Below are 115,343 nucleotides of genomic sequence, written 5' to 3'. Positions count from 1 at the left end.
AAGGAAGTTAAAGATCCTCTCTTTGGCTACACGGGCTTTGTTCACTCTCGACAGTACAGATCTGAAATAATGTTCGAGTTCCATGAGATAGGGCAGGTTACCTGCTGCATAGTTCTCCAGGTAGTTCGTAGCGAACAACTGCATAGCTACCCCGGGATGCTGACTGAGTTTCATCAGGTAAACGGCGCCATCCTCTTCCCGGAAGAAACGGGTAAGCAATTCGCGCCCGAAGGCTTGTACAGTAGGGTTCACGCTATCGGCAATTGCCACCAGCGATTCTGCCGACCAATCTGCCGCCTCAAACTGCGTGCGGAAGTATGCTTCGGCAAAAACACGCGTATCTTCCCAGGTAGCGTCCAGCAAGGCCACGGCCGAATCTCTTTCCTGCCGGATGCGTGCAACATGTTGCTGGAAGAACCGGTGGCACCATTGTCTTACGGCCTCCAATTCATGGTTACCGGCAGCGATAACCTGCTTGATAGTAAGACTTTCTGCCGGGATATATTTCTCCAGCACCAATACACCGAAAGCCTGGGCAGGGCGATAATTGGAATATAATAAACGTAAAGCGGTTGCCTGATCGATATCCTGTAAGTGTCCTACCAGCTCAGTGCTCAGCAATGTGGCAAGATCTGCATGTAGTCCCTCAGATGTTTCTTTTCGCATCAGTAAGGGCACCAGCTCATTCACCAGCCATACCGCCAGTTCAGAGTACTGTTCTGCAAGGCGTTTCAGCAATGGTCTCACTGCGCTCCTCACATCGGCATAAGAAGCACTGCAACAGAAGAATAAAAGCCCATGGCGTTTCACCAGTTCCGCATCACCGATAGCAGATATGACGTCGATACCAGCAGTTCGTACCGGCTGATAAGGATGTTCCAGTAAACGGTGCAACAGGCTGTCTGTGATCAGATCAAGTTTGAATTGTTGTTTCTTGAGGAACAACAAACGGGCAGCCAGTGCCTGTGCTGCAGGCAATTCACTCTGTAACAGGTCTTCTATCACTTTGAAATCCAGCTGTATCAGTGCATCTTTGAAATGTTTCTCAAGAATGAGGCAACCATCTGTGAGTGTATCATTAAGCTGCTCGTCTGCTTCTTTCAATGAAAGCAGATAAGCAATTACTTTACCTGTAAGCAGCCTGATTTTATCGTCAGCAGGCTTGTATTGCGCCAGTTGCGCTCCTGCAAATGCACGGACCTCTTCATACGGACAGAAGATCAGCTCACGGAGGAAGTCGACATCTGCCAGGCAAAGGTCTGGTCTTGCCGCCGTCCATTCCAGTGCCTGTTCACGCGCTTCGGCGGAAATGCTATACAATAAAGCCAGTATAATGGGCAGGGAAGGATGATTGATATCGAATTTCTCTCTGGCCAGCTGCAGACCGAACTCCTGTGGCAGGCGGAAAGGATTGGCCAGTAAAGCACGAATGACGTGACTATCCATCTTTTCCTTCAGCGCCTCGTATTCCGGATGTTGTAACAGCTGATGCAGCGCAAAGTCGTGGATTTCATCCAGCTTTCCTTTTACCAGCAACTGAATAAATGCCTGTGGCAGTTGTTGCCAGAGGTGCAGGAAAGGCACTTCACTGTCGACGGGCTTAACCACCTGTTCAGTTGAAATGCCGGGCTGTATATCTGTAGACTTACGGCTGCCGCGGAATAAAGCAGCCACTTTTTTCAGCAGACTTTCTCCTTTATTCGGCTGATGGCCGGACTGCTGACTGGATGTACCCGAACGGTCCTGTTTAATATACCACAAAGTACCGTCAGCTATCAGTTCCAGCTTTTTATTATTGCCCTGCAAAATGTAGTTGAGCAATACCGCCTTTGCATTAGCCGGGAAATGGTGTGTAGCAGGACTGTAGATACTATCATAAGGGGCATTCCGCCATGGCTGCGTAAGGGGACCGGTATGCTTGGCCGCATCGTATTGCAGTAATATGGCTGTCGAAAACCTGACATAATTAAGATCATGCTGATTACCCATCTGCTTCAATCGCCTCAGTATACGCCGGCGCAGATAAGAACGGGTATGTTTAGGATATGGCCTTTTTTTGCTGGCGTAAGTGCCATCGCCTGCATTGTGCTGTTCCCTTTCAAAGCGTTCAGCCAGCATGGCTATCAACTCATGGTCATCCCTGATTTCAGCTTGTTTGAACAGGTGACGGATATGCTGGAAGAAATTGACTTTGAAGGGTAATGTACCCAGGAACTTCAACAATACTTCCCGTACAAGAGGATTTGCAATACTTACTATATACAGTTCTTCGAGTAGTGGATAGGACGGCTGCGACAGTATTTTTACCCGTTCTTCCAGCAGCTTGCCCAGCGCTTGTTTGCCAGCCGATCTTATCGCCTCCTGAAATTCCGGCGGCAGTCCCTTTTCGAATTGCGCTATATAACTCTTACGAGCATCTTCAGCCAATAAGAGTAACATGGCATGAGTGGCCATCTGGCGCAGGTAGTAAGGATAGCTACTATTTTCCGCATAGGCTTTCAGCGTCGGGATATCGTTCTCGCTTCCACAACGGCCCAGGGCCCACAGTGAGGAGTAGCGTTGCATAGCATCCTCCCGTTCTATCAGTTTCGCGATAATGGGGGCCGCTTCCCTGATACGGTATTCACCTGCCTTCCAGATAACGCGGGAAGTCTTCCATTCAGTTTTGAACTTTGAATGCCTTTTCAGCGCATACTCCAGGCGTTTCAAAATAGCCACATGAGCAGGATTCTGCACCTGTGATGTATCAGGAGAAACAAATTCTGCTACCGGACCAGCATCCTGTTCGGCAGAATATCCCTTGGAGCGTTTTTCTTTTTCAAGCGCATCATAGATAGCGGTGGCTGTTGGCAGGTCTACCGGGGACACTGTTTTGCTACCTTCTTTTAATGCACTACCCCGCTTACCATAGCGGAAGTTTACGACATATTGTCCGGGGCCAACTTCACATAAATCAATCTCATAGGTCTTGTCCGAATTCCCCTCTCTAAAGAAAAGCTTTGTTTGCTTTATAAATCGCATGAGCTAACAACATTAAACACAGCAGCCAAAATAATATTATTTTTTATATGAATGGGATAAATTTTCTCTAGCTTTCCGGAAAAAGTACAGAATTATCCTCCAATCGTACAGGCAGGATGATAATTGCCTGACCGAAATTTGCCTCGTCAAACAGTTAAATACACGCAAATGATCAACAACACAGTCAGCTTTTTAATCCTGCGCCTGGCCATAGGTGTTAGTATGTTCGGACACGGGCTGGTGAGATTACCCAAACTCGATAAGTTCAGTGGCTGGATGGTTAAGAGCTTTGAAAACTCCATGCTGCCAGCTTCTCTTGTAAAGCCTTTCAGTTATGCACTTCCTGTAGCAGAATTCCTGATAGGATTATTGCTGATTATCGGATTGTTTACCAGGCAGTCACTGATTGCCGGAAGTATTGTAATGATATTTTTGATATTGGGTACCACGCTGATCGAGAGCTGGGAGGCGCTTGTTTCTCAATTGATCCATGTGGTATTTTTTGCTTTGCTTTTGGGGTATGTTACATACAATAGTTATGCGCTGGATAAACTCTTGAAGAAATAACATGTGACTACCGGAAAAAGGAATTTGATGGTGAATGCGTGTTTTGCCGGGGGGCACCCGCGTTACAAACATGACGCCTGCCACGGCGATTGAATGCGGTTAACGTATAACCATTCACCGGGTTATTACCGCTCGGGGAGAATTGCGTGTTATAAACATGGCAGTTCCTCCCCAGCGGTGGATACCAGCAACGAAATAATTTATTGTACGCTGATCTTCATCACGACTTTCTTTACCGGAACGGGCTCTTTCACCTTGATATTTGGCATGTGCAGATCCGTAGGAAAGAAGATGGCAAACATGCCTTGCTCTAATTTTGAAAAGAAGGCCGGCGTTTCTCCGAATAGCATAAAGTCCGCCGCATCGTCATACGCTTTTGAAGGCGTCCGCTCCAGCAGGAAATCATGCCCTATCAGTTCCTCGCCACTTACGATATATTGTACGTCGATATATTTCCTGTGAGACTCCATTTGCTCGCCTGCGGTAGGAATTGTATCATATTCATTTACAATGGCAATGATGGCCGTACCGTCAATTTCATATTTACCTTTCTCTACTTTTGAAAAGTCTGTGTTCCGCAGATATTCAAAAGCTTTTACGAATTTAGGGCCCAGGCCATAGTAAAGGTCCGCGTTTTTTAAAGTGTCGATGATCATATGCGTCTGTTATGCGCCGGCAAGATACAATCAAATGTGAACAAACGTTAATGATTGTTAAAGAATCGGCGGCCGGAAATTTTAGAAAGTTAAATTTGCCGGAATATGGGTAAGGTTAGAAAAAGAATATGGTGGATCGCTATACCGGCATTGCTGGCAGTACTGCTCTTTCAGCTGTACTGGTTACGGCAAACCTACCAGTCGCAGCAGGAGGCCTTTGTGGCTACGGCTACTGAGGCGTTCCATAACGTATATGACAACGCCATTATCATTACCGCTAAAATAAAGTCCGGCGGCCAACCGGCGCAAAAGAAATATACTATTCAGGCAATGATCGACGTAGACAAGTCTTCAAAAGAAGAACCGGCACAGGGGCCGAAGGCTTTCATACGTTACGACTCAACTGAGGAAGAGGAGGAAAAGTTAATCCCGGACAATATTCACCTGGACACATCCATCGCCAACACTAATATGTCTTTCGATACCATCTCTCCGCTGGCGCATTTTGTTTCCACTGTCTTTTCCTCTTTTACAGATGTAATACCGGATATTGATACGCTAAACAGGTATTACCGGAGAGAATTGGATAAGAAGCATATTCCCCTGTCATTCAAGGTACTGATCGGGAAAGAAATCGATACCACCGTTAACCGGCCTACTTTAATGATCTACCCAGGTATGAATAATCCGAAAAAGATGATGGGGGTACAGTTCAGCGGACTTAACACCTATCTGCTGAAGAAGATGAGTAGCGCTATTATTCTTTCCATCTTCATCGCTTTTCTCATCATAGGATGCATCTGGACGCTGTGGCGTATCATCCTGCGACAGGAAAAACTGGAGAGCATGAAGCGGGAGTTTATCAGTCATGTGACGCATGAACTGAAAACGCCGGTGTCTATTTTAAAGGCTACTAATGAGGCATTGCTCACCTTCCGGGGCATCAACGATCCGGATAAAACGGAGCGCTACCTCCGGCATTCCAAAACAGAGCTGGACAGATTGCAGGACCTGATCGATAAGATCATGCAGGTAACCAGGGAAGAACAGGAGCAGCAACCGCTGTCTGTGACGGTGGCAGACCTTAAGGCCATGGTGAAGGATGCCGTTGTCCGCTTCGCCCATCTGCCGGGAGTAAGTATCAGCCAGCAGTATGATCTGCAGGAAGGGCGTTTTCAGACCGATATCACCGCTTTTAATACCATTCTGAGTAACCTGCTTGATAATGCTGTTAAATACAATGATAAGCCGCAGAAAGAGATACACGTGAGTGTAAAAGAACTTACAGGGCATTACAGCTTTACAGTAAAAGACAACGGGAATGGCATTGAGAAACAACACTTCCCGTTCCTCTTTGATAAGTTTTACAGGGTGGTACAGGGAGACCGCCACGATACAAAAGGATATGGACTGGGGCTCAGCCACGTGAAAGCGTTGCTGCATCAACTGCATGGCAGTATCAGCGTTAGCAGCGTTCCCGGCAATGGTACTACCTTTACTTTCCAATTACCGAAATATGAAAAAGATCAAGCTCCTACTGGTTGAAGATGAAATAGTACTGGCGGGTGTCGTTAAAGAAACCCTGGAGGCCAATGGCTTTCATATCAGTCATGCGGAAAATGGCGCACAGGGCTGGGAGCAGTATTTGTCTTTCCGGCCGGAGATCTGTGTAGTGGACATCATGATGCCTAAAAAGGACGGTATTGCGCTTGTAAAAGACATCCGTACGGTGGATGAACAAACGCCTGTCATCTACCTGACAGCCAAAAGCGAAACACAGGATGTTATCAAAGGACTGCAGACCGGTGCGGACGACTATATCAAAAAACCTTTCAGCCTGGAAGAACTCATCCTGCGTATCAGGACATTGTTGAAACGCAGCCAGATAGCCAATACGCCTGCCGCTCCCAACACCAATAATAGCGGCGTCTATATATTGGGAACTTATACATTTGACCACAACAGGCAGGAACTACGGCATGAAAAGGGCGATATCCGCCTCTCCCTGCGGGAAGCCGATATGCTGAAAATGCTGGCAGAACGGCCCAATGCGACCACCCATCGAAGGAACATCCTGCTGGAACTATGGGGAGACGATAATTTCTTTAACGCCCGTAATATGGACGTTTATATCAGCAAGATCCGTAAGTATCTGCAGCATGATCCATCTGTACAACTGGTCAATGTACGCGGACTTGGTTACAAACTGGTATATTAACAAACGCGGCCTGTTAACATTCATTAAGGATATAACAAGACTCTTTAACACAGTCCGGTAGCGCTTCCTGCTACTTTTGCATGGTCTGAAAATATGGAGGCCATGCGAAACTTTACCGTTATTATTTCTGCTCTTTTATTGTTTACGGCCAGGCTGTCTGCGCAAACGAAAAACACTGTGCGGACAGATACCAGTAAACCGAAAATACGTGACCTGAAGGAAGTGGTCGTGGAAAGCCGTCCTCCTATCCGTATGAAGGGCGATACTGTAGAATACAATGCTGCACAATATAAAACCAAAGAGAATGCCGTAGTAGAAGACCTGTTAAGGAAGCTGCCAGGCGTAAAAGTAGACCAGGGCGGCAACATCACGGCACAGGGGGAGAAAGTAGCTAAGGTGCTGGTAGATGGAAAGGAATTCTTCGGTAATGATCCTGCCATTGCCACTAAAAATCTGCCTGCTGACATGGTAGCCAAGGTACAGGTGCTGGATAAGATGAGTGACCAGGAAGAATTCACCGGTATTGATGACGGTGATAAGGTCAAGACCATCAACATTGTTACGAAGAAGAACAGCAAAAAGGGGTACTTTGGCAACATCTCCGCCGGTATTGGCCCTGATGGCAAATATGACGGCGGGCTGAATATCAACAGCTTCGCCGGTGAACAGCAACTATCCCTGTTATTCAAAGCCAATAACGTTAACAAATCCGGGTTCTCTGCCTCAGAGCTGATCAGGATGTTAAGCGCCAACCCGGAGTTGTTCAATAACCTGCCTGCTGCTGCTATTGCGGAACTGAGTAAGATGAAAGGCGTGCGTATCAATAGCGATGATCCGGCGGAAAAAGCGCAACTGGCCCGCCCTACAGGTATCAACAATACACAGTATGGTGGCGTGAACTACAACAACGACTGGGGGGAGGCGCTTAAATTGCGCAGCAGCTACTTCTTCAACCGCTTTACCTCCCGCAACAGTTTCAATTACGACCGTCATTACCTGCTGGCAGATACTGCCTATAACTATCTGCAGAACGGCATCTCGTTACAGGAGAATAATAATCACCGGGGCAATGCAGCTTTCGATATCAGGCTGGACAAGTATAATTCGTTAAAGATATCGCCTGCTGTTAATCATAACACATCGGTGCTCAAAAGCAACAGGACCTACCGCTCTTACACAGCTGATAACACATTGTTGCTGAACCAGGGAGAGCAGGTATTGAACGGCAACAACACGAACACAAATGCAACTGCTGATATCCTGTACCGCCACCGCTTTGCTAAGCCGGGCCGTACCTTGTCGCTCGTAGTTACGCCGGAATACCTCCGGGTCGAGAATCAGAGCCTGAACATTGCCCGGAATGAATACTATAACCTGGGCACCACGGACAGTATCAACCAGCAGACGCAGGGACATTCGGATAACTATTCCCTGAATAATAATTTGATCTATACTGAACAGCTGACAAAGCATACTGCCCTACGGTTGACGGAGCAGTTTAACATTAACCAGGGCGACTACGAACAGCTGGCTTATAACATGAACCATGCAGATGGCGCATATAACGTGCTGGACGACCGGTACAGTGATATCTATAACAGCACGATCACGAGAAATATTGCAGATGTGGCCATTGCGGGACGATATAAGAAGTTCAATTACACGGCAGGATTGAGTATAGAGAACAGTCGCCTGAAAGGTAATTCTGATTACAAAACCTATCGTCTCAGCGGTAATTACAATACAGTGTTACCGCATGTATACGCGCGGTACCGCTTCTCGAAATCCAAACAGCTGACGCTCAATTATAACAGTAACGCTGTGCTGCCCGGGCTTAACCAACTACGTCCCCTGGAAGACATCAGCGATCCGCTTTATATAAGGAAAGGTAATCCGGATCTGCAGCAGGCCGTTAATCATGATATGACACTGGCATATCTGAGCAATAATATCTACAGTAATGTTTTCACCAATATCCAGCTACGTATATCTGCGGTCAGGAACCAGTTTACTGATTATTATACGATTGACAGTGCGGGCCGGCAGCTCATTTCTCCCATAAATGCCAATGGTTATTTCTCCGGCAGTCTGCATGGAGAAAGGTCAGTGCCTTTTGGCGGTAACGGTTCCAGTCTGACGTTCGGGGCGGAACTGTCGTACAATAGGTATCCAGGCTACTTCAATGCTATTGCCGACAAGATCAGGCAATGGGGGATTACACCTGACTTTAACTTCAATTATTATCCCATCAGTGATCTCAGCATGACGTTCAGGGGAAATGCCAGCTGGAATGACCGTCACAGTGAAGCGAATCCCGGTACCAATCAGCAATACTGGTTCCTGAATTACGGCCTGGACCTGATGGCCAATTTGCCCTGGAAACTGAATGCAGATGCTGGCATTGAATGTTATACCACCACTGGTCTGAGTGGGGCATATAACAATACGGTGGCGCTGCTGAGCGGAGGTCTTTCCAGGGACATCAATAAGCAGTTCTCACTCCGCCTGGAAGGATATGACCTGCTGAACCAGAATAAAAGCTTCAACCGGCTGGCCCGCAACGGGTACACGGAAGACAGGCAGAATAATGTGCTGGGCCGCTATTACATGCTCAGCCTGATCTGTAAGCTGCGTCATTTTGCAAAGAATAATCAGTAAACACTTAAATAAAACAATATGCAACACATCATCCGCACACTTATCCTGGCAGCGGTTATCGGCTGCTTTCAGCAATACAGCTTCGCACAGGACAAAACGCAGGGAGTGATCCGTTATGACATTACCTATCACATTCATGCCTCTTTGAAGCCTGACCAGATGCAGTATAAAGACCTGGTACCGGAAACTGTTGTCGAGAAGGCGGAGCTGAAGTATAATGGACAACGTCTGAAATCCTATTTCAACGACGACATAAAAAATGAGCAGGACGGCGTTAACACCAGCATCAAGGTCTCTTCAGACGATGGTAATGAGAAATATGCGGACATTGACAGGAAAACACTCTGGTGGGTAGACAAAGCAAAGAATCCTCCGGTGTTGGTAGAGAAATCATTGTTTGAAAAGGATGAAGACCAGGGTAAGGAAACAGAGAGTGCTGATACGCAGAAGATCCTGGATTTTAACTGCAGGAAGTTGATCATTAAATCCAAAAATGGGCCGCTCACTATCTGGTACACAACAGAACTGCCATTAAAAGCCGGCAGTCCGGCAAGCACGTTCACCGATAAAGGCGTCGTGCTTGCCATGGATAGCAAAAGAGTGAGCTTCAAGGCCACCAGTATTGAATTCATTGCGGTGACAGAGAAAGAGGTAACTCCCCCTTCTGATCTCAAAACAGTGAAAAGCAGCGACCAGAAAGGAAAGTAGCCGTTCTAAAAGGGCAGGAGGGGAGAGGTTAATCCTTTCTGATCCTGTCCCTTTCATCTTTTGCTCCCCCCTCCTTGCGGGATGACCTCAAAGTGCCTGTACCAAAGGGTCTTGAGTAAGAGAGCCTGAAGATAGGGGAGTAACCGGACTCCAGTTTGATCCCCACATCATTTTTGATATGAAACGCTTCTTCTGCAATAGTTCCATAATAGACATGGAATTTCATGGTAGTGAAAATATCTGATACTGACAGTTGAATACTGCCCGCGTTGTTCTTCAGTTCTTTTTTGATACCGGCGCTGAGGGTGCCCATGCTGCTCGTTTTCGTTGTGCCATTGTATAATGGCGCATTGTACCAGCCCGTCAATTCAGCAGAGAAATTGTTCGGTAGTGTGAATGATTCGGTAAAGTTGAAGGAATAACCCCAATAGGTTTTAGTAACAGGCCGTAAGGTATAGTCGGCTTTGAATTGCCTTAATCCCCCGGTAAAGCTGTAGCTCATGTTCCACCAGTCAGTAGCTTTCCAGGGAATGGTAGCCTGAAAGGTGATATTGTTCTGGTATACCAGGTTCTGCGGGGATACATACAGCACATTGGCTGCCGCACCCTGGCTTAACTGGTAACGGGCAATAGGATTGTCATCCCTGCTAAAGAGCAGGGAGAAACTATAAGCATCGTAGTTATATCCCACCTTGATATTATTCGTAATGGTAGGTTTCAGCTGTGGATTGCCTGCATAGATCGCAGTAGGGTCGCTATAAGCTACGAAAGAGGCCAGGTCATTGTAGGAGGGCCTTGTGATCCTTTTCGTATAGGAAAACTGCAGCCCGGAACGCTCATTCAGCTTTTTGCTGAGGAATATGTTAGGGAATAATGTGGTTAATTTTCTGTCCACCGTATTTTTGCCGGTCCTTGTGTCATCCATTTTCGTGCGGGCATACTCAAATCTTGTTCCTGCCGTAAGCGTCACAGATGGTGTTATCTCTATATTGGTGGAAGCATAGGCAGCAGCAATGCCCTCTTTCATTTTCATTTCATTCACTGTTTCGGTTCTGCTTACCCAGTGCCCATCGATCAGGCTTTCAATCCTGGATAAAGTATTGCTGCCGGTGTATGTTCCCTTGATGCCGGTTTCCAGTTTTATCTTACTGCTTAGCTGTGTGCTGTAATCCGCCTTAAGCACACCCACCTGAATAACGGTATTCGCAAATCCTCTCTGCTGAGAAGCAAACAGGCTATCATTACTGCTTACCGGTTTATTGTTTTCGTTGGTAAGAGAGCTGTTCACCTGTGATGGATTGGTATTTTTAAAGTAGAGGTAATCCGCGTTAACACTGACCCTGGATTTAGGATTCAGCTCTTTTTCAAGATATACGGACGACACCACGTTGCGCCAGCGGTTTACCCTATCTATCCGGCCGTCAAATGTCAGCAGGGAATCGGGCAACAGAAGGTAATTGGCTGCAGGAAGATTGACGGTTGTTGCCCGGCTGGCGTTGTAAGTGATGTTGGCGCCGATGGTGGTGCTGCGATTAGCTTTTACGTCCATGCCCAGTATAACATCGTGGTTGTGTTGCCGTAACCGGGTAATGTCCCAGCCCCTGGCTTCCATCCGTCCGCCAAAGGCTGGCATATCCTGGTAACTCAGGAAGTCGATTTTGCTGTAGCTCCGGTTAAGGTTGTAGCTGTAGGACCCATAGCTGTTGACTTTAGCAGCATTGTGTGATATATTAATACTGGCGGCGGCCTTCTCTCCATAACCATAACCTCCGGTTACTGACAGTGTTCCGTTGGTACCTTGCTGTTTATCTTTTTTCAGCACAATATTGATCATGCCAGCGCTTCCTTCCGCGTCATATTTGGAGGAAGGAGTGCTTAACAGCTCTATCTTTTCGATATCATCTGCACTCATGCCACTTAGCAGATTCACCAGCTGTTCCATGGGCATGCGTATAAGCTTGCCATTCAGCAGAACGGTTACGCCACTCTTACCATTCAGGGCAATGCTGTTGTTCCTGTAGTCGATCACAACACCAGGAGATCTTTCGAGTATGGCCAGTGCAGTGCTGCCTTTCGTTAACAGGCTGCTCTGTACATTGACCACCATACCCTCTGCCTGTTGTTGTAATAATGGTTTTTCCGCCTGTATCACCACTTCTCCCAGTTGCTGTGCCCCTTCACTGACCACCTGTAGCCCGAAGTCCCTGGTTTTCTGTTGGGCAGTCAGTTCAAACATGGGAGAGTTCCATGTCTGAAAACCCATACTGCTGAAACGCAGGATATATTTTCCGGAAGGAGTGTTGTCTATCTGGTAAGCACCTTTTTCATCTGTCAGCACCGCCTTGACCAGCGCGGTATCCGTTCCGTTCAGCAATATAACATTCGCGAAAGGTACCGGTTGTCCGGTAGCCGTGGCAAACCTTCCGGAGATCTGTCCGGCAGCCGTTTGAAGCAGAAGAATGTAGCACAGGAGGAAAGGTAGTTTTTTCATATTTCATTGATTTAAAGGGAGGCATTCACTCCGGCAGCCACCTGGCTGTTGCAACTAACACATCGATGCAAAGAAAGGAGCAAGGGATGGGCTGGAGAAACGGAAATGACCACCAGCAGGAACGGATTGATCAACGGGCAGTACAGGGCGCTGATGACGGGAAAATGCCCAAAAATGGGAGGGGAGGACCTCTCCTGTAGTCAGAGGAACATTTGGTCAATTATTTCCTGCAATTCAAATAGTATTGCTTCAAAATGGATTAAAACTGATGTAACTTTCGAAAAGGCCTTTTTTCATTCTACGTTGAAAATCCAGGTGAGATGAACGCTTTATTATATTCTCCGTCAAAACAGAACTGGTTGTTGAAGTATAAACTTCACCATATTCCCTTCTGGGCCCTGTATCACTTTACCTGGTGGACGGTGGCTATGGGGAATCCGGTAAAGGCCTTCACGGCAATCTTTCTCTCTGCTTTCATATCGAAGTTTTTGTTCTATGTGATATTCCAGGCACTGGCGGTTTATTTTAATCTCTATTACCTCATCCCGAAGTATCTTGAAAAAGGGAAGTTTACACAATACCTGGTGCTCTTGTTGCTGACTATCGTTGGCGCCTCTCTGCTCATCATTCCGGGATATTACCTGAGCGCTTTTCTTTCCGGGCAAACAATGCAACAGGCTTACGGCCCCAATGGCGATTGTTTTTATGGGTACCTGGGCACTTCGTTACCCTCCACACTGGCAGCCATGACACTGGCCATGAGTATCAAACTGGGAAAGAACTGGTTGCAAACACAGCGTAAGCAGCAGCTGCTGGAAAAGGAGAAACTGGAAACAGAACTGAACTTCCTGAAACATCAGTTCAATCCGCATTTTCTTTTTAATACGATCAATTCAATTTTCTTCCTCATCCATAAGAATCCGGACATGGCCTCTGCGTCGCTGGCGAAATTCTCAGAACTGTTAAGATATCAGCTGTATGAATGTAACGACAAGCAGATCATCCTGTCCAAAGAGATCTCTTACATGGAGAATTCCATTGAGCTGGAAAGATTGAGGCAGAACGATAATGTGGAGGTAATACTGGAAATAGACCAGGAGAACAGCAGCCCATGGGGAATAGCGCCATTCATCCTGATGACGTTCGTAGAAAACGCCTTTAAACATGTTTCAAAGCATGCCGATAAACCTAACTGGATCACGATCCACCTGGAACAGGAAGGAGAACAGCTGAACTTTGCGGTCTCTAACAGTACGTCAGACGTCGGCGGTAATGATATTGTACACTATGGTGGTATCGGCCTGAAGAATGTGCAAAGGAGACTGGACCTGATCTATCCGGGTCAGTACAGTCTCGATATACAGCATCACAATGACAGCTTTGACGTGAGGTTGCAACTGCGTCTGACAGCATTGGAACTGCCATTGCCTATGAAAAAAATAGCCTGAACATAATACGATCTTGTATGAAGATGAATTGTGTAATTATTGATGATGAGCCACTTGCCAGGGAAGGCCTATCAAACTATGTGAGAGAGGTTGATTTTCTCCATCTTGTTGACACCTGTACCAACCCGGTTGAATTGATCCAGCTATTGGACAAACACCCGGTAGACCTGATCTTTCTGGATATCCAGATGCCGAAAATGAACGGGCTGGATTTTCTGAAGATAGTCCAGAAACCGCCTATGGTCATCATTACAACAGCATTCCCCAGTTATGCGCTGGAGGGGTTTCAGCTGAATGTGATGGACTATTTATTGAAGCCGATCACTTTTGACCGCTTCTTCAAAGCAGCCAACAAAGCGAAAGAATACTACCAGCTGTTGAATAAACCTGCGCAGTCTGACGCGCACAAAACTGAGAAAGAAGAAGACTATTTTTTCATCAAGTGTGGCAGCAAGTACGAGAAGATCTATTTCAATGATATACTTTATGTGCAAGGGATGCAGAATTATGTAACCATCTATACGCGCAAAGGCAAATACATGACATTACTGTACCTGAAGAACCTGGAAGAGAACCTGGACAAAAAATCATTCATACGGGTACATAAATCCTATATTGTGTCTATCGATAAAATAGAGGGTATTGAGGGAAATGAGATCTTCATCCAGTCAAACAAAATACCTATCAGCAGGAATTATCACGATATGGTAATTGAACAGGTGGTGAAAAATAAGCTATGGGATAAGATCAAATTCTCCTGACAGACTAAGCATCCTGTTTGAAGGCCCGGTTTCATTGAAACCGGGCCTTTATTGTCAGACGCCTGCCTTCTGTATTCTGATCTCCTGCTGTTGCTGATCACCATGCAACTCTTGCTTCGCCAGCGGTAAAGACCTGATACGCTTACCGGTAGCGGCAAATATTGCATTTGTAATGGCGGGCATGATCTGACCCACGGCGGCTTCACCAATACCGCCGGGCTTTTCATTGCTGGGTACAATGAATGTTTCGATCTCCGGCGTTTCATTGATACGCAGTACTTTATAGTCGAGAAAGCCGCTTTGCTGTACCTTGCCCGCTTTGAAAGTTATCTCGCTATACAGCGCTGTAGAAAGACCATACAGAATGTTGCTGTCCATCTGCGCGATCACACCGTCTGGATTTACTACAGTGCCGCAGTCAATCACGCACGTCACCTTATGTACCCAGAGCGGCATGTCTTTCATTACAGAAACTTCTGCCACCACGCCCGCATAACTGCCGACGGCTTCGAAGACGGCGATGCCTCTGCCATGACCAGCAGGCAGTGGCTGTCCCCAGCCGCTTTTCTCTGCAAGCATTTCCAGCACCTTCAGGTGTCGCGGCGCATCCTTGTATAACATGCGCCTGTATTCCACCGGATCTTTCTTGGCGGCATATGCCAGTTCATCGACCAGGCTTTCCATGGCGAAGATGGTATGACTTAATCCTACCGCTCTCCAGTTATCTACAGTAATGGGCCATACGGGTGTATTCAGTTCTATCCGCTGGTCGGGAATGCTCTTCACATATTCCGCGGTATGCATACCCTCAATGGAAAACTGATCTACGCCATTGATCACAGCGACCTTTTCAAAAGGTCCGCCAGTCATAACGGACTGTCCGACGCTGACCTGCTTCCAGGCAATAGGAGCGCCATTGCTGTCCAGGCCAATCTTGAACCGATGAAGGAATGCAGGTCGGTACATGCCGCCCTGGATATCGTCTTCCCGTGTCCAGACGGTCTTTACGAGCTTCCCTGACGCTTTGGCCACTTCAACGGCTTCACGTACAAAGTCTGATCGTGTAATATTTCTTCTTCCAAAGGATCCTCCCAGGAATTGCATATGGATGAAAACTTTATCAAGCGGCAATCCTGTGATGTCCGAGGCTGCCTTCTGATCGTCTGTTACTGTCTGGGTGCCTGTCCAGATCTCACATTTATCAGGCGTCAGCTTTACAGTACAGTTCAAAGGCTCCATGGGAGCATGTGCCAGGAAAGGCTGAAAATATTCCGCTTCCAAAACGTGTGCGGCTTTGGGGAATACATTTTCAGGATCTCCGGCTTTGGCAGCTACGAGACCACCTTCATTAGCGCGTTGTTTGAATTCTGACAGGAGAGTGGCGCTGTTGATGCGAACCGCCTGTCCAAGTTCCCAGTCAATCTTCAATGCCTCACGACCTTTTTTCGCGGCCCAGAAATTATCAGCCAGCACGGCGACACCAGTGGGAATCATTACCACCTGGCGGACGCCGGGAATAGCCAAAGTGGCCTTGGCATTGTATGTTTTTACCTTTGCGCCTGGAACTGGCCCTCTGGCAACGAGCGCCGTCAGCATACCAGGGAAATGTATGTCCATTCCAAAAGTGGCTTCTCCGTTCACCTTAGCGGGCGTATCGATGCGTTTGACCGGCTTGCCGATAAACTTCCAGTCGGCGCGGTCTTTCAGCGCAACTTCCGTGGGTACGGGCAGGGTAGCGGCTTCTTCCGCCAGTTCACCATAACTGAGTCTTTTGTCGCCTGCCATTACATAGCCATTTTCTGTCCTGCAATCTTTCGCATCGACCTGTAAACGTTTAGCGGCGGCCTGTACCAACATCTGCCGTGCAGCGGCGCCAACCTGACGATAGCGGTCAAATTCGGAGTACAGACTGGATGATCCGCCGGTGCGCTGCGTTGCATAGATGGTATGATGATAGACCTGCGCAGCAGGGGCGTCTTCCACTTTTATTTTCTGCCAGTCCGCATCCAGTTCTTCTGCAACCAGCATAGCCAGCGCCGTTGAAATACCTTGTCCCATTTCACAGTGAGAAAGCGTGATCGTCACCGTTCCGTCTGTGCCGATCCGCAGAAAGGCATTAGGCGCTGGCATCGCACCTGCGTCTGAAATGGGGGCGTCATTGCCGGATAATCGTCTTTTCCTGGCCACGGCAGGCACTGTAAATGCAAGTACGAGGCCACCGGTTGCAAGGGCGGCATCTTTAAGAAATTGTCTCCGGTTGAACATATTGGATGTCGTCATGGTGTTTCTTTTTTAAGACGGTTAGAGTAGGATTGTTCACTTTAAAAACTGGCAGTTGTAAAAAGCCCGGGATCAGGATTTACCACTAAAATAACGGTTGTGGAATTGCAAATGTTCGGCGGGCACTGAATTGACATCTATTAGCCTGAAATCTACAACTACTGCGTGTAGGGCCGGTGCGAAGTATTACCAGGCAACCGGATGTTGCCAGAAGAGCTGAATAGTAATAGAATCTGAGCTATAAAGTAAGCCGCATTGGCTTCGGTATTACAATGGTGTTCTACAAAAATATCAAGCTGGAAAAAGGCGAGGTGCAGTAGTGTAATATTCATAGGAACACACTGGATGACAATACATCGGGGAACAAAACATCAATCGGCTCCGTAGGTGCTGTGTGTTTGTAGCGCGGGGTTTCAACCCCGGGAAACGAACGGTTTTAACGCCTGTGGGCAGGCGTGAGGGTAACGGTGTGAACGTATGGGTAATTAAATTATCCCATGTAATTTAGAAAACTACCTATTTAACATAATATAAATTATACGTATTATATAGAAGTAGAGAAATAGGGCGGTGAATCGTATAAAGTAGCCACAGATCTGCATTACAGGGATATTCAGACGCAATTATAAGGTTAAATTCCTGAACAGCTTTCAGCCATTTTTATTCAAATTATTCCGGCTTTTCGAATGACAGATCTTGCATAATTTTTACCTCAGGCAGATTTATTTTGAGCGCCGGATTTTAAAATATGGTCAATCACTGCAAATCACGACAACGCTCAAGGCGTCCCCGGATGTTCTCCAAACCTCATTATTTAGCCCGGAATTATCGCTTTAACCGGTGTCAGGATTCGGTACGACTTCGCTATGACTATACTACCACTGTATACCCATAGGCGCTATAGTCCTGCATTACGCCTGCTATCCTATAGCCAGGGCTATACAATAGTGGCTATAACGCTATAGTAGAGAGCCTATAAGCTATAGACTCCACCGAATAGGTACCGAATTGTAAGCGAATACATACACTCCGGTTTATGCAAAGAAACCTGTATCTGCCTTGATCTCAATTGATTCCCGGAGGCTGAAATATTATGTTAATCTGAATATAACGGCTAGATTTGCGCTTTGTCAGAGATCACTGACCTATTCCGGAGCTTAGAGAAAGACAATTCGTATTAAAAAAATAATCAATGGCGATCAGTATACTTGGAATATCTGGCAGCTTAAGAAGTTCTTCTTCAAATACAGCATTGCTCAGGGCCTGTGCAGCAATTGCGCCTGCTGATGTTAAAATAACGGTCTATGAAGGCCTGGACAAACTCCCTTATTTCAGTCCGGAATTAGATGGGGAAGGCTCCTCGCCTGCTGATACCGTGCTTTCCCTGAGAAACAAGCTACGCGCTGCTGACGCGGTTTTATTCAGCACACCCGAATACGCTTTCGGCATACCGGGCGTGCTGAAAAATGCCCTGGACTGGCTCGTTTCCTCCGGCGAATTTACCCATAAACCCACCGGCGTTATCAGTGCTTCACCACTTGCCACCGGCGGCGATAAAGCACATGCGTCTCTGGTGCAGACACTGAGTGTGATGACGGCTGATATTCAGGAAGAATCTAAGCTTATTATTCCCATAGTACGCACCAAAATGGATGCTAACGGGAACATTACCGATCCGGAGCTGGAAAGATCATTGCGGACGCTTATTACATACCTGGCGACTAAATCCGCCAACGGAGGCCGGCATTAGCGCCCAGACCGCCGATGTTGATGTAAGACTTCAGGTCGTTTGCCGGCTGGTCGTTATGCTTGTAATTCACCGTTGCACCTTGCTGACTTACCGGTGTGTTTGAATGCTGATCCAGCGTTGTTACATACTTCGTGTACCGCTCAGCGGTCGATATGTCGTCCAGTCCGCGGTGCTGTGAGGAGATCACCGCGCCATTTGCAGGATTCACCAACGCGATCGTCTCATCGTAAGCAGTGACTTCCTTTTCTTTGCTTCTCACAGGAATATTCCTGTATTCCGCTTCAACAAAAATGTCAAGTCGTTTTGCCACCGGGAAAACAACGCCCATCGCTCCCTGGAAACCTATGGTCACATTAGGTTTCACGGTTTCATTGCGGTGAATCGTTGTTTGTGTCAATACCGTCTGACCGCCAACTGCCGCCGTGCCACTGCGGCTGGCGTCTGTTTCGATCTTCAGATTGCCCCATAACGGTACAACCATACCAAAACGGACATACGGGTTGACCTTCTCGAAGCCCGGACTGATCACAAGTCCAGGTGCAAAATCGATGGCGTCCACATAGCCGTGCGATTCAATTTTGCCCAGCACCTGGTTGCTGCCAGCCATTGTTGTGATTTCACGGGTCATCAGGTTTTTCTTGCTGCGGTAGTAGTTAAACGTTCCTTCAACAGCAATATAACGGTTGATGTTCCAGCCGAAGGAGAGGCCTCCCCTCCCACCGGCGCCATACGATCCCGTTAATACCTTTTCTGAGACAGATGTAGACGATTCAGTGGTCGGATTGTACTCCAGGTGTTGGTCATGTGGCTGATAGGTGCCGACTTTAGGAAACTGTCCGGGAAAAACACTGAAATAGTAACCTCCTGCGATCTTTACATAAAACTTGGAAGTGGGTTTAATGTTCTGCGCCTGGGTTGCTGGCATAGAAACGACAGCGCATAGCGCCGCCAATAGGGCTGCTTTTGTCTTCATAACGGATTTTTTGGATAACTAAACTATGATTGATAGGTATGGTAACAATTAGTATGCCCGACCACGGGAACGGAAGCACTAAAATGCTTCCGCAAGAGACAGGTATAATCCCGATTGCCGTTGTTCGCCCGTGCGTTTTTCGCCCCAGGCATAATCGATGCGCACCGTCAGTCTGGCGCCTTCGTCGTAGAACCAGCGTACACCCAGACCATAACTGGGTTTAAAGTGGGACATCGCAATATCACGGTTGTTGAATACCGCACCTGAGCCACCAAATGCGGCGAGGGCGAATTTAGGTTGCATGTGTACGAACCAGATATTGATAGGGATCTTTGGGTCGAGGAAATAACGGTATTCTACCTGTCCGGCCAGGTAATTCTGATCTCTGTACCTGCCTTGATAGTACCCGCGCATGATCATATCATTACCCATTTCCGGCAAGAGGTAAAATGGCAACCTGCTTCCCTGCAAGGAGTTAAATACGCCGTTGAAACCAACAGTGCTCTTAGGGGAAATAGGAATAAAATGACGTAGTTGCCCATCTATTCTCCATAATTCATGTTTGCTGACAAACCCGGGTGCATAGGAGATATTTAACCGTACCCAGGTGCCAGTGCGTGTATAGTTCTGGTTATCCCTGTTGTCGAATATACCCGTGGCGCCAATGAAGGAAACATGCCCTCCATCCTTGTCAACCAGTGCCATGTCAGGATATACACCTTTATTCTCACGCGCTTTGTAAGTATCTTTCTGGTACAGGAAGAAAAGTCCTGCATAGAAATGACCGCTTATACGACGTTCGGCCTCCAGCTGCACTTTATATCGCTTATTATCAAGCAGGGTAGCACCGGCTTTACGGGTCGTATCTCCCAATCCGTAGAAATTGATCGGGAAGTCATGATAACGGAGATTGCTTTTGAAGTGCCAGTTATTGGCATCTGTCCATATATCTGTTTTAAGATCTATTTTCAGCTGACTCTCGGTCGTAACGGTGGGAATGAGATTAATTGTGGAATTGCGTAATACAGGATCTTTGGAAGTGTAGAAAGAATACAACATAGCGGCCCCTATCTCCAGTCCCTTTTCAGGCGAGTAACCCAATACGGGCAGCGGGAAAAAGCTGCGTTTATGCGGCACGATAGTATCCGCCTGGGCGCCTTGTGTTGTGTCTTTCTGTTGCTGCGCTGTCAGTCCCTGGCTCAATGCCAGTAGTGTTGCTGTAAAAAATATGATCCTTTGCATACTCATCCGGGATGCAAAGAAACAACTTTTATACTACTTTCTGTCACTGTGCCCCAGGCTCTTTTCCGGAGCTACTTTATCCCTGATCGTTTGCTTAACTTCCTTTATGTCAGGAAAATGCCCCAGTTCCTTACGGTTGATCAATGCTATGCCATCGACATAAATGATATAATTGCCATTCACCTGACTTGGCTGTAAAGTCACACTATATATGTCATCAGCGAAGGTCGTCAGCAGTTCCTGTGCCATCCATGCTGCCCGCATCATCCATCCGCATTTAGGACAATATTCTATTGTTACTGTCGGTTTCATCTGTATCAATAATTAGGAATTGTTTGTAATGTGCGACTAATTTGAGTTATCTGGTCCGGGTTTTGTAATTAACCCCCAAAAAAAACACAATGCTCCTTACATTAGTATCATTTATTCCTCCGAAAGATACAACGAATCACAATATTTTAGATTTTGAAAAATTGCATCCGTTTTTTCTATAATTTTAGCACAGCATTCAGGTAACCCTTAAAGATCGTTTGTGCCGACAACTAGACTTTCAACGCGGATTGTCCGAACTAATGTATATACTTATATATATCTGGCATTGCTATGTACATTGGTTACCAACGTTTCTGCGCAGATAACTGAAGTGGAAAAACATCCCCAGAAAGATACCGTGCGTGTTCGTTTACTCAATCAGTTAAGTCGCAGTTTCTTTCCCAAAGATGCTGCTAAAACTGCACAGTATGCGCATGAAGCCTTAAAACTGAGCGACAGCCTGCACTTCAAAACAGGTATCATGTGGGCTACCCGCAACCTGGCCCTGGCTGAAAATATTAAAGGAAACCTGGAGAAACAGATGGACCTCACCGTCAGCGCGCTCAAACTGGCCGACGAGCTGGATGATAATTATGCCGTTGGTGTGCTCAACACGGACATGGGGAATATCCTCGTAGAACAAGACCAACCCAGACAAGCCTTACGCTATCAGAAGAAAGCGCTGCGTATCAAACAGGCCCTCAAGCAACCCGCCGAGATCGCCCGCACATTAAACAGCATCGGCTCAAGTTATATACGGCTTAATAAGCCGGATTCCGCGCTGCACTTTTTGCTGGAATCCGAGAGAATTAAATTGTCCCTGAACGATCATGCTGGTCTGGCTATCACTTATGAAAATATAGGACTGGTCTACACACTGAAGCAGCAATATAGCTTGGCCCTGCCCTACTTCGAGATCTCCGAACAATACTATAAAGAGTCTGACAATATCAATGGCCTGGTGAAAGCGCATTTGAATATGGGGTTCACCAAAACCATGTTACGCAAGTACGAAGAAGCAGAACAGCACCTTGCCGAAGCAGCACAGCTGAACAGCCATCTTAAGAACATGAAGAATACGCTGATCTATCATAAGAACATGGCTACACTGGATTCAGCCCGGGGCAACTATTCGGCAGCCCTGGCCAATTATAAGCAGTTCAGCAGGATGAATGAGCAGATGTTCAGCGTTGAAAAGACAAAGTTTATCGCCAATACAAAAGAGAAATACGAGTCTGAAAAGAAACAGCACGAAAATAAGCTGCTAAGGAAAGAACAGCAGTTACATCTGGCTACCATCAAACAACAGCGCATACTGGTTATTTTTTGTACCATGTTGCTGCTTGGGCTTTTTATTATCACTGCAGTACTGTACCTGATGTACAGACGCCAGCAGGAACTGTATAGCCAGTTGAATCATCGTAATACACAGGTACAACAACAGAACAAGATCATCATGGAGCAGAATGCTGCCCTGGAAAGCGGCAGTCAGGTAAAGGATAAAATATTCTCCGTTATCTCACACGATCTGCGTTCTCCGCTGGCGATCCTGGAAGGATTGCTTTTCCTGTTAAGGGATGATAAGATGTCCGAAGAACAGTTCAGGATCTTTTCCCATGAACTCTGGCGCGACATGAAAAATACAGCCTATATGATGGATAACCTCCTCCAATGGGCGAGTAGTCAGATGAAAGGCATTCATGTTACTCCGGATGATTTTGATATCAGTACCATTCTAAAGAGTGAATTTGAATTGCTGCAATCGCTTGCCAAACAAAAAGAAATAACGCTGACGCATGAACTGCAGCGCCCGATAATGGTATATGCGGACCCTGATATGATCAGGCTCGTGCTCAGGAACCTGATCAGTAACGCCATCAAGTTCACACCCATCAATGGCTCGGTAAACATCAATTATCTCCTGCTGCCTGATAAGATTGAACTGATAGTACAGGACAACGGCCTGGGTATTGCTGCTACAGATCAGGCAAAAGTATTCTCCAATATTTATTACTCCACCAACGGTACCCGCAATGAAAAGGGCTGTGGGCTCGGATTGCCTTTGTCGAAGGATTTCATTGAACGCAACAATGGTAGAATATGGTTCCACAGCGCTGCCGGAAAGGGGACTAGTTTCCACTTCACACTTCCCCTGTCGTCAGAAGAAGAAAATCTGGGCAGAGGCTACACCATCATTGTAAAGGACAATCAGGAAAGTGTTGTAAGCAACTAGTAGCCTTGCCTTGCCACCTGTAGCGGATAGCGATGTGGTGGCTGTAATTGTATGGTAATCAGTGTGTATGATTGCCTTTAATGGTCTGTTATGGCTGCCCCAACAAAGGCAAATGGTTGTAAAGAAGCTATAATGAAAAGGCCGTATCTCACACAGGAGGTACGGCCTTTCTACATCTCTTCAACTGTCGCATTTTCGGGATTGCCTTCTCATTTCTCACCACAAGGTTGCTCCCGGCGATGAACACAACGCCCGGCCTAAGGCAGGCTGATTGTAGCGAATGATGCTATTAATGGGAATCGCGTTTATAACGCCTGAATGTTTGGCATATCCCGCCGGGCTGTAAGGCCGCTGACTGAATATAATTTATGTAAAACGGTGTCAATTAAAAAACTACAGGTCCGTTGCGTTGAACGTATCTCCCTGTCTGATATCTCCCGTCTCAAATCCCTTCTTGAACCAGCGCGTACGCTGCGCTGAGGTACCATGTGTAAACGCATCCGGTACCACACGCCCCTGTGTTGCTTTCTGCAAAGCATCATCGCCCACAGCGCTTGCAGCATTGAGGGCCTCTTCAATATCTCCCGGTTCCAGGATGTTATGTTTCTTCTGTGCATGATGTGCCCAGACGCCCGCCAGGAAATCGGCCTGCAGCTCCAGCATTACAGACAGTCTGTTATATTCCCGCTCGCTGAGCTGAGAACGCATAGCCTGTACCTTACGGCTGGTGCCAAGCAGGTTTTGTACGTGATGCCCCACTTCATGTGCAATTACATAGGCCATAGCAAAATCACCTGCTACTTTGAACCTTTGCTCCATTTCAGTAAAGAAGTTCAGATCAAGATAAACTTTTTCATCGGCAGGACAGTAAAATGGCCCCATAGCCGCTTGAGCCGCACCACAACCGGATTGATCGTAGTCTGTATACAATACCATGCCCGGATCCTGATAGTTCTTATTCATCTGAGAAAACAGCTCAGCCCACACCTCTTCGGTATCTGCCAGCACAGTAGATGCAAACCGGGAGATCTCGTCACTGCTGCTGGTTACTGTGCGGGATTCAGTTTGCGGTCTGTTCCCCTGTTGTACGGATTGTAATGCCTGTTGTGGGTCCTGGTTGAATAACAGGGCCAGCACAACGATAATAATACCACCAATACCTCCACCAATACCTATCGTTCGCATACCACCTCCGCCGCCACGGCGATCCTCTACATTGTCGCTTAATCTTCTGTTTTGCCAGCGCATATTTAGATTTTTTTATATGTCGAAAGTACAGAAATTTTAATACCCTTTTTATTATTACAATTTCCCTGCCTGATTCAGCTGTAGGCCTGCCTTCATTTTTTTTAATACCTGTTTTTTACATATCTTGGATAGTGCAGTACCCTCATTGTTACACCTCTTCATTAATGAAGCTATGCAATTCACAGACTTCTGGATCGGAAAAATACAGGCAGATAAATTACCCGAAGCACTCGATACCGCAGGCTTAGTCAAGTACCTGTCTGCCTACACCTCCGATGAGCAATGCTTCCAAATCCTCTTCCAATGGCATGAGACAACCTTGAAACGCAGTAATGAATGGTGGTTTCCCAGGCAGGAGATCTTAAACGTCATCCAGGAAAAGATCGGCCGGAAAGGGCTGACCAATACCCTGCGTCTTTGCCTGGAGCTGCTGGATACCACAGAGAAAAGAACAGTAAGTGTAGCTGCCGACAAAGTGAACATTCAGATAGACATTATCCTGCACGGAGGTCCTGAACTGATCATCAGTCGCCGGGACTCTTTAGGCATTCTTGTCGTCGAGTTCCTGTCAAACATAAGAAGCACACGGCAAAAGGAATGCTGGACTGCCTTCATCGATCATTGCCTGAACGCCGGCGAAAGCAGTGTTCCCAACCGTAAATGGTGGAAGCGGGCTAAAGAACTGGTGGGCCGTATCAACACCGAGCATTTCGTCATGAAACTGAAGGACTGGATATCTTTTTGCCAGGGGCTACTAATGAAACAACATGCAGGACGTACCTATAGTTTCGTTGACTATTACATTGATTATCTCAGTGCGATCAACCATAATCTGCTGAAGGCCATCATCTGGTGCAGCGCCATACCGAACAATAAGGAATTGCTCGATATGCTGGAACCATATGCTATCTGGGCGTATAAGAAAAAAGATAGCGGAGGTCCCCTGTCCGTCAAGACCGGTACCGCCTGTATCTATGCGCTCACCTATCTGCCTTTCCGCGAGGCCCTCAACAGGATCAGCAGGTTCCGGTCGGTGATCAGGCATTCGGGAGCAATGAAGAGCATAGACAAGATATTGCATGACCTGGCAGAACAACATAACATCCCTCCGTATGAACTGGAGGAATATATCGTTCCCGACTTTGGCCTGGACGATGAAGGTACCGTGCGTATGCATATCGGACCCGATTTTACAGGTGTTTACACCATTGGTAATACCGGTAAATCGAGCATCTCTTGGGAAAGGAATGGTAAACCAGCCAAAGGACCGCAGGCCTCCTCTGTTCCCGGGCAGGAGTTTAAACGCCTTGTGAAAGACATCGATCAGGCATTGGTTGATAGCAGTGCAAGAATAGAAAGGGCTTTTATGCGCATGACGCCATGGACATACAAGCATTGGAAGACATATTACCTGGACCATCCGCTGGTGAAGACGCTTACTACGCGGCTGATCTGGAACTTCCATACCAACGGTGTTCAGACCACGGGGTACTGCGCGGATGGACATATTATTGACTATAAGGGCAGAGAGATAACAGTCTCCGAAGAGACAGCTGTGCGTCTGTGGCATCCTATGAATGAACCGGCTAAAACGGTGAAAGCCTGGCGCGATTTCCTGTTGCAGCGGCATATAGATCAGCCCTTTAAGCAGGTGAACCGCGAGATATATACCCCCAATAATGAAGAACTGGCCGACGGCTTTTATTCTTCCCGTTTTGCCTCACAGGTACTCAACAAACAGAAGTTTAAAAACGTTATCACACAGAGAGGCTGGACACTGAGACAAAAAGCTCCGCACAACTGGGCTTATATCCCCTATATGATACTGACCGATTGGGATATCAGGGTCAACTTCTTTGCAGACAGGAAAGAAGAAGAGACTGTGCTCACGGATATGATCAATTTTTATAAGGAAGGTGAGCCGCTTGCACTCCGGGACGTACCTGCTGTTGTTTTCTCTGAGACCATCCGGGAGATCAGTTATTTTGTTACAACAGCCGGCAGCACAGAGTTGCACAACCGCTCCTGAACACGCCACGGGCGCCTTATTTTACGTAACTTTACGACATGCTAAACCCTGCCATTTCCTACACACGCATAACAAGAGTACAGGATACAATTGTTACTGCAACTGAAGATGCGCTGGCAGCTGAGGAACCGCTCGAAATTCAGCTGATCTATGGGCCGCTGGCCGACAGACAGCAGCAGAGCATCTCGGTGACTATGCGTACTCCCGGCCAGGACCCTGAACTGGCTACGGGCTTTCTCTATACCGAAGGGATTATCCGGTCAGAAAAGGATATCAAAGCTATCTGCTCCGACAGCGACATCACTAATACCATACAGGTAAGCCTGCACGAACACGTTACTCCTGTGCTGAAAACGGCACAACGGAACTTTGTTGCCAATTCCGGATGTGGGATGTGCGGTAAAACAGATCTTTCGGCTATTTATACGCCGGTTACGACAGCAGCATCGGCCCAGCCTGTTCCTAAATGGCCTGCTGAACTGATCCACCGTCTGCCAGACCTGCTCCGTCATGAGCAACAGCTTTTTGACGATACCGGTGGTATCCATGCCGCCGCTTTATTCGATCAGTCTTCAACGTTATTGCTGATGCGTGAGGACATCGGGCGCCATAATGCAGTGGACAAACTGATTGGCGCCGCACTCCAGCAACAGCTCTTCCCTATGGAGCCCTATCTCCTGCTGCTCAGTGGCAGGGCGGGGTTTGAACTGATCCAGAAGGCAGCAATGGCGGGTATCAAAGTAATTGCTGCCGTAGGCGCTCCTTCCGGAATGGCGGTGAAAATGGTGCATGAATGGGATATCACACTAATCGGTTTCCTCCGTCAGCAGCGGTTTAATATTTACTCGGGTGAACATAGAATAGCGATCGGATCGCTCACCCATCAGAAATGAAAGTCTACCAATGAAGCAGCATAATACTACAGACCCTTCCCAGAATCCCGAACATTTCACGGGACATGTCCGACTGAGTAAGCCTAAAACAGTGGCTGCCGGTATTCCGGCGGTGCTGTCCAGTGCTAAACACATCCTGCACGAAACAGACGTGATCCGTGGCATGAAAGCATTGCTGCAGCTGAACCAGAAAGATGGTTTCGACTGTCCGGGGTGTGCCTGGCCCGATCCTGATGACGATCGCTCTTCTATTGCCGAATATTGTGAGAACGGTGTAAAGGCCATTGCCGAAGAGGCTACCAGCAGAAAGCTGGACGCCGCCTTTTTTGCAAAACACAGTGTAGGCGAACTGGCTGCCCTGACAGACTATGAAATAGGCAAAAAAGGCCGTGTGGCCCAGCCGGTGTACCTGGCTCCGGGCGCTACACACTATCAGCCTGTTTCCTGGGAAGACGCTTTTGGTAAAATAGCACACCATCTGAATACACTGGCCTCACCCGATGAAGCCATCTTTTATACATCCGGCCGTACCAGCAATGAAGCGGCTTTCCTTTACCAGTTGTTCGTCAGGGAATACGGTACCAACAACCTGCCCGACTGTTCCAATATGTGCCACGAATCCAGTGGTGTGGCCCTTTCTGATACGCTTGGTATCGGCAAAGGTTCTGTTACACTGGAAGACTTACACAAGGCGGAGGTCATTATCATTCTCGGACAGAATCCTGGTACCAACCATCCCCGCATGCTCACTGCCCTGCAGAAGGCAAAGGCAAACGGGGCGAGTATCATTTCGGTGAATCCCCTTCCGGAAACAGGTTTATTAAACTTCCTTAATCCGCAGACCGTTAAAGGCATTCTCCATATCAGCACACACCTCACCGACCTGTTCCTGCAGGTAAAGATCAATGGGGATATGGCGCTGCTCCAGGCAATTGCACTGCTATTACTGGAGGAGGAAGATCGCCAGCCTGGTAGCGTATTTGACCGGGAATTCATTAAGAATAATACCAGTGGTTTTGAGGAATATATTCGCCATATCCGGCAACAACAGCTGGAAAAGCTGGCGGATGCATGTGGTATCTCTTTAGAACAGATCCGCCAGGCAGCGTCTATGCTGATGCATAAAAAGAAGATCGTTGCCTGCTGGGCCATGGGGCTCACGCAACATAAAAATGCGGTGGATACTATTAAGGAGGTCGTTAACCTTCTACTAGTGAAAGGCAGTATAGGAAAAGAAGGCGCGGGCACGTGTCCCGTACGTGGTCACAGCAATGTACAGGGCGACCGCACGATGGGTATCTATGAGCAGCCTTCAGATGCATTGCTCAATAAGATCCAGTCGGTATACGGATTCAATCCGCCACGGAAACATGGGTATGATACAGTAGATGCTATCCGTGCTATGCGTGATGGTAAGGCAAGTATTTTCTTCGCGATGGGAGGCAATTTTCTCTCCGCAACGCCTGATACTGAAGTAACTGCACAGGCATTGCGTAATTGCGCTTTAACAGTACACGTCTCAACCAAATTGAACCGCAGTCACCTGGTACATGGCAGAGAGGCGATCATCCTGCCTACCCTGGGCCGCAGTGATATGGATATGCTGCAAAACCAGAAACAGTTCGTGACCTGTGAGAATTCCATGGGCGTGATCCAGATGTCAAAAGGCAATCTGCCGCCTATTTCCAATCACCTGCTGAGCGAACCTGTCATTGTATGCAGGCTGGCAATGGCGACCCTTGGGAAACGTTCCAGCGTGGACTGGCAACATTACATGCAACACTATGACTACATCCGTGAGGATATTGAAAAAGTGATCCCAGGCTTCAATAACTACAACACCCGCGTAAGACATCCCGGTGGCTTCTACCTGCCTAATAATGCCAGGGAGGGACGTTTCAATACTACTACCGGCAAAGCCAATTTTAATGTCGCCAATGTGACCGTACAGCAACTGGCGGCAGATGAATACATGATGATGACCATCCGCAGCCATGACCAGTTCAATACTACCATTTATGGGCTGGACGACCGTTACCGTGGTATCTACCAGGAAAGAAGAGTGATACTGATGAACAGTAAGGATATACACTCTGCCGGACTCAAACCTAACGATGTGGTTGACCTGATCAATAATTTTGAAGGTGTGGAAAGGATCGTTCATAAATTCCTGGTGGTGGCGTACAGTATTCCGGAGCGGTGTACGGCTACCTATTTCCCGGAAGCAAATGCCCTGGTACCGCTCAACAGCGTGGCCGACAAGAGCAATACGCCCACATCCAAAATGGTCATTATTAAGATCAGGAAATCATCTGAACTGTAGGAAGGCTGGTGCTCTCAATGCGAAAATGTTGAAGCGGAAGTCGACCGTAGTGGTGGCTTCCCAGAACACAGACCTCATTGGTTCCGGCGCGTTCGGGTAATAATTGGCCGACAGCCTCAGGGTATTGATGGACAGGTTTTCATTACGTACCCTGAACCCTAGTCCCAGCCCGGTATAGATAGGGTTCTTGAAGATGTTATTACTCTTATAGGTGAGCTGAGAGGCCTGGATGGAAGAGAAGAAGTTGAATTTAAAACCAAATACCTTCAAAGGACTATAATAAGTAGTTTCTGACCTGACATTCAACCGCTGATAGCCACTCAGCGGCACGTCTTTATATCCCCACACACCGAGATCGCGGTTAATGTTCAGCGGACGGTAGAAATAATTGTTCGGATTGCAGAGGTAGTCTGCATACAGGAACTGACGCAGTTTTCCTCCTGCAAACGGGAAGGCCCGACTATAGTATTCCACTTTGGCATGGATGACAGCATCTTCCGACATTCCATTGCGGAAGAAAGTGCTAAGTCCCAGCGTTCCTGAGAGGATCCCTTTCCCCCTTGTTACCCAGAATTTTTCGGCTTCCAGCCCAACATAAGCCCGGGTGCGTTGTTTCCATGTCTCCCAGCCGGCAGTTGCTGATGCTGTATAACCCAGTGGAATATCCTCCGTTCGGCCAAACCCGAAGAAATGGGTTGTTTTGAAGAATTCCTGCCGGAATGTGACGGCCTGCCACAAATAGAAACGGTGATTATTATATACCGGGTCCAGTATATAGATCTCCTGGGTCGGCTTCTTTGTGAACATCAGGTTAAAATGGCGGAAGAGGAACGCAAGGTTAGGCCTGCGGCTATCCGGATTACGGTGGTCCTGTTTCAGGAAGTTGAAACCGCCCCATACATCCAGGATGTTGTACCGGTAGTCGCGGTACAGCGTATCGGGCCGGTTAGCAATATTGATAGAATAATTGCTGCTGAAGCTAAAACCGCCCAACCATTTAGCCCCGCTTTTGTACAGCGGCCGGTCGACGGCGAAGTAGTAGGTGCCCTCGTAGGAACCCGAATCCAGATTGTTGACATTATTTAGTGTAGTATATCCTCCGGAAAAATCCATAAATGTACCCAACAGATTCGTTTTGGTATACCTGACCTGCGATCCGAAAGGAGGATTGTCACTGTCGCTCCAGGAGCCCCCGATCCTGATACCCTGACCGGCCCCGAACAGGTTGTCGTTGGAAACGCTGGCCCTTACGCCCGATGTACTTAAGCGCGACAGGTCAAACCCGTACTCGAATACGTCTTTGGTTACCACCAGCAGATCGACTGAGTCTTCGGATGCGCCTGTATTAATAATATACAAACGGGCATCCTGTATGAAGGGCCGGTTACGGAGGTAACGCTCGTTGTCAGACATTTCGTAGGGATTGATCGTATCGTTCTGCCGGAAGAAGAGCAGTTGTCGTATTACCCATTCCTCCGAATTAAAGTGCAGCCTGTTGGCAAGATGCACCAGCTTCATGGAGGTGGAGAAGGTAGTATCCTTGATGTTGCTGGGACCAAACACGTTCACCCGGCGGAAGTAGATATCCCGGATCACTTTCCCCGAAAACGGTGTGAAATACTGTTCACTTTTGATAATGCTGCTGTCGGTACCCGTTGGTTCGGGTACATTCTGCCGTGTTACTTTCCTGATGAGGGAATCACGGTACTGTTTACTCCGCAGGGAATCACGGTATGCCCGCACACGTCCCAGCCAGGAATTGGAATACTTCTTTGATACCGGAATGGTATCCCCCTGCAGGATCACGTCGCCTGGTACGACGGTGTCGCCGGGAATAGTTGGCACGATCGGTACTGTGGGCATCCGCGGAATGAGTGGAAAGATGGTGTCCTCCGGAATGGGCGTCATGGGAACGGAGGGCTTCACCGGCGCTACCGTGTCACGAATAAAAAGAAAAAGGGCTCGTTCCTTCCGGAAAGAATTGCCGTACGCCCTAAAAACAAGGGCCAGGCAACAGCTGATCAGGACATAAGTTGATATTTTCAGCGATTTTCTCACTCGATCTTAGAAGTAATAAGCAAGCATCTTCTCTACTTAACGTAAAGATTATGTAACAGTTGTAACAAGTTAACTAAATATTATTGCGCTACGATAACAGTTTCCCACCCGGCATAACGTGCGTTCATTTCCTGGGCAAGTTCCCAGAGCAGCATAACGGCTGCATCAATGCTTTCCTCGTCTGTCCGGTCGTTGCGGGAAAGCCTTAGTCCGTAGGGATAAGGATCTTTTTCATCCACCGGGCGGGCTTCTATAACGAACCCCAACCGCTGCACCTGCTGGCCATATAGCTCGCGTTCAGCCTCGGTAGAAAAATATATCCAATGGTCTATGAGGCGGGCTTTTTCGGCAATGTCCCCGTGTTGCTTCAGCGTACGCAACACTTTGCGGTTCTGGATACGCTGAAACTCCTGTACATCCGGAAACAGGAAATCGAAGTACAATTCCCATGTTTTATCCTCTTTTACCCCAAAATCGTAGTGATAATCAGGAAACTGGATCATGGCATCAGCAATGTATTTGTCATGCAGTAAGGTGCCCGAGGCATAGAAATAAAAATCCCTCACGCCATTGGACATTGTACGACCTACAAAATGTGCCTGTAAAGTGGTCTCCAGCTGTTGCACCAGGCAGTCCTCAATTTCTCCCAGCACTGCGAACTCATCCCCCTGCGGAAAACCGTCCGCCCGCGGATCTTTCAGGTATACCGATATGAAGATGGCATACGGCTTTTTACTCAATGGGGCAAAACGCCGCAGGTCCAGGTCCAGGCCTATAATAGCCGGCTTATCTTCGATATGGCAGGTATAGATGTCCCAGTCTGGTTGGTAAGCGTCAGGCATAATACATTGATTCGAATGTAACAGTCAGACGTAAAGATACGGAACCCTTACCGCCATTCATCCATTAATGGATCAATCTTTTTTTAAATCAGACTAATTTTACTGCAGTTACAGGCTTAATATCAGAAAAGTACTTTGGATCATGCAGAAAATTGTCGTCTTATGTTTGGGAATGATGAGCTCATTCCTGTCAGTTATTTACGCACAGCAACCGGCGCACAAGCCCGCCGATAATGGCTCCCTATACGGAAAACTCGTCGATGCAAACACCAATTCTCCCATAGAATACGCTTCAGTTGCCCTGCTCCGCGCAGCCGATTCCAGTGTGGCAACAGGTATGCTATCAAAGCCTAATGGCGATTTCAATTTCCCTGAAGTGCCCTTCGGAAAGTATATTATGAAAGTGAATTTCATTGGTTATGAAACCGTTTATAAAACAGTTTCACTTACCGGAAAAAATAATAACATAGATATTGGTAATATCAAATTGAGTACCAATGTAAGATCACTGGCCGGTGTGGAAGTAGTGGGCGATAAACCTACTTTCCAGATGGCGATCGACAAGCGTGTCTTCAATGTTGATAAAAGTCTTGCCAGCGTGGGCGGTACTGCAACCGATGTACTCAAGCAGGTACCTTCTGTGAATGTGGATATTGATGGTAACGTTACAGTACGTAATGGCTCTCCCACCATCTTCGTGGATGGTCGTCCTACTACCCTGACGCTCGACCAGATCCCTGCCGATGCAATCGCCACTGTAGAAGTAGTCACCAACCCCTCTGCGAAATACGATGCAGAAGGCGTGAGCGGTATTCTCAATATCGTACTGAAAAAGAACCGTAAGGCCGGTATCAACGGCCAGGTAAGCGGAGGGCTTTCGACGCTGGGCGGAGGAAATGCCGGCGCCGACCTCAATATCCGCAGAGAGAAATTCAATATCTCCCTCAGCTATAACCTGAGAAGCCGCCAGGGTAAAGCCAGGTCACACCTCTTCCGTAAGAATCTCAGCGCCGATACCACCACCTACCTCGACCAGTATAATGAAGGTGAAAATGGCCGCCGTTTCCAGTTTGGCCGTGTTGGATTTGACTGGTTTATGGACAACCGCAATACCTTCAGCATCTCCCAGGGTATCATGGCGGGCGATTTTAAAGATAACAGCGGACTGACACTGTACGACCTGACCGAAGATCAGCAGCAGGTGCGTTACGGTTCCGGTATTGATAATGAGAATCATAACTTCCGTAACTACAGCACCCAGGTGGGTTATAAACACACGTTTGCCAAGCAGGGACACGAACTGACCGCCGACTTTAACTATAACTACGCTAAATCGGAAGATAACTCCGATTATTCGTTACAGTATTACAACCTGGGACATCAGCCTATTGATTCGCCGAACATTCCGCAACAGCGTTTTGGCCGCGGTAATGGTAATACTACTTATATCACTGGTCAGATCGATTATGTAAATCCGCTGACAGAGACATCCAAGATAGAAGCCGGTCTGCGTACTACCACCCGCAGGTTCAATAATCTGCTGAATACCAAAGGGAAAGATTTCTCTACAGGCGATTTTGTGTTAGACTCTTCACTGTCTAACGATTACCACTACTCTGAAACGATCAATGCTGCGTACGTGAGCTACTCAGGAACAGCCGGCAACTTCGGTTACCAGGGCGGTCTGCGTGCAGAACAATCGTTCTATGATGGTGAAATGAGGAGCATCAACAAAAGCAGTTATAAAATAGACTATCCTATCAGTCTGTTTCCCAGCGTGTTCCTCTCTCAGAAATTCAAGGGAGATCATGAACTGCAGCTGAACTATAGCCGCCGTGTACGTCGTCCTTGGTTCCGCGACCTGCTGCCGAACCTCGAATACACCGCCCAGAGTGCCAACCGTGGTAACCCTGCGCTGCGTCCTGAGTTTACGAACTCTTTCGAGCTGAGTTATTTGAAAGACTTTAACAGGAAACACAACGTACTGGTGTCTTTGTATTTCCGGAATACGGAAAGAGCGATCACTGATTATTATACCGATACCACCCTGACTATCAATGGTGTGTCGCAGAAAGTAGTTCTCTCTTACCCTGTCAATGCCGATACCCGGAATGCTTACGGTGCAGAATTCACGGTGCGTAACCAGATCCTGAAAGGCTGGGATATCACCACCAACCTGAACCTCGCGCAAACAAAGATCAATGCCAGCAACCTGCAGAATAACCTTAGCAATCAGGGTTTTATCTGGTTCGGTAAGATCAACAGTAATACAAAATTGCCATGGAATTCTACCCTGCAGATCACTGGTAACTACGAATCCAAACAGATCCTGCCACAGGGTGAAAGAGCCGCACAGTACTCTGCCGATATCGCTGTACGCAAAGAGTTCCTGAAGAAAAAGAACCTGGTAGTGTCACTCGCGTTGAATGACATCTTCAATACTGACCGTAACCTGACATACACCACGACTGCCTTCTCTGAGCAGGAAAGGTACCGCAAACGTGCTACCCGCGAACTGAGGATAAACGTATCATACCGTTTTGGTAAAATGGACACGCAGCTGTTCAAGCGTAAGAGCAATAAGAAAGAAGAACAGCAGGAAACTAAAGAAGAATATTAATTTAGCGGTCCAAAACCTATTATCTATGATCGATATAACCGGCAATACCGTAACACTTCGCTTTCTTGCAGAGCCATCAGATGTCAATTTCGGAGGAAAAGTACATGGAGGCGCTGTAATGAAATGGATCGACCAGGCAGGTTACGCCTGTGCGGCTAACTGGAGCGGCCAGTATTGTGTAACGATATATGTGGGTGGTATCCGCTTCTTCAAACCTATCTCCATCGGAGATATGGTAGAGATCAACGCTACTGTTATTTATACGGGCAACACGAGTATGCATATTGCCATCAATGTGCAGGCAGGCAATCCAAGGAAGAAGGAACGCATCAAAACCACCCACTGTGTGATGGTCTTTGCCGCAGTTGATGATCATGGTAAAACCGTTCCGGTCCCTAAATGGACGCCGGAAAGTCCTGCAGGGGTTGAATTGGAGAATTACGCGAAGAAATTGATGGCGCTGAGACAGAATATTGAAGAGGAGATGAAACCGTATATGTAATATATACCGTATAAAAACAGAAAGCAGGAGACACCATCTCCTGCTTTTTGTTTTTATGATGGTTTATCATTCGGTACAGGTTCAACCCCGGGACGGCAATAAACAGGGAAACAAAACATCGATCAACCCCGGTAGGGGTTGTGTGTTTGTAGCGCGGGGTTTTCAACCCCGGGGAAACATGTGCATATGGATATCTGGAATTTTGGTTGGCGTTTTGAATTTTCGCATTTAACGATATGGGATTTGTATCCCGCGGATCCATCCGGTCCCATTTCATCCGCATTACGACGTTCGTGTTTGTTGTCGTCGTCGTCCCGGGGTTGAAACCCCGCGCTACAAACACGCGGCACCTACGGAGCCGATTGGCGTTTTGTTGCCCGGTTTATTGCCATTCCCGCGCGCAACACACACATGCAGGCGCGGGTCGATTATCGCGAATGATGGCGTTAATGCGAGAATTGCATTTCGCTTAAATTCCTGTACAACCCGCCTTCCACGAGTATCAATTCCTGGTGCGTACCCTCTTCCACTAATCGTCCTTTATCCAGCACAATGATCTTATCTGACTGACGTACAGTACTTAACCGGTGTGCAATGACAATAGAGGTACGTCCTTCCATGAGCTTCTCCAATGCGTCCTGCACCAGTCGTTCGGATTCTGAGTCCAGTGCTGACGTGGCCTCATCGAGGATGAGGATACGCGGATCTTTCAATACCGCCCTGGCAATAGCGATCCTTTGCCGCTGACCACCGGATAGTTGTATGCCCCGCTCACCGACAACAGTGTCCAATCCCTCGGGGAACCGTGCAATGAATTCCCAGGCATTGGCTTTGCGCGCAGCGGCTTCGATCTCGGCCATGGTCGCTCCCGGTTTGCCATAGGCAATATTCTCCCGGATAGTGCCGCCAAAAAGGAATACATCCTGTGGCACGATCGCCATCTGACTGCGAAGGGCCGATAATGGAAAGCTGGCGGCGTCTTTCCCATTGAAGCGGATCATGCCCTCGGACGGACTATACAACCGCAGCAAGAGGGAGACGATGGTGCTTTTTCCCGCTCCGCTGGGTCCTACGAGTGCTATCTGCTGATCTGGTTCGATGTCGAAGGAAATGTCTTTTAATACTTCCTGGTCTTCTCTTGTGGGATAGCGGAAGGAAACGTTGTCGAATGAGATCTGTCCGCTGAGATGATGTTCCGCCGCTATCGTGCTGGTTTCTTCCACAGGTTCAGCCGGTTCGTCCAGTATTTCGAGCAGATGCTCTGTAGCGCCGATGCTCTTTTGGATACTGGCGTATACCTCGGCCAATCCAGCCACTGATCCGCCGATAAAGCTGGAATACAGAACGAACGACAGCAGCATACCGGGGTCCATCTGTCCGGCGGCGATCAGCAAAGCGCCTTTCCAGATCACGGCGATCATAGCCCCGAACACGCCCAATATCATACTGGCGGTAAACGCACCACGGAACCTGCCTGTTTTCATACCGGTAGTAGCCACTTCTCCGATCTTCGTCCGGTAGCGTTTCATCTCAAAGAATTCATTAGCGAAAGCCTTGACATTCAGGATGCCCTGCAATGTTTCCTCAACAATGGTGTTGGCCTCTGCCACCTGCTTTTGCGCCAGTTTAGAATAACGCCGTACAAAGCGTCCGAAGAAGTAGGCGATCACCATAATGACAGGCAATGAGGCGAGCATCAGGAGCGTCAGTTGTATGGAAGTGTGTAGCAGCAGTACGAGTCCACCGATGATAATGATCACCTGCCGGATGAATTCCGCTACTGTTGTCGTGAATGTTTCCTGCAGCAGTGAAATATCTGAAGAGATCCTGCTGCCCAGTTCACCTACCCTTCTGCTCAGGAAGAACCGCATGGGCAGTTTGATGAGATGGTTGTAGATATGCTGACGTAAAGATGCCAGTGAGCGCTCTGTTACATTGACAAACAGCATGATACGTAAAAATCCGAAAATGCCCTGCGCTATCAGTACTCCCACTAATAGCAATCCTATCCGGTTTATTTCGTGAGGATCAGTAATTATTTTGTGTGTGTTGGCTGCATCTACCAGTTCTCCCAACAGCTTAGGAAAAGCCAGGTTGGCCAGGCTGGATATAAAAAGAAAGAACAGGCCCAGACCAAAGGCCGGCCAGTAAGGCTTTACGTACTTATATAACCTGAACGTGCGTTTTAATGCAGCCAGGCGGAAAGGCTTCTTCTGTTGTGTGTCTTGCATCAGCGGATAGAATTACGGATAATATGGAGGCATGCTCAATCTGCTTACATTCGCTTTGAGTCGTATAGGTTATGACGGACAGGGAAGATAGATATTTTATTGCTACTTAAATAAATAAAGAAAAAGGAGGCCAGGCGCCTCCTTTTCTATCGACGAATAAACAATCACGAACAATTCAATTGCCTTTAAATGTGTTATCGACTTAAATAGCCAATCTGCGTCGATTACAAAATGAGTTTCCATATCCTTCGGTCGGCAATATTTACCAGATGATAATCAGAACATTCCGTGATTGCTACAAATATGAAAACTCCTGTTGGAGTTGATTAAATCAGTTGACATAACAAGTGCTGTTCCTCTAACGATGACATAACACCTGCCCCGCAGTTCTTCCGGCTATTGCGGATTCCTGTTTCTGCTGGAATCTCCGGTACCGGTTCCGTAACGGGAAGAATCTTCTCCCGGATTAATGGCTCCCGGTGGTATTTCAGATGAAGCAGTATCTGGTGTTGCAGCTGCCGTATCCGTGCCGCCAATAGATGTTGAATCAGTATTCGTCCTGTTACCGTCGCCGCACGACGCCAGGAACATCCCACCTGCGATGAAGAGCCCTGCAAAGAACAGTTTACTGTTTTGGGTCATTTTCATAAAAATATTTTTACCAGTTAACAAATACACATTATTAGATATGTGTCGTAGAAATTATTTCTACAAATAGTGGAGGCTGATAAACGCTCCATTACCCACAAATATCATTTTATCGGCATGGAATCAGGTCTCTGTGAAGACGTGTCCATGGCCCTGCTCGTGGTATCTATTCTATTGGTGGTATCAGATTGAATAATATTGGAGGTGTCTGTCGTATTACCACTTTCCCTTGAGCTGCCACAGGCAAACAGGAAGAGACTCAGTATAATGGCAAGACATGTCGTAATACCAATTTTGCACAGCGCCAGGCGTACAGTGATTGCATTATTTCCGAGGTCTTTCTTTTGCGTTTTCATGATTGACTATTTTCCAGGTTAGACAATAAAAATTAAAGCATAATGTCTGCTAACTGCATAAAGAATTATGCCAAGGCTTACATTTGTAATTGAACGACAGATATGGAACATTCTATCTTTCAGGTTATTGAAGAGCATCAGTTGCTGAAAGTCCTGGTCTCCCTGGTCGTCGGAGGCGTGTTAGGCATGGAAAGGGAATACCGGCATAAAGCCGCCGGTATGCGTACTTTGGCGCTTATTTGCCTGGGCAGTACGCTCTTTACGATGCTTTCTGTGGAACTGGGATATCCTGGCAGCCCAGACCGTGTAGCGTCCAACATACTTACAGGAGTAGGTTTCATTGGCGCAGGTGTGATCTTCAAAGGAGACTACACCATAGATGGGATCACCACGGCTGCTACCATCTGGATAGCTTCGGCCCTTGGCATTGCGGTCGGTGTGAGCCATTATTTACTGGCTGGTTTCTCGCTTGTTATTGTGTTACTGCTATTGATCGGCTTAAAAGTGCTGGAGGGTAAGATCGGCGACATCAAGGAAAAGCGTACCTACACCATCGGATACCACGTAGACCATTACAGGCCAGCCGAAATAGCTGGCGTCTTTCAGCGTTTTAACTTAAAACACAAGCAGCTGCTGCATACCAGAAATGAAACTTTCATTGTAGAAGATAAATACGAAGCAGTTGGAAAATCTGAAGCAATAGCCGCCATGAATGCATTCCTTTTGTCAGATAAAAGCATTCATCATTTTTCCGTACAGGTAAACCCACTATAGGAGGAGAAGATACTTATGTCAGGAGGCCACGCCGATCTGCCTTTACATTATGGTCATGTACCACCCTGGCTCGCAAAGAGAATGAGCCTGCTGGGCGGCGCTATTGTCGAAACAATTGTAGCCGACTACGGGAACGGTGAAGTGTTGCGCCGACTCAGTGATCCCTGCTGGTTTCAGGCGCTGGGCTGTGTACTGGGCATGGACTGGCATTCTTCGGGTATCACCACCAGCGTAATGGGCGCGCTGAAGAAAGCATTGAATCCCAGGGCCCAGGAACTGGGTATTTATATCTGTGGAGGAAAAGGCAGACACTCTAAAGAGACGCCTGCAGAATTGCTGGCAATCGCAGAGCGCACCGGCCTGCCCGGACAGGAGCTGGTACGTTGCAGCAAGCTGGCCGCCAAGGTAGACAATACCGCTGTTCAGGATGGCTTTCAGTTATACCTGCACTCCTTTATCGTATCAAACGAAGGAGAATGGGCTGTGGTGCAACAGGGTATGAACGATGCCAATGGGATGGCCCGCCGTTATCACTGGCATTCTGCTGCCTTTAAACAGTTTACCGAAACACCGCATACTTTCATATATGGTCATAACCAGGGACTGATCCTCAACCTGACAGACAAAGAAGCTTCGTCTACGAAATCAGGCATGCTTCAGCTAATCCAGGAAAAGCCAGCCCATCTTCTGCCGGAGATCCGTAACCTGGTGATGCCCTCTCACCATGATGTGCGGGCAAAGGATGTAGATCTCAAAAGACTGGGAAGTGTACTGGCAGTAGCACATGAGCGCCAGTTACATGATTTTGAATCCCTTTTGCTGCTGGAGGGTGTTGGTCCACGCACCCTGCAGTCCCTCACACTCGTCAGTGAGGTGATCCATGGCACTCCCTCCCGCTTTACTGATCCTGCCCGTTTTTCTTTCGCTCACGGCGGAAAAGATGGTCACCCTTTCCCCGTTCCGGTGAATGTATACGACGAAACGATCAGCGTACTAAAGGATGCGGTGAACAAGGCGAAGATCGGGCAATCTGATAAACAGGATGCCATCCGTAAATTGTCTGTATTATCACAACAGGTAGAAAAGGATTTTATTCCGAATGCCCGGCTGGAGGAACTGATCCGGGAAGAAAGGGACAATTCCTGGCGGTATGGGGGCCGGACTGTAATGGGCAAAGCCGTGCCTCCCGACAAGAAAAAAGGCGGCTCGCAGTTAAGCCTGTTCTGAAAATTGCACTCTCATTTAATAGCTTAGCATAAAAGAAGAAATCCCGGCTTAATAGCCGGGACTCCAGATAATTTCTCTGTCCTATTTTCTACGCTGGCATTACCCAGTTCAGATATTTAGGGTTTCATCTCAGACTACAATTTGTAGCCACCCCTAGGCTAGAATAGAGAAATTGTTCTGATAAATATAGCGCGAAGTTCGTGCCAGACCCGCTATAGTTCTGGATTAAATTTTGAATTTTGACACGTACTTAATTGCCCCCGTATGGCTACATTAAATTATGACACACTGACTGTTACCGCAGCAACACAGATACAAAATGAACTGAGGGACGAAATCATTCTACAGCCCAGAGATTTCCCTGTGAATACCATCGCCGGGGCAGATATTTCCTTCAATAAATTCAGTAAAACTGTTTATGCGGGTGTAATCCTTTTACAGTTTCCGGAATTGATCCCGATAGGTTATTCACTAGTAAAAAAAGAGGTGCTTTTCCCCTATGTGCCTGGTTATCTTGCATTCCGCGAAGTACCTCCCCTGCTAACGGCCTGGGAAAACCTTCCACAGAAACCGGATCTGCTTGTAGTTGACGGTCATGGTATTGCGCATCCGCGTGGCGTGGGTATCGCCGCACATTTCGGTGTGGTGGCCAACACGCCCACCATTGGCTGCGCTAAAAAGGTGCTCTGTGGATACTTCCAGGAAATCGGTCCTGAGAAAGGGACCAATACGCCGCTTATCTTCAAGGACAAGGTCGTAGGCGCCGCCCTGCGTACGAAGGATGCTGTCACACCGGTGTTTGTTTCTCCCGGTTATCGTATGGATGTGGCCAGCAGTGTGGAAATTATCGCACAGTGTGTAGGGCGTTACCGTATACCGGAACCCACAAGATTGGCGCATAATATTGTGAACAGGTTCCGCCTTGGAGAGTTGCCGGAGGGGTATACAGCCGTATGAGGAAGTGGCAGGTAGTGCTATGCCCGTTCCTGCTTTTTACATTTAATTAAAAAGAAAGGGTAATTCTCAGTTACTTCAGAAATCTCAAACAATCCGGCCTGGTCAAACTCAGCATGGATGGATGCCTGGTCATAAAAGAACATTCTGACCCCGCCAAACATTTCATAACGATCCTTACTGATAAATTTGCCGGTACCATAGGTATGGGCCGCTTTTGAGATGACAGCAAAGACCATGTAGCCATTGTCCGACAATTGATTATAGCAGTCGCGAATTAGTTTCTCCCTCTCCCCGCTGTCCAGCAGATGAATCAACGCATAGCAAAAGATGCCGTCATACTGTCGATCGTCAAATGGCATATCCGTCACAGAGCCGTGGTAAATAACCATATCAGCGCCGTAGTGTTTTTCTGCCATTTCAATAGCAGTTTTTGAGATCTCGATCCCGGTTACGGTCATTCGTTCATCTCTGAAGATCTGTGCATTCCGTCCATAACCAATTCCAGGAATGAGCATATTCTTTACTCCCTTTTCAACAAAAAGATCCCTCGTTAATATGGCCGACTTTGCAGGTTCAAAGCCCCACATCTCCTGCTTGTCAGTAAAGGCTGATTCCCAGAATTCGGATTCTCCGGATTTATTCTCCATAGCAGTGTTTTAAAATGCAACAAAGTTACATTATTCTTTCATTTCCGTCAGGTATTTCCAATACCGCTTAGGCATATGTTGCAGCTGCAAACGGGGATTTTTCCGGTTAGGGATATTCACCTCCCTGAAATAAGTCTTCCATAAGCGCTGGTATAACTCTTCCTCCGGGGCCCAGACATTACTGGTACTATGATAATAAGGATCATAGTCTCCGTTGAAGTGTAACCGTATGGTCTCAACGTGCTGCAGATTATAATAGATGCCAAAATGACGACGCTCATCATAGATCAGCCAATACTGATCGGCATAGCGATCTTTAAAATGCCGGGCTATCAGCGGCAGCACGTTATACTCCGGCGATATCAGTGAATAATAGATATTGTCTCTTGTCAGCTGAAAGCGGACGAAAGCTTCCATTTTGTGTTTTTCCCGCAGCACCTTACCCGCCAGGCGGGATACATGCATCACATATTTATTACCGAAGTCACTTGTTACATCCTGTTTGCTGGCAAAAACATGGCGGATAAATCCCACCATATTATCCTCTTCTCCAGGCAGTTCTGAAAGATAACAGCAAAACAGCTGCTGCAAGCCTGCCTCTGGTAATTTCTTAGTCAATCCAGCCCATACCCTGTCAGCATTCGCCACCACGGTGGGCGTGAATATCACATTCTCAAACAAGCCACGCACGTGGTCCTGTTCCTTCCTGATCATGACATCTGTCCTCTTCTGCCAGTAAAGGTCAAATACGGCAGACAGGAAGCCATCAAAACTTCCATCATACAACCACGTAGTCATTGTAGTAACATTTAACCCACCGTCAGCGAACTACCTACCACAGCACAGGTGGCAGTCCGGCAGACGATGGTTATTGAGGATAATCATAGAATATCGATATGGTATATTGATTCGGAATCAAAATAAACTTAGTTGAGCCGTATGGGCTTTTAGCCACTTACTCTGCGACTGCATCAGCAATTGCTGCCGGATCTGTTCCGGAGTGAGTTCCCTCCTTTCCAGGGATTTAGACTTACAGGTAATGAAGTATCGTGCCCTACTGACCTGTACTCCCATCTGCTTCAGCTGATCCCATCCCAACGCACCGTGTACACGGGCGGCACAGATCTTTTTTGCACTTTCAATCCCGATACCGGGCACCCTGGCTATCAGCATTTTATCAGCCTTATTGATATCTATCGGGAAACAGTCAGGGTGTCGCAAGGCCCAGGACAGTTTGGGGTCAATATCGGTGTCAAGGTGCGGATGCTTTTCATCCAACAACTCATGGGGTGCAAATCCATAGAGTCGTATCAGCCAGTCCGCCTGATAAAGCCTGTTCTCCCTCAGCAAGGGCACCTGGCTGTGCAGAGCGGGTAGTCTTGCATCATTACTGATGGGTACATATCCTGAGAAGTATACCCGCTTCAGTTGGAATTGCCGGTAGAATTGCGCCGCCATATGTATGATATCCATATCGGTTTCGCCGGCAGCACCCACAATCACCTGTGTGCTTTGTCCGGCGGGTATAAATGTCGGGACCTTCTTCAGCACCTTCCTTTCATCTTCCAGCCTTATGATCTCATTTTGCAGAAAGCGGATCGGTTTAATCATAGCGGGCCGGGTTTTCTCCGGGGCCAATAGTTTCAACCCTGCCTCTGTCGGTAGCTCAAGATTGACGCTTAAACGGTCAGCATAAAGGCCTGCCTCCTGCATCAGTTCATCGCTGGCGCCGGGAATGGCCTTTAAGTGGATATAACCGTTAAAGTTATTTTCCGTGCGCAGTTTCTTTGCCACGCGTACCAGGCGCTCCATGGTATAGTCCGGGTCTTTAAAGATGCCGGAGCTGAGAAACAATCCCTCGATATAGTTCCGGCGGTAAAAATTGATCGTGAGATCCACCACTTCCTGCACAGTAAAAGCAGCTCTTTTGACATCGTTGCTTTTCCGGGACACACAATACGCACAATCGTAAATGCAGACGTTCGTCAGCAATATCTTCAGCAGAGATACGCAGCGGCCATCTGGCGTATAGGAATGACAAATGCCCATTCCCGGCGCTGCGTTACCTAAACCTTTGGTATCATTCTTCCGGTCGCTCCCACTGGATGCACAGGAAACATCGTATTTCGCTGCATCTGCCAATATTGCCAGTTTCTCCTGTATCCTTTCCATAACCATCAACTATGGAACTAAATTACTAATATTTTTAGTAAATACTAATTTTATTGGAGAGGATATTTGTTCACATTAAAGCAGACAGGGCCTTTCTGGTAGAGGATGTGGGGAGATGATTTCTGGCGCCAACTGTATGTCTATAAGGTGTTTATGGGTGATAATGTAAACCTGTTTCCCGACCCTTCGAATTGCACCTGACTTCCATCAAAGTTGCATATGACCAGGATTAACTTCCGATTATCTTCCGATCAGATCGGAGGATAATCGGAGGTTAATCCTGGTCATATCCTGATCATATGCACGTTACATACAAGGCAGATGGAGATGCTGACCCTTTTATTGCTTTGCACTAAAGATTGCGAAAAGAGGTGCTGGCAACAGGTACTTTCATTACATGAAAATGCAGTTAAGGGACACTATTTTGCAGTTAAAGGACAGGAATCTGCAGTTAGGGGACAAACTCAAAAACTGCTATCAGATCTTTTCTAATATTGTACTGTGAATGGCGAAAGAGGCTGATAATGAGTGTCCTTACATCATGCTTTCCTTTTCCCCAGTGTCATCAGTACTACACCACCTATGACGATCACACAGGCAAGGAGTGCCTGGGAAGAAAGGTTTTCATGGCCGATGGCCCAACCCAGGAAAAGGGCTACGACCGGGTTCACGTAGGCATAGGTTGACAGCAATCGGGGCGGCGCATTGCGGGTCAGCCAGCTATAAGAAGTGAACCCCACCAGAGAGCCGATCAGCACCAGGTACACGTACGCTGAAAAAGTGCGGGCAGAGATATGCTGCAAGGTATCCCAGGCACCCGGTTCTGCCACAGCGCTGATGACAAAGCAGAAGACTGAACCGGTCAGCATCTGGATGGCGGCAGATTGCATCGGTGCAGGCATAGTGAGTTTGGATACCGACAATGACCCCAATGCCCAGCAGGCGCAGCCTCCGGCCAGTATTGCGATAGGCCATAAAGGATAGTTACGGCTGGTGGCAGCGGCAAAGGGATTGAATAAGAGGAACAATCCGGCCAGTCCGACAATGATACCGGTCACGGTCATTACGGTAGGCCGCTGTTTACTGAAAAACGCCCAGTCAAACCCGATAAACCATACGGGAATGGCTGCCACGATCAGGGCCACGAGGCCGGAAGGCATATAGTGCACCGCCAGGGCAGTACTGGAGTTGCCAATACCGATCAGCATCAGACCAACAAAAGCGGCAGACAATACCTGTTTCGGGGACGGCAGTTGTTTTTCGCTACTGCGGCTGATGAAAGCCATCAATGTACCGGCTGTCAGGAAACGGAATGCTGAAAGCAGAAACGGAGGTACTATTTCCGTGGCGATCTTCATCCCCAGGTATGTAGATCCCCAGATGATGTATACGGCGAAAAGGAATCCCCAGAGCTTTGTGTTATCCGGTTTAGAAGACACAGTTTCAGTTGTCACAGGCAATTAGATAAAAATTAAGTAAATAACCGCAAAGCATTGGATATTAACTCCTTCATTCCTTTACATACACCTCGATCGTCGCATTGGTAGGACGGCGGGGCGCCAGGAATTCATCTACCTTCCGGTAGTGATGCTGCAGCTGATATCTCAGGGCAAACGGGAAAAAGTTATTGTTCCCCGGTGCGTATTCATACAAAACCACATCGTAATAGTGGTTCTGTACCTTTTTAACAAAAGCGTCGAGCTGTCTGTTGAACATGCCGACCCCTAAATGATACCATAAGGGGTAGTCGCTCCCTGTTTCCAGCCTATAAGGCAAGGCGTGTGCCAGAGGGGTTAACTCGGTCATATTCAATAGCTTAATCGCCTCTTTCTTTTCTTTTACAATAGGTAGCTGCTGCAAACGGGCCATACCATGTACGGTGGAAGGCGGCATATAGATCTTATGAAAAACCCAGAGGTCTGAGAAGATCCATTGGTCAGTAGGAACGTCGGTCGTATCCGGATTGATCATAAAATTGTTGCGCGATACGACATTCTCGCCCGTAGCACTGATCTGTGGATTGTAGATCGCATAGGATGAGCTATCGCCCGCTGGCGCATTACTCTTACCCGCCACTACCCGCTCAGGCGGAACAAGGCGCGACACGACCCGGTCGAGGTATTTCCAGAAGGAACCTGACCACCAGAGGAGTACCAACAGCGTTGCTGCACCAAAAGAAGGCCAGCGCCCCAGATCCAGTTTCAGCTGCTCCTGTAAACGGCTGGCAATGAAGGCAAAAGCGAAGCTGTGAAAGAAGATATTATTGTCCGGAGGCGTGTAGCTGGTCACCTGAAAGATGGCAGCTTCCACCAATATGCCCAGGGTTAGCAAGGCGAAAAGCATGGCCGGCCTGTCATTCCAGAAGCTGCGCCACTGGCGGAAGGCGGGTACCAGGCATAAAATCACCAGTAAGAAATATAACTTGATCCATTGCGAAAATCCCATGATCTCTGACAGGATATCGTAAATGGATAACCTTGAATTGTGCGGGGCCTGTCCGTGGTTAAACCAGTAGCCGAAACCGTAAGGCAGCAAGGGTACAATGACCGCGGCCGCTACGATACCATAAAAGGCCAGGTATGCAACAAAGTCCAGCCACTTCTTTCCCTGTAAAGTATTGTATGCCAGCAGGGCAAGTGAAAGCAGTAATGCCAGTCCGCCGCCATCCTGTTTCGTAAAGAAAGACAGGAACGTGAAAAAGGCAGACAGGAAAAGAAACAGAAACCGGAGCTTCCCCTGTGGCCCCATCAGGTAACGGAACAGGAATGCCAGCCCGATCAGCTCATATACGATCACGGTCTGATTGTACCATGGCCAGAAATTGAAGAACGAATACGACAGTACGAACAGCAATACAGAAATTACCCGGATGGCAAGTTGCACATTGAGGCTTTTCAGTATGGAGCGGAAAGATAGTCCGGCCAGTATATTCATGAAAACCTGGGCCTTCACGAGAGATATCAGCTGGGGACCGAATATTTTGAAGAACAATGCAGGCATCAGCCAGAAGCCATAACCCAGGGGAAGACCAAAATCTTTATAGGGGACCTGACCCTGAGATAATCTGTAAGCGCCCTCCCAGGAAAGGAAAATGTTTACCCTGTAGGGGAACGTCACAAACAACGGGACCAGCGCAAAACCGATGATGATCAGCAATTCTGCGATAAACGCACCTTTACGGCTGAACGGAGCATGAGTTGACGGCATAAACGGGGATAATAAATTGATGAAAACGAGTATAAAGTAACATGAACGGGCTCAAAAATAGTAGAATTTACGCGAAAATAGCATTTCATGGTGTAGTTGTTCGGTAATCAGTCGTATCTTGGCGCCAACATTAAGTTCAATCCCCGTGCAATATTTAAAACTGCTAAGACCCTCCCATTGGGCAAAAAACCTTTTCTTATACATTCCCCTTTTCTTCGCGGGAGAAATATTCAACCTGCAGAAGGTAGTGGAATTACTTATCGGATTTTTTGCATTTAGTCTCATTGCCAGCAGTATTTATATCATCAATGATTACAGAGATGTAGAAGCAGACAGGATACATCCTGTAAAACGTAAACGCCCCATCGCTTCCGGCGCTGTTTCAAAACCGGCGGCATTGGTCTTTTTTGTGTTATGTCTGGCCATAGGTGGGTTACTGGCATGGTATGTCAGACCAAAATTTGCGTTTGTTGTAGGCATTTACTTCATTATCAATTTATTGTATTCCTTCGGATTAAAGAACATATCGATACTGGATATACTGATCCTGTCAGTAGGCTTTGTATTGAGGGTAAAAGCCGGTGGTGTAGCCGCTAATATAGCCGTATCTGAATGGCTGATGATCATGGTATTCCTGCTGGCCCTGTTCATGGCTATCGCCAAACGTCGTGATGATGTGCTGATCAAAACACAATCTGGTCAGGACATGCGGAAGGCTGTCAAAGGTTATAACATGGACTTCATGAACGTGATGCTGGCCCTTGTCTCTGCAGTGATCATTGTGGCATACCTGATGTATACGATGGCCCCGGAAACCATGTCACGCTTTGGTACTTACCGCCTTTATTATACATGTCTTTTTGTAATTGGTGGATTATTACGATATTTGCAAATAACTTATGTGGAGAATAATACAGGTTCTCCTACCAAAATCCTATACAAAGACCGTTTCATTCAATTAACCATACTCCTGTGGGTGCTGAGTTTTTATGTGATTATTTATTTACCCACTAACAAAAGTTTTTTTGAGTAATGGAAAAACGGTTAGCAAACTGGGGGAATTACCCCGCTATCTCCTGCGACGAAACAACATTTTCGCAGGAGGAACAAGTGCAGGATTTTATATCCACACATTCTTCTGTAATTGCCCGCGGAAACGGGCGCTGTTATGGCGATGCTTCGCTGGCCCAACACAGCGTTTCTACCCTTAAATACGACAAGGTGCTCGCTTTTGATACCACGAAGGGCATCTTCGAATGTCAATCCGGTATTACACTCGATCAGATCCTCGATATTATCGTTCCCCAGGGATGGTTTCTACCGGTAACACCCGGTACCAAGTTCATCACCGTTGGCGGCGCGGTAGCCTCAGACGTACATGGTAAGAACCATCACGTAGATGGTTCATTCTCAGGTCATATCATTGACATGGATGTGATCACGGGCAATAAAGACACCATCACCTGTTCCGCCGACAGTCACCCTGACCTTTTCTGGGCCACCTGTGGCGGTATGGGGCTCACCGGCATTATTACACGTGTAAAGTTCAGCCTGAAGAAGATCAGTACGGCATACATCCGTCAGAAGCAGATCAAGGCCCACAACCTGGAAGACCTGATCCGTCTTTTTGAAGAATATAAAGATTACACCTATTCCATGGCCTGGATCGACTGCCTGCAGAAGGGCGATACCTTCGGCCGTGGGATCCTCATTGTTGGTGAACACGCTACCCCGGAAGAGCTGAATGAGCAGCAACGTAAAGCTCCCCTGCAACTGGCTGCCAAACGTAAACTGTCTGTGCCTTTCAATCTCCCTTCTTTTGTACTCAATACCCTGACTGTCAAAGCATTCAACTGGTTGTATTATCTAAAGAATACCAAACGGGAGATTAACAATGTCATTCCCTACGAGCCATTCTTTTATCCCCTGGATGCCATCCTGCACTGGAACCGTGGTTATGGTAAAGCCGGATTTGTACAGTACCAGTTTGTACTGCCCCTGGAAAAGAAGGAAGGACTGGTAGCGATCCTGCAGCGTATCAGTGATGCCGGCCTTGGTTCTTTCCTGGCGGTACTGAAGGTGTTTGGGAAACAGGACAGCCTGATATCGTTCCCTATGGAAGGATATACCCTGGCGCTGGACTTCCCCGTTCGTAAAGGTCTCTTTGAGTTCCTTGATAAGCTGGACGAGATCGTACTGCAATACGGCGGCCGCCTCTATCTCTCGAAAGACGCCCGTATGAAGCAGGAGGTTTTCTGGCAGAGCTACCCCAATGCGCAAAAATTTGCCGATATCATCAAAACATACAACGGTGCTAAGCTGTTCCGTTCTGTACAGTCAGACCGGTTGCTGCTGACAGAATAGACGTCTTCTACCTTAAAATACCGACAATCAATATATGCCTACTGTTCTTATTCTGGGAGCCGGGTCAGACATGGCTGTAGCCATTGCCCGCGAGTTTGCCAGGAACAAATACAATATTCAACTGGCTGCCCGTAACGTAGCGGCTATTTCGGCCCTGGAGCAGGATCTTCGCATCCGTTACCAGGTGACCGCCAGCTCCCATGCCTTTGATGCAACAGATTTTACCAGTCATGCCGCCTTTTATATTGCATTACCCAATCCGCCGGATGTTACCATTTCCGTGTTCGGATACCTGGGGTCGCAGGAAAAAGGCCAGTCTGACTGGAATGAAGCCGCCCGCATTCTGCATACCAACTATACAGGCGCCGTTTCCATCCTGAACATTGTGGCAGATGAATATGCTGCGCGCGGTAATGGCACCATTGTAGGCATCAGTTCAGTAGCGGGAGAACGTGGCCGGCAAAGTAACTACCTTTATGGTAGCGCAAAGGCTGGTTTTACGGCTTACCTCAGCGGGCTCCGTAACCGTTTGTTCCATAAAGGGGTACATGTGCTGAGTGTGCAACCGGGCTTTGTTTACACCCGCATGACGGAGAACCTGAAGCTGCCGGCTCCCCTGACGGCCCAGCCGCAGGATGTTGCGAAGGATGTTTATAAAGCGGTGGTGGCGAAGAAGAACGTGATTTATACAAAGTGGTTCTGGCGTTATATTATGCTCATTATCAAGTCAATACCAGAGGGTATCTTCAAAAAACTCAAATTATGAAGCCAGCAATTGCTTTCTTCGATTTTGACGGTACGATCACCACGCGGGATACCTTATTCGAGATCATCCGTTTCCAGAAAGGCGAAGGTGCTTTGTATACCGGTCTGGCTTTGTTATCGCCTGCACTGGTCATGATGAAGCTGGGGCTGATCTCCAAACAGCGGGGTAAAGACCTGGTGCTGCAATACTTTTTCCGTAACACGCCTATAGACGAGTTCCGCGACAAATGTGCTGCTTTCTGCCGTGACAGATTGCCCGGCCTGATCAGGGAAAACGCCTTAAAGGAGATCAATCAGCACCTTTCAAAAGGGCACCGGGTGGTAGTGGTAACTGCATCCGCCCAGGAATGGGTGAAGCCCTGGTGTGACTGTGTAGGGATTGAATGTATTGGCACCCAGCTGGAGATCCGGAATGCCAGGGTCACCGGTCGAATTCATGGGGTAAACTGCAATGGTGAGGAGAAAGTACGCCGTATCCGCCAGCAGTATGACCTGCCTGTTTTTGGCGATATCTATGCCTATGGCGATACCAATGGCGACAAACCCATGCTCCAGATAGCCACATTTGGCTTCTTCAGGAAGTTCTGAAAACACTCAGGCCATCAATCACAGTCGTTCTGACGGTCATTGATGGCCTGAAATGCATCTATCTATTTCTACTTACTACTCGTGCTGATTAAGCTGCCGCTTTCATTTTAACCACTTTCACTTTGGCAGTCTTCAGTTTAATAATGCCGATAGCATTGAATAATTTCATCACCGGATAAGTCGGGTCCAGTTCAAACCATTTCTTAGCGAAGTTTGGACTGTCTTTGTACTTGTGGTGGTTGTTCTGGAACAGCTCTCCCAGTAACAGGATACCCCATGGAGAAGTATTCTTGGATTTGTCGCCATTGTCAAAGCTCTTATAACCATATTTATGACCACACCAGTTTACAACAGCACCCTGTACAGGCCCGATCAGGAAGTGAATAGGCAGTAACAGGAACCAGTACCAGGCCGGAGCGAAAGCAATATAGAACGCTATATAAACACCTGCCCATGCCAGGCGGGTGATGGTGTGATCACCAAAGCGGTCCATAGCATTCCATACTGGCAGCGGAGGATTGGTGGTAAATTTCTCGTCCAATACTTTTGCACCGGTGTAGATATCATTGTACAGTTTACGGGTCTGCCACATCATGCTCCATACATCTTTAAAGAAGTGTGGAGAATGCGGATCGTCTTCAGTATCGCTGAATTCGTGGTGCATACGGTGCATAGCGCCATAGGCACGCGGAACTAAATAAGATGTTCCCTGGAAGAACCAGGTACAGAAGTAAAATATCCGTTCCCAACCTTTACTGGTAGTATACATCTGGTGGGATGCATATCTATGCAGGAAGAAGGTGTGAAAGAATAAGGATAAGAACCAGTGGGAAAAAAAGAATATTAAAATCGCAGTCATTTTCTCTCTTTAAACGTAATTAATAAGTTGTCAAAGGTAGCTTAAAATGGGCGGTAACCCCCATAAATAATTACGTATCAATGATAGATACCGCTTATATGAGTAGTAAGCTCGCCACAGGGGCGTGTTTAGGAAATGTTAAAATTTGTCGGGAGGGGCATTTAACTACAATAATGACAATGAAAATGATATGAGAATCAGTTTTTAGTCCTTCATATACAGCATGACCAGCTCCATAACATTCAAACTCCCGGGGCTGGCGTCTTTTCTCCCGGTGGGATCAGTCTGAGGTGGTTCGTTCACTATTGGGAAGAGGACCATTTTCAGACGTTTGTTGGGGATTTTGCCTATGCAAGGTCTGCTTAATGAGGGCTGTTATAGGAAAAACAAAAGGCTGGTCCGAAAACCAGCCTGAAAGTTCCTGTTAAACTTTTTGTCTTTAAGGGCTGTCTTCCAACAATATAGAAGACGCTCCTTTTTATTGCTATTTAAGCATGAACTGTTAAACGGCCTCCACCAATGGCTTCTTTGCCAGAGACGCCGGTAGATTTTTTATACCGAGGTAGTTCGCGTAGTTGATAATCTGATGCTGGCTGCCTCCCTGGAGTAAAAAGTCCTGGACAGTGTTGTCTTCATAATCACTATCCAGTCCGTTGGTAAAGATCGTATAGTTATTTGCCGGCTGCTGATAACCTTGTTTCAGGAGTACGCCTGCGAGCACGAGAAAAGCCTCGCGTAGCGTCATCTTTTGATCATTAAAGCTCAGGTAAATTTGAGAAGACGCCGGTTGGGGGATGTACAGCAGACTTGCCAGCGCGATCCCGGCAAAAACCGGAAATTTAGGGACGATATCATTTGAATTCTCATAATGCCATGCCGCAGGCAGCTTGGCATCCAGGTCTGTAGCAAAATCGGCGTTCCCGGCAGCAGGCGCTGCGAACGTGTAAAGTGAAATGCCGTTGGTAGACAGCCCTTTCTTTTTAAGGATCTCTACAAAGTACGACGCGAAAACACTAGCTATATTGCCGCCCAGGCTGTGACCTGTAATGATCAGCTGTTTGCCTTTATTGACAACATTGGCTAACAAAAAATCGGTGACAAACTGGTTGGAGCCCAGCGTGTCTGTCATAAACAGCAAATTTGCGAACGCAATACTAGCGCCGGTACTGATAAGGGGTTTAGGGGTGCTCGCAAAAGACCATTGCGACATTGTTAATACATCCAGGTCTTCCAGAACCCAGTTTGCAAAAACATCCCAGTCGCTAAAAGTGCTGTCGGGAGGCACCGAACCCCGGATCGCCAGCGCATAATTTCCATCGGTGTTTTGCGCAACATACGCATAGTTGCAGTCGATGGTCTGTTTACCATTCCAGACTATTTTCCAGCCCGGCAGGAGTGTGCCAATTTCATTGACAGGATTAGTTGCGGAAGCAATAGCGCAAAGCTGTACAGCAACTTGTGCATTTGTGAGCTGATCGCCGTTATTGGCGTTGGGGGTAATTGTTCCCATAGTTATGGTTTTTGAGATGAAAAATGACTGGATTGAAAAAACTGGTTATCGATGGTGTAATTGTTACCGTCATGGGATGCGTTGGTCCCATGGTGATGGTTTTCAAATGAAAAATAACTGGAGCAAACTGCTTACCTATATGCTTTGATGGTTACTGACTTACGACGGGATGACTAGTCCCATAGTGTTATGGTATCTGAAAATGAAAAAAATGGGATTAATGATTATCGACCTGTTTAATGCTTAATGGTTCCTTTGGGTACTTAAGTTAGTAAATTTATTCGGATTCCGAATAAATTTATGCTAAAATTAAACATTCTGCCCCTCGCTCCTCTCCCACGGGCTTTTTTACCGTGTCAAACTTTTATCTTCACTCTCCGCAATTCTAAAAGATTGAGGGCATTACTGGTAAATCCTGTCACATTGGGCTGTACAAGGTGAATGACCTGATCATAGAACAAGGGTACCACGGGGGCATCTGCCACGATCATCCTATCCATTTCCTGGTAGAGCAGGTAACGGAGGGAGTCGTTATTTTCCCGGAGCGCCTGTTCATATAAGCGGTCGAACGCAGGATTGGCATATCGTGTATAGTTAGGCGGAGCGCCGTTCTTACTGTAGAATACCGCCAGGTAGTTCTCTGCATCTGCATAGTCGCCTATCCAGCTGCCACGGAAAAAGAGGGCCTGTGATTTGGCGGTTTGCTCCAGCAATAAAGCCTTCTGCATCACCTCCACCTGTATCGGAATGCCGACCTGTTGTAGCTGGTTCGCTACATAATTGGCGTAATCTTCATAGATGGGGATCGATAAAAGGTGCATTACCGGCAGTCCTCTCCCCTCCGGGAAACCTGCTTCCCGTAGCAATTGTCTTGCCTTTGCAGGATCGTACGTATATCCCTTGACCTTGGCCGTATCAAAGGATGGCAGGCCCACAGGAATAAAACCTGCGTTGGCCGGAGATCCTATTCCGTTCCGGAGGTAAGTGATCATCCTACCTCTGTCAATACTATAATTAACGGCCAGCCGGATCTTCTGTAGGCGGGATGGAGAGATCTTTACGGCTTCCTTTGTGCTGTCCAGCAGGAATCCCAGGTATTCAATGTTAAGGAAAGGGCTTTTATCGAGCACCAGCTTTCCCTCCCACTCTTTCTTAAGCTGTCCTTTTTTAGTGAGCACTTCATCTTTAAAGGAGGCGTCAATATCATTCATGAAGTCCAGCTGTCCCTGGCGGAACAACAGGAACTCGGTTGCCTTGTTCTCCTGGAAACTAACCTTTACGGCATCAAGATATGGTAATGAATGTCCGCTACTATCTTTTTCAAAATAGTGAGGATTACGGTGCAGTACCAACGCCTGTCCTTCTTCCCAGAGGAAGAAAGTAAAAGGGCCGGTGCCACAGGGGTATTTCCGGAAATCCTTCCCATATTTCTCAACAACTTCATGCGGCACAATAGAACAATACTGCATGCTGAGAATACCCAGTACGGGATGAAAGGGCTGCAAAAGCGTAAGCTGAAAAGTAGAGTCATTCAGCGCGCGGAAACCAGTATCCGGGTCTACCTTACCATTAAAGATCCACGCGCCCGGCGATGCCGTAGCCGGGTCCATGATGCGTTTCAGGCTATACACAACATCTGCGGCCGTCATCCGGCGTCCCTTACCGTCAGCAAATGCTGCGTTGTCATGGAAGTGAACATCTGTGCGCAGGTGAAAGGTATAAGTCTTATAATCCGCAGCTACTTCCCAGCGGGTGGCCAGTGAGGGGCGGATATTCAGCTGTTCGTCAGGTTCCACCAGGGTATTGTATACCTGCTTTACCGCCCAGATAACAGCCTGGTTTTTGGCAAACGCAGGATCGAGGGAAGCAATGCCTTCCTGTACATTATAACGAAATACCTGTCTTCCGGAAGTGGGCGGATGCCCACAGGCGGCAAGTAGTAAAATGAGTGGTATGAAAATGAATCTCATGTACATGCGGACGTCTTACAGCCATTGACCGCGACCAGCTTACCGCTCATGTATATCTGCATAAACCGCTAAGCATTAGTCATTCAGCGCGTAGGCATTATAGACGAAAATTAATACCTTTCCGGCATAAAATAAGATTTTCTATGCGAGGCATACTAATGCTTTTCCTGGTTTTGCTTACGGCGCTTACCGCCGGTGCCCAACATCAACAGACATTTACACGCGCTGACTCTCTACGAGGAACGATTGGCCGGGAACGTGCCTGGTGGGATGTAAGATCCTATGACCTGCACGTAAAACCGAATATCAGCGACAGCACCATTGAAGGCTACAATGTGATCACCTATAGGGTCCTGAAAGTAGACAGTATTATGCAGATAGATCTGCAGGAACCCCTGGAGATTGACAGTATTGCACAGGACAAACAATCACTCACCTATCAGCGGGAAGGCAACGCTATCTTCGTGAACATGGTTGCCAAAAAGCAAGTGAAAGGTAAAGACAAGAAGATCACCATCTTCTACCATGGGAAACCGAGAGTAGCTGTAAACGCGCCATGGGACGGAGGACTGATCTGGAGAAAGGATAACCAGGGCAGACCCTGGGTGGCTACTGCGTGTCAGGGCCTCGGCGCCAGTGTATGGTGGCCTAATAAAGATCATCAGAGCGATGAGCCTAACAACATGACTATCAGCATCACTACTCCTCCAGATCTGGTAGATGTTTCTAACGGACGCCTGAAAAAGAAAGCGATGGACCGGGATGGTAATATCGTATGGACCTGGTATGTCAGCAATCCGATCAATAACTATGACGTGGCAATGAACATAGGCCACTACGCGGAATTTAAAGATACCTATTCCGGTGAGGGCGGTAAACTCGACCTGGACTACTGGGTGCTTGATTATAATGTCGACACTGCCCGGACCCACTTTGCGGTAGTAAAGAACATGCTGAAATGTTTTGAAGCCTGGTTTGGTAAATATCCTTTCTACAAAGACAGCTATAAGCTGGTGGAGTCTCCTCACCTCGGTATGGAACACCAGAGTGCCGTTGCCTATGGTAATAAATTTAAGATGGGGTATAAAGGTACAGACCTTTCCGGCAGTGGCTGGGGCTTGAAATGGGACTTCATCATCGTACATGAAAGCGGGCATGAGTGGTTTGGTAACAACATCACTACTAAGGATATCGCCGATATGTGGGTCCATGAGAGTTTTACCAATTATTCAGAGACCCTCTTCACAGAATGCGAGTATGGTCCGCAGGCGGCGTTTGAATATATCACTGGTGTAAGAAAGAACATCAAAAATGATGTTCCTATCATCGGGCAATACGGTGTTAATAATGAAGGCAGTGGCGACATGTACTATAAAGGTGGCAACATGATCCACACCATCCGCCAGATCGTGAATAACGACTATGTATTCAGGGATATCCTTCGTGGGTTGAACAAGACCTTCTGGCACCAGACGGTAACTACGCGCCAGATAGAGGAATACTTCAATGAAAAGACAAAGATGAATTTCAATAAGGTGTTTGAGCAGTACCTGACACGTACTTCCATTCCTACACTGGAATATCATATAGAAGGCTCACAGCTGAAGTTCCGTTGGGTAACAGACGTTGAGAACTTTAATATGCCCGTGAAGGTAACGTTGAATGATAACGGGTATCGGTTCATTTATCCCGGAAGGAACTGGCAGTCAACGGGTATTACCCTGTCTGATCCGAAGAACTTCAAAGTTGATCCGAACTTTTACGTGAATGTAAAGGAGATCTAGACTTACATGCATGTTTATAACCCCGGGCTTTGTTGGTCCGGGGTTTTGTTTTATAATAAGATTCACGCTGAGTGGTTCTGGACGGTTGGGAGCTTTCTGGAAGGATATCTTTGAGCGTTGTTAGGTATTTATGCTAAGAAAGCTTCGGTTATTTACGCTAAGTAGCTTCGGTTTCAGCATGGGATGGCGGTCGGCGCCTCTCTAAAGGGCCATTGAGCGGGGTTATTTATTTCACGCTAAGTAGCTTCGGTTTCAGCATGGGATGGCGGTCGGCGCCTCTCTAAAGGGCCATTGAGCGGGGTTATTTATTTCACGCTAAGTAGCTTCGGTTTCAGTATGAGATGTCAGTCGGCCTCTCTAAAAGGCCATCGAGCGGGGTTATTTATTTCACGCTAAGTAGCTTCGGTTTCAGCATGGGAAGGCGGTCGGCGCCTCTCTGGAATGCTATTGAACATTGTCAAGCGAATTGGATTTGCAATATGGATTGAGCTGCATGGGTCGTGTCACCGGAGAGCCGAAGGCCCGCCATTCCCATCTGAAACCGGTGCTACTTCCGCGGGTCCCATGACTATATATGAGGCTCACTATCAGGGGGGAGAATCTTCACCGACCTGCTTATATCTTCTGCCTCGCCTCACTTCACATCACTTCACGAGCTTAAACGCATGGCTCCAGACAATGTTCACATCAGCTGTTTACTTTTTTCTGCCTCACCCCACGTCACTTGACCTCACTTCACGAGTCTAAACGCACGGCTTCAGACGATGTTTACCTCACCTGCTTACTTTCTTCTACCTCACCACTTTCACTTCACATCACTTCACGAGCTTAAACGCATGGCTCCAGGTGCCGGTCCTGAATCCGTATGCATACCAGAGTATACTTAAGGGCTCTATGTTGCGGCTCATTTCGATCGTGCCCATGTCGACGATGTCCTTCCAGCCCATTTCGTTCAGGAGGGTCGTCACGGCCATTTTTGCTGCGCGCTTATTGCCACAGATGAACATGGTGGGCGTTTCCTTATCGGGTTCCTGTTGGGAACGGAACATGGATTCATGCCCTATGCAACTTAGTGCTTTCACCACATGGGCATCGGGCGGCAGCCATGCCTGCAGCTGTTCACCTGCAGAGTTGGTATGTCCTATAGAGAAGGATAGTCGTCCCTGCTGATCGGGCCCTTTACCATCCAGCGGGTTGGTGACGTCCACTACTACTTTGTTCTTAAAGTTCCAAAGTCCGGCCGCCTCGATGGCTTTCTGCGTTCCTGCCCAGCTGGTACAGATGACCAGCAACTCTCCCTGGGCGGCTGCTTCCCTGAAAGGGGCTGCGGTTACTTTCGGGCCTCCTTTTTTCTTGATCCATTGCTGAAGCGATTCTTTCGCAGGATTGCGGGTACCGAGTATCACGTCATGACCAGCCGTGATCAATCCTTCCGTTAACGTGAGTCCGACAGGGCCACTACCCAGGATGCCAATTTTCATGTTGCAGGAGTTTGTGTGAACAGATGGGGTAACTAATATAAAGAAAAAAGCTGAATGAGACGTCTAATTGCTTCAGTCTGATGCTATTAATATGAGTAGATATAGGATTAATAAGATTAATAGGATTAATAGGATCAATAGGGGCTGTAGGTATCAATACAATACAGGCGGACAGCTGGTAGCGGCCCGCCTGTATTTATTTTTATCGCCTTTTACATCTTACATCAGGTAACTCAGGAACCGCTGCATGCCCTGCCGTTTCGCGGGGGTAAGCGGATAACTGATATTCTGGGTATAATAGGTGGTCAGGTCGTAAATGGGATAGGCATTCTCGGCCACAACAGCAGGGATGTTGTGTATGCCGATACTATTGGCGTTACTGAATTGCTGGATAAATTCAACGGGTAGCGCTTTATTACTGATCCAGGCGGCAAATACAAAGGGCAGGCTGGTAAACCGCATCCAATGTTCCGCGAGGTCATAGATAAAGGGCGATACGCGGCGTTGTGCCAGCGCGCGGTCACCGATCACCAGACCGGCATCTGTACCTTTGATCTTATCCTGATAGTCGCCGGTAGTCTCTATCAGCTCTGCATCGAGTTTCCAGTACTCACGTACCAGTACTTTCAGCAAAGCAACGGAAGTGCGGCTTTGATAGTCGAGGTAAATACGTTTGATCTCATTGAGAGGAACATCACTGAAAAGGCAGACAGAAGCAACAGGACCTTCGGCGCCGATGCAATAATCCGAAATGATATGGTATTCTTTCAGTTTAGGGATGATTGCCACAGGTACGAGGGCTACATCTACTTCTCCATCAATTAGCTGCTGGGCTATCTTGGCAGGGTAATCAACACTCAGTTCCAGCATGTTCATCACCGGGTGTTCCCTGAATCCGTATAATAATGGCCTGGTATTCAAATAACTTACTGCCGCTACTTTTACTTTCCGTTCCAATTTCAGTAATTTTGCCGGCTAAATTAGGTAAAAAGTGATAAACGCTCACTTAATCAAATAACATTATGCAATTACAAGCTTTAACCGCCATTTCTCCGTTGGATGGACGCTACCGTCGGCAACTGGAAGAACTGGCTCCTTACTTTTCAGAGTTTGCACTGATCCGTTACCGTGTGCAGGTGGAGATCGAATACTTCATCGCCCTTTCAGAGCAGAAGCTGTTCACGCTCTCAAAAGCCCAGGTACCGGCATTACGTAAGATCTACCAGGATTTTACCATAGAGAATGCACAGCTGATCAAAGAAACTGAAAAGGTGACCAACCACGATGTGAAAGCTGTAGAGTATTTTGTTAAGAATGAGCTGAAAGCGCTCGGACTGGACGATAAACTGGAGTGGGTGCATTTCGGTCTGACGTCCCAGGATGTTAACAACACCGCCACTCCGCTGTTCTGGAAAGAAGCGGTAGAGCATGTATATATGCCGGCTATCGCCAACCTGATACTGGCCCTGAAAAAGATGGGTAAGTCATGGATGAAGATCCCGATGCTGGCCCGTACCCATGGTCAGCCGGCGTCTCCGACCATCCTCGGAAAGGAGATCCTCGTATTTGTTGAAAGACTGGAAGGCCAGGTAAAACTCCTGGGAGATATTCCTTTCGCAGCTAAATTCGGTGGCGCAACCGGTAACTTCAACGCCCACCACGTGGCATTCCCGAAGATCAACTGGGAGAAGTTCGGCGATAAATTCGTGAACAATACCCTCGGACTGCAACGCATGAAATTCACTACCCAGATTGAACACTATGATAATATCGCTGCTCAATTTGATACCCTGAAACGTATCAATACCATCCTGGTAGATTTCTGTCGCGACGTGTGGACATACATCTCCATGGATTATTTCAAGCAGAAGATCAAAGCCAACGAGGTAGGTTCTTCCGCTATGCCACATAAAGTGAACCCGATCGACTTCGAAAACGCCGAAGGCAACCTCGGACTGGCCAACGCCATCTTCGAGCACCTGAGCGCAAAACTGCCTGTATCCCGCTTGCAACGCGACCTGACCGACTCCACTGTCCTGAGGAACGTTGGCGTACCATTCGGTCATACGTTGCTGGCACTGAAATCTATCCAGAAAGGTTTAGATAAACTGATCCTGAATGAAAACAAGCTGCAGGAAGACCTGGAAAACAACTGGGCAGTTGTAGCAGAAGCCATTCAGACTGTGTTACGCCGGGAAAACTTCCCTAAGCCTTATGAGGCCCTGAAAGACCTCACCCGCGGCGGCGAACAGATCACACAGAAGACCATGCATAAATTTATTGATGGTCTGAAGATCAGTGCTTCACTGAAGAAGGAACTGAAAGCGATCACGCCGCAGAATTATACAGGGGTTTGGAGCTGAGGATGGAAGGCATTACATCCAGCATAGGTGATAGCCTATGGGCATAATATGCGGATGAAATAAGTCATGGTGTCCCCTGGCGACAAACACGGGATAAATTCGGAATGCCAATGGCAAACCGAAAACACGGCGATAAAAGATACAGGGAACCCGAAACTCCGGATTTGCAACCCGGAGCTACAAATACACGGCCGCGCCAGTAGCGGGCCGATAGACGTGGAATGAATAAGCAGCATAGAGAATTGTAGAAAGTAATAGCAATAAAGACGGATTACAAATAATGCCACATAACGTGCACATTATCTGTAATCCGTCTTGTCTTTTTGCGGAGCCAATAAGTATCGTACGACTAATCCTCCCCACAAACCCCTAAAGTAGCGACGGTTTCAGATGGAGACCAGAGGGCCTTATCCCTTGGAGAGTGCCGATACGCTTGACGGGAGTTTAATAAATTTCCAAAAGCCAACCACGATTGATAAAGCTACATAGCACGACTCGCAAAGGGATACAGCCCGTGGTCCCATCTGGAAGCGCAGCTACTTCCCCATCAAAACGCATCTTCGAAATGCACCAGCTCATACTCCCCGTCCGGCTGAAAAGTAATCGCAATCACATCAAACCTTATTGCCGGCGGCAGGCGCGGTAACTTATCCATATACACATTCGCTGCTGCCTGAATATGCCTTCGCTTAGCCGCATCCACATGCTGTTCCGGCCAGCCGAAAAGATCAGTCGCCAGTGTCTTCACCTCGAAAAACACCAGGCAATCCGGCTTCGCTGCTATAATATCAATCTCCCGGCGCTTATGCCGCCAGTTCACTGCTAAGATCTTATATTGTTGCCGGAGAAGGAATTCCTTCGCTATCAGTTCCCCTTTTTTGCCCAAAGCTATATGGGATGCCATTGTTTTGACTATTTTTGTTCCTCCTTATTAGAACAGGAAGACAACAGGTTAACAATTCTAGGAAAATACAAACATATTACGCATGAGCGAGAAGAAATTATTCAGATTGGAAGGTAAGGTTCAAAATTATGCATGGGGTGGATACCATTATATTCCTGCCTTGTTAGGTATTCCTGAAAACGGGAAACCAAGCGCAGAATACTGGATGGGCGCACACCAGAGCGCACCTGCTGTTATCGCTACCGGTACACAGCCTTCCTCACTGGACCAACTGGTAAAAGCCAATCCTGAACATGTGCTGGGACCGAAAGTATGGAAACGCTTCGGCGAATTACCTTACCTGCTCAAGATCCTGGATGTAAAAGACATGTTGTCTATCCAGGTACACCCGACCAAAGCAGAAGCAGAAAAAGGATTTGCAAGGGAAAATGAAGCCGGTATTCCGCTGAATGCTCCTCACCGTAATTATAAAGACGCCAACCACAAACCTGAGATCATGGTGGCCCTCAGTGAATTCTGGTTGCTACATGGATTTCTGCCGGAAGATAAACTGCGAAAGGTATTACAGAACGTAAAAGAATTCGCATCACTGGCTCCCATCTTTGAAAAAGAAGGTTACTACGGACTGTATAAAGCCGTAATGGAAATGCCACAATCCGAAGTGAACGCGATGTTACGTCCGCTGGCGGAAGTTGTTTCAGAAGCTTACAAAGCTGGTCGTCTGGCAAAATCAGACCCTGCATTCTGGGCAGGAAGAGCCATCGTGAACGATCCGCAGGGACTGGAAAACCTGGACAGGGGCATCTTCTCTATTTACTTCTTTAACATTATGGAAGTACATCCCGGACAGGCTGTATTCCAGGATGCGGGAATCCCTCATGCCTACCTGGAAGGCCAGAACGTGGAACTGATGGCCAATTCTGACAACGTATTACGCGGCGGACTGACGCCTAAACATATTGATGTACCTGAACTGCTGAAACATACCCGTTTTGAAGCAGTACATCCAAAGATCCTGGGCGGCGAAAGTGTGAGCGGCGGACTGGAGACTATCTACCACTCTCCTGCACCTGACTTCGTGGTAAGCCGTATCGCTATGCAGAACGATCAGCGTTATGAGCATACCAGCCAGGCAACCGAGATCATGCTGGTAATGGAAGGCGCTGCTGAAATCACAGAAGCTGGCGGAGAAACGATCACGCTGCAGAAAGGTCAGGCGGTGCTTGCTTACTACAACACTTCTTACAGTATTGTGAGCAAGGCAGGCGTTGTGATCTTTAAAGCAAGTGTGCCTGTTGAATCTATTTAAAATCATATCTTTGGTCAAATAATCTACCCATTATTATGAAAAAGGATTCCATCCGGGAAATACTGATCGTTGCCATGCTGATCTTCCTGTCTGCACTGTGCCGCATTTTCACAAACCAGATCGGTCTGTGGAACTTCAATGCCATCGGAGCAGCAGCATTATTTGGCGGTATTGTACTGAAAGATAAACGACTCGCTTATGTCGTTCCCTTAGTATCTTTATTTCTGTCTGACGTTTTCCTCCAATGCTTCACCAGCATACACGCACTGGACCGTAATTACCTGGGACAGCTCCTCTTCGTATATGGTGCATTCCTGCTGATCACTTGGATAGGTACAACGATAAAGAAAGTGAACATGCTTACGTTGCTGTTATCTTCTGTTGGTACAGGCGTACTGTTCTTCCTCATCTCCAATCTGGGTACTTTCCTGACAACTGATCTATATCCAAAGACCGGCGCTGGCCTGTTAGCTTGTTATGCAGCTGGTATTCCTTTTTACCAGTCAGATAATATGTTCAGCAGCTTTGCATTGAATGGCCTGATGGGCAATGTGTTCTTCACCGCCGTGTTGTTTGGTGTATGGACAGCAATTAAGCAGGTAGCGATCACTCCGAAGAGCCAACTGGCATAGTAGCTACAGAATAATATTATAACGGCCGGCTGAGCATGTCCTCAGCCGGCCGTTTGTTTGATACAAATACTCATACACAATACTTATCCATCAAAGAAGGTAGATCAGCTTCTTTAGGAGCTGTTGTGTTTGTAGCGCGGGGTTTCATCCCCGGGAAGGTTCGAGGACGAACGTTTATATTTATGATGAGGAATGATTTAACGTAATACCAGTCCATCAAAGAAGGTAGATCAGCTCCGTTAGGAGCTGTTGTGATCCTCCCCGGGGGTTCAACCCCGGGGAGGATCACAATGATCGTTTATATTTATGACGGAGAACCGGTTTAAGATATATCACCAGCAATAAAAAAGCGGCCAGTCGCCCGGCCGCTTTAATTTCCCAAATTTGATATAAACTGCGCCTTAGTCATCCAACTTGAGTACAGCGAGGAATGCTTCCTGCGGTACTTCCACATTACCAATCTGGCGCATACGCTTTTTACCTTCTTTCTGTTTTTCCAGCAGCTTACGTTTACGGGAGATGTCACCACCATAACATTTCGCGGTTACATCCTTACGCATTGCACTGATGGTTTCACGGGCCAGGATTTTGGCGCCGATAGCTGCCTGGATAGCGATCATGAATTGCTGGCGTGGCAGCAGTTCTTTCAGCTTCTCACACAGCTTACGACCGAAGTCCTGTGCACGGCTGCGGTGGATCAGGGCGCTAAGCGCATCCACCTTATCACCATTCAGGAGGATATCCATCTTCACAATGTCACTGTCACGGCGACCGATCGGTGCATAATCGAAAGATGCATAACCACGGGTCTGGCTCTTGAGTTTATCATAGAAATCGAACACGATCTCTGTCAAAGGCATTTCGAATATTAATTCTACCCTGCTTGGCGTCAGATAGCTCTGGTTGAGCAGGATACCCCTCTTACCGAGACACAAGGTCATAATGTTACCGATATAATCGGGTTTGGTGATGATCTGTGCTTTGATGAATGGTTCCTCGATGCGTTCCAGCTTGCTGGGATCAGGCATTTCGGAGGGGTTATTCACGATGATGGTTTCCTTCCTGGTGGTATGGGCAATAAAGCTTACGTTCGGAACCGTGGTGATCACCGTCTGGTTGAACTCTCTTTCGAGACGCTCCTGGATGATCTCCATGTGCAGCATACCGAGGAATCCGCATCGGAAACCGAAACCAAGGGCCTGGGAAGTTTCCAGTTCGAAGGTCAGGGAGGCGTCGTTCAGCTGGAGTTTCTCCATACAGTCGCGCAGCTCCTCGAAGTCTTCTGTATTTACCGGGAAGATACCGGCGAATACCATTGGTTTCACCTCTTCAAAACCGTTGATCGCTTCCTTACTTGGATTATTGCTCAGGGTGATGGTATCACCAACTTTTACCTCTTTGGCATTTTTGATACCGGTGATGATATATCCCACGTCACCGGTCTTAACGGTTTGAGTAGGCTGCAGGCCAAGCTTGAGGATACCTACTTCATCAGCATAGTATTCCTGGTCGGTATTGAAGAATTTAACTTTATCACCTTTTTTGATAGAACCATTGTATATCCTGTAATAAGCAATGATACCGCGGAAAGAGTTGAATACGCTGTCGAAGATCAGTGCCTGGAGCGGCGCTTCAGGATCTCCCTTAGGACCAGGGATACGTTTTACGATCGCTTCCAGGATCTCCTCGATACCGATACCGGTCTTACCGGAAGCCAGCAGGATTTCGTCTTCTTTACAACCGATGAGCTCAATGATCTGGTCCTTTACTTCAGGGATCATCGCTCCCTCCATGTCGATCTTGTTGATCACGGGGATGATTTCCAGGTCATTTTCCAGGGCCAGGTAAAGGTTGGAAATGGTTTGAGCCTGAATACCCTGGGCAGCATCTACCAGCAGCAACGCACCTTCACAGGCAGCCAGTGCACGGGATACTTCATAGGAGAAGTCCACGTGACCGGGAGTATCGATCAGGTTAAATACATATTGCTGTCCTTCATGAATATAATTCATCTGGATAGCGTGACTTTTGATAGTGATCCCTTTCTCTCTTTCGAGGTCCATGTCGTCCAGCACCTGGGCCTGCATGTCCCTGTCGGAAATGGTTTTGGTATGTTCTAACAGCCTGTCAGCCAATGTACTTTTACCGTGGTCGATGTGTGCAATGATGCAAAAATTCCTGATATTCTTCATATATGCTTTTAAAACCAGGCGTTTAACGCCCCGCGTCAAGCCGCAAAGGTATTTAAATTTTGCTATTCCCGGATAGGGGACCCCGTCGTATTTGGTACTATTTTGTCTACATTTAATGTTAAAACAATCCCATGGAGCTACAACAACAGTTCGAAGCTGCCGCTGCAGCCAGCAAAACCCTGCCTCAAAAACCTGATAATGAAACACTTCTGCAACTTTACTCCCTCTACAAACAAGGTACAGAAGGCGATGTGAACACGGATCCTCCATCCAATCTTTTTGATTTTGTGGCCAAAGCAAAATACGAGGCCTGGCAGAAGCTCAAAGGCAAGTCAAAAGAAGACGCTCAGCAGGAATATATTGCGCTGGTTACGAAGCTGAAAGGGTAAGGCCAATAAGAACCGCGTCGCCGGAGTAAGCCGCCCGGGTACCCGCCTGAGGGAATGAAAGGTGATGGGTGCCCGTGATTGCCGCTTCACACGTAATAACACCCATAAACGGCGTTAAAAAGAGCGTTAAAAGGATGATATTGTGGTCTTTCCGGCTTGTTTTCCGCTCCCGATTCTTATACATGAGCTGTATTGTGTACCTTTGAAGGGTTATGTTACACGCATCTAAGATTACCGAAAGAACACAGCATTTCCTTGACCTGGAGGAACAATATGGCGCCCATAACTACCATCCACTGCCGGTAGTGTTGAGCCGGGGCGAAGGAGTATTCCTCTGGGATGTAGATGGAAAGCGTTATTACGATTTCCTCTCAGGTTATTCCGCTGTGAACCAGGGCCATTGTCACCCCACCATCATCCGTGCCCTTATTGAACAGGCGCAGAAACTGACGCTGACTTCCCGTGCATTCCACAGTGATCTGCTCGGTGAATATGCAGCGTTCATTACTGACTTCTTCGGCTACGACAAGGTATTACCCATGAATACCGGTGTTGAAGCTGTCGAGACAGCGCTGAAACTGTGCCGTCGCTGGGGGTATGCAGTAAAAGGCATCCCTGAGAACCAGGCAAAGATCATCGTCTGCGCCAACAACTTCCACGGACGTACCCTGAACGTTATTTCCTTTAGTACAGATCCTTCTTCCCGGACTGACTTCGGCCCCTTCATGCCGGGTTATGAGGTCATTCCCTATAATAACCTGCCAGCCCTGGAAAAGGCGCTGCAGGACAAGAACGTTGCCGGCTTCCTGGTAGAACCTATCCAGGGAGAAGCCGGTGTGATGGTACCCGACGACGGCTACCTGTCGAAAGCCCGTCAGTATTGTGAAGACGCCGACGTGCTCTTCATCGCTGACGAGATCCAGACCGGTCTCGCCAGAACAGGTAAAATGCTCTGCTGCGATCATGAGAATGTGCGTCCCGACATCCTGATACTAGGTAAGGCCCTTTCCGGAGGAACATTACCGGTAGCAGCTGTCCTGGCTGACGATGAGATCATGCTCACCATTAAACCGGGTGAACATGGCAGCACCTATGGTGGCAATCCGCTGGCCTGTAAAGTGGCTATTGCGGCGCTTACGGTCCTGAAGGAAGAGAATATGGTGGAAAATGCCGCTGCTATGGGAGAACTCCTGCGACAGGAACTCAAGGCCCTTCAATCACCTCATATCAGCACTGTCCGCGGTAAAGGACTGCTGAACGCGATCGTCATTCAGCACACGCATCCGGAAGCCGCCTGGGACCTCTGCCTGGCACTCAAAGAAAACGGGTTACTGGCAAAACCAACTCATGGCGACAAGATCCGGTTTGCACCTCCCCTGCTGATCACAGCTGCCCAGATCAGGGAAGCCGTGCAGATCATTGCCAAAAGCCTCGAAACATTATAGCAGAAACACGATTAGCCGCGCATGTCCAAACAACAGAAAGCCATCCGCAGCAGCGGTTGGAAAACAGATTTCCTGATAGGATTTCCGGAGGGATTATTACTCTTATTTTTTTCCACCTTCCTCTTGCATGGCTTGCCCGTGAGCGTACAGCAATTCTACACCCTGAATACCTGTATCTGGCTGGGAGGAAGTATACTGGTAATGATCAGCGCCTATCAGGCTAATCGCGGAGACCTGCAACACGATGAAAGCACCTTATCACCGGAAGAAAGAGAGAAACTGGAACGCCTCAACATCAGTGAGCCCATTATAGAGAACATTGCCGCAGAAATGCAAAAAGACGCCACGCAATGGGAAGAAACCCTGGCATCACAACAGGTACAGGAGAAGCATTTTAACATGGCAGCCGCCATCCGCAGCGGACTACTGACAGGATTCTTCTTCCTCCTCGGCGGTATCCTCCCCTTTCTGCCCTATCTACGCAATGAACATTTTACCCCGGCAGCTAATACAAGTGTGCTGTATGTGTTCATCGCCATCACCGTATTCAGCTTCATCAAATCAAGAATGACGAGCCAGTCAACTATTCCCATCATCCTAAGGAATCTTGCGTATGGAGGCGCGGTGTGGCTGGGAGCGTATATTATTTTGTTGGTGTTTCGATAAAAGTCCCGGATTTATATTATTACCGGGGGGTGATCGGCGTTATGTTATTGGTTATCGGATTTCCGGCAATTGTTAGGGGCGTATATCATTTTACCCGGGGTTGAAAACCCCGCGCTACAAACATTACAACCCCTAGCGGGGTTGATTGATGTTATGTTAGGGGGGCGGATTCTCAGGAATTGTACACAAGAGCGGCTATGGACACAGCATCCGACGCGGTCGACTTGAATTAAGGCCGCCTACCCCTCATAAACACTCCTAATGTAGCGGAGGGTTTCAGGTGGAGACCTAAGGGCCTTATCCCTTGTAGCGTGCTGATACGCTTGACGGGAGTTTAATAACTATCCCAAAGCCAACCACGATTGACAAAGCCAGATAGCAAGACGCGGAAAGGGATACAGCCCGTGGTCCCACCTGAAACCGCAGCAACATCCCCTCAACACCACCAAACAACAAAACGTAAACAACAAAACTCCGTGCTAAAAATTACTATAAGCTATAACCGCTGTCGGGAAGCAACCATATTAGACAAAAAAGCCCCGCGAAACTCGCGAGGCTTCATTTCCCAAAAAAATAATATCATTCTACCGGCGCCTTGTCCTTATCCTTATCCCCATTACTCAAAATCACACACACAAACGCCGCTATCGCAGCTATCACCGACAAATACAGCCCGATCTCACGCTCAGGACATTCCCCCATCTCACACCTCGAAAACAGCACAAAATTCCTGAACGCCCACGCCGCCAAAAACGCCGAAACAAAAAGATTCACGCGTGCCGACCATTTCCCCGGCACCAGGAACAATATCCCGGCGATCACCGCAACGAAGATGTTCAGCTTTCCCGGTTCACCGAAACTGGAACCGGCAGTATTCATACCGGTAAAGGCTAAATGTTTGCTTTCAATGGTCAGCCAGGGCAAAAATGCACTGACGATCACGATAGCAACTGAAATTAATCCGAAGATAGTTGGTTTGTTCATAATGATTATCTCGCTCCCGGAGGACAATGTTCTTTCAAATAGTTAGTATACAAAGTGGACAGGTGCTTGAAGGTGCCCGCACCTTCACTGATGCTGTGTGTACGGTTAGGGTAAGACATAAACTGGAATTGCTTGCCGTTACGGATCAGTTCATTCTGCAATAACTCAGCATTCTGATAATGTACGTTGTCGTCGCCGGTACCATGAATGTACAGCAGATTGCCCACTAAGCCCTTTGCATAGGTCACAGGCGAGCCTTTGATATAGTCTTCGCGGGTCTCCTGCGGCAGGCCCATATAGCGCTCCTGATAGATGTTGTCATATGTAAAGAGACTGCCTACAGCAGCAATCGCAATACCGGTTTTGTAGATCTGCGGATAGCGGAACAGCAGGTTCAGTGTCATGCCACCGCCGCCACTCCAGCCCCATACTGCTACACGGGAAGTATCGAGATAACGGTGACGTTTAAACAATTCCTGTGCAGCCCCAGCCTGATCACGTACGTTCACCTGACCTACATTACGGTAGATGCTCTTACGCCACTGACGGCCTTTTGGCAGGGGCGTACCGCGGTTGTCCATGGAGATGTAAATGTAACCGTCAGCAGCCATATCGCCGTTATAGAGCCTGTTACGGCCTGCACCATATTCATCTTTCGCAGTAGCAGCCGCAGGTTCCCCATACACATAAAATACAACGGGATATTTCTTCGTAGAGTCAAAGTTCAGGGGACGAGCCATCCAGCCATCCATGGTAACGCCTTCAGGCGTCGTTACACGGAAGAATTCCTGGCGCGGAGCAAACCTTGAAGTCTGTAGGTCCATCGCAATAGTGCTTTTCAGATCATCTTTATGCGTCGGCAAAAATGCCAGCTCACTATGAGGCTGATAATAGCGATTGGAGAAGCTATGTACCGCCCACTGTGCATCCGGAGAGATCTCATAATCATGTGAACCTTCTTCCAGTAAAGGTGTGACCCTTTCGGGAGTCCCTTTACCATCCAGTGATATTTTGTAAAGATATTGCTGGGTAGGATTGTCAGGAGAGGCCAGTATATATGCCAGGTTATTCTTCTCATCGATCCTCAGCAGGTTGATGATGTCATAATCACCAGGCGTGATCAGCTTTTCTTTACCATTCATATCCACGCTGTACAGATGTCTCCAGCCGTCTTTTTCACTCACCCAGATGAAAGACTTACCACCATTGGTCCAGTCCCATCCCGTCATTTCACTATTCCAGCGGGAACGGATATCTATCCAGGCGGAATCACTCTCTTTGTAGATCTGTTTTGTTTTACCCGTAGCCGGATCAGCAACGTACAACACACTTTCATTCTGTTTTCTGTTCAGCTGTTGTAATATCACGCCGGTATGCGCAGGATTCCATTCCATACGGGTGATGTAGTGTTGTTGCGGATCGCCGGGTACCTGTAACCAGGTGGTTTTAGCAGTGGCGATGTCCACTACACCTACACGGCAGGAAGAAGGGCTCTCCCCTGCTTTCGGGTATTCTACAGGAACAGTAAAGGAATAAAGTGAATCGGTATTATCGATCATGAGGAAGTCCCTGATCTTGCGGGCGTCAATCTGCCAGTAGGCAATCGAGCGGCTATCAGGGCTCCAGCGGAAGCCATCGCGGCAATCAAACTCCTCTTCATATGCCCAGTCAAAGGTACCGTTGATCAGCCGGCGGTTACCGTCTTTCGTGAGCGCTTTGATCTTACCGGTGAGGATATCTTCCACGTATAAGTTATGTTCACTGACATAAGCTACCTGTTTTCCATCGGGGGAAATTTTCGCAAACATGAGGGATGAGGCGGGTAATCCTTTACCCAGTTGTTGCAATTTTCCACTGGGCACATCCACTAACCAGTAGTCGCCCCTGGTTTTATAGCGCCAGACTTTCTGCGATTTTGTATAGATCAGCCATTTATTTTCATCAGGCGTATAGGAGAAATCTTCCACCTGTATAGCAGGCTGTCCCTGGGGTGTGAGCAGGCTGCCGGGGATCTTTACGCTTTGCCGGCCATCCTTTGCATTGTAGCTGGTAATACTGGCGCCATTCGCCTCATAAATAGACTGTCCGTCCTTGCCCCATTTGGTTTGCCTCCAGGGCTGGGCGCTGGCATTTGCTGCCAGCAGGCAGACTAAAAAAGTAAGTGCCCTGCTGCCGGGACAACTGAAATAACGTAAACGCATTATGTCTGGAAATTTGAAACGGCAAGATAAATCATTGGGGCCAAATGACCTTTTCCGCTTGTGGAAAACTTATTGTGGAAAAGTTTTATACAAGTGAGATACAACAAGTTATTAGTTAAATTTATATATTTATACCGTTAAATTGCGCATGAAAATTGCTGAGATCATACAGTGAATGATTGTCGAATATATATAGTCTAATTTAACCAATATATTAATTTCATAATATCCTCTGAAAAACATCTTTATCATGATCCAGGTAACATATACCTACAAAAACCGTGAGTTCCTCCAACTGGAAGACAATTTTATGAACCAATTGGCTCAGCTGGGAGTTCGTCAGATGCATGCATTATTGGAACCTTTATCAGATTCCCTGGTGAATGAAACGGGTAAGATCCGTATCAATCTTGATCAGCATCCGAAAATAGAGCTGGAAGGCTTCAGCAATCCTGTAAAAGACCAGATAGAAATGGTATTACGCGGCGAGTAGATCAACGTACTTCCACATCGGCCAGTTTATAAAAGGTGGCATGACGGAGGGGCTGCATCGGACGATGTTTAAATTCGCTCCACACTTTAGTAAATGCAGCGCCGTAATAGAAGATGATAGCACTATAGAAAATAAAGAGCATCAACAGCACTGCGGAGGCAGAAGCCCCATAAAGGATCCCAATATTGCCTCCATACAGCAGCCGGCGTAATAGCAATTTCCCTATACTGAATAAAACTCCCGTGAGCAAAGCTCCCGAGAATGCAACTTTCCACGTAGGCCGTGCATCAGGCAGATATCTGAACAACACCGCAAACCAGGAAGTTACTATCAGTAACGACACTATTTGGGTGAATACCCCGCTGAAAACAAATGCAGCGCGGGGAAATATATCATTGACATAACTGCCCAGGAAGGCCTGCACACTTTCTGCCATCAGACTGGTCAGGAAAAGGAGGCCTGCAGCCCCTATCACGATCAGGGAACGCAGACGGTCCAATAATGATTGCAGAAAGCTTGTCTTCTCCGTCATCCGGATCATCCACAGCTGATTCAGTGAGCCCTTGATCACCTTTAACAAGGTGGTTATTACGAACAGCAGGAAAATAAACAGTATAATGGCTACAGGCCCGGTCTGCGCCAGGCCGCGGAATCCTCTCAGGGTAACAAGCACCTGCTCCGCACTGTCATCTCCTACAAGTTCTCCCAGCCGCATGATCAGCTGCCTGCCGATGGACCTTCGATTGAACAGTAGTCCCAATACCTGCACAAGGATCAGTAAAATAGGAGGAAGCGCGAAACTGGCAAAAAATGCAGTCGCCCCGGCCAGGCGTAAGGGATCATTTTTCTGTAATACCTGGAAGGCTACGCGTAGCGTATCAATAAGACTTTTGATGTACTCTCTGGACATTATTGCGAAAATATGGTCCGCCCTTTAAACTATAAAAACCATGCCTCTTTTAAGGGCGTCCCGCCCGGATTAACGGCTAAGAACGAAAAAGTGTTGCGTTACCTGCACCCTGTCAGGAATGGTTGTATGGTCGAATATCAGTGTGTTGAATTGGAAAGTACTGTCAGTAACATGCGAGACCTCACACAAAGTGGAGTCCAGGCGGAAATATGCCTGCGACAAAGCCTCGTACGACATGGAGTCCAGATGGCCATCCAGGTACAGCAAAGCGTCTCCCTTGCCCCTGTCTATCTGGAAATCCAGGTAGTTGACTGTCCCCGGATAGTCGTTGACATCATAACGGGTATAGGCGGTGTCCCCATTCTCTAATGTATACTCTTTCTCAACAATCTGATGGATGTACCACTTTCCATCATAGTCGGGTTGGCGGACTGTCGTGTCTTCTTTCTTACAGGCAGCCAGTGTCAGCAAGGCTGGAACCAGTAGTCTTTTCATGGAATGATTGATTGTCAGGCGCTAATTTACTATAAAACGGCCGTACTCATAAAAAGTTACATTTCCCGGTCGCCTGACTTGTCCTTTTTACCCCCTAAACCGATCTTTACCTTGCCATCTTCCCCATCTTTCGCATGCAGATGCAACACAATTCCCCTCCGGCGCCTGTTCCTTTTCTCTTCCTTATCAACAATGTCTTCATCCTTTTTCGGGTTGCGGAGTGGCACGGAAATGTACATATCCGTACCCTTTGTCATGGCGTATACGCCCGATACATCCATATACAATGCGCTTGAATTGATCTGCATCGGAGGAACGATGATCTTATTCCCCTGCAGGGTCAGTGTATTCTTCAGGTTCTCAAAGGTGATATGACCCAGGTTGCGTCCGCGGAATATCAGATCGCCAATATCCTCCAGCGGTGCAAAATGAATCAGGGCGCCATTCCGCAGATTAAATGCAAGTGTGCCGTACATGGATTGAGGCGCCATCTTACCGTTATCTTTTATGTTACCACTCACGGCTGCCGTGGCGGAAAAGATGCCCTTCAGATTTTTTGCTCCCAGCGACTGCATACCGAAATTGTTAAATGCATGGAAGAGCTGATCCACCTGTACGTTCTTAATGTCTGCATTCACCTTAAAACGGTTATTAACGCCATCCTGTGTCATGGTGCCATTCATATTGATATTGCCGCCGGCATGGGCCAGCGACATCTTCTGCAGATGAATATCCGACTCCTTCAATGTAAGCGCTGCCCTTACCTGCTGCGCCGCAAAATTGCCATAATTCAGCTTATCGAGTAATATCTCCATGTTGATGTTACAGCTGTTCAGCATCACGTCCAGCTGACTGGCAATCCGGCTCATATTCCGGCGACTGGCAGCCGCCCGGGCACGTTTTCCCTGCTTCCGCTTTCCAAGGAAAGACCGGAATTCATCGAGGTCGATAGCCGTACTGCGTATCCTCCAATCCAGCGCCAGCTTCTCCGGCGCAGAAAAGTAGAGTCGCGTAATATTCTTTATGCTGCCTTCCATTTGCAGATTGCTTTTCCTGCTGCGGATAGTGATATCCTGCAGTAAAAGATCCTGCCCGTTAAAAACCAGTAAGGCATTGCAGCCGCTGAACTGCAGATTGCGCGGGGTGTACTCCATCACACCCTCTTTTAATGCTACCGTGCCTTTCAGATACGGCACAATCGTATCTCCTGCTGTAATTCCTCCCTTATAATACAAAGCAGCTACCGCCGTCCCGCCGGTAAACCGGAATACGGTGTCTTCCCCCTGTGCCTCGTTCAGGTTCGTCAGCGGGAAGTCTGACCGGAAATAGCCCATCAGGGTGGGATGTTTCAGATTTGTGATCCGGATGGTATCAGCAGATACGGGGATGCTGTAAAGCTTCGCTTTCAGGCCATAAATGCTGATCACGGAGTTTTCATCCACTCTCGGTTCACCCGCCATCCATTCGTTGGAAAAACTGCCTGCAAAACTGCACTGCTGCAATTCCATGCCTTTGGTGGTGACGACATTGTTGGCCGTTTTCCATGTCACATACACCGAGGGTTTGTCTCCCGCCTGCATATACCCACTCAGCCCGGCTTCTACATCCAGTGGCTGGGCGATGTGGATGCTATCCAGTTTGGAAGATATTTTGGGTGTCAGCAGGGAAGCGGCCAGGCGCAGCGGGATCTGGTCTGCCACAATATGCAGGGTAAAGGGCCGTGGCTGTTCCCCGAAAGAAAAAGAGGCGCCCACCGAAATGGTCTGGCCGGCTATGCGCATTGCCTGTTGCGGAATTTCCAGTGTTTTCCTGACCCGGTTATATTGGATCTCCAGCGCAGTCTGCAGGGGTTTGTCTTTCAGATAACTGCCTTTTTCGGTGTTAAATGCCAGGCTAAGTACCCTGAGGGAAGTGTTCATATTACAAACCCAGCCAGAGTCATTATTACGCAGATTACCTTTCAGACTGGCTACATCGAAACTGAACAATTTATGTTTCCCATGGTTCTCTATAATAAAATGAATGTCAGACAATTGCAGGCGGGTAATATCGGCAGCCGTTCCTCTCCCCTTTTCCTCACTCTTTACACTGGTATTCCGCTTCAGGATGCTGGTATTACTATATCCGGTGCTGTCCGTGAAGAGGTAGATACTGCCTTTCTCCAGGGAGATCTGCCGGATGTCCAATTGTTTTCTGAGTAATGAGAATGTATTTACTTTTACAAAAATACGTGCTACATCCAGCAGCTGATGCTGATGTGTGTTCCACAGACTATCCTTTATACTCACCCCTTCCAGGGCTACGGAAACGTTTGGGAAACTGCGTACCAGTGATGGTTCCATGTCCTTTATCACCAGTGTTCCACCATTGAGCCTGTCATTCAGCCTGTCGCTGATCTGTTGCAGGATATCAGCCTTATTATGACGGATGTATAAAGCAAGTCCCAGCCATAGCAGTACAAGTATACTGAGGAGGCTACCAGAAACAATCAGGGTTATACGAAGCGACTTCCGCATGAGGGGTATTTACATGAATATTAAGAGGTTTTAGTTTTAATTAACACAAAATGTGCCGTAGTTGATCTTGTTGGAATGGCTTTTGTGTTTTAATGAATCACATATGGAAAGACATAGCTATCAGACAGGCATCATTGGCAATTGTGCTTACCTCGCACATGTCAATCTGAATACTAATATAGACTGGCTTTGCTGGCCACGGATGGACAGTTCCTTTATCTTCGGCAGTATGCTGGATGCAGGTAAGGGAGGTGAATTCTCCATTCTTCCTCCGGGAGAATACACATCAAAGCAGTACTATCTTGAGAATACTAATATTTTATGTACCGAAATCACCAGTGAAAGCGGCAGATACCGTATTACGGATTTCGCGCCCCGTTTTTACCAGTATGAACGGTACTTCAAACCACTAATGCTGATCCGCAAAGTGGAGCCGCTGGAGGGTAATCCCCGCATCCGGGTGAAATGCCGGCCGGTCTGCGATTACGGCAGCGGTTTTCTCAAAGCCCAGCGGGGCAGCAATCACATTGAATTCCTGGGATGCGAGGAGAGCCTGCGGCTCACCACCAATATACCCATGAGCTATCTCTTCGAAGGGGAACATTTTGTGCTCAATGAAGATAAATACCTGCTGCTTAGTTACGGTAATCCCCTGGAGGCGCCGCTGAACAGTACTGCGGAACGTTTCCTCAGGGAAACCACCGTTTATTGGCGCACATGGATCAAACATTCCAATATCGCCAACTTCTATCAGCCGGCCGTTATCCGTTCTGCGCTGACCCTGAAGATCCACCAGTACGAAGATACCGGCGCCATCATCGCCGCCAGTACCACCAGCCTGCCTGAGTATCCCGGCAGTGGTCGAAACTGGGACTACCGTTATTGCTGGCTGAGAGATACCTTTTATGTGATCACCGCACTGAACCATATTGGCCATTTCGAGGAAATGGAAAAGTATTTCAGCTATGTGGCCGATATCTCTTTTTCGGGCGATTACCGCTATCAGCCTTTATATGGCATTACCGGCAAAAAGAACCTGGTTGAACAGATCATGCCGCACCTGGACGGATACCTCGGCAATCAGCCTGTGCGTATCGGTAATCAGGCGTATGAACATATTCAGAACGACATCTACGGACAGGTACTTATTTCCATGTTGCCGTTATATACCGACCACCGCTTTATATTTTCCGAACGGAAAGACTCTACCTGGTGGATAGAATACCTGCTGGGTAAAATTGAACATACCATCGATGAAAAGGATGCAGGTATATGGGAGTTCCGCAACTTTGCCAATATTCATTGTTACAGTAATCTCTTCCAGTGGGCAGGCTGCTCTGCCGCAGAAAAAATGGCCCGCACTATTGGCAATGAACAGCTGGCCGAAAAAGCTGTGGCGCTGAAGAATCGGGCGGCCGCCCACATAGAAAGCTGTTATGATCCGGTAAGGAAGGTTTACACCAATGCCGCCGGTAGCCAGCATCTGGATGCCAGTACCCTGCAGCTCATTATGATGAATTATCTCGATCCTGCGTCTCAAAAGGCCAAAGATCATCTGGCAGCGCTGGAAAGGGAATTAAAAACGCCGCAGGGACTATTCTACCGTTATCTGCATTCCGACGATTTTGGCAAACCGAAAACCACCTTCCTGGTCTGCGCCTTCTGGTATGTAGAAGCGCTTGCCTGCGTGGGGCGCCTGGACGATGCCATCCGTGAATTCCAGAACCTGTTACAATACTCCAATCACCTCATGCTGTTCAGTGAAGACGTAGACGAGGAGAATGGCAGCCAATGGGGGAATTTCCCGCAGGCATACAGTCATGTGGGATTGATGAACGCAGCGTACAGAATAGCCATGAAACTGGACGTTCCGATATTTCTATTGGGTAGAAACGGGCAACACCTGGAACAAAAGATACCGAGCGCCAAAGTAAGTGAGCATTCTTAAACGCATTGTAAAACATGTCCGTCTCCTTTCAGACGCAGCATAAAAAAGAGCCCGTATCTTAATTTTGATACGGGCTCTTTTTGTTCGGATACCTGACGGAGACCGGCGTGCTTTTAAGCTATTCTCAGGAGGCTCAGTTATATCTGGCACGTCCTCATTTTGTTGATAGAGATAACAATAACTTCCGCTACAACACAAGCGCTCTTAAAAACGCCCTCACTTCCTGGTGGCTCCGCAGATAATATCTAGCGGCAGATACCTGGCTTCCCACCTTAATTGTCACAGCTTCTGCAGGTAAGGTCTTAAAGATGTCTTCATCGGTATAGTCATCTCCTATTGCCAGCATAAAATCAAACTCACGGTCCTGCAACCATGACAATGCCGCTTTCCCTTTGTTGATCTCAACGTTCTTGATCTCAATGACCTTGTCGCCCGGCAGGATCTGCAAGCCGATATCATTGGTAAAATAACGCAGGGTATTCATTAGTTCATTAGAACGCAGTTCGCCCAAACCCGGTTCCACCTTGCGGTAATGCCACACAAGTGAATAGCTCTTTTCCTCTATAAACGAACCAGGCGTACGGTCCATAAAAGTATCGAGAATAGGCAGCAGATCCTGCTTCCACTGCGCTGTAAGTCCGGGAAGCATCAGCCAGTCCTCACCATATTTTTTAGTCCAGGCGCCATGTTCTGCGATGAGATCCAGCGGAAGATGTCCCAGCCATTCTTCCAGCGTTTCATGCTTACGGCCGCTGATCATCACTACATGATTAGCCGGATCATTTGAAAGCGTTTTAAGCAGGTGATAAAGGTCCTGGTCAGGAGATGCCAGATCAATGTTCGACTGGAACCCTACTAATGTGCCGTCGTAATCGAGGAAGATAGCGCGTTTTTTGGATTGCTTATATGCATTCCTGACGGTCGACTGCATATCGAGGCTCATACGGCGGGCCAGCATGGACTGTTGAAACTGTTTAACCTCCTGCAGGCGCGCCATAAACAACTTCACCCAGTGTGCGATATTAAACTTCGTCACCACCTGCCGCATTTGTTTCATACGGCGTTGCTGTTCTTTTTCTGGCATATTCAGTGCCTCATGCAAAGCTCTTGCAATGGCGCCGATGTTATTCGGGTTAACGATCAGTGCATCTATCAACTCTTTTGATGCACCGGCCATTTCACTCAATATCAGTACCCCGTTATTATTTTTGCGGCTCGCCACATATTCCTTGCTCACGAGGTTCATGCCATCACGCATAGGTGTGACCAGTCCTACATCAGCGAAGTTATATAAGGCCGCCAGCGTCTCCACCGGAAATGAACGGTAAAAATAATTGATCGGATGCCAGTTGATAGTACGGAAACGGGCATTAATACCGCCTGCCAGCATATCAATCGCCTCTTTCAGTTCTTTGTACTGCGGAACAGTGTCCCGTGAAGGAACGACGATCATATAGAGTATTACCTTTTCCACATATTCAGGATATAATTGCAGGAACAATTCGAAAGCCTGCAGGCGTTGGATAATACCTTTACTATAATCCAGTCTGTCAATAGACAGCACCATATGTGTATGCTGAAAACTTTCCTTCAGACTTTCCATCTGCCGCAATACCTCCGGATCATTGGAGAGCTGTTCGAATTTCTGATTATCGATCCCCATGGGAAAAGTTTCAGCAATCACCGCGCGGTCATTGACCATCACAACGTTGGCAGACGCATTCACCGGCAGCAGCCGGGTAACGGCGTTGAGGAAATGGTGGCTGTCGTCGAAAGTGTGGAAGCCCAGCAAGTCAGCACCCAGCATACCTTCCAATAGTTCGCAGCGCCATGGTATAAGACGGAAAAGCTCAAAAGAAGGGAAAGGAATATGCTGAAAATAACCGATAGCAACATCAGGCGCTTCAGATCGGATCATACCCGGCAATAATAGCAGTTGGTAATCGTGTATCCATATCACATCTCCCGGTTCCGCCACCTGCAAAACCACATCTCTGAATTTACTGTTCACCTGATAATAAAAATCCCAGTACACCTGTTCGTAACGGGCGTAAACGGACATATAGTGGAAAACAGGCCACAGTATCTCATTTGAGAATCCCTCATAGTAGTTATTAATTTCTTCCTGTGTCAGGTACACAGGCATCAGGTTCAGCGCCTGCAACTGTTCCCTGATCTGTGGTTGTGCCTCCTCACTCACATCAACGCCCGGCCATCCTATCCAGATATTATAGCCTTGCCTGTAAATGGATCCCAAGCCTGTAGCCAGACCGCCTTCACTCGGATTCAACACATATTCTCCATCTTTTTCAGTGATCTTTACCGGTAGCCTGTTAGATACAATAATGGTTTTACTCATAATACAGTTATTAAGTCAAAAAATCTATGCTAATATCAATTCCGCTCGTGTAGTACGGAGAGCCTTTAACAAAAAACGCACCTGAATAGATACGGAAATAAGCGCTGCCTGCTTTTTTTATAGGATACAATGGACGCTGGCGCTGATGGCAATAGCGCCCAAGATACGGAAATTTATGGTATCTGTTTTGGAACAAACTCGTACATTGAGAAATAAATTCAGAAATAGATGCAGCAATGCATGCAGAAATAAATTCAGAAATAAGTTAAGAAAAGAATTGAAAACAGGTTCGGTAATAAATAATAGTCGCATTATCCATGCACTAAAAAACCTTTGACAACAGTTATAATAACAGTGTTCGACCGGCCCACCAGAGGGCATATATGTTTGTAGCGTGTAACCATGACTATGGGAACGCTATGAACAAGAACAATCGAATCTTAACGAATAAAAAAATCAGCGTACATGGAAAAAAGACAATTGGGCAGATCAGCATTACAGGTTGCACCTTTGGTGTTTGGCGGAAATGTATTTGGCTGGACAGCAGATGAAGCGACCTCATTTTCATTACTGGATGCATTTGTGAGTGCTGGATTCAACATGATAGACACCGCAGATTCCTATTCTCATTGGGCCCCTGGCAACAGTGGCGGTGAATCAGAAACGGTCATCGGCAAATGGTTAAAGAAAAGCGGGAAACGCGATCAGGTGATCATCGCAACAAAAGTAGGCGGAGGTAAAGTAAGAGATCTCTCACCAGCCTACATCCAAAAGAGCGTAGAAGAATCTCTCCGCCGCCTGCAGACAGATTATATAGACCTGTATCAATCACATTACGATGATCCAAAAATAGCTGTAGACGATACACTTGCCACTTTCGACAAGCTGGTAAAAGCCGGTAAAGTAAGAGTGATCGGTGCCTCCAACTTTAGCCCGGAGCGACTGTTACAATCATTGGAATGCAGCGAAACGAATGGCTATCCCAGGTATGAATCTTTACAACCATTATACAATCTGTACGACCGCCAGAAGTTCGAAAGAGAGTACCTTCCCATCACACAACAATATCAACTGGGTGTGATCAGCTACTATTCTTTAGCCAGTGGTTTCCTCAGCGGAAAATACAGAACGAAAGAAGACGCCGCACAAAGTGCAAGAGGAGAAAAAGCAACCAGCTACCTTGACGAACGTGGTCAAAGCATTCTCGAAACACTCGACGAAGTAGCAGCAGACTTCAAAACAACGCCCGCCAGTGTCGCTATCGCATGGCTGGTGCAACGTCCCGATATCACTGCCCCCATCGTGAGTGCCACCAGTACAAAACAACTGGAAGAACTCATAAAAGCCACCCAACTAGGCCTCGACGCAGGCGCAATAGAAAAGTTGAATATAGCGAGTGACTACGTAGATGAGTGATTCATTGAACGCACATCGGAGGAAGGGCGGAGAAACGTTTACCGATAAATTACAAATACATTATAGGATGTCTGAAGTGTAATCCATTGCAGTGATTATGCGATGGATTACATGCGGCATTATACGCAGGCATCCATTTACATCAACACACGGTTGGAGAGCTGATTGATTTGAGTGATTATATATGAGGTTATAAGCGAGTATTCATATACTCAAACACACGGTCGGCAGAGCTGATTGATTCGAGTGATTGTATATGAGGTTATAAGCGAGTATACATATACTCAAACACACGGTCGGCAGAGCTAATTGATTCGAGTGATTATCCATGGGGCATGAACATGTATCCGGTATTGACATGCGGTTGACGAAAGCTGGTTCATTCGAGTATTGTGTATCGGGATTAGGAAAGCATCCAAGCATATAAGCATATAAGCATACGACAGGTCTTTAATGTCTGGTAGTTGAATTGATCGGTGTAAGGTGACGAACATATTCAGGAAAGCACACATAATTATTGTTAATGCGTGATCAGTATTCAATCACTTCTCCTGATACAAGCGAAGTGTAAAGCAAGCTTGATAAAATTACCAGAAATACGCCACCGTTAGTAGGACGGTAAATTTCTGACCTCAGACTACCTATCGGGGGCCGCAGAGACGCGGTTTCAGATAGAGACTGCGGGCCTTAGCCCTTGGAGAGTGTTGATACGCTTGACGGGAGTTAAATAGCACTACAAAAGCCCTACGCTTGACAAAGTTTAATAGCAAGACTCGAAAAGGGGTACAGCCCGCGGTCCTATCTGAAACCAAGTGACAAAGGCAATCACAATAATCGCGTCCGCCTACATTCGCACAATAACCAAACGCGATCGCATTAACCGCGTCCGCCTACATTCGCACAATAACCAAAGGCAATCGCAATAACCGCATCCGCCTAAATTCGCATACTAACCAAAGGCAATCGCAATAACCGCATCCGCCTAAATTCGCATACTAACCAAAGGCAATCGCAATAACCGCATCCGCCTAAATTCGCACAATAACCAAAGGCAATCGCAATAACCGCATCCGCCTAAATTCGCACACTAACCAAAGGCGATCGCATTAACCGCGTCCGCACAATAACCAAACGCAATCACATCCGCGCAAATCAAAAATACAAACAACAAACCGCACAAATAAAGGCCGCATCACTCAATCCTGATCACCGTTTTCCCCTTCCCCTTCAACTTGCGACTCTTCTCAATCGCCTCCGGCACCTCCTCCATTCCAATCACCACCCCGACCGGCACGCTCAACGCCCCACTATCCACCGCATCCGCCAATGTATCTAACGACGCCGGCGTACCCTGTGTCTCAAAATTCCCCCCTGTAATCCCCCTCGCCTTCAGGGCCTCTTTATCCGCCACGAACGCCGTTGTCAACGCCGCACCACCTGTTTTCACCAAGGACGTCATGGTCTTGAACACCGCCGCCGGACTAACGAGATCTATCAGGCCTTCCACACCCGACGGATATTTAGCTTTGATCTCTTTTTCTACAGATATCTTCTTGTAATTGATCGTCTCTTTCGCCCCCAGTTTCTTCATCCTTTCCGCACCTTCCTCATCGCTGACAGTAGCAATAACATAGATGCCCTGCATATTGGCCAGTTGTACGATGAAAGAGCCTACTCCGCCGGTAGCGCCGATAAGCAACAGCGTCTGTTCATGTTTAAGCCCCAGGCGTTCCAGCAGCTGAAGGGCCGTCATTCCGGCAGTCGGCATGGCCGCAGCTTCGATGAGTGATATGGAAGAAGGCGCATGAGAGATGGCTGCCTTCTCAGGAACGACAACATACTCTGCATAAGAGCCTTCACCGATAGGTGAATGTATAAATTGCCCGTAGATCTTATCTCCCTGCTTGAAATGGGTAACACCTTCTCCTACAGCCTCAACGGTACCTGCCCCGTCAACACCCAGCACCATCGGGAAATTATGTGGCATCTTCCCATCGAGGATACCGTCAATTAATTTCCAATCAAAAGGGTTTATACCTGCAGCGGCTACACGTACCAGGAGCGTTCCTGGTTTTACCTGCGGTTTAGGTAATTCCATTACCTGTGGAATGGCCTTAAACTGGGGAACGGCTACAGCCTTCATAAGTTTCAATTCAAATTTGTCTGGTTAATCAATATGATGGTTCTTCGGTACCGCTATACGTTGCGCACTGTAGATGCCGGCATGTCCACTGAAATAATAAGCCGTAAAGCACGCTACCGCGAAGTATAGTACATGCGATGTGCCAAAAAGCTCTATGCCCATTAAAGTACAGGCAATCGGCGTATTTGTGGCACCTGCAAATACGGCAATAAATCCGAGACCTGCAAACAAATCCACCGGGGCACCTAAAAGTACGGCCAGTGTATGCCCTAAGGTGGCACCGATAAAAAACAAGGGTGTCACCTCCCCACCTTTGAACCCCATACCCAGGGTAATGGCAGTTAGCAGTAATTTCCACAACCAGCCCCAGGATGAGATAGGGGTATTGCTGAACGCGGAAACAATGCTAACGCCGCCGGGATCGGGACTGGTCACTCCGAGGCCGATATAGTCGCGGGTACCCAGCAGGTGAACGGCAGCAATGATAATAATACCTCCTGCTACCGGTATGAGCCAGGCCGGGCGGATCCATCGTTTCGCGCCTGCCTTGATGTTATGGATACAAATGGAAAAGAGGTAACTGGCGAGGCCGAAAGCAACACCACCCACAATCACTTTTGCAAGTAACAGGAAGTCGAAGTGTACGAAATGGAAGACAATATTGCTTTGGTCGAAAAGGATCTGGTAATGGGTGTGATGGATGCCCCAGGCAGAACATACGATATCCGCAAATACAGCCGCGATCAGGCAGGGAATCAGGGCATCATAGCGGATAAGGCCAATAGCCAGCACCTCCAGCGCAAATACGGCCCCTGTAAGCGGAGTACCGAACACTGCACCGAAGCCGGCCGCTATTCCGGTCATCAGTATGATACGTACATCGGCCGACGATAGACGCATCCAACGCGCCAGCATATTCGCCATACTGCCACCGATCTGCACGGCAGTCCCTTCCCTTCCGGCAGAGCCGCCAAACAGATGCGTAATGATCGTTGTGGCCAGCACCAGGGGCGCCATGCTGGCAGGTACACCGCCTCCCGGCTCATGGATCTCGTCCATAATGAGGTTATTACCGGCTTCAGCATTGCTACCCAGCTTCTTATATAAAAAATAAATCAACACCCCGGCAAGCGGCAACAGGTAGAGCAGCCAGCCATGTTCCTGGCGGATGAGGGTTACCTGTTCCAGCAACCAGAGGAATAATGCAACGAGAGAACCGACAACAAGAGAAACGGGAATGATGATCAACGTCCACCGGATCAGCTGGTACGCGATCTTCAATTGTTCAACAGAATACCTTAAATATTTCATTAGCCCACAAATAAATACGAATTGCTTGCTTCTTCCCGTTATATTATATGGAGAAGGTTGTTATTTGCAGGCGCCATCAGACTTGCCCTGGTCATATGGGCGAAGACGGTTCTTGTGCAGGAAGACACCATTTCCTGGTATAACACAAATATACCATTTGTAAGTGTAAAAAAGTGAAAATATAGTTAAAGACGTGGGATTTTTAGAATCTCTACAGTTTCTTTTGGCAATTTTGTATTAATTTAAATAGTATAACCAGTTACATAAACAAGATTTACCAAGTCAAATATGAGATTGTTCTTACTGCTTAGCCTGCAACTGTTGACATACTCTGCCTATGCCGCTGCTGACACAACGATTGCGGAGATTAATGCGGATACTACAAGCGCGGCAAATGTTATGCCAACAACTGCAACACCTGTTCCTGTATTTAATACAAATCTGAACTATAAAAGTAGCATTCCAAACTACAAGGCCAGATTGGTGAGCATCATCGTTCCCACTGCGATGATGACCTACGGAGCGGTAGCCCTTAGCGGTGGTTCATTACGCTCCCTGGATATGTCAACGAGGAAAGAGGTGATGGAAGATCATCCTACCTTCCGTACCGATGTTGATGACTACCTGAAATGGGTACCTGTTGCTGCAGTGTACGCGTTGAATATGGCCGGTATTCACGGTAAACATAATTTCGCCGACCGTACCATTTTACTGGGTATGTCTGGTCTCATCACCACGGGAAGCACCTTTGCGATCAAGAGTGCTACCAACAGACTTCGTCCTGACGGTAGTACCTACAACTCCTTCCCTTCCGGGCATACAGCTATTGCATTTATGAGTGCACAATTTATGTGGGAGGAGTATCATGAAGTAAGTCCCTGGTATGGTGTAGCCGGTTATGCCGTTGCTGCCGCTACAGGAGCACTCCGTATCTATAACAACCGCCACTGGGTAAGTGATGTTGTTGCAGGCGCCGGTCTTGGTATTCTGAGTACAAAGGCAGCCTACTGGATGTACCCTAAGCTGCAACGCCTCTTTATCCGTAATCCGGAGCAGACATCCACAAGGGTGTTGCTGATGCCGAATTACAATGCGCAATGGAAGTCAGTGGGACTGTCAATGATGTTAATGAAGTAATTTGTGGTTGATTCATACTTTCAGGGCAAGGGTCTACAGGATACCTTGCCCTTTTTGTTTCCATAGCCTGGTATAATCTCCCGCCAGCTTTGCCATCCGGTTTTCATAGGCCGGTATAATATCCAGCCACTTCCCCTATTCTGTTTCCGTAGCCTGATATAATCTTCGGCTAGCTCCGCCATCTTGTTTTCATAGGCCGGTATAATATCCAGCCACTTCCTCCATTCTGCTTCCGTAGCCCGGTACGATCTCCGCCCCTCCCCAAATATTGCTTTTCACTTGTTATTTTGTCGGGAATGCTCTAATTTGAAGGTATAACACCCCAAAGCATGTCAAGTATTTATGCACTGCTGACTGGCATCAACCAATACCATCCGGACTCCAATATTAATCCCTTGAGTGGCTGTGAAAATGACGTAACACGTTTTGAAAAATACCTCAGGCAATCATTCCCGGAAGAACGAAGAAAAATAAAGACACTTTTAGGACAGCAGGCCACGAGAGATGAAGTGATCAGTCAGTTCCAGGAGCTGCTTACCAATGCCGCTATAAAGGCAGGCGATATCGTCCTGTTCTATTTCAGCGGACACGGTTCCTATGCCAAAAGCAACCCTGCGTTTAAAGACCTGGATACGCTGGAACGGGATGAAACACTGGTGTTATACGATAGTCGCTGCGAGGGTAAATATGACCTGGCCGATAAAGAACTGGCGCTCTTGCTCAATAAGGTCCCTTCCGGCGCCGATATTGTCTGCATTATAGATTCCTGCCACTCGGGGTCTATCACGAGGAATATGGGCCTGGCAGACGCTCCTGCCCCTATTGGGAAAGCCAGGTACACCCCTGCCCGTGACACAAACAGCTTCCGTGCGTTATCGGCCTATCTCAGTCTTAACGATGACTTAAACTACGAAAAGATGGCTGTCGCCGGCCGTCTTGCCGTACCCCATACCAGGCATATCGTATTGAGCGCCTGCGACCGGGGCGAAGTAGCGTATGAAAATGGCGCACTGGCCACCGGGGTATTCAGTAATGCGCTTCTGGCCGCCCTGGAAGAAGATGGCCTAAGCTATACCAACCTGTTTGAATACGCCTATGCCCTCGTACAAAGACAATTCCGGCAGCAAACACCCCAGTTGAGAGTGTATGAAGGATATAATCCTGAAAAGATCTTTCTGAAAGACGGGATACAACAAGGCACTCCCTCCTGGCGGGTACAGTACAGTAATGGCTTCTGGAAGCTCAATGCCGGGGCCATACATGGACTAAAGAACGATAAAGCGTCTATGAACGCTACTGCCATCAATATCTACCCCGAGAACGGGGAGACTGTTACCGTGTCGCTCGCCTCAGTAGGATTAGACAAAAGTGAATTACGCCCCGTGCCACTCCTCCCGGGACTATATAAAGCTGCTATCGGTAACCTGACGCCGGTGATCAATATCCGCCTGGAAGGTATGCCCAATGAAGTTTCGCAATGGATGCAGGAGGCAGGAAAAGGCGCCCGCCATGCGAGAATAGCCTTCTTCAACGGTAAGGATGTCGGATACAACTATAAAGTCATCTTTCAAAACGACAGCATCCTGCTGAAAGATCACATGGATAACCTGGTGCATGGCGTAAAGGCCATTACAGATAAAACGATCACTTACATGTATAGCTGCTGCCGGCAGGTAGCTGATTGGCAACTGCTGTTACAGCTGGAGAACAGGTGCATGAACGAAGAGACTTTCCGGGAACACTTTAAAACTGATTTCAGCGTGGATGTACAGGTCGATCCGGAAAACGACAAATGGAGATCAATTACAGATAGTGCTACATTATGCCTGGAGGAAGACCAGCAATTATTACGTAGGGTCCGGCTCGAAAACAGATCGGACAACGACTATTACGTGGCCTTATATTCTCTCTATTCCAATTATGGCATTAAACGAAGAACGGCAGATGTGGACGCCAGCGTTTTAAGAAAAGGACAACCTATTCCTGCACTGGCAAAGAAAGTCAGCTTATTTATTGCGGATCACCTCGAAGAGGATACGATCAGACTAAAGCTGATCATCAGCAAACAGCCCTTCAAAGATTTCTTTATCAGACAATATGAGGGGCTGGAGCCGGAGGTCATCACATTGGACGAGGGTAAAATTCGCGGTGCGGTCATGGACGCGGAAGATGAAAGCTTTGACCAGGAATGGTATGCTCAAACCATCAGCATCCGCCTGTTGAGGAAAGTCGCCAGCTGAAGGATATTGAGATTTCTTTATCGATAAAATATTAAAAGCGTTACAAGCTGTTGCCTCAAATGCCTGATATATCTCCATATTTTATTTTCGCTTTCGCCGATCCTGTCGGAGATCTGAAATTCATTGCCGATGAGGAACAAAATATCGATCTTCTGCTGGCATATGAACGGTCCAACAATGTATTGGGTTTTCACAGGATCCCCAAAGCTACCGGCCCTCTTATTATCAGGAACTTTGAACAATACCGTCAGCATGAGCCTTGTTTCTTTCATTTCAGCGGCCATGCCAGTCACATCGGACTTCACCTGGGAGATGGCCATACACAGAGCGCATTAGCATTGTCAGCCATACTCACCAACAACAGCGCTATCAAAGTACTTTTCCTCAATGCATGTAGTTCTGCCACACTTGTCAGAGATATACTTGAGCAGACAGGCGTTGAGGCTGTTATCGCTACACGGACTGCCGTTTATGATGAGTTGGCGGCGAAGGTATCCTTATCTTTTTATGAACACTTCGTGGTCCACAAAAGGCCCTTGCAGGAGGCTTATAATTACCTGTATGCCGACTACGAGCAAACTTGTGTCGAAAAGAAAGGCCCTTCAAAGAAGTTGATCGGGGAAATGGATGACGAGCTGAAAGCGCTGGACAAGACGGATAAATTTGCCTGGGGACTATTCACGAAGAACACCGAGATCCTCAACGCTTCCATCTGTAACATAAGAGCGCGGTCACAGGTTTCATGGACGGAAAATGAAGCCCGGATCCAACAGCTGGAGGAAGAGTTAAAAGAGGAAGAAGAAATAATGGAAGAGGCGAGAAACGCACCGAAGTCCTTTGAACGAGCAAAGAAAAATGTAGAGCGTATAATGGATGAGCTCAAAGAACTCAGGTCTTTGAGAACCACTGTCATACAAACCAACATAGCGAAAACCGCTGATGAGATCCTGAAGGAAGATCAGTCTGTGTTCGAGTCGGCGCTGAAGTCGCTCAACTATATAAAGCAACGTGGCGTGTTTAAACTGAATGGCAAACCGATTGGTGGCCTGGTCATGTCGGGAGACCGGGACAGTGTGCTCGACCTGCTGTATTACCACCTGCTGTTTGAAAATAAGGTCTACGAAAATAACCAGCTTACGTTTCCTTTTGACCCTGCATCATCCATCTATGATGAGTTCTGGATAGCGCTGATAAAGTGGCTGCATCTGACGAATATCAATGCGGACAACGTCCGCGACCAGGACAAAAAAGAAATAGTCAGATATCTCATCAGGGATAAATTCTGCGGTGGAGTTGGCATCGCACACCAGGATATCGTTTTCAAAATCATCTGCAGCAATAAAGACCTGAGTCGCCTGGAGTTAACACTAGATGAGTTCGGGCGCTACTGGGACAGCTGCATTGCTGACTTAAAGCTAACTACGCAGATGCAGCAATGGCGCCATAAGGTGCTGTTCTTCCTGATCGATGAAATGGAAATGCTGAATGAAGACCGGATGAAAACTTTTAAAGAGACAATAGCGCAGCTGCAGCAGAAAGGGAGGTTCAATGATTGCCTGCAGGTATTGACACCTGTAGACAGAATGACAGAAAACGACCTTGAAAGATGGCTTGAATCACAGCCCCAGTTGGGCAGAATAGGACTGAATGCCACGTTGGCCAAAGAAATCTTTCAGCAAAGCAATGGCACCATCAGACAGATATTGAAGATACTCAAGAGTAAGGTCAATTTTGAAGTGCCGTTTATTACGCGCTTCCAGATCAACTAAAATCAATTTTCCAATTCACTAAATACAAAATGCTAAGGATATGGCTCACCCATCATATTTAAGCGAACAATTGAACAGAACAACCGTCGTACAAAAAGGAGATGGAAAGGAAACCATCTTTCCCTACTTCGCAGATGAAGAGCTGTGTAAAGCAGTGAACCTGGCATTGTTCCTGAACCGCCCTCTTCTCCTGATGGGAGAACCAGGCTGCGGTAAATCACTGCTGGCTAAAGCGGTAGCGTATGAATGGTATAAGGGAGAGCTATACAACCAGCAGAAATACTTTGAATGGAATGTAAAATCTACCTCCAAAGCCAGGGAAGGATTGTATGAATATGATCACCTTTTACGGCTCAGAGACGCCAATTTCAGGAATAAGAACACCAACATGAGGAACAAAGACCGGTACCGGTCCTGGGGGCCCATGGCAGAAGCCATGAGGAACAGTGAAGATGGCAGAAAGGCCGTCCTGCTGATCGATGAAATAGATAAAGCCGACATTGATTTCAGCAATGACCTGTTGAACGAACTGGAAAGGAACAGCTTCTATATCCCGGAAACCAATGAGTCACCCACTTTTGAACATAAACCATTTATTGTCATCACCAGCAATGGCGAGAAGGACCTCAGCGATGCCTTCCTCCGCCGTTGTGTATTTCATTACATCGACATGTTCTCTGCGCGCAAACTCGAAACACCGGAAACAAAGGAATGGCTGGAAAGGATATTGAAGGCGCGGTTCTATGAAACACCGGAAAAAACAGATGGATTGATCGAAAAGGCTGTTATGACCTTTGTAGCCCTGCGCAAGGGTATGAATACTGAGTCCAGCTTGTACCGGAAGGCTATCAACACCAGTGAATTCATCGACTGGTTCGCTATTCTTAAAGCCTGTAGCGATCCGAAGAAGGGACCCGCTACATTGGCCGACGATCTTGCATTACAGGATTGGCTGAATGACAAGGCTGATGAAAACAACCAGGTACCTGTACCGTTTGGGAACGTGTTGTTTAAAACCACCACTGCCCTGTTCAACTTCAAAACAATGGAACAACCGCTGTCCACTGAGGCACAAATACCGCTATGAGCAATCAACCAGATATAACGTTCCCCTTGCAAAATGCTTTCCTCGAAATAATGAGGATAGAGAAAGGTATGCCACATAAAGGTGTGGACCTTTCCTCCTATCTTTTGCTGATTGATACGCTGAAGAATGGTTATGGGCTTAACTCAAGGGAAGAGTTGCTATTCCTTTGTAAAAAGCTCTGGCTGAAGCCTTTCCACCTGAAGAGCAATGTGCTGAATGAACAGGTACTCGAGGAAATACTTGACAGGCATCTGGGTATTTATGCACAACAGGATATCGCCGTTTCCCATGATACGAAGGCCGCGAGAACGGAAGAAACGAAGACCACTAATAGCGAAAAAGAAGCAAAAGCCCCTATAACAGAAACCGGGAAAGATGATACCGGCAGTAACCAGGAATCACAGAAAACAACTGAAACCGTAATAGCAGAAGAAACCGGCGAGTTAAATTTTTATATCAGTGAGGTGGAAGATGATACAGCCGCTGCTACGACTGATCGTAACTACAACCATCTCTTTCGCAAAAAGAACTACACTTTCGACAACCGTTACCTGCCTGTTAGCCGGCGCTTCATTGAGCAGACTATCCGCTCCCTGCGTTACAAAGTACCGGGCACTGGTCGTCCGACGGTAGACATTCCTGCCACAGTAGAAGAAGTGGCCCGGAAGGGTTATTTCAATGAATGGAAACTAACAGAAGAAGATGGCTTTGTGACCCGCTGGACGCTATTGATAGATCATGAAGGGTCTATGATTGCATTCAAAGACCTGGCCGATGCTGTCGTAGAAAGTGCGACCACTGGTAACATAAAGAATGAAGGAGACGTTTTCTATTTCCGTAACTATCCTTCGGAATATTTATTTACTAATCCCGAACATACAAGAAGTGTAAAACTCCGGAAGCTTATTAACAGTCCGTCCAGGAACATTTTAATTATCAGTGATGCCGGAGCGGCAAGAGGATACTACAGTGAAGACAGGGTGAGAAAGGTTTTCAGAATGTTATATCAACTACGATCGCACCGCATTGCCTGGTTGAACCCGCTCCCTGAGCAAAGATGGAAAGGCACATCCGCTGAAAAGATCAGCAGTTATGTGAAAATGTTTGAGCCGGGCAATGACAACAGCGATCATATGGGCAACATCATCCAGTTCTTTAAAACAAAAGGCATTTCAAATATTGGTCAATGAGCAACAACAACGGTCATAAGGAAGCCAGGGAAACGATTCAGTCGTTCATCAACCGCTATGCCGCACTTTACCCTAACGGCGATCATGTTGAACTGATGCAGCTGGCGGCCTTTCCTGTTGCCATGACCGTACATCTCTTATACCAGATATGGGCCAACTTTGGCACATTTATCAGGAATGGTATTGCCTGTAAGATAGATGCGCTGGCAGTAAACGATTGCATCCAGAGCAACCTGTTCCGACAGACCGGCCCGGAGCTGTTTGAGATGGATGCCGATGTCAGGCGATGTCTACTCGAAGACCTGCGGGCAAACAGGGGTAAGCAGTTCGTAAAAGAAGAACTGGCCGCATTCCTGTACCAATACTCCCGACAGAATACGCAGGGAAGTGCCTGGAGAAACTATTACGATGCCCAGCAATGGACAGCGATTATGGAGGTAGATGAAAAAGCCGCTGCTGAACAGATACTTGGTTCCCTTGCGCAGGAACTGCAAAAGAAAAATACCAGCCGCGGATTGGGTATCGTTAATCTGATAGCGGCACTCGAAAAAGATAACAAGGAATTTTCCGGCTTAATGCAAAAGGCGTTGAATAAACCTGATGTGGCACAGGCAGAACCAGGTACTGTTACATCCAAACGTATTGTGCTTACTGATGAGGTAGTGGCTGGCAGAACACCTGTTAAAATAAATTTGCCCCCGACCTTAAGTAACAGGTTGAAGAAGATAGTAAAAAAGGATCATTCAGCGGCGGAAGTAGGGATAGATCAGGAGCGTACAGTACACGGCCTCATTGCCGCATTCTCACCCAGTAGGGTCCATCTGTCAGAACAGCTGGCAACGCTCCTCATTGAAAAACAATATATACGGAAGGAAAATCTATTTTTATTAATAAACCCTGAAATAGCTAATATTCGTAGCCAGATTGAGATACTATTATCCGAATCGAAAAAAGATGATATAATTATCATTCTCATCAATTGGGTGTATTTACATGAAGTAAGTGAGATCCCGAAATCAGGCATCACACAACAGGAAATAGATAATTTGATGATCACTCCGCAGGAACTAAATGATCTCATAGTAAAAAGATTCCCCGACAACACGCCAGATATTATTGTTATTCTTGAAGGCGAAAATATCAGCAACGAATGGTATGAGCAGAAATACCAGACATTCACTTTGATTACGACTGGAAAGGGGCACCTGGAGCGTTCGCTTAGTACGTTTGAAAAAGTGCTGAACAGATCAGTAAGAGATATTACATATGCGCAGTTCTATAATAATCTGTTAGAAGAATTTGTCAGAACAACATCGCATGCCGGCATCTTCAGTATACCCCATCTCATACCAGGAAAGCTCGATTTGAACCAGCAACTATTCTCTAAACGAATATATCAGCCCGAAGAAGAAGCTAAAAAAATGGTCAGCGATATGGGCCGCGAATCAGATGTAGAAAACAGGCAGGCGGAATTAGATGAAATAATCGAGGAGGGTGTCAGGGACGAAGGCAGAGAAAAGACATTGGCGCTCTTTCGAATCGTCCTTCTACATCAACAAAACAGAGAAGCGAATTGCCTGTGGCTGTTTCAAAAGAGTTATGGACTTGATATGGAGGTACCGGCAGGTATTTCTTCGCATACCGCCTTATGGACAGATTTTTTCGACGAAGAGGAAAACAAGCAGGGGCAGAATGTTTTACAGATAGTCAAGCGACTGTTTGACACACATATCCTATTTGTCGGCCTTACAGCGGAAGTGTTGTCCGGGCTAAATCTTCTCAGGCTAAAGGCAATAATGAATATCTGCCGCACGCGAAGGATATTATTATATTTTTTCGTCGAAGAAGAGAGCCCATGGTTGGAACTCGGAGTGCCAGAAGAAAATGTACTACTGTCCGGCATGATATTGTCAGAATATCTTGAAAAGGAAGGACCAGGTGAATTTATGAAAGCTGCGTTCAGGGATCTCAGGGAGATGATTGGTGAGGAAGAGCTCCAGGGTGGCCGCAGTCAGGGCAACACCTACGGCATATTCGTAGGCATCGACAACTACATGGACAAACAGTATAATCTCCACGAGTCAGTAAGCGATGCCCAAAAAATGCTGCACACACTCGTAAGCACACAATTACTTAAATCCAAAAATGCGACACTGATCACTGACAATGAAGCTACAAGAGGTAATGTAGTCAACTCCTTCCTTGAAAGACTGTCAACTGCAACAAGTGAAGACACTGTTCTGTTTTACTTTAGTGGTCACTCAAGCAATCAGCAGACAGAATCTGCTCTTTTCTTTCACGATCTGGATCGCACATCCGAATATACCACTCCGGCGCAAAATGGTATCCTGACCGACTTCGAATTTATGGAGATCGTCAAAGCTGCGCCTGACAATCCAACGATTATACTAATACTCGACACTCATGGCGGCAGCAGGCACTGGCTGGATGAGAACAATCCAAAGCATATCTCCCTCATGGCCACACACCTGGAGGAAATGTGTTATGAACTGGCAGGCATAGGTGGCATGCTTACCGAAGCGCTAACCCAATGTCTTAGCAAACAGCCGCATATAAGCTATATCGCCCTGTATCAATCGGTACTTAACAGTTTTTTAGCTTTCGCGCATAATGGTAATGCATGGCAAACGCCGTTGTTCATAGTACCGCATTACGTCTGGAACAATATCTTTTTATCTAAAACAACTGAGGCTCCCAAAACCAGTTCCAGAGATCCAAAGAATTACGACTATCTCCAGACAAGGGATACCTTGCAATGTTTGTATTATTCCAAAACAGAACCGAACGTATTTACCTTTTATAACCAGGTAAAATTTGCATTGCACGAGAAAAGGGTTGAATTCGAGCACTTGAACACGTGGTCAGCGATTGACAAGTCATTCTCTGTTCATAACCGGTTCCCAGATGTTATTTTCATTGCCCAGCGACAGTCAATGCTTGGCCCCGAGCCGCAGTATAACATAGAAAAGCTGTTAGCTATTGCTGAAGCCATGCAGATTCCGGTTTATTTTATTCTGGAAGATGAAAGCGCTGATCCATCGGTTTATAAATCCTATCCTGTATTGCCAGCCGATAAAAAACCAGTAGTATCAGGGGAGGATATTACGAAACTAATCGGGGAACTGCAGGCGATTACCGAACCATTAGTCAGGTATTTAAACCCTGTGGAGGAAGGGTACGAAACGTATGCGCTATGCATTGGTATCACTCACTATGAAAATCTTCCCGGACTCGCGTCGGGCGTGCAGAACGCGTGGAGATTTTCCAACTGGTCATCCGGCACACTGAAATATACGGTTGCTGACAACAACCGTTATATGTTTATATCCGGATCGGACATAAGGGTGCACAAGGATGATATAGAAAAAACAATTCTTCGGATAGTGAGTGAAGGGGCTAAGGCGGAGAAAAAGCGGGTATTGTACATATATGTGTGTGGCTATGCCATAAAGGATGGTGGAGATTTCTTATTTTGCCTTTCCTCCTGGGCGGAACGTAACCCTTATGCTGTGATTAATATCACTGAGTGTATCGAAGCCTTGTCCCATGCAAACTTTGACCAGGTAAATGCTTTTGCGGAATATCTGCCCATTGACGCTGTTCTGAAGTCTCCGAAGAGGTCTACATTCGCCTACCCAACCGCAGCTACATCTCCGTCTTGTTTCTTTAAAGTTCAGCTGAATCGGCATGACAATACAGATGCCGAAAAGAACAGCATCATGTTGGATGGACTTGAAGGAGAAGCAATACTGGACAATAATACCATTACGGTTAGTTCCTTTACGAACTATCTGCACAAACGACTGGAAGTCGATGGCATAAGGCAGTATCCTGAAATCACGATGCGAAATACCAGTGGGGACGATCCTGTCATCGCTCATCTTGCTCCATCTCTTCAGCAATTCAGCAAGATCACCTTCAAACAACAATGGCTGCTCATCGTCGGCACGGGTAAAGACCGCCTCTCCCAACCCGAATGGATGGTAAGCAATGCCCTGGCCAGGGAACTTGCCAAATCCGCTTATGGCATTATCACCGGCGGATGGCCTGGCGTAGATGCTGTAGCTGCGGAGGCCTATGCTACTCAGCTTGCAGAAGATAAAATCCTGGACGAAGGATATCTCAGACAGGTCGTACTTGAGCAACAGGAACCCACTTATCCAGGGGGACTGATAAATAGGGTTGCCAACGAAACGTTATGGTATGAAGCGACCTTATCACAGGCCTATGCTGTGATCATGATCGGTGGACAAGGTGGCACCTTTACATCTTATTTGAGAGCACAGGAAGCCAATGTACCGGTCATCCCCATTGCGGCGACAGGCGGAGACGCTGCTAAGGCGCATGCTGAGATAAAAGAACGAAGACTCCTGCCAGCTTATTTGTTGGACGAATTGGCCAGGCCTGTACGCAATTACGATGATGCAACGAGAATAGCCGATAGTATATGTAGATTGCTGGATGAGGGTTTGTAGAAATACCAGTACCTTCCTGATCCCGCCTGACGCGTCTTTCAAAATGAGACTTCCCGCTTATTTTCAATATTTTATCAACAAGCAGGAGGATATATTATTTTTATATTAATAAGCTATCCGTTCCTGGCATCTCCGGACGCCAGCCTATAAGTTTGTACCACTCAAAATCACATTATATGGATCGTCGTTCCTTATTGAAAAACCTGGGTCTTGGCGCACTGATCGGTGTACTCCCAGGCACCCGGGCGCTTGCCAGCGTTACAGACAGTATCATCAAACCTAAAAAAAAGGTATTGCGTTTTGCTCATCTGACAGACGTACACCTGGAACCCGAAATGAAAGCGCCCGAAGGACTGGCCAAATGCCTGCATCACATCCAGGCGCAGAAAGACGCGCCTGCGTTCATCATGAATACGGGCGATTGTATCATGGATGCACTGAAGCAACCCAAAGACCGCGTGGAAGTACAGTGGAATCTCTGGCACAATCTGATGAAAAGCGATAACAGCCTGCCCCTGGAATATTGTATTGGTAACCACGACTGCTGGGGCGCCGGACAAACCTCCGATCCGCTTTACGGTAAGAAATATGCGCTGGAAATGATGCGCCTGGAAAAGCCTTACCGCAGCTTCGATAAAGCCGGCTGGCACTTCATCGTACTGGACAGCATCCAGCCTAAAAATGACGGCATCTGGTATACCTGCAAACTAGATGATGAACAATTCGACTGGCTGGAAAAAGACCTTGGGGCCAATACAAAACTGCCCGTTATCATATTCTCCCATGTGCCAATTGTATCGGCAGCAACGGTAGTGGTAGATAATAAATTCAAGGAAGACACTGGTTATCAGCTGGGCCTTGGTTCCATGCATACAGACGCTGCCCGTCTGGTAGCTTTGTTCGATAAGCATCCGAACGTCAAATTGTGTATGAGCGGCCACATTCACCTATACGAACAGGTAATGTACAATGGCGTTACCTACATCAGTAACGGGGCTGTAAGTGGCAACTGGTGGAAAGGCACCAGGTACCGTACCGACAACGGTTATGCTATGGTCAACCTCTACGATGATGGCAGCTTTGAGAATGAGTACGTCCCTTACGGCTGGACCGTCTAAGCTTTACGGCGCTTTTCGTCTGCTTTGTCTTTGGCGTCATACTCATTTTCATCATAACCTTCCAGCGTACTGTTCTTATCGTCATTGAACTCCTTCTTCGGAGCAGCCTTGGCAAGATCTGTAGCGCCGGCGTTCTTACGTTTCACCTGTTTGATCGCCCGCCTTTCATTGATGGATTTCTTGATCGTCATATCAATATGTTTATCCAATGAAATACAAAAATGCTGCCGGGGAAATAATTCCAAAGAGTTGGTGTGCGGAAACTGACTTTATCTTGCGCTAAATAATAAAACTCAAGGGGGGCCTTAGAACCAAAGAGGCTCCCCTTTTGCTTCAACCTGCTGCCTGCCATATTACGCGGGGCATACACTGCGTAAATAATAAGAAAGCGCCTCGTTTTGGTTCGAGACGCCTTCTTTTTTATTCCAGCTTGCCATTTATTCATCCTTCGTCTCCCAATGCCGGGACGTTCATACGCCATTTCAATTCGATTTATATTCCCGTCTTGAACCCGTTCATCCCCGGGGTTTCATTCCGGGGTTAAATCCGTTCATCCCCGGGGTTTCATTCCAGGGGTTAAACCCGTTCATCCCCGGGGTTGAAAACCCCGCGCTACAAACACACAACCCCTAACGGGGTTGATTGGTGTTTTGTTTCCCGGTTTATTGCCGTCCGAAATGAAACGCGCCATACTGGTTGTACCCTCCATTTCCGGGTTATCCCGCCATGAGAAACATGTTTCTATTCGAATTGTATCTTATCCCTGCTTTCCGCGCAATGCCTGAGATACTCGCATTGCCATCTAATCAATCCTGATCCCTTCCTTGATCTCATCATTCGCATGCACAATCACCTTATCGCCCGGCATCAGGCTGCCAAACACTTCCGATGAATCGCTGTGGTGATTCCCCTCCTGCACATCCACCCAATGAGTATGACCATCCCTCACTGCCACTACATACTTCTTTTCTGTGGAAGTGACTATGGCACTACCAGGTACCACCATCGCCTGCACCGAACCGGTAACGGGGATAGTGATCTCCGCATACATGCCTGGTTTTAACAGATGTTGTGTATTCTGTACATCCACTTCCACAGCCTCTGACCTGTAACGGTCATTCAGTGAACCTGCCTGACGGCTGATGGCACCAGCAAATACTTTCCCTGGCAAGGCGTTCACGTGAAAAGATACCTGCCTTGCCGCCGACAGCTGCGCGCTATATACTTCAGGTACCTGCACTACCAGGCGCAGGCGGTCTTCCTGTTCCAGCATAAGCATAGCGCCGCCATCGAGTTTCGTTCCTGGTCCTACCAGGGCCCCGGGATGCACGTTGCGCTCGGTGATCACACCGTCAAAAGGCGCTGTGACTGTCAGATAACTCCTGGTAGCCTCCAGCGCCCGGAAATTTGCCAGCTCGCTGTTCATAATGGCGCTGTCTGCCTCCATACGGGCGTTGGCCACTTCTATATCATGGGCGGATATAGTGCCCGGCGTCTCGCTGACCGCCAGGGTACGTTCGTAGTTGTCTTTAGATGCCGCAAACACTGCCCTCGCCTGCAGGTACTTCGACTGTGCAGCAAAATACTGCTGAATGATCTCCGGCGCATCCAGCGTGATCAGCACCTCCCCTTTGTGGACCACGCTGCCCCTGTCTACCATCACACCTTTTACAAAACCATTCACGCGTGGATAAATACTTACCCGCTGATAGGCCTCTAATACAGCAGGCAATTGTATATCAGACGAAAGTGGTTCGTGAACAACTGTTGCCAGTTCATATTTTTTGTCCTTAGCACTTTTAGCAGCGTCTCTCTTTTGATGGGCCTTTTCAGAACAGGCGCTGAATATGATTGCCAGCAGAGTTATAGAGAACAGATACTTATACGTGTACATGAGTAGTCGCTATTTTAGGTTCCTTTGATTTTTTTTTGGCATCAGTGACGGATCGTCATAAGATGCTTTCCGCTGCATCGCAGCATATACCAGTGGCAGGATGAGCAGGGCCGCCAGTGTCGACGCGATCAAGCCTCCTATCACCGCCCGGCCTAATGGCGCCGTCTGATCGCCTGATTCGCCTAAGCCGGTTGCCATTGGTATCATACCCGCGATCATCGCCAGACTGGTCATCAGGATAGGCCGCAGACGGATACCGGCGCTGGTGATGGCAGCCCTATAAGCATCGCGGTATTCCAGCCGTAGCTTCTCCGCATTCGTCACTATCAGGATCGCATTCGCCACAGATACCCCTGTGGACATGATCATGCCCATGTATGACTGCAGATTCAGTGTTGCACCCGTCAGCAGCAACATGATCAAGGCTCCTGCTATTACTGCAGGCACTGTTACCAGCACCACAAAGCTCAACCTGAACGACTGGTAGTTGGCCGCCAGCAGCAAAAAGATCACCACAACAGCCAGCATCAGACCATTCTGCAAACTGGATAGCGTATCCACCAGCAGGCTTGAACTTCCCTTCAGCTCCACTTTCAACCCTCTCGGCGGCTCTCCCATTTCATCGATGGCCGTTTGCACTGCCTTTGTTGCCGCACCCAGGTCCTTGTGTTTAATATTGGCGCTGACTGTCACAAAACGCCTTGTTCCTGCCCTGTCAAATTCTCCCGGCATCTCGCCATTGGAGAATGTGGCCACATCTCCCAATACAGGCCTTGGCTGGCCTTTCACCAGCGGTATCTCTTTCAGGTCATTAATGGTCTGCATGATATATTCCGGCACCTGTACCTGCACCTGGTAAGTATAAGCCACCTTCTCATCCAGCCATTGATTCTTCTCGGTAAACCGGCTGGAAGATGTCGATGCCGTCACCGAACGGGCCACCTGGTACATATTCAGCCCCATCTGCGCTACCTTAAATCGGTCTATATTGATGTTGATCACCGGGTAATGCAGCGGCTGCGCAATCTGCACATCCCGCAGAAAATCCACGTCCTTCAGTTTATCGACCAACTCCCCCGCATAACCGGCTATCTGCTTCATGTCCTTTCCGGCCACCCTTACCTCAATAGGAGTAGCGGCCCCCTGTGCCATGATCTTTTCTGTCATGTCTACCGGTTCAAAGCTTACACGCATTTCGGGCATTTTAGCCTTAATACGGGCGCGTAACTCATCTTTGAGCTCTTCTATGTCAACTTTGTAATCCTCGTTCAGATTGACCTGTAATACGGCTTCATGCGTGCCTGCATTAAACACGTACAGGTTACTCGTACCATAACTGCTCGGTACCAGTCCCACATATCCGGAACTGATCGCCACATTCCCATTCACCGTACTGTCGATCAGTGCCAGCACCTGGTGTACCTTCTCCTCTGTTCTTTCCAACCTTGTCCCATCGGGTTCTTTCAATCTCAGCTGAAACTGCCCGGTATTGACATGTGGCATCAGGTCCTTCCCGATCATCACAAAGGCGGTTCCCGCAATGCTGAACGCCAGTATTACGTACACGCCTATCACCAGGCGCGATCGTTTGCCCAGCCATTCTAGTAGCGATACAAAACGGTCTTTGAAGCGCTCAAATCCACTCTTCTTTCCATGATGGACCTGATCATGCCGCACCTGTCCGACTTCTTCATCATCCAATGCCAGCCCGTGATTGAACTTGCCTTCCTTCAGCCACCAGTTGGCCAGCACGGGTACCAGCGACTGCGCGGCGAAGTAGGACGCGATCATCGCAAAGCCGATAGACAGGGACAATGGCAGGAACATCGCCTTCGGCACACCTGTCATGATAAATGAAGGCGCAAACACCGCCAGTATACACAACAATATCAGCAGTAAGGGAAACGCGATCTCCTCACTCGCTTCATAAATAGCCTGCCGCTTCGATTTTCCCATTTCAAGATGCTGGTGAATATTCTCTATCGTTACCGTAGCCTGATCTACCAGTACCCCGATAGCCAGTGCCAGCCCGCTCAATGTCATCAGGTTGATGGTCTGCCCTGCCAGCTTTAATCCGAATACCGCCGCCAGAATGGCGATGGGGATGGTGATCACCACCACCAGGCAACTCCGGAGATCCCTCAGGAACAACAACACCATCAACCCTGTGAGTAAAGCACCCAGCAAGCCTTCCGTCATCAGACTTTTTACTGCATTGATCACAAACACGGACTGGTCAAACTCATAGGTCACTTTCACATCTTCCGGTAGAAGGCTCTGCATCTCGGGCAATCTTGCCTTCAGTTCTTTTACTACATCCCAGGTGGAAGCATCCGCAGTTTTTACTACAGGGATGTAAACTGATCGCCGCCCATTCACCAGCGCATAATCTACCGTGATGTCTGCCGCATCCGACACACGCGCCACATCCCTGATAAACACAGTAGCATTGCCATTTGTAGTGATGGGAATATCCCCGAAATCTTTCACTTCTTTCTCCAGCGAGTTGATGGTGGTCACATACATCGTATTATTGATACGGATGTTGCCTGAAGGCGTCATCACATTGTTTTTAGCTATCGCCTCCACCACTTCATCGGCACTCATGTTGTAACTGCGCAAACGGTCAGGGTCCACATTCACGATCACTGAACGTGAGTTCGCGCCAAAAGGCGGCGGCGCCGACAGTCCGGGTACAGAACCGAACATGGGCCTCACACGGGTATTCGCCAGGTCATAGATGTCTTTCAGGGAACGGTTCGGACAACTGAACACCAGCTGTCCCACCGGCAATGAAGAGGCATCATAACGTACCACCTGTGGTGGCAATGCGCCCGGAGGAAAGAACTTCATAGCTCTGTTCACCTGCAGGGCTACCTGCGCCGAAGCCTCCGCCATATTCGTATTTTCATAAAAAGAGAGCTTGATCATGGTAAGCCCCTGTATGTTCTTGCTGCTGATGTTTTTAATGCCGTTCACATACAGGAACTGGTCCTGTAAACGGGTAGCGAAGAATCCTTCCATTTGCTGCGGGGACATACCGCCATAGGGCTCTATGACGTAAATAGTCGGCAGGTTCAGTTTGGGAAAGATGTCTATCGGAATATTCATGACAGCCAATACTGAAAACAGGAACATGCCGAGGGTAAGTACTACCACCGACAACGGCTTTTTCAGTGCGCTTGTGACTAATGACATAATGATATTTTTTTGCTATTACTGCCTGCGGGCAGCCTCCAGCTGCTGCACCAGTTCCTGAATATTGTTAGCGGTGAATGCCTGGGTGAAAAGCGCCTGCCATGCCGCATTTTGCGTCTGTATCAGATCTGTCTCGGCCCTGTTCAGCAGGTACAAGGCATTGGTCACCTCGATGATGTTGGTCAGTCCCCCTTTGTACAATGCCATTTTCTGCAGGGCAGCAGCTCTCGCTGCATTCAGCTGCGCTGGCATTTCCTGCAGCTTATCGAGTGAAGTACTGATATTCAGCCGGGCCTGTTGCAACTGGTTATCCAACACAATTTGTGTCGTCTCCAGCTGTTCGGCAGCGGCTTTGGTATGCAGATGTTGCTCCCTCACTTTATCACGCGTGTGCCCGATATCGGCAAGATTGTAGGTAAACGCCAGTCCAGCCAGATAGTTATAACGACTGTATCCCAACCCACTCCACAGGTTCTTATTATAGATATCGTTGAACTGACCGCTGGAACCGCGCATCCATCCGGAAGCCAGCACGGATATTTTGGGCAATGCAGCTCTGCGGATGACCTGCTCATGCTTCTGCTGTTGCAACAACAGCCCATTATAATACAACAATACAGGATGCGATTTCGCTACTGTTGCCGTATCGTTCAATCCTGTCAGCAACGCCAGCAATCCGTTGTTATAAAGCGTATCCGGCTGAATAGCGCTGGTATCAAGTCCTGTTAGAATACCGAGGTGCAGGCGCACGCTGTTATAACTGTTTTGTATATCGAGGTAGTTCAGTCTTGCTTTGGATAGTTCGGCCGCTGCTATCGAGCTGTCTACACCCGGCTTCAGACCGTGAAGTACAATTGCCGTCACCGCCCTTTGTACAGATCGGGTACGGGCTATATTGTCTGCCTGGATTTTCATCAGTGAACGGTATTGCAATAAGCCCAGATAGTCGCGTACTACCGCCACCATCAGATCATTGGCGGTAATATCTGCATCGAGGTTCAACACCTTCTGCTGCTGGACCGCTTCTTCTTTTTGTGTACGGTAAGCGCCGAAATTGTACACCTCCCATTGCACCTGCGCCAGCGCAATATTGCCACTCATAACGTCGCTACGGTTGGCCCCGCGGATGCCGCCCGATGTGGAAGGGATCGTGCTCAAGGGAAAATAAGAGCCATAGATGCCATTATCTGTACCAACAGTCGCTTCTTCAACCAGCTTTACGGAAGGCCACCAGTTATGACTGATATCTGTTGTATGGGCAACACCGGCCCGCGATAATGTCTGCTTTGCTTTTAATGATGGATAATGTTGAAGGGTCAGGGTAATAGCCTGTTGCAGGGACAAGTCCCCTCCGCCCGACTGTGCACACGCATCACGCGATATGCAGCCAACCAGGCATAATACTATCACCCACAACCCTGCAGCAATTTTTTTATTCATAACTACAGATGTTGAGTTACCGTAAACGGGTGTATACGGCATTAAATAAGATGAATGAAAAAGAGTAGAGAAATCAGGCTACAGGAGGCCCGCGCCAGTCGCTGAGTGTAACTGCGACACTGATATAGGAATTTTTGTATCCGCGGTAAACAACCGGTATATAAACGAAGCACGTTTTAATACGGATACTGGGCACAAACAGGCATAACTCATGATAATCGTTCAATGCCCTGGTACGGTGCTTATATCTCCGGACACTGCTTTTAAAACTAAAAGTATCCGAAAACGAAACATCATTCGATCCCCTGACCTGGTCATTAGATGAATGAGTTACGACATCATGATCATCCGCATGTATGGCAGTCTGTGATCCGGAAGAAATAAATGGAATCCCTTCCTGCAGCAACGGCAGGAATAAGACGCATGAAATATAGAGTAAAAGCCTTTTGAGCTGTTTCAAGTCGAGACCCATTTATACCCGTGCAAGATATTTAAACAAATTTATAATACATTGTCCGCCCGCAGGTTTTAAGCGAATTATAATGTCGGTTTCTGCGTCGCGGTACAGCGCTTGCGTATATTTGCAGTATGAACTGCCTGATAATCGACGACAATAAACTGGCGCGCACCGCAATGAAACAACTCGCCAGTCATGTAGATCAGCTGCGTGTAGCTGGTGAATGCGCCAGCGCATTAGAAGCTTACAACATCCTGCAGAAGGAGAAGATCGATCTGTTGCTCCTGGACATTGAAATGCCCGGTATGAATGGTATCGAACTGACACGTAATATCGGGAAAAAGGGCCCTATTATTATCTTTACCACTGCCAAGAAAGACTATGCAGTAGAGGCCTTTGAACTGCATGTAGCAGATTATCTCATCAAACCTGTCACTCCTGCCCGTTTTCTGCAGGCCATTGAAAGAGCTAAAGAGGTGCAACAGGCCACTTCCCGTGAATTGCACGATACCGACAACGAGTTTGTCTTTATCAGGGACAGCGGTATGCTGAAGCGCATTAAGCTGGATGACATCCTTTACCTGGAAGCAATGGGCGACTATGTCAAACTCCATACCCCTCAGAAATTCCATGCAGTTCATTCTACCCTCAAAGCCATAGAAGAAAGGTTGCCGGATACAAAGTTCATGCGTGTACACCGCTCTTACATTGTTGCCCTGGACAAGATCGACGCTATCCAGGATGGGGCGATCGTGATAGCAAAAAATTCTGTCCCCGTAGCAGATGCTTATCGTGCAGCACTCAACAGCCGCTTGAACTTACTATGATCTCTTTCCCGTATTCCGCTTAGTAGTACAGGAGCTGCTAAGCCGCCGCCTCAGTAACGAAACACGATATTTATTCAGACGCGCAGATGGCGCAGATTTTTCTAAAGCATACCGGATAAATACAAACGGCAGTGATAAGAATTTGCCGGCTTTTTAGATTACATCACAAAGCTAAGTAGAAAAGTCATGCGGAAAATACGCATTTCTGAGTCGCCAAATCCTCCACAATTTATTTATTTCCAATTACTTAAAAGAGTTGCGCCTAAATAACCAGTTAAACGCAATCCGGTTTTTCATTGGGCAACCTGATCCCGTCTTGATACCGCTTTGATACCGCTAATCCTACGTTAATCTTACGTTCATGAACGTAGGATTAACGTAGGATTAGCGGTATCAAAGCGGTATCAAAGCGATACTAAAACCAGTGATTCATAAGCATGTCTCAGTCAAAAAACAGGGGTAAGATTCGGTCAACCTGGCGTCAACCCAGGCTCATCCTCCCTTAATCTTCCGTTCCGGAACGGAAGATTAAGGGAGGATGAGCCTGGGTTGACCGAACATCGACTATATCTCAAGTACATGAAAGGCACTTGATCCACTCCGGTACCAATCCGGTACCAACGGTGTACCAATGGCCTCATCTTATGTTCATCTTACGTTCAAGACGTAGGATGAACATAAGTTAAAGCTATTGGTACACCGTTGGTACCGGATTGGTAAGCCATTGGTAGGGAATGTCAATCGAACAAAAAAGCATACAGCATTAAGTGTCTCAGTATACAAAACTTTACAGTTTTATTTACACGTTCAGAATTGACTTTACAAATGAGTATAATTTCACTGTGCACTTTACAGGTGTGCCAAATAAGCTTTACAATGTCTCACCACCGAAAGCTTTACAATAGTCTGCAGGAGGAAATTTTCCCTCCATTATTCCCGGAGGCAAATATTCCAGCAGGACCCGCATAAGTAGCACCGGTTTCAGATGGGAATGGCGGGCCTTCGGCTCTCCGGCGATACGACCGGTGCAGTCAGATCGATATCCCAGCTTCTATTCGCTTGACAACGCCCAATAGCATTCCAGAGAGGCGCCGACCGACATCCCATACTGAAACCGAAGCTACTTAGCGTGAATAATTAACAACATCCAGGTACTGAAACTGAAGCTACTTAGCGTGAATAATCAACAACAGCCAGGTACTGAAACCGAAGCTACTTAGCGTAAATTAGCAGCAACGCCCAAGACCAAAGCTATTTAGCCTGTTGCAGATACGCCGCCAAGCGGTTCACAGCCGCCGCCGCAATAGCGATCTGCTCGTCCGCTTCCTGCCATCTCCTCTGCTCGATCGCCTCACGGATACCTGGTAATGTCTTCACGCCATAACCCGTATAAAATCCGGGAGCATACACTGTATGCTTATACCACGCCCTGTTCGGCAACCCTTTATCATACAGCAGTTGCTGTTCCGCCTGATAAAGCGTCTTATTCAAACTATCTGCTTTTGCAGCAGGAAGGGGCGTTTTTGTTCTCGCCTCCTGCAATTGCTGCGTAGCCTTATCCAAAGCTACCACTGCATTCTGCAGTTTAGCGAAATCAAGATACGGCACCTCCGATTTTACACCCGGGGCCTTGATAGGCTTACTGGCATCACCTGCCAGCTGATAAGCATTATTGTTGATGATCTGGTTCTCCACGGCGGTAGATTCCCTCATCTGCTCTGCCAGTGAGATCAGTTCCGTCGTATATCCGTTGATAGTTTTGGAAAGACTGCGGAAGTCAAATGGCAATACATCAGCATCTGCCAGTCGCAGGGCCGCATGACCGCCAAACTTGGACAATGCTACCCCATATTCAAAACCGGGATCTTTAAAACGGGAATAGTTCTCGTATGTGTCGTAGATGGAATGATATTCCCCGCCAGCGCCTTCCCCACCAAAACCGACGTTCAGGGAAGGAATGCCAAGGTGTTGCAGGAACGAAGAATAGTCCGAACCTGAACCCAGCGCGCTGATAGTCATGTCTTTCTTTGCCAGCAAGTCCTTTTTAGCTTTTATAGTCGCCGCAGATACGATATCGGCCGCCTGCTTTCTTTCGAAGACAGATACTTTGGTCTGCGGATCGGTAATGCCCTTGGCAATTTCCCCCGCAAACGGTTCCAGTGCATGTGAACCACCTATACCAAGGAACCCACGGCTATTGCCATCTGAATTGATATAAGCCACTGCTTTTTGTTGTAGTTCAGCCGCATGTGTTTCCACCCATTCCGTAGAACCCAGCAATCCGGGCTCCTCACCATCCCAGGCAGCATACACCAGTGTCCTTTTTGGCTTATAACCTTTCTTCGCCAGTATACCGATGGCTTTGGCCTCTTCCAGCAGCGCAGCCAGTCCGCTGACAGGGTCAGCAGCGCCATACACCCAGGCATCATGGTGGTTACCTCTGATGACCCACTGGTCAGGCAGCTGACTTCCTTTCATAAAGGCAATGACGTTATAAGCAGGCACCATCTTCCAGTCAAATTCCAGTTTCAGGTGCACTTTGGTCTTGCCCGGCCCGATATGATAGGTAAACGGCAGGGCGCCTCTCCAATTCTCAGGCGCTACAGGGCCCTCCAATGCTGCCAGTAAAGGCGCTGCATCGTGATAGCTGATCGGTAATACGGGGATCTTCAACAAATTGGTAGCTTCAGCGCGTTCCAGCCTTTTCGCATTTTCCGTCGCACCTACGCCCGGCGTGAGCGGATCGCCGGGATAGATCACCATATCCATAACAGAGCCTCTTTGCACCCCGTATTCGCTTTTATAGGGCCCTTTCGGATACACATCCCCCTGGTAGTAGCCGTCATCTTTAGGGTCGGAATAGATAAGGGTCCCGATAGCGCCATGTTCCTGCGCTACTTTCGGCTTGATGCCTCTCCAGGAACGGCCATATTTCGCGATCACGATCTTACCCTTTACGCTGATGCCCAGCCTTTCCAGGTATTCATAGTCCTCCGGCAGGCCATAATTGACAAACACCAGCTCTCCCGTCACATCGCCATCGGCGCTCCAGGCATTGTAAGTAGCCAGTTCATCCGGCTGACCAGTACTGGGATCTTCCTTAAGAGCAGGTTCTTTGAGTACAGCCTTATAGTTCTCCGGGTAACCAGCCTCCAGCACCCGGGTTTTAGGCGTGGGAAAAAGCACCTGGTAGGTCTCTATCCTGGCATCCCAGCCATAACTTTTGAATTGCTGCAGGATATTCTCTGCCACCCACTTATCCCTCGGCATACCTAGGTAGTGTTGCTGTGCAGACAGCGTCTTGATATTGTTCCCAATAGCAGCGGCACTCAGTTCCTTGTCGAAATTAGCTTCGAGCTGTTGATGCTGTTGGGCGTGCTCACCATAGAAACCACTCAGTTTCTGCTGGGCATATGCGCCTTGCAGCGTCAGAATGAGGGCAATACCGGAAGTGATCTTCTTTGAATTCATGCAAAATGAGGGTTTATTTTGGTTGATATTACTATTGACTGTATGATACCTGCATAAAACGGGTGCAAGTCAAGCCCGTACTAATGATGTATCTGCTCTCTTGATGGCGGTGGCGAACAAATATAATATATCCCGTCGACAGTTGTTCCTTTTCCAACGACGGCTGATGCCTGTTAAACAATTTGCGCCCCACCCCCCTTCACATGCCATGTATCTTTGAGTCAACAAATCAATACAACAGTTGAATAAAGCAACTGGGCAAAAAAGAAAGCATAAACGAAAGCAGACAATCTGTTAAACAAATTAATCATCAAATAAAAACAAAAGTCATGAAAAAGCTAGGAACACTGATGGCCGCTGCCCTGATATTCGCAGGTACCGCCACTTTCGCTGCTGCTCCTGTACATACAGCTAAAGCAGCAACTGCCAAAACCACAACTGTAAATGCCAAACAACAGGAGAAACCTAAAGCTACGACTACCCCACAGGCGCACAAAGCTCACAAGAAACATCATGTGAAGAAAGCTGCTAAATAAAGGATCAATAGATTATGCGGTTCAGGAGGTGCTGAAAGAACATAATATCGAAATATAACAAGCAAAGTACAAAACGGACAGCACACAAACAGCAGGCACCAAATGAACGCATAAATGGCCATGAAGAGCGATGAAGAGCATGTGGACGATAGGCTTGTCTAAATAAGATTTGGGTTTATCAACAATGAATGACGGGTGACGAATAGAAAGTATTCGTGATTCGTCATTCGTGTTGCCGGAGGTAAGGACCTGATAGTGCCAGAAACAAAATTCCGGAAAAAAGAGAGACAGCCCGCTATCTGCACCTGGAACAACAATCGCATGGAACCACTGCAGACAAAAACCATTACAGACATAACGAAATACATTCGTAATTTTAAACCAAATATTCTCCGAAAAAATGCAGCCGAAGCTGATCAAATATTACCTGCTAGGCCTGTTCATACTGGGACTGGTACTATTCATCGTGCTGCAATTTAACTCAGCTCAGAATATACGTAAACTTATTTCCGGCAACGAAAAACTGCTCGACGAACTGAATGTCAAAAATGAACTGCAAAAGCTGCAAACCAGTATAGCCAAAACAGATAGTAAAGTACGTGGCGCAGTGATCTCTCAGGATACACTGAATATCACCGGTATAGAAGCAGAAGTGGCCCTGATCAAAGCGGATCTCCGGGAAATTAATAAGCTCATAAGCAACGATAGTACAGAGAAATTACTGACCCAGCTCAATTATCTCGTAGAAGAAAAGAATCAGCTGAACATCGCCATACTCGACACCTTTTACACGAAAGGTAAATGGCCCGCAGAGAGGATCATCAACGCACAGAAGGGAAAACGTTTGGGTGACGCCATCACCCTGATCCTTCATGCGCTCGACAGCACCCGGCAAACAGAAGTCAATCACACGACGCACATGATCGATACCAGCGGACAAAAAGCCCTGAACTGGGGAACGATCATGCTGTTCTTCGCCTGCCTCTCCAGCCTCTTATCGTTTCTATATATCACCAGCAGGATCTACAAGCAGGAACACCTGATCGACGCACTCGACAGATCGCGGCAGAAAGAAAAGAAGCTGACAGTCGTCAAAGATCAGTTCCTGGCCAATATGAGCCATGAAATAAGAACGCCTATGAATGCGGTACTGGGCTTCACTCACCTGCTGCAACAGCAGCCGATGAATGAAAAGTCCAAAGAGTACGTCAGTGCCATACAGCACGCCGGGGAGAATCTGCTGGATATCATCAACGATATACTCGACATCTCTAAAATAGAGTCAGGCATGATGCGGCTCGAACCCGTATCCTTCAGTTTACGCGGTATGCTGCATTCCCTGGAACTGATGTTCCAACCCAAAGCGCTGGAAAAGAAACTGGAATTATCCTTCAGTATAGATGCTGCCGTACCTGACATTCTCTTCGGAGATGTCATGCGCCTGACACAGGTGCTCGTGAACCTGATCAACAACGCAATTAAATTTACGCCTCAGGGCAAAGTAGAGGTGGAGGTAAGCAAGGTAGCAGCAGACAATGGGGTAAGACTGTTATTCACCGTCAGCGATACGGGCATCGGTATCTCCGCCGATAAGCTGTCTTCTATCTTCGACCGGTTCAACCAGGCAGAAGCCGACATTACGCGTAAATTCGGCGGAACAGGCCTGGGACTGACCATCGTAAGACAACTGGTGGAATTACAACACGGCAGCATCACCGTTGAAAGTGAGCCGGGGAATGGCAGCACATTTAAAGTGGAACTGCCTTACACATTAGGAGAACTATTACCCGACAGCGGCGAGAACTATAATTATTCGCAGGACAATTTTGCCCTGCCACAGCAGCCTGATATACGGTTGCTGGTAGCGGAGGATAATAAGATGAACCAGAACCTGCTGCGCCACTTACTGGGCAACCGGCAGTTGCATTATCAGTTGGTGAATAACGGTCAGGAAGCATTATCTGCCCTTTCCAGGCAGCATTTTGACTTGGTGCTGATGGACCTTCAGATGCCGGAGATGGACGGTTATACGGCCACTAGAAAGATAAGAGAGGAATTGCAATCTAATATTCCCATTATCGCTATGACTGCCCACGCCATGTTGGGAGAAAGGGAAAAATGCCTGCAGGCGGGCATGAATGAATATCTGGCAAAACCTATACGTGAAGGAGAACTTTACCGTATGATACAGGTCTTTACCGGTAAGAGCAGCACGCCGGAATTATATGCGCGTCATAATGGACATAACACTTTCAACAATGGTAACAGCAACGGTCAAACGGTAGAACAGGAAACGCCGCTGATACAGCTGGAATACCTGCACCAGCTATCGATGGGCGATAAAGTATTCGAACAGAACATGCTGCAGCAGTTCGTTACACAGTTGCCCGACGACCTTTCACAGCTTAAAAAAGCGATCGATGAGGGATCGGTAACCGCTATACGTAGCACGGCTCATAATCTCAAAACGACTATATCTTTTATAGGATTGGAAACAAGGTTATACCCTATACTGGAAACGCTTGAAAAGCTGGATGACAAATACGATGAAGCCTTCGTGACAGCGCAATATAATGCACTTAAAACCTTGTGTATAAAAGCCTTAGAAGAGACACTGAAACTGCTCTTATAACCCGGCCTTCACCTTTGCCTTTTTCAACGACAGTTAACCCCTTTTCACCGAAACCGCCGGTTTAGCCGCCAATTGCGGCCGTACCTTTACATCAGCAATTAGAAATAATTCATCTCTCTATCAAAAAAACTATTATCATGAACATCAAGAAAAGTCTTATTGTAGCTGCAGTATTTATGAGCGTTAGTGCTGTAGTTTTCGCGCAGGCACCTGCACAGAAACCTGCTAAGAAAGAAAAGGCAAAGACAGAAAAACCTGCTGCTGACACAGCTAAAGCTCACAAAGGGCATAAAAAAGTAGCTCCTAAAGCTCAATAGTCTTCATGCGCAAACGAAAGAGATTTTTAAAAGGGGCTGGCCTTCGGGTCAGCTCTTTTTTTAGTACAAAGTCTTATCCCCTTTTATCTGCCAGTCCTTAAACACGCCTAAAGCAGCCTCAGACGGAAAAGCAATAAACGGGATCTTCTTATGTTCATGTGGCACCCCGATCTCCTGGTAAATGAACGAGTCATCAAAATCAATCGCGGCTGCATCGTCTTTGGTATTGGCAAAATAAACGCGTTGCGGCCTGGCCCAGTAAATAGCGCCCAGGCACATAGGGCAAGGTTCACAGGAAGTATAGATCTCACAGTCATGCAGCTGGAAAGTGCCTAAACGGGTGCAGGCATCCCGGATGGCCATTACTTCGGCGTGGGCGGTAGGATCATTGTGGGATAATACCTGGTTCCAGCCCCGGCCAACGATCTCTTCCCCCCTCACCACGATCGCCCCGAAAGGGCCGCCTTCTCCGTTCTCCATGCCCTGCCGGGAAAGATCTACTGCTATCTGCATAAACCGCTTTTCTCGTTCTCCGATCATAAGATACTTGTCGTTTGATGTATTTAAACAATCCGCTGACGGTATTGGTACCCAACGGAATGAATTCCTGACTTCGTTCCCAAAAATACGCAAAAATGACGCGCCTCCCTTACAGCATAAAAAAACCCGGATAAAGAATTATCCGGGTATTCGTAACTGTATATCGTCGTATTTGAATATAAGATGTTTCTATGCGCTTATGCATTCACGGTATGATGATTGTTATTGTTCCTGACAACCACAACTCCATCAAATACATCTATCAATACCGGTTTGCTTTTATCAATATCTCCTGCCAGGATCTTTTTACTCAGCAGGTTGATGATCTCTTTCTGTATTAATCGTTTCAGCGGTCTTGCCCCGAATTGCGGGTCGTAACCCTGGGTGGCAAGATACTCCATCGCATAATCAGAGAATTCCAATATCATGCCATTTTGTGCAACCAGGTCCTTTAACTGCTGTAACTGGATGTTAATTATTCCCTTAATTTCTTTACGCAATAATGGCTGGAACATAATCACCTCGTCTATGCGGTTGAGGAATTCCGGCCGGATAGTCTCTTTCAAAAGCCCCATCACCTCCGCCTTGGTAGCATCCACGACATCCTCACGGTTCTTTTCATCTATCCTTTCAAAATTCTCCTGGATAATCTGGCTACCCATGTTGCTGGTCATAATGATAATGGTGTTCTTGAAGTTCACCACGCGGCCTTTATTGTCTGTCAGGCGCCCGTCGTCCAGTACCTGTAACAGAATGTTAAAAGTATCCGGATGCGCTTTTTCTATCTCATCCAGCAGCACCACGGAATAAGGTTTACGCCTTACTGCTTCGGTCAGCTGTCCGCCTTCATCATAACCTACATATCCGGGAGGTGCACCTATCAGACGGCTCACGGCATGTTTCTCCTGGTATTCGCTCATATCGATGCGCGTCATCATAGAATCG

The 115,343-nt window shown here is 47.5% G+C and carries 82 protein-coding genes and 2 riboswitches (2 of these 84 cut by a window edge); of the genes, 42 read left to right on the top strand and 40 right to left on the bottom strand.

Annotated elements, in window-relative coordinates; all coding sequences use genetic code 11:
- Nucleotides 1-3,021, bottom strand: the 5' portion of a protein-coding gene (locus L3C95_RS23710; RefSeq protein WP_236391360.1) for a hypothetical protein. The gene continues 186 nt to the left of window position 1, outside the view; only the first 3,021 of its 3,207 coding nucleotides appear in the window; the start codon lies at nt 3,019-3,021; its stop codon lies off the left edge, out of view.
- Nucleotides 3,022-3,189: 168 nt separating this feature from the next.
- On the opposite strand from L3C95_RS23710, the gene L3C95_RS23705 reads away from it, so the two are divergent.
- Complete coding sequence (locus L3C95_RS23705) at nt 3,190-3,588, top strand: DoxX family membrane protein (RefSeq protein WP_236391358.1); 399 nt, start codon at nt 3,190-3,192, stop codon at nt 3,586-3,588.
- Nucleotides 3,589-3,788: 200 nt separating this feature from the next.
- Here L3C95_RS23705 and L3C95_RS23700 read toward each other — a convergent pair whose 3' ends face one another.
- Nucleotides 3,789-4,244 carry a YhcH/YjgK/YiaL family protein gene (locus L3C95_RS23700; protein ID WP_236391356.1) on the bottom strand — a complete coding sequence of 152 codons (456 nt, stop codon included), beginning with the start codon at nt 4,242-4,244 and terminating at the stop codon, nt 3,789-3,791.
- A 105-nt stretch (nt 4,245-4,349) separates the two neighbouring features.
- Here L3C95_RS23700 and L3C95_RS23695 point away from each other — a divergent pair, with 105 nt between their 5' ends.
- The 4 genes from L3C95_RS23695 to L3C95_RS23680 all read left to right on the top strand — a co-directional run bounded on the left by L3C95_RS23695 (nt 4,350) and on the right by L3C95_RS23680 (nt 9,828).
- A complete protein-coding gene (locus tag L3C95_RS23695; RefSeq protein WP_236391354.1) occupies nt 4,350-5,789 on the top strand; it encodes a sensor histidine kinase in 1,440 nt (479 codons plus the stop codon).
- Entirely contained in the window at nt 5,761-6,462 is a 702-nt protein-coding gene (locus tag L3C95_RS23690) for a response regulator transcription factor (protein ID WP_236391352.1), read from the top strand. Before L3C95_RS23695 ends, L3C95_RS23690 begins: the two co-directional genes overlap by 29 nt.
- 102 nt (nt 6,463-6,564) lie before the next feature.
- Nucleotides 6,565-9,120, top strand: coding sequence for an outer membrane beta-barrel protein (locus L3C95_RS23685; protein WP_236391350.1), 2,556 nt, complete (start codon nt 6,565-6,567; stop codon nt 9,118-9,120).
- A gap of 18 nt (nt 9,121-9,138) precedes the next feature.
- A complete protein-coding gene (locus tag L3C95_RS23680; RefSeq protein WP_236391348.1) occupies nt 9,139-9,828 on the top strand; it encodes a hypothetical protein in 690 nt (229 codons plus the stop codon).
- A 28-nt stretch (nt 9,829-9,856) separates the two neighbouring features.
- On the opposite strand, the gene L3C95_RS23675 is transcribed toward L3C95_RS23680, so the two are convergent.
- Entirely contained in the window at nt 9,857-12,319 is a 2,463-nt protein-coding gene (locus L3C95_RS23675) for a TonB-dependent receptor domain-containing protein (protein ID WP_236391346.1), read from the bottom strand.
- 320 nt (nt 12,320-12,639) lie between these two features.
- Here L3C95_RS23675 and L3C95_RS23670 point away from each other — a divergent pair, with 320 nt between their 5' ends.
- On the top strand, nt 12,640-13,767 hold the full coding sequence (locus tag L3C95_RS23670; protein ID WP_236391344.1) for a sensor histidine kinase: 1,128 nt from the start codon (nt 12,640-12,642) through the stop codon (nt 13,765-13,767).
- Nucleotides 13,768-13,784: 17 nt separating this feature from the next.
- Nucleotides 13,785-14,528, top strand: coding sequence for a LytR/AlgR family response regulator transcription factor (locus L3C95_RS23665; protein WP_236391341.1), 744 nt, complete (start codon nt 13,785-13,787; stop codon nt 14,526-14,528).
- A 54-nt stretch (nt 14,529-14,582) separates the two neighbouring features.
- On the opposite strand, the gene L3C95_RS23660 is transcribed toward L3C95_RS23665, so the two are convergent.
- Nucleotides 14,583-16,808, bottom strand: coding sequence for a xanthine dehydrogenase family protein molybdopterin-binding subunit (locus tag L3C95_RS23660; RefSeq protein WP_236391339.1), 2,226 nt, complete (start codon nt 16,806-16,808; stop codon nt 14,583-14,585).
- A 1,192-nt stretch (nt 16,809-18,000) separates the two neighbouring features.
- Here L3C95_RS23660 and L3C95_RS23655 point away from each other — a divergent pair.
- Nucleotides 18,001-18,558, top strand: a complete 558-nt coding sequence (locus L3C95_RS23655) for an NADPH-dependent FMN reductase (RefSeq protein ID WP_236391337.1) — start codon at nt 18,001-18,003, stop codon at nt 18,556-18,558.
- On the opposite strand, the gene L3C95_RS23650 is transcribed toward L3C95_RS23655, so the two are convergent.
- The 3 genes from L3C95_RS23650 to L3C95_RS23640 all read right to left on the bottom strand — a co-directional run bounded on the left by L3C95_RS23650 (nt 18,530) and on the right by L3C95_RS23640 (nt 21,085).
- Entirely contained in the window at nt 18,530-19,531 is a 1,002-nt protein-coding gene (locus L3C95_RS23650) for an outer membrane beta-barrel protein (protein WP_236391335.1), read from the bottom strand. The two genes, L3C95_RS23655 and L3C95_RS23650, sit on opposite strands and share 29 nt — an antisense overlap.
- 78 nt (nt 19,532-19,609) lie before the next feature.
- The gene (locus L3C95_RS23645) at nt 19,610-20,773 is read right to left on the bottom strand and encodes an outer membrane protein assembly factor (protein WP_236391333.1); all 1,164 of its coding nucleotides are present in this window, start codon (nt 20,771-20,773) and stop codon (nt 19,610-19,612) included.
- 33 nt (nt 20,774-20,806) lie between these two features.
- Nucleotides 20,807-21,085 carry a SelT/SelW/SelH family protein gene (locus L3C95_RS23640; RefSeq protein ID WP_236391332.1) on the bottom strand — a complete coding sequence of 93 codons (279 nt, stop codon included), beginning with the start codon at nt 21,083-21,085 and terminating at the stop codon, nt 20,807-20,809.
- Nucleotides 21,086-21,371: 286 nt separating this feature from the next.
- Here L3C95_RS23640 and L3C95_RS23635 point away from each other — a divergent pair, with 286 nt between their 5' ends.
- Complete coding sequence (locus L3C95_RS23635) at nt 21,372-23,318, top strand: tetratricopeptide repeat-containing sensor histidine kinase (protein ID WP_236391330.1); 1,947 nt, start codon at nt 21,372-21,374, stop codon at nt 23,316-23,318.
- A gap of 393 nt (nt 23,319-23,711) precedes the next feature.
- On the opposite strand, the gene L3C95_RS23630 is transcribed toward L3C95_RS23635, so the two are convergent.
- Nucleotides 23,712-24,566: a neutral zinc metallopeptidase gene (locus L3C95_RS23630; protein WP_236391328.1), complete on the bottom strand. Its 855-nt coding sequence runs from the start codon at nt 24,564-24,566 to the stop codon at nt 23,712-23,714.
- 172 nt (nt 24,567-24,738) lie between these two features.
- On the opposite strand from L3C95_RS23630, the gene L3C95_RS23625 reads away from it, so the two are divergent.
- From L3C95_RS23625 to L3C95_RS23615, 3 genes are read left to right on the top strand one after another with little or no spacing between them, the layout of a single operon-like run.
- Nucleotides 24,739-26,595 carry a DUF4132 domain-containing protein gene (locus L3C95_RS23625; RefSeq protein WP_236391326.1) on the top strand — a complete coding sequence of 619 codons (1,857 nt, stop codon included), beginning with the start codon at nt 24,739-24,741 and terminating at the stop codon, nt 26,593-26,595.
- A 38-nt stretch (nt 26,596-26,633) separates the two neighbouring features.
- A complete protein-coding gene (gene fdhD / locus L3C95_RS23620; RefSeq protein ID WP_236391324.1) occupies nt 26,634-27,488 on the top strand; it encodes a formate dehydrogenase accessory sulfurtransferase FdhD in 855 nt (284 codons plus the stop codon).
- A gap of 10 nt (nt 27,489-27,498) precedes the next feature.
- Complete coding sequence (locus L3C95_RS23615; RefSeq protein ID WP_236391322.1) at nt 27,499-29,811, top strand: FdhF/YdeP family oxidoreductase; 2,313 nt, start codon at nt 27,499-27,501, stop codon at nt 29,809-29,811.
- Here L3C95_RS23615 and L3C95_RS23610 read toward each other — a convergent pair.
- Together L3C95_RS23610 and L3C95_RS23605 are read right to left on the bottom strand one after the other, a co-directional pair.
- The gene (locus tag L3C95_RS23610) at nt 29,797-31,674 is read right to left on the bottom strand and encodes a hypothetical protein (protein WP_236391320.1); all 1,878 of its coding nucleotides are present in this window, start codon (nt 31,672-31,674) and stop codon (nt 29,797-29,799) included. The two genes, L3C95_RS23615 and L3C95_RS23610, sit on opposite strands and share 15 nt — an antisense overlap.
- 275 nt (nt 31,675-31,949) lie before the next feature.
- Nucleotides 31,950-32,711: a DUF695 domain-containing protein gene (locus L3C95_RS23605; RefSeq protein WP_236391318.1), complete on the bottom strand. Its 762-nt coding sequence runs from the start codon at nt 32,709-32,711 to the stop codon at nt 31,950-31,952.
- Between the two features lie 142 nt (nt 32,712-32,853).
- On the opposite strand from L3C95_RS23605, the gene L3C95_RS23600 reads away from it, so the two are divergent.
- Nucleotides 32,854-35,331 (top strand): outer membrane beta-barrel family protein, encoded by a 2,478-nt coding sequence (locus L3C95_RS23600; RefSeq protein ID WP_236391316.1) that lies wholly within the window; start codon nt 32,854-32,856, stop codon nt 35,329-35,331.
- Between the two features lie 25 nt (nt 35,332-35,356).
- Nucleotides 35,357-35,833, top strand: coding sequence for an acyl-CoA thioesterase (locus tag L3C95_RS23595; RefSeq protein WP_236391314.1), 477 nt, complete (start codon nt 35,357-35,359; stop codon nt 35,831-35,833).
- Nucleotides 35,834-36,279: 446 nt separating this feature from the next.
- Here L3C95_RS23595 and L3C95_RS23590 read toward each other — a convergent pair whose 3' ends face one another.
- From L3C95_RS23590 to L3C95_RS23580, 3 genes are all read right to left on the bottom strand, one after another.
- On the bottom strand, nt 36,280-38,064 hold the full coding sequence (locus L3C95_RS23590) for an ABC transporter ATP-binding protein (RefSeq protein ID WP_236391312.1): 1,785 nt from the start codon (nt 38,062-38,064) through the stop codon (nt 36,280-36,282).
- A gap of 396 nt (nt 38,065-38,460) precedes the next feature.
- Complete coding sequence (locus tag L3C95_RS23585; protein WP_236391310.1) at nt 38,461-38,712, bottom strand: hypothetical protein; 252 nt, start codon at nt 38,710-38,712, stop codon at nt 38,461-38,463.
- A gap of 104 nt (nt 38,713-38,816) precedes the next feature.
- Complete coding sequence (locus L3C95_RS23580) at nt 38,817-39,068, bottom strand: hypothetical protein (protein WP_236391308.1); 252 nt, start codon at nt 39,066-39,068, stop codon at nt 38,817-38,819.
- Nucleotides 39,069-39,170: 102 nt separating this feature from the next.
- Here L3C95_RS23580 and L3C95_RS23575 point away from each other — a divergent pair, with 102 nt between their 5' ends.
- The 3 genes from L3C95_RS23575 to nfi all read left to right on the top strand — a co-directional run bounded on the left by L3C95_RS23575 (nt 39,171) and on the right by nfi (nt 42,026).
- Complete coding sequence (locus L3C95_RS23575; protein ID WP_236391306.1) at nt 39,171-39,842, top strand: MgtC/SapB family protein; 672 nt, start codon at nt 39,171-39,173, stop codon at nt 39,840-39,842.
- A gap of 15 nt (nt 39,843-39,857) precedes the next feature.
- Nucleotides 39,858-41,069, top strand: a complete 1,212-nt coding sequence (locus tag L3C95_RS23570; protein WP_236391304.1) for a DUF763 domain-containing protein — start codon at nt 39,858-39,860, stop codon at nt 41,067-41,069.
- Between the two features lie 66 nt (nt 41,070-41,135).
- Nucleotides 41,136-41,234: riboswitch (TPP riboswitch) on the bottom strand.
- Between the two features lie 99 nt (nt 41,235-41,333).
- On the top strand, nt 41,334-42,026 hold the full coding sequence (gene nfi, locus L3C95_RS23565; RefSeq protein WP_236391302.1) for a deoxyribonuclease V: 693 nt from the start codon (nt 41,334-41,336) through the stop codon (nt 42,024-42,026).
- A 17-nt stretch (nt 42,027-42,043) separates the two neighbouring features.
- On the opposite strand, the gene L3C95_RS23560 is transcribed toward nfi, so the two are convergent.
- The 5 genes from L3C95_RS23560 to L3C95_RS23540 form a co-directional block, all read right to left on the bottom strand.
- The gene (locus L3C95_RS23560; RefSeq protein WP_236391300.1) at nt 42,044-42,673 is read right to left on the bottom strand and encodes a class I SAM-dependent methyltransferase; all 630 of its coding nucleotides are present in this window, start codon (nt 42,671-42,673) and stop codon (nt 42,044-42,046) included.
- A 30-nt stretch (nt 42,674-42,703) separates the two neighbouring features.
- Nucleotides 42,704-43,471 carry a TIGR03915 family putative DNA repair protein gene (locus L3C95_RS23555; protein ID WP_236391299.1) on the bottom strand — a complete coding sequence of 256 codons (768 nt, stop codon included), beginning with the start codon at nt 43,469-43,471 and terminating at the stop codon, nt 42,704-42,706.
- 117 nt (nt 43,472-43,588) lie between these two features.
- On the bottom strand, nt 43,589-44,845 hold the full coding sequence (locus L3C95_RS23550; protein ID WP_236391297.1) for a putative DNA modification/repair radical SAM protein: 1,257 nt from the start codon (nt 44,843-44,845) through the stop codon (nt 43,589-43,591).
- A gap of 539 nt (nt 44,846-45,384) precedes the next feature.
- The gene (locus tag L3C95_RS23545; RefSeq protein WP_236391295.1) at nt 45,385-46,299 is read right to left on the bottom strand and encodes an EamA family transporter; all 915 of its coding nucleotides are present in this window, start codon (nt 46,297-46,299) and stop codon (nt 45,385-45,387) included.
- A 55-nt stretch (nt 46,300-46,354) separates the two neighbouring features.
- Nucleotides 46,355-48,052 (bottom strand): hypothetical protein, encoded by a 1,698-nt coding sequence (locus L3C95_RS23540; RefSeq protein ID WP_236391293.1) that lies wholly within the window; start codon nt 48,050-48,052, stop codon nt 46,355-46,357.
- Nucleotides 48,053-48,197: 145 nt separating this feature from the next.
- Here L3C95_RS23540 and L3C95_RS23535 point away from each other — a divergent pair, with 145 nt between their 5' ends.
- The 4 genes from L3C95_RS23535 to L3C95_RS23520 are packed head-to-tail and all read left to right on the top strand — an operon-like array spanning nt 48,198 to nt 51,769.
- Nucleotides 48,198-49,085 carry a decaprenyl-phosphate phosphoribosyltransferase gene (locus L3C95_RS23535; RefSeq protein ID WP_236391291.1) on the top strand — a complete coding sequence of 296 codons (888 nt, stop codon included), beginning with the start codon at nt 48,198-48,200 and terminating at the stop codon, nt 49,083-49,085.
- Nucleotides 49,085-50,416 (top strand): FAD-binding oxidoreductase, encoded by a 1,332-nt coding sequence (locus L3C95_RS23530; RefSeq protein WP_236391289.1) that lies wholly within the window; start codon nt 49,085-49,087, stop codon nt 50,414-50,416. The genes L3C95_RS23535 and L3C95_RS23530 overlap by 1 nt, the downstream gene beginning before the upstream one ends.
- A gap of 34 nt (nt 50,417-50,450) precedes the next feature.
- Nucleotides 50,451-51,182: an SDR family oxidoreductase gene (locus L3C95_RS23525; protein ID WP_236391287.1), complete on the top strand. Its 732-nt coding sequence runs from the start codon at nt 50,451-50,453 to the stop codon at nt 51,180-51,182.
- A complete protein-coding gene (locus tag L3C95_RS23520) occupies nt 51,179-51,769 on the top strand; it encodes an HAD family hydrolase (RefSeq protein WP_236391285.1) in 591 nt (196 codons plus the stop codon). The genes L3C95_RS23525 and L3C95_RS23520 overlap by 4 nt, the downstream gene beginning before the upstream one ends.
- Before the next feature lie 88 nt (nt 51,770-51,857).
- On the opposite strand, the gene L3C95_RS23515 is transcribed toward L3C95_RS23520, so the two are convergent.
- From L3C95_RS23515 to L3C95_RS23505, 3 genes are all read right to left on the bottom strand, one after another.
- Nucleotides 51,858-52,628, bottom strand: coding sequence for an acyl-CoA desaturase (locus L3C95_RS23515; RefSeq protein WP_236391284.1), 771 nt, complete (start codon nt 52,626-52,628; stop codon nt 51,858-51,860).
- Between the two features lie 502 nt (nt 52,629-53,130).
- On the bottom strand, nt 53,131-54,138 hold the full coding sequence (locus tag L3C95_RS23510; RefSeq protein WP_236391282.1) for a lipase family protein: 1,008 nt from the start codon (nt 54,136-54,138) through the stop codon (nt 53,131-53,133).
- Between the two features lie 356 nt (nt 54,139-54,494).
- Nucleotides 54,495-56,108 carry an ABC transporter substrate-binding protein gene (locus tag L3C95_RS23505; protein WP_236391280.1) on the bottom strand — a complete coding sequence of 538 codons (1,614 nt, stop codon included), beginning with the start codon at nt 56,106-56,108 and terminating at the stop codon, nt 54,495-54,497.
- 143 nt (nt 56,109-56,251) lie between these two features.
- Here L3C95_RS23505 and L3C95_RS23500 point away from each other — a divergent pair, with 143 nt between their 5' ends.
- Nucleotides 56,252-57,892: a M1 family metallopeptidase gene (locus tag L3C95_RS23500; RefSeq protein ID WP_236391278.1), complete on the top strand. Its 1,641-nt coding sequence runs from the start codon at nt 56,252-56,254 to the stop codon at nt 57,890-57,892.
- A gap of 815 nt (nt 57,893-58,707) precedes the next feature.
- Here L3C95_RS23500 and L3C95_RS23495 read toward each other — a convergent pair.
- The gene (locus L3C95_RS23495; RefSeq protein WP_236391276.1) at nt 58,708-59,373 is read right to left on the bottom strand and encodes an NADPH-dependent F420 reductase; all 666 of its coding nucleotides are present in this window, start codon (nt 59,371-59,373) and stop codon (nt 58,708-58,710) included.
- A 219-nt stretch (nt 59,374-59,592) separates the two neighbouring features.
- Complete coding sequence (locus L3C95_RS23490) at nt 59,593-60,330, bottom strand: menaquinone biosynthetic enzyme MqnA/MqnD family protein (RefSeq protein WP_236391264.1); 738 nt, start codon at nt 60,328-60,330, stop codon at nt 59,593-59,595.
- Between the two features lie 65 nt (nt 60,331-60,395).
- On the opposite strand from L3C95_RS23490, the gene purB reads away from it, so the two are divergent.
- The gene (purB, locus tag L3C95_RS23485; RefSeq protein WP_236391262.1) at nt 60,396-61,736 is read left to right on the top strand and encodes an adenylosuccinate lyase; all 1,341 of its coding nucleotides are present in this window, start codon (nt 60,396-60,398) and stop codon (nt 61,734-61,736) included.
- Between the two features lie 547 nt (nt 61,737-62,283).
- On the opposite strand, the gene L3C95_RS23480 is transcribed toward purB, so the two are convergent.
- Nucleotides 62,284-62,640 (bottom strand): YraN family protein, encoded by a 357-nt coding sequence (locus L3C95_RS23480; protein ID WP_236391260.1) that lies wholly within the window; start codon nt 62,638-62,640, stop codon nt 62,284-62,286.
- Nucleotides 62,641-62,722: 82 nt separating this feature from the next.
- Here L3C95_RS23480 and manA point away from each other — a divergent pair, with 82 nt between their 5' ends.
- Both manA and L3C95_RS23470 read left to right on the top strand, forming a co-directional pair.
- A complete protein-coding gene (gene manA, locus L3C95_RS23475) occupies nt 62,723-63,949 on the top strand; it encodes a mannose-6-phosphate isomerase, class I (protein ID WP_236391258.1) in 1,227 nt (408 codons plus the stop codon).
- Between the two features lie 35 nt (nt 63,950-63,984).
- On the top strand, nt 63,985-64,581 hold the full coding sequence (locus L3C95_RS23470; RefSeq protein WP_236391256.1) for a DUF6580 family putative transport protein: 597 nt from the start codon (nt 63,985-63,987) through the stop codon (nt 64,579-64,581).
- Between the two features lie 401 nt (nt 64,582-64,982).
- On the opposite strand, the gene lepA is transcribed toward L3C95_RS23470, so the two are convergent.
- Nucleotides 64,983-66,773 (bottom strand): translation elongation factor 4, encoded by a 1,791-nt coding sequence (lepA, locus tag L3C95_RS23465; protein WP_236391254.1) that lies wholly within the window; start codon nt 66,771-66,773, stop codon nt 64,983-64,985.
- Nucleotides 66,774-66,904: 131 nt separating this feature from the next.
- Between lepA and L3C95_RS23460 the strand changes: the two genes are divergently transcribed.
- The 3 genes from L3C95_RS23460 (at nt 66,905) to L3C95_RS23450 (ending at nt 69,273) form a co-directional block, all read left to right on the top strand.
- Nucleotides 66,905-67,162: an acyl-CoA-binding protein gene (locus L3C95_RS23460; protein WP_236391252.1), complete on the top strand. Its 258-nt coding sequence runs from the start codon at nt 66,905-66,907 to the stop codon at nt 67,160-67,162.
- A 212-nt stretch (nt 67,163-67,374) separates the two neighbouring features.
- The gene (gene rocD, locus L3C95_RS23455) at nt 67,375-68,607 is read left to right on the top strand and encodes an ornithine--oxo-acid transaminase (RefSeq protein ID WP_236391250.1); all 1,233 of its coding nucleotides are present in this window, start codon (nt 67,375-67,377) and stop codon (nt 68,605-68,607) included.
- A gap of 21 nt (nt 68,608-68,628) precedes the next feature.
- The gene (locus tag L3C95_RS23450; RefSeq protein WP_236391248.1) at nt 68,629-69,273 is read left to right on the top strand and encodes a VIT1/CCC1 transporter family protein; all 645 of its coding nucleotides are present in this window, start codon (nt 68,629-68,631) and stop codon (nt 69,271-69,273) included.
- 579 nt (nt 69,274-69,852) lie between these two features.
- Here the strand turns inward: L3C95_RS23450 and L3C95_RS23445 are convergent.
- Both L3C95_RS23445 and L3C95_RS23440 read right to left on the bottom strand, forming a co-directional pair.
- Nucleotides 69,853-70,257 (bottom strand): hypothetical protein, encoded by a 405-nt coding sequence (locus L3C95_RS23445; RefSeq protein WP_236391246.1) that lies wholly within the window; start codon nt 70,255-70,257, stop codon nt 69,853-69,855.
- 5 nt (nt 70,258-70,262) lie between these two features.
- Nucleotides 70,263-72,458 carry a S9 family peptidase gene (locus L3C95_RS23440; protein WP_236391244.1) on the bottom strand — a complete coding sequence of 732 codons (2,196 nt, stop codon included), beginning with the start codon at nt 72,456-72,458 and terminating at the stop codon, nt 70,263-70,265.
- A 250-nt stretch (nt 72,459-72,708) separates the two neighbouring features.
- Between L3C95_RS23440 and L3C95_RS23435 the strand changes: the two genes are divergently transcribed.
- A complete protein-coding gene (locus L3C95_RS23435; protein ID WP_089838637.1) occupies nt 72,709-72,951 on the top strand; it encodes a hypothetical protein in 243 nt (80 codons plus the stop codon).
- Nucleotide 72,952: 1 nt separating this feature from the next.
- Here L3C95_RS23435 and L3C95_RS23430 read toward each other — a convergent pair whose 3' ends face one another.
- The 3 genes from L3C95_RS23430 to L3C95_RS23420 form a co-directional block, all read right to left on the bottom strand.
- A complete protein-coding gene (locus L3C95_RS23430; protein WP_236391242.1) occupies nt 72,953-73,861 on the bottom strand; it encodes a YihY/virulence factor BrkB family protein in 909 nt (302 codons plus the stop codon).
- 69 nt (nt 73,862-73,930) lie between these two features.
- Nucleotides 73,931-74,356 carry a hypothetical protein gene (locus tag L3C95_RS23425; protein ID WP_236391240.1) on the bottom strand — a complete coding sequence of 142 codons (426 nt, stop codon included), beginning with the start codon at nt 74,354-74,356 and terminating at the stop codon, nt 73,931-73,933.
- Between the two features lie 56 nt (nt 74,357-74,412).
- Nucleotides 74,413-76,872 carry an AsmA family protein gene (locus L3C95_RS23420; protein ID WP_236391238.1) on the bottom strand — a complete coding sequence of 820 codons (2,460 nt, stop codon included), beginning with the start codon at nt 76,870-76,872 and terminating at the stop codon, nt 74,413-74,415.
- 61 nt (nt 76,873-76,933) lie between these two features.
- On the opposite strand from L3C95_RS23420, the gene L3C95_RS23415 reads away from it, so the two are divergent.
- A complete protein-coding gene (locus L3C95_RS23415; RefSeq protein ID WP_317207709.1) occupies nt 76,934-78,820 on the top strand; it encodes a glycoside hydrolase family 15 protein in 1,887 nt (628 codons plus the stop codon).
- A gap of 187 nt (nt 78,821-79,007) precedes the next feature.
- Here the strand turns inward: L3C95_RS23415 and L3C95_RS23410 are convergent, their stop codons facing one another.
- Nucleotides 79,008-81,179 (bottom strand): bifunctional alpha,alpha-trehalose-phosphate synthase (UDP-forming)/trehalose-phosphatase, encoded by a 2,172-nt coding sequence (locus L3C95_RS23410; protein WP_236391234.1) that lies wholly within the window; start codon nt 81,177-81,179, stop codon nt 79,008-79,010.
- A 465-nt stretch (nt 81,180-81,644) separates the two neighbouring features.
- On the opposite strand from L3C95_RS23410, the gene L3C95_RS23405 reads away from it, so the two are divergent.
- Nucleotides 81,645-82,595 (top strand): aldo/keto reductase, encoded by a 951-nt coding sequence (locus L3C95_RS23405; RefSeq protein WP_236391232.1) that lies wholly within the window; start codon nt 81,645-81,647, stop codon nt 82,593-82,595.
- 1,192 nt (nt 82,596-83,787) lie between these two features.
- Here the strand turns inward: L3C95_RS23405 and L3C95_RS23400 are convergent.
- A complete protein-coding gene (locus L3C95_RS23400; protein ID WP_236391230.1) occupies nt 83,788-84,738 on the bottom strand; it encodes an NADP-dependent oxidoreductase in 951 nt (316 codons plus the stop codon).
- Between the two features lie 24 nt (nt 84,739-84,762).
- The gene (locus L3C95_RS23395; RefSeq protein ID WP_236391228.1) at nt 84,763-86,049 is read right to left on the bottom strand and encodes a voltage-gated chloride channel family protein; all 1,287 of its coding nucleotides are present in this window, start codon (nt 86,047-86,049) and stop codon (nt 84,763-84,765) included.
- 60 nt (nt 86,050-86,109) lie between these two features.
- A riboswitch (Fluoride riboswitch) is annotated at nt 86,110-86,193 on the bottom strand.
- 144 nt (nt 86,194-86,337) lie between these two features.
- On the opposite strand from L3C95_RS23395, the gene L3C95_RS23390 reads away from it, so the two are divergent.
- From L3C95_RS23390 to L3C95_RS23360, 7 genes are all read left to right on the top strand, one after another.
- Nucleotides 86,338-87,186, top strand: coding sequence for a phosphatase PAP2 family protein (locus L3C95_RS23390; RefSeq protein ID WP_236391226.1), 849 nt, complete (start codon nt 86,338-86,340; stop codon nt 87,184-87,186).
- 329 nt (nt 87,187-87,515) lie between these two features.
- The gene (locus tag L3C95_RS23385) at nt 87,516-89,426 is read left to right on the top strand and encodes a caspase domain-containing protein (RefSeq protein ID WP_236391224.1); all 1,911 of its coding nucleotides are present in this window, start codon (nt 87,516-87,518) and stop codon (nt 89,424-89,426) included.
- 59 nt (nt 89,427-89,485) lie between these two features.
- Nucleotides 89,486-91,195, top strand: coding sequence for a CHAT domain-containing protein (locus L3C95_RS23380; RefSeq protein WP_236391221.1), 1,710 nt, complete (start codon nt 89,486-89,488; stop codon nt 91,193-91,195).
- Between the two features lie 40 nt (nt 91,196-91,235).
- Nucleotides 91,236-92,282, top strand: a complete 1,047-nt coding sequence (locus tag L3C95_RS23375) for an AAA family ATPase (protein WP_236391220.1) — start codon at nt 91,236-91,238, stop codon at nt 92,280-92,282.
- A complete protein-coding gene (locus L3C95_RS23370) occupies nt 92,279-93,472 on the top strand; it encodes a hypothetical protein (RefSeq protein ID WP_236391217.1) in 1,194 nt (397 codons plus the stop codon). The genes L3C95_RS23375 and L3C95_RS23370 overlap by 4 nt, the downstream gene beginning before the upstream one ends.
- Nucleotides 93,469-97,968, top strand: a complete 4,500-nt coding sequence (locus L3C95_RS23365) for a caspase family protein (protein WP_236391215.1) — start codon at nt 93,469-93,471, stop codon at nt 97,966-97,968. Before L3C95_RS23370 ends, L3C95_RS23365 begins: the two co-directional genes overlap by 4 nt.
- 176 nt (nt 97,969-98,144) lie before the next feature.
- The gene (locus L3C95_RS23360; protein WP_236391213.1) at nt 98,145-99,086 is read left to right on the top strand and encodes a metallophosphoesterase family protein; all 942 of its coding nucleotides are present in this window, start codon (nt 98,145-98,147) and stop codon (nt 99,084-99,086) included.
- Here the strand turns inward: L3C95_RS23360 and L3C95_RS23355 are convergent.
- The 4 genes from L3C95_RS23355 to L3C95_RS23340 all read right to left on the bottom strand — a co-directional run bounded on the left by L3C95_RS23355 (nt 99,083) and on the right by L3C95_RS23340 (nt 105,618).
- Nucleotides 99,083-99,277, bottom strand: coding sequence for a hypothetical protein (locus L3C95_RS23355; RefSeq protein ID WP_236391211.1), 195 nt, complete (start codon nt 99,275-99,277; stop codon nt 99,083-99,085). The genes L3C95_RS23360 and L3C95_RS23355 overlap by 4 nt on opposite strands.
- 611 nt (nt 99,278-99,888) lie before the next feature.
- Nucleotides 99,889-100,980, bottom strand: a complete 1,092-nt coding sequence (locus L3C95_RS23350; RefSeq protein ID WP_236391209.1) for an efflux RND transporter periplasmic adaptor subunit — start codon at nt 100,978-100,980, stop codon at nt 99,889-99,891.
- Between the two features lie 9 nt (nt 100,981-100,989).
- On the bottom strand, nt 100,990-104,178 hold the full coding sequence (locus L3C95_RS23345; protein WP_236391207.1) for an efflux RND transporter permease subunit: 3,189 nt from the start codon (nt 104,176-104,178) through the stop codon (nt 100,990-100,992).
- A gap of 18 nt (nt 104,179-104,196) precedes the next feature.
- Nucleotides 104,197-105,618: a TolC family protein gene (locus L3C95_RS23340; protein ID WP_236391205.1), complete on the bottom strand. Its 1,422-nt coding sequence runs from the start codon at nt 105,616-105,618 to the stop codon at nt 104,197-104,199.
- A 588-nt stretch (nt 105,619-106,206) separates the two neighbouring features.
- Between L3C95_RS23340 and L3C95_RS23335 the strand changes: the two genes are divergently transcribed.
- Complete coding sequence (locus tag L3C95_RS23335) at nt 106,207-106,902, top strand: LytR/AlgR family response regulator transcription factor (RefSeq protein WP_236391203.1); 696 nt, start codon at nt 106,207-106,209, stop codon at nt 106,900-106,902.
- 1,251 nt (nt 106,903-108,153) lie between these two features.
- On the opposite strand, the gene L3C95_RS23330 is transcribed toward L3C95_RS23335, so the two are convergent.
- On the bottom strand, nt 108,154-110,373 hold the full coding sequence (locus L3C95_RS23330) for a transferrin receptor-like dimerization domain-containing protein (RefSeq protein ID WP_236391201.1): 2,220 nt from the start codon (nt 110,371-110,373) through the stop codon (nt 108,154-108,156).
- Nucleotides 110,374-110,702: 329 nt separating this feature from the next.
- Here L3C95_RS23330 and L3C95_RS23325 point away from each other — a divergent pair, with 329 nt between their 5' ends.
- From L3C95_RS23325 to L3C95_RS23315, 3 genes are all read left to right on the top strand, one after another.
- A complete protein-coding gene (locus L3C95_RS23325; RefSeq protein ID WP_236391199.1) occupies nt 110,703-110,909 on the top strand; it encodes a hypothetical protein in 207 nt (68 codons plus the stop codon).
- A 400-nt stretch (nt 110,910-111,309) separates the two neighbouring features.
- Nucleotides 111,310-113,541 carry an ATP-binding protein gene (locus tag L3C95_RS23320; protein WP_236391197.1) on the top strand — a complete coding sequence of 744 codons (2,232 nt, stop codon included), beginning with the start codon at nt 111,310-111,312 and terminating at the stop codon, nt 113,539-113,541.
- A gap of 137 nt (nt 113,542-113,678) precedes the next feature.
- Nucleotides 113,679-113,858: a hypothetical protein gene (locus tag L3C95_RS23315; protein ID WP_236391195.1), complete on the top strand. Its 180-nt coding sequence runs from the start codon at nt 113,679-113,681 to the stop codon at nt 113,856-113,858.
- A 60-nt stretch (nt 113,859-113,918) separates the two neighbouring features.
- Here L3C95_RS23315 and L3C95_RS23310 read toward each other — a convergent pair whose 3' ends face one another.
- Entirely contained in the window at nt 113,919-114,398 is a 480-nt protein-coding gene (locus tag L3C95_RS23310) for a nucleoside deaminase (RefSeq protein WP_236391193.1), read from the bottom strand.
- Between the two features lie 197 nt (nt 114,399-114,595).
- Nucleotides 114,596-115,343: the 3' portion of an ATP-dependent chaperone ClpB gene (clpB, locus tag L3C95_RS23305; protein ID WP_236391191.1), read on the bottom strand. The gene runs 1,877 nt beyond the window's last position; only the last 748 of its 2,625 coding nucleotides appear in the window; its start codon lies beyond the right edge, outside the window — the gene reads right to left on this strand; the stop codon is at nt 114,596-114,598.

This window comes from Chitinophaga filiformis (assembly GCF_021646545.1).
In the GTDB taxonomy this organism is placed as follows: domain Bacteria; phylum Bacteroidota; class Bacteroidia; order Chitinophagales; family Chitinophagaceae; genus Chitinophaga; species Chitinophaga filiformis_A.
The sequence above is the reverse complement of the archived record's forward strand: the minus strand, read 5'-3'. Positions and strand labels throughout refer to the sequence as shown.

Bases quoted from the DNA above. Each gene is read 5' to 3' on its own strand.
- L3C95_RS23540 (WP_236391293.1), bottom strand. From the start codon at position 48,052: ATGCCGTCAACTCATGCTCCGTTCAGCCGTAAAGGTGCGTTTATCGCA.
- L3C95_RS23315 (WP_236391195.1), top strand. From the start codon at position 113,679: ATGAACATCAAGAAAAGTCTTATTGTAGCTGCAGTATTTATGAGCGTT.
- L3C95_RS23705 (WP_236391358.1), top strand. From the start codon at position 3,190: ATGATCAACAACACAGTCAGCTTTTTAATCCTGCGCCTGGCCATAGGT.
- L3C95_RS23440 (WP_236391244.1), bottom strand. From the start codon at position 72,458: ATGCGTTTACGTTATTTCAGTTGTCCCGGCAGCAGGGCACTTACTTTT.
- L3C95_RS23660 (WP_236391339.1), bottom strand. From the start codon at position 16,808: ATGACGACATCCAATATGTTCAACCGGAGACAATTTCTTAAAGATGCC.
- L3C95_RS23625 (WP_236391326.1), top strand. From the start codon at position 24,739: ATGCAATTCACAGACTTCTGGATCGGAAAAATACAGGCAGATAAATTA.
- L3C95_RS23425 (WP_236391240.1), bottom strand. From the start codon at position 74,356: ATGAAAAGACTACTGGTTCCAGCCTTGCTGACACTGGCTGCCTGTAAG.
- L3C95_RS23405 (WP_236391232.1), top strand. From the start codon at position 81,645: ATGGAAAAAAGACAATTGGGCAGATCAGCATTACAGGTTGCACCTTTG.
- L3C95_RS23530 (WP_236391289.1), top strand. From the start codon at position 49,085: ATGGAAAAACGGTTAGCAAACTGGGGGAATTACCCCGCTATCTCCTGC.
- L3C95_RS23375 (WP_236391220.1), top strand. From the start codon at position 91,236: ATGGCTCACCCATCATATTTAAGCGAACAATTGAACAGAACAACCGTC.
- L3C95_RS23585 (WP_236391310.1), bottom strand. From the start codon at position 38,712: ATGAAAATGACCCAAAACAGTAAACTGTTCTTTGCAGGGCTCTTCATC.
- L3C95_RS23655 (WP_236391337.1), top strand. From the start codon at position 18,001: ATGGCGATCAGTATACTTGGAATATCTGGCAGCTTAAGAAGTTCTTCT.
- L3C95_RS23410 (WP_236391234.1), bottom strand. From the start codon at position 81,179: ATGAGTAAAACCATTATTGTATCTAACAGGCTACCGGTAAAGATCACT.
- L3C95_RS23680 (WP_236391348.1), top strand. From the start codon at position 9,139: ATGCAACACATCATCCGCACACTTATCCTGGCAGCGGTTATCGGCTGC.
- L3C95_RS23340 (WP_236391205.1), bottom strand. From the start codon at position 105,618: ATGAATAAAAAAATTGCTGCAGGGTTGTGGGTGATAGTATTATGCCTG.
- L3C95_RS23395 (WP_236391228.1), bottom strand. From the start codon at position 86,049: ATGAAATATTTAAGGTATTCTGTTGAACAATTGAAGATCGCGTACCAG.
- L3C95_RS23695 (WP_236391354.1), top strand. From the start codon at position 4,350: ATGGGTAAGGTTAGAAAAAGAATATGGTGGATCGCTATACCGGCATTG.
- L3C95_RS23700 (WP_236391356.1), bottom strand. From the start codon at position 4,244: ATGATCATCGACACTTTAAAAAACGCGGACCTTTACTATGGCCTGGGC.
- L3C95_RS23640 (WP_236391332.1), bottom strand. From the start codon at position 21,085: ATGAAACCGACAGTAACAATAGAATATTGTCCTAAATGCGGATGGATG.
- L3C95_RS23400 (WP_236391230.1), bottom strand. From the start codon at position 84,738: ATGAAGGCTGTAGCCGTTCCCCAGTTTAAGGCCATTCCACAGGTAATG.
- lepA (WP_236391254.1), bottom strand. From the start codon at position 66,773: ATGAAGAATATCAGGAATTTTTGCATCATTGCACACATCGACCACGGT.
- L3C95_RS23345 (WP_236391207.1), bottom strand. From the start codon at position 104,178: ATGTCATTAGTCACAAGCGCACTGAAAAAGCCGTTGTCGGTGGTAGTA.
- L3C95_RS23430 (WP_236391242.1), bottom strand. From the start codon at position 73,861: ATGTCCAGAGAGTACATCAAAAGTCTTATTGATACGCTACGCGTAGCC.
- L3C95_RS23390 (WP_236391226.1), top strand. From the start codon at position 86,338: ATGAGATTGTTCTTACTGCTTAGCCTGCAACTGTTGACATACTCTGCC.
- L3C95_RS23420 (WP_236391238.1), bottom strand. From the start codon at position 76,872: ATGCGGAAGTCGCTTCGTATAACCCTGATTGTTTCTGGTAGCCTCCTC.
- L3C95_RS23560 (WP_236391300.1), bottom strand. From the start codon at position 42,673: ATGGAGAATAAATCCGGAGAATCCGAATTCTGGGAATCAGCCTTTACT.
- rocD (WP_236391250.1), top strand. From the start codon at position 67,375: ATGTTACACGCATCTAAGATTACCGAAAGAACACAGCATTTCCTTGAC.
- L3C95_RS23445 (WP_236391246.1), bottom strand. From the start codon at position 70,257: ATGAACAAACCAACTATCTTCGGATTAATTTCAGTTGCTATCGTGATC.
- L3C95_RS23650 (WP_236391335.1), bottom strand. From the start codon at position 19,531: ATGAAGACAAAAGCAGCCCTATTGGCGGCGCTATGCGCTGTCGTTTCT.
- L3C95_RS23355 (WP_236391211.1), bottom strand. From the start codon at position 99,277: ATGACGATCAAGAAATCCATCAATGAAAGGCGGGCGATCAAACAGGTG.
- L3C95_RS23675 (WP_236391346.1), bottom strand. From the start codon at position 12,319: ATGAAAAAACTACCTTTCCTCCTGTGCTACATTCTTCTGCTTCAAACG.
- fdhD (WP_236391324.1), top strand. From the start codon at position 26,634: ATGCTAAACCCTGCCATTTCCTACACACGCATAACAAGAGTACAGGAT.
- L3C95_RS23595 (WP_236391314.1), top strand. From the start codon at position 35,357: ATGATCGATATAACCGGCAATACCGTAACACTTCGCTTTCTTGCAGAG.
- L3C95_RS23380 (WP_236391221.1), top strand. From the start codon at position 89,486: ATGCCTGATATATCTCCATATTTTATTTTCGCTTTCGCCGATCCTGTC.
- L3C95_RS23505 (WP_236391280.1), bottom strand. From the start codon at position 56,108: ATGAGATTCATTTTCATACCACTCATTTTACTACTTGCCGCCTGTGGG.
- L3C95_RS23435 (WP_089838637.1), top strand. From the start codon at position 72,709: ATGATCCAGGTAACATATACCTACAAAAACCGTGAGTTCCTCCAACTG.
- L3C95_RS23600 (WP_236391316.1), top strand. From the start codon at position 32,854: ATGCAGAAAATTGTCGTCTTATGTTTGGGAATGATGAGCTCATTCCTG.
- nfi (WP_236391302.1), top strand. From the start codon at position 41,334: ATGGCTACATTAAATTATGACACACTGACTGTTACCGCAGCAACACAG.
- L3C95_RS23550 (WP_236391297.1), bottom strand. From the start codon at position 44,845: ATGGAAAGGATACAGGAGAAACTGGCAATATTGGCAGATGCAGCGAAA.
- L3C95_RS23605 (WP_236391318.1), bottom strand. From the start codon at position 32,711: ATGCCTGACGCTTACCAACCAGACTGGGACATCTATACCTGCCATATC.
- L3C95_RS23360 (WP_236391213.1), top strand. From the start codon at position 98,145: ATGGATCGTCGTTCCTTATTGAAAAACCTGGGTCTTGGCGCACTGATC.
- L3C95_RS23580 (WP_236391308.1), bottom strand. From the start codon at position 39,068: ATGAAAACGCAAAAGAAAGACCTCGGAAATAATGCAATCACTGTACGC.
- L3C95_RS23515 (WP_236391284.1), bottom strand. From the start codon at position 52,628: ATGACTGCGATTTTAATATTCTTTTTTTCCCACTGGTTCTTATCCTTA.
- L3C95_RS23685 (WP_236391350.1), top strand. From the start codon at position 6,565: ATGCGAAACTTTACCGTTATTATTTCTGCTCTTTTATTGTTTACGGCC.
- L3C95_RS23610 (WP_236391320.1), bottom strand. From the start codon at position 31,674: ATGCCCACAGTACCGATCGTGCCAACTATTCCCGGCGACACCGTCGTA.
- L3C95_RS23555 (WP_236391299.1), bottom strand. From the start codon at position 43,471: ATGACTACGTGGTTGTATGATGGAAGTTTTGATGGCTTCCTGTCTGCC.
- L3C95_RS23450 (WP_236391248.1), top strand. From the start codon at position 68,629: ATGTCCAAACAACAGAAAGCCATCCGCAGCAGCGGTTGGAAAACAGAT.
- L3C95_RS23495 (WP_236391276.1), bottom strand. From the start codon at position 59,373: ATGAAAATTGGCATCCTGGGTAGTGGCCCTGTCGGACTCACGTTAACG.
- L3C95_RS23520 (WP_236391285.1), top strand. From the start codon at position 51,179: ATGAAGCCAGCAATTGCTTTCTTCGATTTTGACGGTACGATCACCACG.
- L3C95_RS23645 (WP_236391333.1), bottom strand. From the start codon at position 20,773: ATGCAAAGGATCATATTTTTTACAGCAACACTACTGGCATTGAGCCAG.
- L3C95_RS23385 (WP_236391224.1), top strand. From the start codon at position 87,516: ATGTCAAGTATTTATGCACTGCTGACTGGCATCAACCAATACCATCCG.
- L3C95_RS23335 (WP_236391203.1), top strand. From the start codon at position 106,207: ATGAACTGCCTGATAATCGACGACAATAAACTGGCGCGCACCGCAATG.
- L3C95_RS23460 (WP_236391252.1), top strand. From the start codon at position 66,905: ATGGAGCTACAACAACAGTTCGAAGCTGCCGCTGCAGCCAGCAAAACC.
- L3C95_RS23630 (WP_236391328.1), bottom strand. From the start codon at position 24,566: ATGCGCTGGCAAAACAGAAGATTAAGCGACAATGTAGAGGATCGCCGT.
- L3C95_RS23690 (WP_236391352.1), top strand. From the start codon at position 5,761: ATGAAAAAGATCAAGCTCCTACTGGTTGAAGATGAAATAGTACTGGCG.
- L3C95_RS23325 (WP_236391199.1), top strand. From the start codon at position 110,703: ATGAAAAAGCTAGGAACACTGATGGCCGCTGCCCTGATATTCGCAGGT.
- manA (WP_236391258.1), top strand. From the start codon at position 62,723: ATGAGCGAGAAGAAATTATTCAGATTGGAAGGTAAGGTTCAAAATTAT.
- L3C95_RS23365 (WP_236391215.1), top strand. From the start codon at position 93,469: ATGAGCAACAACAACGGTCATAAGGAAGCCAGGGAAACGATTCAGTCG.
- L3C95_RS23320 (WP_236391197.1), top strand. From the start codon at position 111,310: ATGCAGCCGAAGCTGATCAAATATTACCTGCTAGGCCTGTTCATACTG.
- L3C95_RS23525 (WP_236391287.1), top strand. From the start codon at position 50,451: ATGCCTACTGTTCTTATTCTGGGAGCCGGGTCAGACATGGCTGTAGCC.
- L3C95_RS23575 (WP_236391306.1), top strand. From the start codon at position 39,171: ATGGAACATTCTATCTTTCAGGTTATTGAAGAGCATCAGTTGCTGAAA.
- L3C95_RS23310 (WP_236391193.1), bottom strand. From the start codon at position 114,398: ATGATCGGAGAACGAGAAAAGCGGTTTATGCAGATAGCAGTAGATCTT.
- L3C95_RS23615 (WP_236391322.1), top strand. From the start codon at position 27,499: ATGAAGCAGCATAATACTACAGACCCTTCCCAGAATCCCGAACATTTC.
- purB (WP_236391262.1), top strand. From the start codon at position 60,396: ATGCAATTACAAGCTTTAACCGCCATTTCTCCGTTGGATGGACGCTAC.
- L3C95_RS23500 (WP_236391278.1), top strand. From the start codon at position 56,252: ATGCGAGGCATACTAATGCTTTTCCTGGTTTTGCTTACGGCGCTTACC.
- L3C95_RS23570 (WP_236391304.1), top strand. From the start codon at position 39,858: ATGTCAGGAGGCCACGCCGATCTGCCTTTACATTATGGTCATGTACCA.
- L3C95_RS23330 (WP_236391201.1), bottom strand. From the start codon at position 110,373: ATGAATTCAAAGAAGATCACTTCCGGTATTGCCCTCATTCTGACGCTG.
- L3C95_RS23670 (WP_236391344.1), top strand. From the start codon at position 12,640: ATGAACGCTTTATTATATTCTCCGTCAAAACAGAACTGGTTGTTGAAG.
- L3C95_RS23350 (WP_236391209.1), bottom strand. From the start codon at position 100,980: ATGTACACGTATAAGTATCTGTTCTCTATAACTCTGCTGGCAATCATA.
- L3C95_RS23510 (WP_236391282.1), bottom strand. From the start codon at position 54,138: ATGGGAACAATTACCCCCAACGCCAATAACGGCGATCAGCTCACAAAT.
- L3C95_RS23470 (WP_236391256.1), top strand. From the start codon at position 63,985: ATGAAAAAGGATTCCATCCGGGAAATACTGATCGTTGCCATGCTGATC.
- L3C95_RS23370 (WP_236391217.1), top strand. From the start codon at position 92,279: ATGAGCAATCAACCAGATATAACGTTCCCCTTGCAAAATGCTTTCCTC.
- L3C95_RS23480 (WP_236391260.1), bottom strand. From the start codon at position 62,640: ATGGCATCCCATATAGCTTTGGGCAAAAAAGGGGAACTGATAGCGAAG.
- L3C95_RS23590 (WP_236391312.1), bottom strand. From the start codon at position 38,064: ATGCAAGACACACAACAGAAGAAGCCTTTCCGCCTGGCTGCATTAAAA.
- L3C95_RS23665 (WP_236391341.1), top strand. From the start codon at position 13,785: ATGAAGATGAATTGTGTAATTATTGATGATGAGCCACTTGCCAGGGAA.